The sequence below is a fragment of the Pseudomonas glycinis genome, from assembly GCF_054871425.1.
In genome coordinates, this window is record NZ_JBTYHF010000006.1 from 57,672 (window position 1) to 169,811 (window position 112,140).

A 112,140-nucleotide genomic window follows, 5' to 3' on the forward strand; every position below is an offset into this window, starting at 1 on the left:
GTGCTCGACAACGAAGAGCGCTATTTCACTCCCTCGCCTCACGGCACCCTTGATCACGGACAGCGCCTGGAAATGCTCCAGCGCGCACTGGCCGAGTTGCCGCCGCTGTGCCGCGACAGTTTTCTGCTGCGCAAGATCGAAGGAATGTCCCATCCGGAAATCGCTCAGACCCTCGGCATCTCCCGGGCGCTGGTGGAAAAACACATCGTCAACGCCATGAAACATTGCCGCCTGCGCATCCAGCAATGGGATGGCCAGTGATCCGCGCCGGTTAAATTTCCTTTCATCGTCCTCGTTCCTACTCAACAGACGACCTGCTGACCTGATTCAGGCCGGTCAGGCCACCCAGGCTTTATTTCCCCGCGTTGAGGGGTTCATCCAGAGGACACTGGAAATGACACAGGCAATTGCATCGCCCATCGTTCACGACCTGATCGGCGTCGGTTTCGGCCCTTCGAACCTGGCACTGGCCATCGCTCTGCAGGAACGCGGCGTGACCCAGGGCGAACTGGATGTGCTGTTCCTCGACAAGCAGGCCACTTACAGCTGGCACGGCAACACCTTGTCGACGCAGAGCGAGTTGCAGATTTCCTTCCTCAAGGACCTGGTGACCCTGCGCAATCCGACCAGCCCTTACTCGTTCGTCAACTACCTCAAGCACCACGGGCGTCTGGTCGACTTCATCAACCTCGGCACCTTTTATCCATGCCGCATGGAGTACAACGACTACCTGCGCTGGGTGGCCGGGCAGTTCACCGCGCAGAGCCGTTATGGCGAAGAAGTGCAGTTCATCGAACCGGTATTGCACAACCAGCAGGTCGAAGCCTTGCGGGTGATTTCCCGGGGCAGCGACGGCCAGCAATTCGTGCGTACCACGCGTTCGGTGGTGGTCAGCGCTGGCGGCACACCGCGCATTCCGGAGGCGTTCAAAGCATTGAAGGGCGATCACCGGGTATTCCACCATTCGCAATACCTGTCGCAAATGGCCAGGCAGCCGTGTGTGAACAATCAACCGATGAGCATCGCCATCATCGGTGGCGGGCAGAGCGCGGCGGAAGCCTTCATCGATCTCAACGATTCATTCCCGTCGGTGCAGGTCGACATGATCCTGCGCGGCTCGGCCTTGAAGCCTGCGGATGACAGCCCGTTCGTCAACGAGGTGTTCTCGCCGGAGTTCACCGATCTGGTGTTCCAGCAGAACAGCGTCGAGCGCGAGCGTCTGGTCAACGAGTACCACAACACCAACTATTCGGTGGTCGACATCGACCTGATCGAACGCATCTACGGCATCTTCTACCGGCAGAAGGTTTCCGGGATTGCCCGCCATGCGTTCCGCACCCTGACCACCGTCGAGAGCGCCACTGCCACGGCAAACGGCATCGAACTGGCCGTGCGCAACAACGCCACCGGCGAAGTCACGGTGCGAATCTATGACGCCGTGGTGCTGGCCACCGGTTACGAGCGGCAGATGCACCGCAAGTTGCTCGCGCCGCTGGAGGAATACCTCGGTGAGTTCGAGGTCGATCGCAACTACAAACTGATCACCGACGAGCGCTGCAAGGCCGGCATTTATATGCAGGGCTTCTGCCAGGCCAGCCATGGTCTGAGCGATACGCTGCTGTCGGTGCTGCCGATCCGCGCCGATGAAATCGCCGGCTCGCTGTACGAGCATGGCAAACAGCGCGGGCACAGCCGCTCGGTGGCGGAGCTGTTGTTGGCGACTGCCAGCTGAAGTATGCGGCGCCTGTCACACCGCTTTCGCGAGCAGGCTCGCTCCCACAATGGTTCTGTGAACGCAGGGCAAAATGTGGGAGCGAGCCTGCTCGCGAAGGGGCCATGGAAAGCCCCACATATGATCGTTCCCACGCTCTGCGTGGGAATGCAGCCCGGGACGCTCCGCGTCCCTTTCAGAAGCCGAACGCGGAGCGTCCGATGAGGCGTTCCTACGCTGAGCGCAGGAACGATCGCGGGGAAATTCTGAACCCTTCCTGAACACCCCCCACATTCCCCGAAAACACCTCTTCCAGCCGTTTCGCTGCGGGCGTAAGCTGCGCGCGTTTTCATCAATTGCGGAGACCCACAGTGGGTACTTGTTCGAGTGACAGTTGTCGGCCGGTCTCGATCACCGGCAGATTCTCGGCAAGATAACGCGCAGCCTTTCCCTGCCGTTGTCTCGCCGTAACAGCGAGCAGCGGCATCCCGTGCACGACCCGTTCCGGATCGTGTCTCGACGTCCTTCTCATCGACGCTGAACCAGGCGTGATGGCGACCTCAGTCGTCATCGCAGCCTATCGACACGCCTGTCGTTCCCGACGGGCGCGCCACGCCTTACCGTGCCGGTTTCCCCGGTGCCAGGGCGCGGCGGTACCTGCTCGACGGTTTCCCGGCTGACCACAGGGGACACAGCCATGAAACTTACGCTCAAGGAATTTTTCGCAGGCTTTCTGCGCAGCCGCCACATCGCCCGGCACTTCCGTCGTCTGGCGCTGCTGGATTCGATCAATGACACCACGGTCAGCCGTGAAGTGCCGCCGACGCTGGCCAGTACGCTGGTCGCTGCCGCCCATGAAGACAGCGCTGCGTTGCTGTCATCGCTGGGCACGCACGGTGAGGGGCTTACCGAGGTCGAGGCCGATGCACTGCGCGCGCAACACGGCCTCAACGAGGTCGAGCACGAGCAACCGCTGCCGTGGTGGACTCATCTGTGGCACTGCTACAAAAATCCGTTCAACCTGCTGCTGACCTTGCTCGCGGTGATCTCCTGGCTGACCGAAGACCTCAAGGCGGCCGTGGTGATTTTCTCCATGGTGGTGCTGTCGACGCTGCTGCGCTTCTGGCAAGAGAGCAAATCCAATCAGGCCGCCGATGCGCTCAAAGCCATGGTCAGCAACACCGCCACGGTGCTGCGCCGCGATGGCCCACGCCGGGAGCTGCCGATCAAGCAACTGGTACCCGGCGATCTCATCGTGCTCTCGGCCGGCGACATGATTCCCGCCGATTGCCGCGTGCTCAGCGCCAAGGACCTGTTCGTCAGCCAGGCAGCGATGACCGGTGAATCGATGCCGGTGGAGAAATTCACCTGGCAGACCGATCGTGACACGCGCAATCCGCTGGAGCTGGACAACATTTTGTTCATGGGCACCAACGTTGTCTCCGGCAGCGCGATTGCGCTGATTCTCACCACCGGCAACAGCACCTACTTCGGTGCGCTGGCGCAAAGGGTCGGCGCGACGGACCGGGCGGTGACCTCGTTTCAGCAGGGCGTCAACAAGGTCAGCTGGCTGCTGATCCGCTTTATGTTCGTCATGGCGCCACTGGTGCTGTTCATCAATGGTTTCACCAAGGGCGACTGGAGCGAAGCGCTGCTCTTCGCGCTGTCGATTGCCGTCGGCCTGACTCCGGAAATGCTGCCGATGATCGTCACCTCGACCCTGGCCAAAGGCGCCGTGTTCCTGTCGCGCAAAAAAGTCATCGTCAAACGCCTCGACGCGATTCAGAACTTCGGCGCCATGGACGTGCTGTGCACCGACAAGACCGGCACCCTGACTCAGGACAAGATCTTTCTGGCGCGTAATGTCGACGTCTGGGGTGAGGATTCTGACGCTGTGCTGGAACTTGCCTACCTCAACAGCTACTACCAGACCGGCCTGAAAAACCTGCTGGATGTCGCCGTGCTCGAACACGTGGAAGTCCATCACGAACTCAAGGTCGGCAGCGTGTTTCGCAAGGTCGATGAGATCCCGTTCGACTTCAATCGCCGGCGCATGTCGGTGGTGGTGGAGGGCCGCGGTCAGCCCCGTCAACTGATCTGCAAAGGCGCGGTGGAAGAAGTGCTGGCGGTGTGCAGCCGGGTGCGTCACGGCGAAGTTGATGAGGCTTTGAGCGATGAATTGCTGGCGCGGATTCGCCAGGTCACCGGCGCTTTCAACGCTGAAGGTCTGCGCGTGGTGGCGGTCGCGGCTCGCTCAATGCCAGCAGGGCGCGAGATTTACAGCCTGGCCGATGAACAGGAGCTGACGCTGATCGGTTACGTGGCATTCCTCGATCCACCGAAGGAAAGCACCGCGCCAGCGCTCAAGGCTTTGGCCGAGCATGGCGTGGCGGTCAAGGTGCTGACCGGTGACAACGAACTGGTGACGGCGAAAATCTGCCGCGAGGTCGGCCTCGCCCAACAGGGTTTGCTGCTGGGCAATGACATTGAGCGCATGAGCGATGCTGAGCTGGCTATGGCGGTCGAGACGACCAACGTCTTCGCCAGACTCACGCCATCGCACAAAGAGCGCATCGTCGGCATTCTCAAGGGCAACGACCATGTGGTCGGATTCATGGGCGACGGTATCAACGACGCGCCGGCGCTGCGCAGCGCCGACATCGGCATTTCCGTGGACAGCGCGGTAGACATCGCCAAGGAAGCGGCGGATATCATCCTGTTGGAAAAAAGCCTGATGGTGCTGGAGGAGGGCGTGCTCGAAGGGCGGCGCACCTTCGCCAACATGCTCAAGTACATCAAGATGACTGCCAGCTCCAACTTCGGCAATGTGTTCTCGGTGCTGGTTGCCAGCGCGTTCATCCCGTTCCTGCCGATGCTGCCGATGCACCTGCTGGTGCAGAACCTGCTCTACGATATTTCGCAGATCGCCATTCCGTTCGATAACGTCGACGACGAGATGCTGAAACAGCCGCAGCGCTGGCAGCCGGCTGACGTCGGGCGCTTCATGCTGTTTTTCGGCCCGATCAGTTCGATCTTCGATATCACGACGTTCGCCTTGATGTGGTACGTGTTCGACGCCAACACGCCGGATCACCAGACGCTGTTCCAGTCCGGCTGGTTCGTGGTCGGGTTGCTGACCCAGACGCTGATCGTGCACATGATCCGCACGCCGAAGATCCCGTTCCTGCAAAGCCGCGCCGCCATGCCGCTGCTGGTGATGACCGGGGTCATCATGGCGGTCGGCATCTTCCTGCCGATGGGGCCGCTGGCGCATTACTTCAAATTGCAGGCGCTGCCGTCGCTGTATTTCGTGTTTCTGCCGGTGATTCTGCTGGCGTACATGGCGCTGACCCAAGCCGTTAAAGGCTTCTACATCCGCCGGTTCGGCTGGCAATAACCGCCATGGAATGCTTTCCCCTGTGGGAGCGAGCCTGCTCGCGAAGGCGTCGTGTCAGTCAGTACATCTCTGACTGGTATAGCCCCTTCGCGAGCAAGCTCGCTCCCGCAGGGGATATTGGTGCGTCAGGGCCGCCGGATGAATGACCGGATTTTTAGGAAAAGTCCTACAGAGCTATCGCCGACGCTTGCGTAGTCTTGCCCTCCCCAAACCTCACCGGGAGAATGACCATGAGCAACAAAGCGTTGCGCATCCTGATCGCCGACCCGCAGCATTTTCATCGCATGAAAATCGAGCGCCTGTTCAACGCGCTCGGCTACTACCGCGTCGCCCCGGTGCAGACTCTCGGCGAATTGTTGACCTTGGTCGACTATGGCTGCGAGCCGTTCGATGTGCTGGTGATCAATGCCGAACTGGCGGCAGGCTCTCTCGATCTGCTGGGCTTTCTGCTCGATAACCCACAGGTTCGCCATGCTCTGATCTACAACGAACCGTCGGCACCGTTGCAGGCGGCTGCCGGATTTGCTCAGGAAAACGCGCAGATCAGCCCGACGCCATTGCCCAATTCACAGCTCGTCGGGCAGGTAATGGCAAGAGTCGAAACTTGCGACGAACGCCAGGCAGCGCCTGACGCCCACGCATCGTTGCGCCATGCCAATGCATAAAAAAACACTCTGCACAACTGTCAGACCTGACAGGTGATTCTCTTGCCCATCCATGTAACAGTGCCGGCGCAGCCACCGACTCCGGGACAGACTGTTGCGGTGTCTTCGATTTTGCAGGAGTTCCAATGAAGTCAGCGCTGATCGTCGATGATCATCCAGTCGTGCGCGCGGCCATTCGGATCGTTCTGCAGGCTCAAGGCTTCACTCGGATTCATGAAGCGTCCAATGGCAATGAAGTCGTGCCGTTGATCTGCGCGCATGATCCGCACTTGGTTGTGCTCGATCTGGGGCTGGGATCGATGGACGGTCTGGAAGTGCTGACGCGAATCCAGATCAAGGCGCCAACGGCGCGTTGCCGGGTGCTGGTGTTCAGCATGCATGAGCCCACGCATTACCAGGAGCGCTGTCTGCGCGCCGGCGCACGGGGCTACGTGACCAAGAGCAATCAACTGACTCTGCTGCACGAAGCCATCAAGGCATTGATGTCCGGCCACACTTATTTCTCCGCATTGCCCAATACCAGCGGTCTGTACAACGCCGTGCAACGCACGGAAAAGGAGCTGATCGCGCAGCTGTCCGATCGAGAGTTATGCATTTTCGTGAATCTGGCGCTGGGCAAACCGAACAAGGCCATCGCTTTGGAAATGCACCTGAGTCACAAAACCGTCAGCACCTACAAGACCCGCATGATGGCGAAACTTGGCCTGGGTTCGCTGGTGCTTCTGCGTGAGTTCGCCAAGCGCAATCACTTGATCTGAGTACCCCGACATGATGCAGGGACTGCGGGTTTTATTGCTGTGGCTGGGGCTTGTTGCCTCGGTCGGGGCGAATGACCAGCCGCAGACGCTGGAGGTGCTGGCGCGCCTCGAACCGGGAAGTATCCAGGTCCGCCTCGATGATCGGGAGCGCCAGTGGCTGCGTGAGCATCCAGTCTTGCGCATGGGCATCTCCGGCCCGGATTACCCGCCCTTCGAAATCACCCGCAATCAGCATGAGCTGGAAGGGCTGACGGCGGATTACGCCGACCTGCTGGCGCAACTGCTCGGCATCAGGATCGAAGTGCGGCGTTTCGCCGATCGTCCCGCACTGATGGCCGCACTCAAGCGCGCTGACGTCGAACTCCTGGGCACCTCGAACAGTTTCGAAGCGGCGGATCCGGCCTTTGTTCTGTCGCGGCCGTATGCTGAAGATCAGCCGATGCTGGTGACGCGCCATGACGAGAAACTGCCTGCTGACCTTGCAGGCAAACGCATCGCCATGGTCGAGGATTACCTGCCGCTGACCCATGTTCAGGCGTTCTACCCCGGCGCCCACGTGCAGCTTTATGCTTCGGCCATGGATGCACTCGGCGCGGTCGCCTTCGGTGCCGACGACGTGTACCTGGGCGACTTCATCAGCGCCAACTACCTGATCAACACCAATTATCGCAACGACCTGCAACTGGCCGGGCCGTCGGGGCTTGATGCCAATCCGTTCGCCTTTGCGTTGTTGCGCAGCGATGTGGTGCTCAAACGCATCGTCGACAAGGCCTTGCTGGCCGTGCCGATGGAGCGTCGCCATCTGATCGAACAGCGCTGGAGCGTCGGCCTCGCCGAGATGGCCGAACAGTCGCGGGTACAGCTCAGCGCCGCCGAGCAGCAGTGGCTGGATCAGCACCCGGTGGTGCGGGTCGGCGCTGTCGAAGACTTCGCGCCGTTGGCGTTTTTCGATGCTGATGGACGCTTCAACGGGCTGGCAGCGCAGTTGCTGAGCCTGATTGCACAGCGCAGCGGGCTGAATTTCGAGATCGTGCGTGGCACCTCGCTGAACGACCAGTTCGAACAACTTCAGGCCGGCGCACTTGATGTTCTGCCGGTGGTGACGCCGAGCACCGAGCGGGAAGCGCAGCTGCAATTCACCCGCGCCTATCTGAACAATCCGTTCGTGCTGGTCAGCGCAGCGAACGGACCACATCCATTGCCGCTCGACGAACTGGCGGGCAAACGCCTGGCGATCTATCGGGGGCACCCGTTGCGCGATTATTTGCTGCAACGGGTTCCCGGCCTGCGTCTGGTCGAAGTCAAAAGCCCCGCCGAAGGCATGGCGCTAATTGCCCGAGGACAGGTCGACGTGACGGTAAGCTCGTTGCTGGTGGCGCGTTTTCTGATCGCCCGCCAATACCGCGACCGCCTGCGTATTACCGGCACCGTTGGCGATCAGCCGGCGCGCATCGCTTTGGCCACGGCGCCGCAGTCGGCGCTGCTGCACTCGATCCTGAACAAGGCGTTGCTGAGCATCGCGCCGCAGCAAATGGATGAACTGGTCGAGCGCTGGAGCCACGATGTGGTGGTGGAGGACAGCTATTGGTCGCGCCATCGCCGCGAGATTCTGCTTGGTTTTGCCGGCGCCGCAGGCTTGCTGCTGCTGGCCTTGATCTGGATCGGCTGGCAGCGTCGGCAGATCCATCAGCGCCAGCAATGGTTGTTGCAACTGCATCAGGCCAAGGACGCAGCGGATGAGGCCAATCGGGCCAAAAGCACTTTCCTGGCGACCATGAGCCACGAGATCCGCACACCGATGAACGCCTTGATCGGCATGCTCGAACTGGCGCTCAAGCGCGCAGAGGAGGGCGTGACTGATCGACTGGCAATTCAGGTGGCGTCGAATGCCGGCCAGCAATTATTGGCGTTGATTGGCGACATTCTCGACATCGCCCGTATCGAGTCGGGGCATTTGTCCCTTTCGCCCGAGCGGGCCAACCTGCGCGAGACGGTGTTATCGGTGTGTCGGGTTTTCGAAGGGCTGGCGCGGCAGAAACGGCTCTTGTGGCGCATCGAACTTGATCCGCGCGCCGACGTGGATGTGCTGATTGATCCGACGCGCTTCAAACAGGTGCTGTCGAACCTGTTGAGCAATGCGATCAAATTCACCCAGTCAGGTGACGTCTGCCTGCGACTGCAGATCGTTGCGATATCGCACGAGCAAGTGAGTGTGCAAGTGCTGATCGAAGACAGCGGCATCGGTATAAGTGCTGAAGATCAAAAGCGCCTGTTCAGCCCGTTCGTTCAAGCGAGCAATAGCCTTCAAGCGGTGCGCAGCGGTTCCGGCCTGGGGCTGGTGATCAGCCGTAACCTCTGCGAAATGATGGGCGGCACGCTGGGTCTCGATAGTGATCTCGGGCAAGGCACGCGAGTAAAAATCAATATCCAGTTGCCGCTGTTGACGTTGGTGACGACCACACTGGCAACGCCCGAGGCGGCAGCCGCGACCTGTGTATTAAGCGTGTTGGTGGTCGACGATCACCCGGTCAATCGCTTGCTGATGTGCTGGCAACTGAGTGAATTGGGGCATCGCACGGTAGACGTGGGCGACGGAGAACAGGGGCTGGACCGCTGGCGAACCCAGGCCTTCGATGTGGTGATCACCGACTGCAACATGCCGCGCCGCAATGGCTATGAGCTGGCGCAGGCGATTCGCAACGAAGAAGCCGCCAGCGGCCGCAGGCCCTGTCTGATCCTCGGTTTTACGGCCAACGCGCAGATCGAAGAGCGCCTGCGTTGTCTGGATGCCGGCATGGACGGCTGCCTGTTCAAACCGATTCGCTTGCATGATCTGGCTGAAGCCCTGAAAGGCGCTCATCGTTGCGAGCGCCACGAAGATGAACCGCCAAGTGCCGAGCCCGTCGAGATTGATCTGAGTGCCCTGGAGCAGATGGCCGGTGCCGATCACTCGTTGATCGAGCGTTTGCGCAAGGAAGTCGGCAATAGCTTGCGCGACGATCTGCTGGCTTTGGATCAGACCCGCGTCGGCGACCGCAACGGCCTGCGTGAGCTGGCCCATCGCATCAGGGGCGGTGCGCAAATGGTTGGGGCAGCGCGGGTTGTTGCGGCGTGTGCAGATCTGGACACGGCATGCCGAGACGGTGAAAACGCGTTTATCGAGCGTGCCATCGACAGGTTGCGCGAAGCCATGCACGGCCTCGCACGGTGCCTCTGAACCATTGCAGACTCCTGTGGAAGCGAGCCTGCTCGCGAAATGCGCGCCGCTGACTCAATTGTTCTGCATATGGAACACTCAAGCCGATTTCCACCCTCTAGTCGAATATTCGATATGCCCTTACGCTTAATCCAATGCATTTACCCATTGGAGACCCCATGAAAAACATCATCGGCATTTACACCAGCCCGCGCGGCCATTGGGTCGGCGATGGTTTCCCGGTGCGCACGCTGTTTTCCTACGACCACCTGGGCAAGCACATCAGCCCGTTTCTGCTGCTCGATCACGCCGGTCCTGCCGAATTCACCCCGACCACTGAACAGCGTGGCGTCGGCCAGCACCCGCACCGTGGTTTCGAAACCGTGACCATCGTTTACGACGGCGAAGTGCAACACCGCGACTCCACCGGCAGCGGCGGCACCATCGGCCCGGGCGACGTGCAGTGGATGACCGCAGCGTCCGGCATCCTCCATGAAGAGTTTCATTCGGAGAATTTCGCCAGAACCGGCGGCAAGCTGGAAATGGTCCAGCTGTGGGTCAACCTGCCGGCCAAGGACAAAATGGCCGCGCCGGGTTACCAGACCATTCTCGACCGCGACATTCCGAGCATCGCGCTCAAGGACAACGCCGGCAGCCTGCGTCTGATCGCCGGTGAATTCGACGGGCACACCGGACCGTCACGGACTTTTACGCCAATCGACGTGTGGGATCTGCGCCTCAATGCCGGCAAGTTGCTGACGCTTGATCTGCACGAAGGACGCAACACCGCACTGGTGGTGTTGAAAGGTTCGGTGCTGGTCAACGGTGCGGAATCGGTTGGGGTAGGGCAGTTGGCGCTGTTCGAACGCGACGGTGATCGACTCACCCTCCAGGCCAGCGAAGACGCAGTGGTATTGCTGCTCAGTGGCGAGCCGATCGACGAACCGATCGTCGGCCATGGCCCGTTCGTGATGAACACCGAGCAGGAAATCCACCAGGCCTTTGCCGACTTCCAGTCCGGGCGCTTTGGCCAGATGCACGCCTGACACCGGGCTTTACGGCTAACCGAAACTACCTGTGGGAGCGAGCCTGTTCGCGAATGCTCTGTTTCAGTCCAAGAGGTAGTGACTGACATGACGCCTTCGCGAGGAGGTTGTTCAGCGTCTGATCGTTCCCACGCTCTGCGTGGGAATGCAGCCGGGGACGCTCCGCGTCCCACAGCCTCAAGATCGCAGCCTTCGTCAGCTCCTTCAGGGTTTTGCAGTGTTTGTAAGCCGGTGCTCATCCACCGAAATCAATTGCTCCTACACTGTGCCAATCTGTGCGATCTTCTCGCGATTGGCCTTTGTCGGAGTTGTTTGATGCTGTCTCTGCTGACCGAACACCCGTTGTTTAGCGCGTTGATCCTGATCCTGCTCGATCTTGGCCTGTGGCGGCTGATCAGCTCTCGCGGCAGTGAATGGAAGCTGTTGGTGCGGGTGCTGATTTTCGCCTTGTTCAGCATTGTGCTGTTCAACGAAGGCCTCAACCCGATGGAACCGGCACCGTGGGCCGACAACGTGCCGCTGCATCTGGCGGCGACCGGGTTGCAGATCGGCTGGTGGCTGTTTGGTGCGCGGACCCTGACGGTGCTGATCGGCGCGGTGATGATGCAGCGGGTCGGCCATACCGGCCGGCTGTTGCAGGACTTGCTCGGCGCGGTGATTTTCCTCATCGCCATCATTGCGGCGCTGGCGTACGTGCTCGATCTGCCAGTCAAAGGCGTGCTGGCGACGTCCGGCGCGTTGGCGATCATTGTCGGCCTGGCCTTGCAGAGCACCTTGAGCGACGTGTTCTCCGGCATCGTCCTCAATACCACCAAGCCCTATCAACTCGATGACTGGATCTCCATCGACGGCACCGAGGGCCGCGTCACCGACATCGACTGGCGCGCCACGCGTCTGCAAACCAGTCAGGGCAGCATGGCCGTGATTCCCAACTCGCTGGCGGCGAAAGCCAAAATCATCAACTTCAGCCGACCGAGCAATATGTTCGGCGTTTCCGTCAGCGTGCCCGTCAGCCCCCATGCCCGACCCAGTTCGGTAATCGAGGCGTTGGAGCGGGCAATGCAAGGCTGCCGGCAATTGCTCGACACACCGGCGCCGAGCGTGTCGTTGAAGAGTTCTGCCAGCGGCGGCGCGGAATACGAAATCAGCGGGTTTGTCGCCTCGATGGGCGAGAAGCGCGTGGTGCGCAATCAGTTGTTCGATCTCGCGTACCGGCATTTGCAGGCCTCCGGGGTCAACCTGCTGTCGAGCAACGAGACCAGCGCCGCACCGCAGTTGTCGCGGCCACGGGCGCTGCTGGAAAGCTCACCGATCTTCTCGACTCTGCGTGAAGAAGAAAAAGACACCTTCAGCCAGAACATGACTCTGCAAACTTTCCGCGTCGGCGAAACGATTCTCGCGGGCGGGGAGGTCAGCGATCATTTGTTCATCATTGAATCCGGCGTGGTATCGGTGACGCTCAAGCGCCATGGTGCGCCACTGGAATCCGGGCGCATGGGGCCGGGCGAGGTGATCGGCGAGGCCGGGATTCTTTCCGACACCGCGCTGCCGGCGGATTTTTCCGCGAAGACTTTCTGCGCCCTGTATCGCATCGAGAAGTCCTACCTGAAACCGTGCCTGGACGCGCGCCATGACATTCATGATGCGATGCAGGCGTTGCTCGATTTCCGTCTGCACAAGGCGCAGTCGCTGACCGAGGACGCGCCCGTGGTCGCGCCGAAAAGAGGCTTTCTGCAATGGCTGCGTAATCGCGTCTGAGCTGTCGCTTTGTGATTCGATGCAACCTGCGCGGCGTTCTCAGGGTCACAATTTGCAATCCCACCGGGCAGGAGTTGCAGACGATGAAAAACCTGCGAATCGCCACCTTCAACGTCAACGGCATGCGCGCGCGGCTGCCGAATCTGCTGGAATGGCTCAAGCGCGAGCAACCGGACATCGTCTGCCTGCAAGAGCTCAAATCAGTGGACAGCGCATTTCCCGCCGCCGAACTGGAGGCCGCCGGTTACGGCGCGATCTGGCAGGGCCAGGCGTCATGGAATGGCGTGGCGATTCTGGCGCGTGATGCGCAGCCGTTGGAGAGTCGACGCGGTTTGCCCGGCGATCCCGATGACACCCACAGCCGTTATATCGAAGCGGCGGTGCACGGTGTGCTGGTCGGTTGCCTGTATCTGCCCAACGGCAACCCGCAGCCGGGGCCGAAATTCGATTACAAACTGGCCTGGTTCGAGCGTCTGATCAATTACGCCAAAGACCTGCAAAGCAGCGATCACCCGGTGGTCCTGGCCGGTGACTTCAATGTCGTGCCCACTGACATGGACATCTACAACACCCGATCCTGGCTCAAGGATGCTTTGTTGCAACCCGAAAGCCGCGAGTGCTACCAGCGGCTGCTGGATCAGGGCTGGACCGATTCCCTGCGCCACGTGTATCCAGAAGAGCGCCTCTACACCTTCTGGGATTATTTCCGTAACCATTGGCAAACCAATTCCGGCCTGCGCATCGACCACCTGCTGCTCAACCCGGCATTGAGCCCGTATCTGCACGACGCCGGTGTTGACGCATGGGTGCGCAACGAACCGCACGCCAGTGACCATGCGCCGACGTGGATTCGCATCGCTTCGCGGAAAAAGCGCTGAACGGGCGATTGGCGAAATCAATTGTCGAAAGCCGTGCCTGATCCCGTATACAGGGCAACATCCACGCAGTGTTCTGCGGCCCATGCATAAGGATCGAGCAATGAGTGCGCCACGGCTGACGACTACCAATCTGTACCTGCAACGTCTGGGTTTCGATGCGCCGCCGCCGCCGACGCTCGAAACCTTGCGTCAGTTGCAACTGCGCCACACCGCTCAGTTTGTTTTCGAAAATCTGGCAACGATCAGTGCAGAGCCGGTGTTGATCGACTTGGTCTCCATCGAAGACAAGGTGTTGCAGCAGGGGCGGGGCGGCTACTGCTATGAGCTCAATCATTTGTTCTATGCGCTGCTGCTTGAATTGGGCTTCGACGCGCGGGCGATCAGCGGGCGCGTGGTGATGAATCAGCCGGAAGGCAGCTGGACGGCGCGAACCCATCGTTTGAGTCTGGTGACCATCGACGAAGTGCGTTACATCACCGACGTTGGCTTCGGCGGCATGGTGCCCACCGCGCCGCTGTTGCTCGACAGTGAAGATGAGCAACCCACCCCGCACGAACCCTACCGCATCGACAAGCAAGCAGATGGCTACCTGCTGCGCGCCAAAGTCGCAGGCGAATGGCGGCCGATGTACCTGTTCGATCTGCAACGCCAGGAAGACATCGATTACACCGTCGGCAACTGGTACGTCTCCACCCATCCCGAGTCACCCTTTGCCCAGCGCCTGATGGTCGCGCGCACCGGCGCTGGCTGGCGCAAAACCCTGAACAACGGCAGTTTTGCCATTCATCACATGGGCGCGAACAGTGAGCGGCGCGAGGTGGCGGACGTCGACGAGCTGATGAAATTGCTGCGGCGCGAGTTCGATCTTCAGGTGCCTGATTCACCGCGTGTGCGACAAGCGCTGGCTCGGGTCATCGCGCCAGCCTCCATCTAAGGCTTTACATCAGGCTCCAATACGCGACGGATTTCGCCGATGGCCGCTGACAGCTTTCGCTCGAGACTCTTGAGATCGGTGGCGGTGATGCCTTTCTTGAATTGCCCCGTCAGCCCTGAATCGTCAGCGCTTCCCTGCTGGCGTGGGCCATCAAGCAGAGCATGGCGCAGGGTGTTGTTGATCACAGTCTGGTAGCCAAAGCCCTCGGTTTCCGCGGCGGTACGCGCCGCTTCGATCACCGCGTCATCAAGCATGATAGTGATGCGGGTCTTGCCCTTGCTCGGCGCTACTGCGCCGCGTTTACCTGTGGAAAAGTCATATTCGTCTTTCATCGTTCAAGCCTCCTTAACTCCCGGCGTAATTGAATCACTGATTTATTATGCATACTTTATATGTATAAAAAACAGCGCGACTGCACCGTCGGTCGCCGTGAACACTTCAGCCTAGTGGGCACTGGCGCGGACGCAGCGGGGATGTGTTGCCGGATTTGTTAGGGCAAGAAGCGCAGGCTAGAAGGTTGGATGGCTACCTAACCATTATGTGACTGACAAGTTGTATACAACTCTATGGACATTTGTCCTGGGTATTGAATACAGTGTGCGCATAACAAAAACCAGGGAACCCCCCACCATGAAAACGCCCCATGTTTCACACCAACGGCCCGAGGATGAAAACCTCGGGGTCGGCGCGAATATGGCTTACGGCCTGCAACATGTTCTGACCATGTACGGCGGTATCGTTGCGGTGCCACTGATCATTGGCCAGGCGGCCGGTCTATCGCCGGCGGACATTGGTCTGTTGATAGCTGCTTCATTGTTTGCGGGGGGGCTGGCGACGTTGCTGCAAACCCTGGGTCTGCCGTTTTTTGGCTGTCAGCTGCCGCTGGTCCAGGGCGTATCGTTCTCCGGCGTGGCGACCATGGTCGCGATCGTCAGCAGTGGCGGGGAGGGCGGTTTCCAGTCGGTGCTGGGCGCGGTGATTGCCGCCTCGTTGATCGGCTTGCTGATCACGCCGGTGTTTTCACGCATCACCAAGTTCTTTCCGCCGCTGGTCACCGGCATTGTGATCACCACCATCGGCCTGACGCTGATGCCGGTGGCCGCACGCTGGGCGATGGGCGGCAACAGCCACGCGCCGGACTTCGGCAGCATGCAGAACATCGGTCTGGCGGCGGTGACGCTGGTGCTGGTGTTGCTGTTGAGCAAGGTTGGCAGCGCGACCATTTCTCGGCTGTCGATTCTGCTGGCCATGGTCATCGGCACGGTGCTGGCGGTGTTCCTTGGCATGGCGGATTTCTCCAGTGTCACCACCGGCCCCATGTTCGGCTTCCCGACACCGTTCCACTTCGGCATGCCGACCTTCCATTTCGCCGCGATCCTGTCGATGTGCATTGTGGTTATGGTGACGCTGGTGGAAACCTCGGCGGACATCCTCGCCGTGGGCGAGATCATTGACACCAAGGTAGATTCCAAACGCTTGGGCAACGGCCTGCGCGCCGACATGCTGTCGAGCATGTTTGCGCCGATCTTCGGATCGTTTACGCAAAGTGCTTTCGCGCAAAACGTCGGCCTGGTGGCGGTGACCGGGATTAAGAGCCGTTTTGTGGTGGCCACCGGCGGTCTGTTTCTCGTCGTCCTCGGGCTGCTGCCGTTCATGGGGCGGGTGATTGCCGCCGTGCCGACTTCTGTCCTCGGCGGCGCCGGGATCGTGCTGTTCGGCACCGTGGCCGCCAGCGGCATCCGCACGTTGTCGAAGGTGGACTACCGCAACAACGTCAACCTGATCATCGTTGCCACCTCGATCGGTTTCGGCATGATCCCGATCGCCGCGCCGAACTTCTACGATCATTTCCCGAGCTGGTTCTCGACGATTTTCCATTCGGGCATCAGTTCATCGGCAATCATGGCGATCCTGCTCAACCTGGCGTTCAACCACTTCACGACCGGCAACTCGGATCAACAGTCGGTGTTCGCCGCAGCGGAAGAGCGCACCCTGCGTTATCGCGATCTCGCCGCGCTGCGTGAAGGCGATTACTTCAGCGACGGCAAGCTGCATGACTGCGATGGCAAGGAAGTGCCGGTGATCGAGCCGGATGACCACGACCATGGCCACGGCGCGCCTAAGGTTCAGGTGAAAAGCAGCGAACATGTCTGACCGCTGCGTCTGAAACAGAAAAGGCCGATCTGCCCAAACAGATCGGCCTTTTGGTATTTTTCGTGCGCCCACAAAAAAGCCCCTGAACCTTGCGATTCAGGGGCTTTGCTATTTGGCTCCACAACCTGGACTCGAACCAGGGACCCAGTGATTAACAGTCACTTGCTCTACCAACTGAGCTATTGCGGAATTGGTGCGTATGTTACTGATTCAAAAAGAGAAGTCAAGCATCGCCGGGCAACTTTTGCGATTCGTCGGGACGGACGGCATTTTGTCAGCGATTGGCGGTTACCAGAAAGGCCTCAGAGGTCTACCATGGCAGCCCGGAAGTGGTCACACGCGCTGCCGGCCATTCGCCGCAAAGGTACGCGCCATGATTCAAATCACTCGCAACACCGAGGTGCCTGCATGAGCACTGCACAGATCAGCCTGCCCAAAGGGATCGGCCCGCACGCCGAAAAACTTTTCGATGCAATCACCGGGGCAAGCACCGCCGAAGAATTGAACCGCGCTGGCGGCAAGGCTGAAGGTTTCGTCCTTGGTCTAGAAAGCAGCAAGGCCATCAAGAGCCAGGTCGCCGAATCGCTGTATGTGATTTATGACGATGCTGCCACTCAACGCTCGGCCGAGCTGGCTTAACTGCCGAAGGTAATCGTGCCGAGCATCAGCTTGGCATAGGCCGCCGTCGCCGCCAGTTGCACCAGCCACAGGGCCAGGCCACCGAGGAATACCCCGGTGGCGACTTGCAGCACCAGGCTCTTTTCACGCTTGGCCGGAGCGCGCGGGATGAAATCATCCAGGTCGTCACGGTCGGCGCGCAGGTTGTCGTTTTTCATGTGGGTTCTCGCAAGGTTCCGGGTTCGGCTCATGTCCTGTGGGAGCGAGCCTGCACGCGAAAGCGTCTTGTCAGCTGACATAGCATCGACTGGCCGATCGCATTCGCGAGCAGGCTCTCTCCCACAGGTTGGATTTGTGTGCAGTCTAGAGGTTGCAAGGCGTTTTCTGAGACAAATAAAAACGGGAAGCCGTTCAAGGCTTCCCGTTTTTCATCACGCCGCGAAAATCAGATGACCTGAACGATCGCGTCCGTCACAGCCTTTATGTTGCTCTGGTTCAGGGCAGCCACGCAGATGCGGCCGGTGTCCAGGGCGTAGATGCCGAACTCGTTGCGCAGGCGGTGCACCTGTTCAGTGGTCAGGCCGGAGTAGGAGAACATGCCGCGCTGACGACCGACGAAGCTGAAATCGCGGCCCGGGGCTTTTTCCGCCAGCAGGGCAACCATCTGCTCGCGCATGCCGCGAATACGCAGGCGCATTTCGGCCAGTTCGGCTTCCCACTGCGCGCGCAGTTCCGGGCTGTTCAGCACCGCAGCAACGATGCTGGCGCCGTGGGTCGGCGGGTTGGAGTAGTTGGTGCGGATCACGCGCTTGACCTGCGACAGCACGCGCGCGCTTTCTTCTTTTGATTCGCTGACGATCGACAGTGCGCCAACGCGTTCGCCGTACAGCGAGAACGATTTGGAGAACGAGCTCGAGACGAAGAAGGTCAGACCGGATTCGGCGAACAGGCGCACAGCGGCGGCGTCTTCATCGATGCCGTCGCCGAAACCCTGGTAAGCCATGTCGAGGAACGGTACGTGACCTTTGGCCTTGACCACTTCCAGTACCTTGTTCCAGTCCGCCGGGGTCAGGTCGACGCCGGTCGGGTTGTGGCAGCAAGCGTGCAGGACAACGATCGAGCCGTTCGGCAGGGCGTTGAGGTCGTCGAGCATGCCGGCACGGTTCACGTCGTGGGTGGCAGCGTCGTAGTAACGGTAGTTCTGCACCGGGAAACCAGCGGTTTCGAACAGCGCGCGGTGGTTTTCCCAGCTCGGGTCGCTGATCGCCACGACGGCGTTCGGCAGCAGTTGCTTGAGGAAGTCGGCACCGATTTTCAGTGCGCCGGTCCCGCCGACGGCCTGAGTGGTGATGACGCGACCGGCGCTGATCAGCGGCGAGTCGTTGCCGAACAGCAGTTTCTGCACGGTCTGGTCGTAGGCAGCGATGCCATCGATCGGCAGGTAGCCGCGCGAAGCGTGTTGCGCGACGCGAATCGTCTCGGCTTCGATCACCGCGCGCAGCAGTGGAATTCGCCCCTCTTCGTTGCAGTACACGCCCACGCCCAGGTTGACCTTGGTGGTCCGGGTATCGGCGTTGAATGCTTCGTTGAGGCCCAGGATTGGATCGCGGGGTGCCATTTCGACAGCGGAGAACAGGCTCATTATTACGGCGGCTCTGAATGGAGAGTGGAGGGACGTGTCGCGCTCCAGCCGAATGCACTAGAGCGGTGCACAAACGGGGAGCTAGTATAGAGGCCATCACCGCGCAATGGCGACAGGCGAATCGGCTTTTAGGGTAAGTTTTTCCGATTATTTCTTGACCGTTAGTCGATTGACTTTGTCAGACTCTTTACCGGATGTAGGACGTTTGCCTTGAAAGGTCAGGCAATCGCCACCACATTCAGCACAATCCAGGTTTTTTCTTGCGCGACATCGGTCGTTTGCGGTCGTCCTCGTGGTGCTCCGCCTGACGCGGAACGCCGCGATTCCAGAGGTGTGTATGTCGGAATTCCAGCTAGTCACCCGCTTCGAGCCTGCCGGCGATCAGCCGGAAGCCATTCGCCAGTTGGTTGAGGGCATTGACGCCGGGCTGGCGCACCAGACACTGCTCGGTGTGACCGGTTCGGGCAAGACCTTCAGCATCGCCAACGTCATCTCCCAGGTCCAGCGGCCGACGCTCGTACTGGCGCCGAACAAGACCCTGGCCGCGCAGTTGTACGGGGAGTTCAAGGCGTTCTTCCCGAACAACGCCGTTGAATACTTCGTTTCCTACTACGACTACTACCAGCCCGAAGCGTATGTGCCGTCGTCCGACACCTTCATCGAGAAGGACGCCTCGATCAACGACCACATCGAGCAGATGCGCCTGTCCGCAACCAAAGCGTTGCTCGAGCGCAAGGACGCGATCATCGTCACCACGGTGTCGTGCATCTATGGTCTGGGCAGTCCGGAAACCTATCTGAAAATGGTCTTGCACGTTGATCGCGGCGACAAGCTTGATCAGCGTGCGCTGCTGCGGCGCCTGGCCGACCTGCAATACACCCGCAACGACATGGATTTCGCCCGGGCGACGTTCCGAGTGCGCGGTGACGTGATTGATATCTTCCCGGCGGAATCCGACCTCGAAGCGATCCGCATCGAGCTGTTCGATGACGAGGTCGAGAGCATTTCCGCCTTCGACCCGCTGACCGGCGAAGTCATCCGCAAGATGCCGCGCTTCACTTTCTATCCGAAGAGCCACTACGTGACGCCTCGGGAAACCCTGCTCGATGCTATCGAAGGCATCAAGGTCGAATTGCAGGAGCGCCTCGAATACCTGCGCAGCAACAACAAACTGGTGGAAGCCCAGCGTCTGGAACAGCGCACCCGTTTCGACCTGGAAATGATCCTCGAACTGGGCTATTGCAACGGCATCGAAAACTACTCGCGCTACCTGTCCGGGCGTCCGGCCGGCGCGGCGCCACCCACCCTTTACGACTATCTGCCGGCCGACGCCTTACTGGTGATCGACGAATCCCACGTTAGCGTGCCGCAGGTCGGCGCGATGTATAAGGGCGACCGCTCGCGCAAGGAAACCCTCGTTGAGTACGGCTTCCGCCTGCCTTCGGCGCTGGACAACCGGCCCATGCGTTTCGACGAGTGGGAAGGGGTCAGCCCGCAGACCATTTTCGTTTCGGCAACGCCCGGCAATTACGAAGCCGAGCACGCCGGGCGGGTGGTTGAGCAGGTGGTGCGGCCGACTGGCCTGGTCGACCCGCAGGTTGAAGTGCGGCCGGCGCTGACCCAGGTCGATGACTTGCTCTCGGAAATCACCAAGCGTGTGGCGATCGAAGAACGTGTGCTGGTCACCACGCTGACCAAGCGCATGGCCGAAGACCTGACCGATTACCTCGCCGACCACGGCGTGCGCGTGCGCTATCTGCACTCGGACATCGACACCGTCGAGCGCGTCGAGATCATCCGCGATTTGCGCCTCGGCGTGTTCGATGTGCTGGTCGGGATCAACCTGCTGCGTGAAGGCCTCGACATGCCGGAAGTGTCGCTGGTGGCGATTCTCGATGCCGACAAGGAAGGCTTCCTGCGTTCCGAGCGCTCGCTGATCCAGACCATCGGTCGCGCGGCGCGTAACCTCAATGGCCGGGCGATTCTCTACGCCGATCGCATGACTGGTTCGATGGAGCGGGCGATTGGTGAGACCGAGCGCCGTCGCGAGAAGCAGATCGCCTTCAACCTTGAGAACGGCATTACCCCGAAAGGTGTGATCAAGGACGTCGCCGACATCATGGAAGGCGCCACCGTGCCCGGTTCGCGCAGCAAGAAGCGCAAAGGCATGGCCAAGGCCGCCGAAGAGAACGCCAAGTACGAAGCCGAGTTGCGCTCGCCAAGCGAAATCACCAAACGCATCCGCGCGCTGGAAGAGAAGATGTACCAACTGGCGCGGGATCTGGAGTTTGAAGCGGCGGCGCAGATGCGTGACGAGATTGCCAAACTGCGCGAACGATTGCTTACGGTATAAGGGATCGTTCCCACGCAGAGCGTGGGAACGATCATTGGGTATCCCTGTGGGAGCGAGCCTGCTCGCGAATGCCTTCACACCATCCGAAGGGCTTAGGGCATCTGGCTTAAATACCCTGCCCGCTGGAGCGGGGCGGGTGTCGCCTGTTACCATTCGCCGCTTGATTGTTCTGCTCTTCATTTTTTCGAGACAAGCCATGACCACCGTCCGCACTCGCATCGCGCCATCGCCTACCGGGGACCCCCACGTAGGTACCGCTTACATCGCATTGTTCAACTACTGCTTTGCCAAGCAGCACGGCGGTGAGTTCATCCTGCGCATTGAAGACACCGATCAGTTGCGTTCGACCCGCGAGTCCGAACAGCAGATCTTCGACGCCCTACGCTGGCTCGGTATCGACTGGAGCGAAGGCCCGGATGTCGGCGGCCCGCACGGCCCTTATCGGCAGAGCGAGCGCGGCGATATCTACCAGAAGTACTGCCAGCAACTGGTCGACATGGGCCATGCGTTCCCGTGCTTCTGCACCGCTGAAGAACTCGATCAGATGCGCGCCGAGCAAATGGCTCGCGGCGAAACTCCGCGCTACGACGGCCGCGCACTGCTGCTGTCGAAGGAAGAAGTCGCGGCGCGCCTGGCCGCTGGCGAACCGCACGTGATCCGCATGAAAGTGCCGAGCGAAGGCGTCTGCGTGGTGCCGGACATGCTGCGTGGCGACGTCGAGATCCCGTGGGATCGCATGGACATGCAAGTGCTGATGAAGACCGACGGCCTGCCGACGTACTTCCTCGCCAACGTCGTCGACGATCACCTGATGGGCATCACCCACGTGCTGCGTGGCGAAGAGTGGCTGCCATCGGCACCGAAACTGATCTTGCTGTACGAATACTTCGGCTGGGAACAGCCGGAGCTGTGCTACATGCCGCTGCTGCGTAACCCGGACAAGAGCAAGCTGTCCAAGCGCAAGAACCCGACCTCGGTGACCTTCTACGAGCGCATGGGCTTCATGCCGGAAGCGATGCTTAACTACCTCGGCCGCATGGGCTGGTCGATGCCGGACGAGCGCGAGAAGTTCTCGCTGCAGGAAATGGTCGACAACTTCGACCTCAAGCGAGTGTCCCTCGGCGGGCCGATCTTCGACATCGAGAAGCTGTCGTGGCTCAACGGCCAGTGGCTACGCGATCTGCCGGTGGAAGAGTTTGCCGCCCGCGTGCAGAAGTGGGCGTTCAATTCCGAATACATGATGAAGATCGCGCCGCACGTGCAGGGCCGGGTTGAAACGTTCAGCCAGGTTGCACCGCTGGCGGGGTTCTTCTTTGCCGGCGGCGTGAATCCGGATGCCAAGCTGTTCGAGTCGAAAAAGCTCTCCGGCGATCAGGTTCGCCAGTTGATGCAGTTGATCCTGTGGAAACTGGAAAGTCTGCGGCAGTGGGAGAAGGACAGCATCACCGCGACGATTCAGGCGGTGGTCGAATCCCTCGAGCTGAAACTGCGCGATGCGATGCCGCTGATGTTTGCTGCGATCACCGGGCAGGCGAGTTCGGTGTCGGTGCTCGATGCGATGGAAATCCTCGGCCCGGATCTCACCCGTTTCCGCTTGCGCCAGGCGATTGACCTGCTGGGCGGCGTGTCGAAGAAAGAAAACAAAGAGTGGGAAAAGCTCTTGGGCGCCATCGCCTGATTGCTTTTGCTTCTCTGCAGGACTGCCGAAGGCTGCGATCTTTTGATCCTGCCTCCGGCGTTTCTCCCGAATTTACGGGGGAGGGCGGTAAGTGATTGTTATCCCGGCAAAAAATTTTGAAATTTTTCAAAAATAAGTTTGACAGGCTTTCGATACGCCCTTAAGATTCGCCCCGTCCTCAGCGATGAGGGGCTATAGCTCAGCTGGGAGAGCGCTTGCATGGCATGCAAGAGGTCGACGGTTCGATCCCGTCTAGCTCCACCAATTTACACTTCGAGGTCTGGCCACGCCGGCCTTGAAGCGATCAACACTCAGCGTTGATCAGTTGTATAGAAGGGTTTGCGTCCCCTTCGTCTAGTGGCCTAGGACACCGCCCTTTCACGGCGGTAACAGGGGTTCGAGTCCCCTAGGGGACGCCAGTTTTACAGAAGTGATGTTGCAAGAGATCACTCCGCCGCGAGGCGAAAAATCCGGGGCTATAGCTCAGCTGGGAGAGCGCCTGCATGGCATGCAGGAGGTCAGCGGTTCGATCCCGCTTAGCTCCACCAATTTTACAGTTCAAGGTCTGGCCACACCGGCCTTGAATCGATCAGCTCTCAGCACTGATCAGTTGTATAGAAGGGTTTGTGTCCCCTTCGTCTAGTGGCCTAGGACACCGCCCTTTCACGGCGGTAACAGGGGTTCGAGTCCCCTAGGGGACGCCACGATTACCCGCTCTGCGGGATTTTATAAGGGTCATTCAATTATTGAATGGCCCTTTTGTTTGTCTGGCGTTTGGCCAACTCTCCTTTTCCTTACACTGTGCTTCAGACCAGCGGTCATATTCATGACTTGCGGAATATTATTATGCGAATAATATTCTAGTCGTAATATTCGGAGGCAACGATGAACGATAAAAAAGCTCAAACCCGCGAGCGCATCCTCAAGGCTGCCAGCGCCGCACTGATTCAGCGCGGCCCGGCTGACCCGAGCGTGGGCGAAGTGATGGGCGCAGCCGGCCTGACCGTCGGCGGCTTCTACGCCCACTTCGAAAGCAAGGACGCGATGATGCTCGAAGCGTTCAAGCAACTGCTGGGCCGGCGTCGCGACCTGATTGCCGACATGGACGCCGATCTGACCGGCGAAGAGCGTCGCGCTTTGGTGGCTGCGTTCTACCTGTCACGCAAACACCGGGATTCCAGCGAAGCCGCATGCCCGATTCCTGCCTCGATTGGCGAATTGGGGCGTTTGCCGGAGTCGTTCCGCATCGCGCTGAACGAGCATCTGGAGCTGATGGTCGCGCAACTGGCCGCCAGCCCTGAAGACACCGACAAGGCTCTGGCCGATGTCGCGTTGATGGTCGGTGGTCTGGCCTTGGCCAGGGCGCTGGGTCCGGGAGAGTTATCCGATCGATTGCTGCGCGCCGCCAAGTCGGCGGTGCGTTGACCTGAAGGCAACAAGCCTGAGGAGAGTGCGATGAACGCGTTGAAGTGGGTTCGTGGCGTTAACGGTACCTTGGGCTGGTTTGCACCGAAGCTGGTGGCGAGCAAAATGCGTCTGGCGTTCATGACGCCCCGCGCGCTACCGCTGCGGGATTGGGAGCTGCCGCTGTTGGCCAGCTCCGAACGCATCACGTTGCGCTTCGGCCTGTCGGCGCTGCGCTGGGGCCAAGGCCCGACAGTGTTGCTGATGCATGGTTGGGAAGGGCGGCCAACGCAATTCGCCTCGCTGATCAATGCGCTGGTCGATGCCGGCTATACCGTCGTCGCGCTCGACGGTCCGGCCCACGGTCGCTCCCCTGGGCGAGAAGCCAATGTAGTGCTGTTCGCCCGCGCCATGCTCGAAGCCGCTGCCGAATTGCCGCCGCTGCAAGCGGTTATCGGCCATTCCATGGGCGGCGCCAGCGCGATGCTCGCTGTGCAATTGGGCCTGCGCACCGAAACTCTGGTCAGCATCGCCGCACCGTCGCGGATTCTCGGCGTGCTGCGCGGTTTTGCGCGCATGGTCGGCATGCCGCCGCGCGCGCGTTCGGCGTTTATCCGCAAGGTCGAGCAGGACGTCGGCATGCGCGCCGCGACGCTGGACGTGGCCCACTATCAACTGGATATGCCCGGTCTGATCGTGCATGCCGAGGACGACAGCTTTGTCTCGGTCAAAGAATCGCAATTGATTCACGAAGCCTGGTTCGACAGCCGCCTGCTGCGCCTGGAAAGCGGCGGCCATCAACGCGTGCTGGCCGACCCTCGAGTGATTGATGGTGTGTTATCACTGCTCGCCGGTCGCAGCCTTCAGGCGCGCCAATCGGCCTGAGCTCCGTTACACTGCCCCGGTTGAATACTTTGACCGGGAGTGGGGCATGGGCTGGGATCGGGCAACGCCGTTTACCATTGATCTGCAAGTAGGCGCCGAAGACATCGACGGGCTCGGGCACGCCAATAACGCCGTTTACGTGACCTGGCTCGAGCGCTGCGCCTGGCGCCATTCGCAGCGCCTCGGCCTGGACCTGGTCGAATACCGGCGGCTGGATCGGGCGATGGCCGTTGTCCGCCATGAAATCGATTATCTGGCCGCAGCCTATGAAGGCGATGAACTGCAACTGGCGACCTGGATCGTCGACTGGGACCAGCGCTTGAAAATGACCCGGCATTTCCAGCTCAAACGCCCCAGCGACAACGCCACCCTGCTGCGCGCGCAGACCACGTTTGTGTGCATCGAGCTGTCGACCGGCAAGCCCAAGCGCATGCCGGCAGAGTTTATCGAAGGTTATGGCCCGGCGATCCAGATTGCAGAGGCGATGTAAATCTCACTCTGTGGGAGCGAGCCTGCTCACGAAGCGTCGCGTCAGTTACGCATGTATCAACTGACAGACCGCCTTCGCGAGCAGGCTCGCTCCCACAGAGAGATGTGTTGTCCTGCGGTCTTGCACGATATCCAGTAAACTGCCGCACGTTTTTCTTCAAGTAGTGTTTTCCCATGCAAATTGCTCTGGCGCCCATGGAAGGGTTGGTCGACGACATCCTGCGCGACGTGCTGACCCGCGTTGGCGGCATCGACTGGTGCGTGACCGAATTCATTCGGGTCAACGACCAGTTACTCACCCCGGCGTACTTCCACAAGTTCGGCCCCGAGCTGCTCAACGGTGCTCGCACCGCGTCCGGTGTGCCGCTGCGCGTGCAATTGCTCGGTTCCGATCCGGTATGCCTGGCGGAAAACGCCGCGCTGGCCTGCGAGCTTGGCTCGGAAGTGATCGACCTCAACTTCGGCTGCCCGGCCAAGACGGTCAACAAATCCCGCGGCGGCGCCGTGCTGCTCAAGGAGCCGGAGCTGCTCAACCAGATCGTCGAGCATGTCCGTCGCGCCGTACCGGCGCACATCCCGGTCACCGCGAAAATGCGCCTGGGTTTCGACAGTCCTGACGGCTCGCTGGTCTGCGCCACGGCGCTGGCCGAAGGCGGGGCAGAGCACATCGTCGTACATGCGCGGACGAAAATGGACGGCTACAAACCGCCGGCTCATTGGGAGTGGATCCCGCGCGTGCAGGACGTGGTCAAGGTGCCGGTGTTCGCCAACGGCGACATCTGGAGCGTCGAAGACTGGCGCCGTTGTCGCGAAATCAGTGGCGTGGAAGACATTATGCTCGGTCGGGGTCTGGTCTCCCGCCCGGATCTCGCCCGGCAGATCGCTGCGGCGCGCGCTGGCGAAGAGGTCGTCGAGATGACCTGGGCCGAGCTGATGCCGCTGATTCAGGACTTCTGGCTGCAGGCCAAGGCGCAAATGACCGCCCGGCAATCGCCCGGTCGCCTCAAGCAATGGCTGGCCATGCTGACGCGCAACTACCCGGAAGCCGCCGAGCTTTTCACCGTTCTGCGCCGTGAAACCGAGCCGGATCAAGTCTCGCGTCTGCTCGGATTGCCGCTCGTCGAGGCCGCATAAAAAATCTCAAAATAATCTCTTGAAATCAAAACAGCGGTCCCTATCTAAGGGTTACGCGATGCCGAATTCGGGTCGCGGAGACACAAAACCTTGCTGATTGTTTTCAGGAGATTTGAATCATGAGTACTGCATTTTCTCTCGCGCCACTGTTCCGTTCCTCGGTAGGTTTCGACCGTTTCAACGACCTGTTCGAAACCGCCCTGCGCAACGAGCCAGGCAGCAGCTACCCACCCTACAACGTCGAAAAACACGGTGATGACCAATACCGTATCGTCGTTGCGGCCGCCGGTTTCCAGGAAGAAGACCTGGACCTGCAAGTCGAGAAGGGTGTGCTGACCATCAGTGGCGGCAAGCGTGACACTGACGAGAGCGTCACGTTCTTGCATCAAGGCATCGCCCAGCGAGCCTTCAAGCTGTCGTTCCGTCTGGCCGATCACATCGAGATCAAGGACGCTGCCCTGCGCAACGGCCTGCTGAGCATCGACCTGCTCCGTGTGATCCCGGAAGAAGCGAAAGCCAAGCGCATCCCGATCAATGGAGCGCAGCAGCCGGCGTTGCAGCATTGATTCATGTGCTGACACACAATCGCCCGAACCGGCGATAAGCCGCTGAACGAAAGGCCCCGATACGTCGGGGCCTTTTTTGTGCGCGCAGTCAAAGCGATGCAGGGTTTGCCGCTGTTGGCGGGGCTCTTTACAATCGGCGCAGTTTTGCCGGCCCCCATTTCCCAGCGGTCGGCCTGGAGCCTTTTTTCATGGACGAGATTCAACAGCGCTGGCTGTGCGCGTTGTCCGCACCAATGGCCGCGCTCAACACCGGCGCCGGGTATGACGACCCGGCGTTCTGCAACGATCGTTACATCAACCTCAAGGAAAGTTGGGGTATCGATGATCGGCAACAGTTGTTCGACATGCTCGGATGGATGACCGACGACGGCCATGCCAAACACCTCAGTGCGGCCTATCTGGCGTGGCAGCGATGCCTGCCGAGTGAATGGCAGTCGTTGCTCAATGAGCTGAGCCCGCGCGAGCGCGTCCTGCATGAATTTGCCAGCCGTACCTTCGGCAGCTGTGGTCCCGGCGGCATCTTGTCCTGGGATTACGGCCGGATGGGCTTTCTGTTGCGCTGCGCCGTACGTAATCAATGGATCGATCTGGCCGAGAGCAACTGGTTGCACAGTCGTCTGGCGTTGAGGGCGCAGTTTCATTACGGCAGCTGGATGGCTTACTTCAACGGCTTTCTGGTGGGACGAACCTTTTGGTGCTGCATGAGTAAAAGCGATGATGAACTGGCGGTCGAGATGAGTCGTGAGGGCACCAGCGCTTTCAACACCAGGATTGCCCGAGGTCTTGCGCAAAACATTCCACACTTTCTCGCTGATCTGCCTTGGCACATGGATATTGATCCGCCGTCTCGTCCGGCATCGCTTGGGGAGTTCGACTGGTCATGAGTTGCTGGATTCGACTGGGCATTGAACCGACTACTGACGAAACTCTGATTCGCAGCGCCTATCGCGCCCGTTTGCCGGCGCACCATCCGGAAACCGATCCGGAAGGTTTTCAAGCGCTACGCATGGCCTACGAGAGTGCCCTGCGTCTGGCCCGTGAAGAGGAGGAAGAGGCTGGAGACGAGATCGACGCTGCACAAGCCGATGTCGTTCGGGCGCCTCAAGCTTTTCTGGATTTCTGTGCGCTGCTGGATGATCCCGCGCGACGCTTCAACTACGCGGCATGGCAGGCATTTGTCCGGACGCTGGATGCCTTGTCACTGGAGGTTTTCGATGACCTCAACTGGGGCTTGTACCACCGACTGTCCGGCGCCGGTCCGTTGTCCTACCGTTGTGCGAATCTGTTGGCGCAACGCATGGCCTGGGACCAGCAATTGCTCGATCTGGCATTCGACGATGCGCAAGCGGTAGAAGGCTTTTTGCAGCGCATCAAGACGCCCGACCCGTTCGACACGGATCTGATGAGCGCCTGGTCAGAGCCGGCACAGACCGAGTCGCTGTGGTATGCCCGTAGCCTCGATTTCATCTTTACTCAGCGTCCGCTTCACGAGTTCGCCGAGTTCGCCAGTCGGCATACGTGCTTGCCGTTGCCCAACGATGCCGCGTACCTCAAGCGGTTGCTGGTGCAGTTCACCCAAGCGGGGATGGGCGCGCCGACGTTCCTGCAGTGCTGTGCCGAACAGCACGATGCCGCGCCGGATAACGTCGACTGGCTGTACCTGCTGGCGTGTCAGTACAGTCTGTTGGGGCACGACGATCAAGCGTTTCCATGCTGGATTCGGCTCTGGAGCGAACATCGCCATCCCGCGGCAGAGAGTCGCTTGCTGGAGCTGTGTGCCAAGCGTCAGCCGACCTTTCTGCCGTTGCTGATTCAGGCGTTCGATCGTCTGGAGGACTGCGCCGTTTGGCCGGACGAACTGGGTGCTGAGTGCCAAGTGTATGGCAGTCCGTCACAACGGCCCGAGACCTTGACCCGTTGGTTGGGTGTCGGACGGCTCAAGCTTGATGCACTGGCGCAAAGCTTTGTTGATTGGCGCATGGCGGGCGACGAGTTGCCATTGCTCGCGCAGTTGATCGGCGAAAACCACGACAGCCGTTTGCTGCGTCTGTACCGGCACGCCTGGGCGCTGCATCGTGGTGATTCGGCCTTGTTGCAGCAGATTGTCGACGAACCGCTGCCGGTGGACGCGCTGGAATGCCTGGTTTTGAGCGGCCTGAAGTATCAGGCCAGGCAACATCTGCATTGGCTGGCCAAGGCTCCTGTCGCGCAGGCCATGAGCGCTTTCACTGACTCGCAAACACTTTCACCGCAATTGCCGCCCGCGTTATCCGAAGGCGCGCTGCACAAGGTTTGTCGTCTGTGGTTGCAGCGCTTGCGGCCCTATAGCGACACGGCGCTTGCACGCATTGCCGACGCGTTCGAGCTGAGTGCGGTCAAAGACGGCAATGACCTGTCGCAACTCGATCTCATGCTCCAGTTGAGTCGGCGCGTGACAGGTTTGCCGCCGATCGGGTTGGGAACGGCGATCTGGGATTGGCACGCTCAAACCGTGTTTTTGCTGGCATTGCTGGAACAACCCGAGCGCTGGTTGCAATTGATTGATGCGCAGTGTCTGGAGCGTTTGCCGTTCAATCCTGCGCATCCTTTGAGCCGACTGCAGCCGCTATTGCGGCGCTTGCTGCGTGAGCAGGGCAATTGCGCCGGTTTGCTCGGCTGGCTGCAGGGTGACGATCCTGTGCACGGTTTGCTGGTGCAACAGTTGTTCAGTGTCGAGCAGGCTCTCGACAGCGCCAGGCTGCCCGCCAATACCCTGCTTTACACCTGCGTCGAAAGTGACCGTGCGGCGTGCGGCGATGATCTGCTGGGCTTGTTGATGTTCTGGGGCGTGCTCTACCACGATCCAGGCCTGAGCGCCGAGCAGCACCGGGCGTTGTTGCAGTCGATTGAAGCGGTCAGTTGCGAGGATGACTGGTTCGAAGGCTTTCGCGACGGTCTGATCAAGGGCGAACCGGTGTGGCCACCGCGCAAGGTGTTGACGGATTTCGGTGTCGACAAACTATTGGCCTATGAGGCGCTGGATGCGCTCAAAAGCTTGATTCGCTACGGCGCTGCCGGTGTGCCGAAAACGCGAGTATTGCGACAACTGCAGCAGGGTAAGGATGACGTGCAGAACAGCGTCGGTTTGCGCTTGGCACTGTGCGCGTTGCTGTCGTGGTCGGAGCGGTTGCTGTTAGCCAACAGTGATGTCCAGCCAGTACCAGCGAAAGCGTTCTGGCGCCCCGGATCACGGCTGGGGCGCAAGGCTTTTATCGCTCAGGTCCTGGGATGCGTAGTGATAACCCCAATAGCCGGGCTGATAACTGGCACGACGATTGGCGGGATGCTCATCTTTTTGCTTGGCGTGCTGCTGTTGTTCGCGGCAGTTGTACGGCGGTTGCACGATATGGGCCGGGGCATACCGACACTGCTGATATTTCTTGGATTGTCGCCGTTTCTGCCATTCCTGCCGCTGGTGTTGTTCGGCTTTCCGGGAGACAAACTGCCTAACCGCTATGGCGTGCCGCCGGACAGTGGGGCAGATATGTTGTCCGGCGGGTTGCAGGCTGCTTTACGGCAACTGAACGGTTAAAGACGCATCTGGTCCAGCGCATCATTCAGCGCTGAGCGGTGGCTGGCGATTTCGCTGGCTTGCTGGCCGGCAAGCACGGTGTTGAAGGTGTCCATCCACTCGGCAATGCGCGCACGCTCGTCGCCCAGAGTTTGCATCCATGCTCGCTCCAGTCGTGCGAGCAGGGTGCGGTTGGGCAGGGCGTCGCGAGGGTGGACTTTGAGCGTCGCGAGCCGGGCATGGCTGTCTCTGCGCGCCTGTTCATCCAGTCCGGTCGGGCTGCGGTCGATGCTGTGGCCGTAACGTTCGCCGGTTTCCAGAAGCGTGACGTCTACTTCCAGCAGGCCGTTGATGTCATAACTGAAACGCACATCGAGGCTCTGCAGCTGCTCACTAGGGGTGAACTGGATGTCGAAAGAATCGATGAAAATATTGTCGCGTACCCACGGGCGTTCCCCTTGGTAAACCGCGATACGGATTTCAGTCTGTTGCGCAAACGTCGTCGAGTAACGCTGCACCCGTGACGTTGGAATCACCGTGTTACGTTCGATGATCGGCGAGAACGCGCCACTGACGTCTTCGCCACGATTGGTCGAAATCCCCAGCGTATACGGACAGACATCGGTCAGAATCAATTCCTCGACCGCGCCGTCCCGCGCCTTGCATGCCGCCTGCGTCGCTGCGCCCAGAGCCACGATGGTGTCCGGATCAAGATGCCGATAAGGCAGGCGTCCAAACAACGTGGCGACCATTTGCTGTACCGCCTGCATGCGCGTGGCGCCGCCGACCAGCACCAGGCTGTCGAGGTCGCGCGGTTTCAGTCGGGCATCGCGCAGAGCCTGTTCGATTGGCGCGCGCAAGCGGGCCAGCAACGGCTCCCAGATTTTCACCGCAGCGGCTTCATCCAGTTCCCATTCGAATGTCTGCTCGGCATACCGCCAGCTCAAGTGCTGCGCGCCTTCGCCGAGTTTGCATTTCAGCTGTTCCAGGGCATCACCGAGGCTGGCCATGGCTTGTGCATCGATCGTTGAGGGGGTGAGTTGCCAGTGTTTCAGGCAGGCCTGCAACAGGGCGGCGGTGAAGTCTTCGCCGCCGAGAAAGTTGTCGCCAGTGGAGGCGTGCACTTCGATCAGCGGCAATGCGTATTCGAGCACGGTGACGTCGAACGTGCCGCCGCCGAGATCGAATATCAGCGTGCGTTCGAACTTCTGTTCGTGCAGGCCGTACGCCATGGCGGCAGCGGTCGGTTCATTGATCAGGCGCGTCACGGACAGCCCGGCCAGTTCGGCGGCGAACAAGGTGCGCTTGCGCTGCTCGTCACTGAAATATGCCGGTACGGAAATGACCGCTTCTGTGACCGCCTGGCCGAGAAAGGCTTCCGCGTCCTGCTTGAGTGAGCCAAGTACCAGCGCCGACAACTCTTCCGGGCTGAACTGGCGAGAGCCGAGCTGGATTTGCCTGTCGCTGCCCATGAAGCGCTTGAACGCGGCGGCAGTGCGTTCCGGGTGCGTGGTCAGGCGGGCGCGGGCGGCTTTGCCGACCAGAATCGTGTCGTCTTCATCAAGGCTGACCACCGACGGTGTCAGCACATCGCCGAGGGCGTTGCGGATCAGTTCGGCGCGGCCTTCACGCCAGACGGCGATCAGGCTGTTGGTGGTGCCAAGGTCGATGCCCAGCAGGGCCGGGCGGGGAAGGGATGCATCCTGCATGGTTGATCTCGAAGCGGCGCAAAAAACGCGACCCTACAGGCTGACGCAAACCGTGGCAATTGTTGCTCTGTTGCCAGTCTGTGCGACCGCCGATTCAGGGCAGCAGTTTTTTCAGATCCTCCAACCCCACCGGCCGGCTGTGCAGATAACCCTGATACAAATGGCATTCCAGTCCCTGCAAAAACGCCAGCTGTGCTGGCGTCTCCACGCCTTCGGCAATCACTTCCAATTCCAAGCTGCGCGCCATCGCGACAATTGCGCGAATGATCTCGGCAACATTGGAATCGGTGGTCGCATCGCGGATAAACGACTGGTCGATCTTCAGGGTGTCTACCGGAAGGCGCTTCAAATAAGTCAGCGACGAATAACCGGTGCCGAAGTCGTCCATGGCGAAGCTCACGCCGAGCTTTTTCAGACGACGCATTTTGCTGATGGTGTCTTCCAGATTCTGGATGACGATGCCTTCGGTGATTTCCAGTTTCAGCAGCGAGCAGGGCAGGCCGTGGCTGGTCATGCTGTGTTCGATGCGTTCGACGAAATCGTTCTGGCGGAACTGCCGGGGGCTGATGTTCACGCACAGGCTGAAGTTGAGCGGGTCGACCAGTTTCAACGCGATCAGTTGTTTGAAGGCGTTGCAGGCTTCATCGAGGATCCACGTGCCGACTTCGAGAATCAGGCCACTGTCTTCCAGTACCTTGATGAACTCGGTGGGAGATTGCGCGCCGAGTTCGGGATGGTTCCAGCGCACCAGGGCTTCGGCGCCAATGATGCGGTTGTCGCGGGCATCGACCTGTGGCTGAAAGTGCACGTTGAACTCGCCGCGCGACAGCGCCAGGCGCAGGTCGGTCTCCATGCGCAGGCGCTCGCTGGCCGCTTTCTGCATGGTGTTGTGATACATCTGCGTGGTGTTGCGCCCGGAATCCTTGGCCCGGTACAGGGCGATGTCGGCGCGTTTGAGCAGGTCGGTCGGGGTCGAACCGTGATCGGGAATCAGCGCCACGCCAATGCTCGGCGTCACTTGCAGGCGCTGGCCATCGAGGAACATCGGCTCCGAAAGCAATTCGCGAATGGTGTCGGCCAGCGCGCGCACTTGTTCGCTGACTTCACTGCGCGAACCTTCGAGGCCGCTGAGCAACACCACGAACTCATCGCCACCGAGGCGCGCCACCGTGTCTTCCATGCGCACGCTGGCTTCGAGCCGCGCGGTGATGATTTTCAGCACGGTGTCGCCGACCGGGTGGCCGAGAGAATCGTTGATGTGCTTGAAGTGATCGAGGTCGAGAAACAGCAAGGCGCCACGCAGATTGTGGCGCTTGAGCAGGGCGATCTGCTGACTCAGGCGATCCATCAGCAAGGCGCGGTTGGGCAGGTTGGTCAGCGGGTCGTGATAGGCCAGGTGACGAATCTGCGCTTCGGCGTTCTTCAACAAGCTAACGTCGCGCGCGGTCAGCAGCAGGCACGCGGTTTCATTGAGCGTGATCGGCTCGACCGAGACTTCCACCGTGAGCAATTCGCCGCGCTTGTTGCGCCCGAGCATTTCCTGATGATGCACGCGGCCCTTGATCTGCAACTCGGCGAGTAAGGTCGAGCGCTGTTTCTCTTCGGCCCAGATCCCCACCTGATAAACGGTTTTGCCCACCACTTCGTCGGCGCGGTAGCCGGTGAGGCGACAGAAGCCATCGTTGACCTCAAGATAACGCCCGGTGTCGCGCTCGGTGATGGTGATGGCGTCGGGGCTGGAGTGAAACGCCTTGGCGAATTTTTCTTCGCTGGCCTTCAGCGCCGCTTCCGAGCGTTGTTGCTGGGTGATGTCGCGCAGGGTGGTGACGATGCACGGCTGGTCGCCGACGCTGATCTGCCGGCTGGAAATCACGCAGGTCAGCGACTGGCCGTCCTTGTGCTGGACGAGAATGGCCACGTTGCTCAGGCCTTGTTCGCGAATCACCCGTTCGATGCGTTGCAGGCTTTTCGCCGAGGCGTCCCACAGGCCGATTTCCTCGGCGGTGTGGCCAATCACATCGGCGGCGCTCCAGCCAAAGGTCTGGCTGAAGCTGGAATTGATCTCGATGAATTCCCCGGTTTCCTGGCGCGTGACGCAGATCGGATCGGGGCTGACCTGAAACAGCGTGGCGAATTTCTCTTCTGAAGCCACCAGACGCTGTTCGCGCTCGACCTGATCGGTGATGTCCAGCAACGTACCGGCCATGCGCAGCGGTGCGCCGTTGTCGTCGCGATAGAGACGCGCGCGGCTTTCCAGATAGCGCGAGCTGCCGTCGGGCAATTGCACGCGATAGGTCAGTTGATAATTGCCGGCGGGGCCTTCGCGCAGGCTGCGGTACGCGTCGCGCATGCTGTCGCGTTCCTCGCCCGGCACGCCTTCGAAAAACTCCTCGAATGATTCATGGAATGGAATCGGCTCCAGCCCGTGCAATTGCGCAGCGCGCGCCGAGCCGTAAAGCATGCCGCTGGGGATGTGCCAGTCCCAGGTGCCGAGTTGCGCCGAATCCAGCGCCAGGTCGAGGCGTTCCTGGCTGTCCTTCAAGGCCAGTTCGGCGGCTTTGCGTTCGGTGGTGTCGAGAAACGTGCTGAGCAGATAGGGCTGGCCTTCGAGCTCGACCTTCTGCGCGCTGAGGATGCCGTCGTGCACCTGGCCATTGCTGGCGCGGAACTGCACTTCCATGCTGATCAGCTCGCCCTTGGCTTTGGTTTTTTTCACCAGTTCGGCGCGTTGCTCGGGGTGCACCCACAAGCCCAGTTCCAGGGTGGTGCGGCCGATTGCGCTTTGCACCGGCCAGCCGAACAGGCTTTCGAAATACTGGTTGGCCTCGCTGATCAGACCGTCATCCTGACGGGTCAGCAGAACCATGTTCGGGCACAGGTGGAATAGTGTAGCGAAACGTTTCTCCGAGCTGCTCAAGGCCTGCTCGCGCTGGCGCTGGTGGGTGATTTCGCGAATCACCCCGATCATTCGGGGCCGGCCGTTCTTGTCTGGCAGCAGGCTGCCGCTGATCTCCAGCCAGTGCAGGCTGCCGTCGGGCCAGCGGATGCGGTGATGCATCGCCTGCTCCAGCGGCGCGCCGGCGATCACCGCGTGGAAGGCGCGCACGGTTTTCGCGCGGTCCTCCGGCGGCAACAGGTCGAGATATTCCAAATCGGCGGGCAACGGCTGCCGTGGATCGAAACCGAACAACGCCTGGGTGCCCCGCGACCAGCTGATCTGCCCACGCTCGATGTCCCAATACCAGGCACCGAGCCGCGCGCCGTTGAGCGCGGCGAGCAATTGCGGCGCGCTTTCCCAGCTCTGCTCGGAATGGCGCGGATCGACGGCCTGGATTCGCGGCATCGGCGGAGTTCGGTCAACAGATTTCGGCATTGTCAGCGGGCCTTGAGCTGAGTGGCGTTAGGCACAGGAGCGGCTCTATAGGAGTAGCACAAGTCAGGCCGGGATCCCTGGCCGATCGATTTGTGCATCCAGCAGGGCCATGAAGGCGCGTGCTGCATTCGATAGCGTCCGTTCGGTGTGCAAGATATAGCCTAGCTGGCGAGTGAGCTGTATGCCCGGCAATGCGATGCTTGCCACTTGTTCGTCGAGCATGGTGCGCGGTAGCACGCTCCAGGCCAGGCCAATGGAGACCATCATCTTGATGGTTTCCAGGTAGTTGGTGCTCATGGCGATGTTCGGCGTCAGGCCCTGGGCTTCGAACAAACGCTGGACGATGTGGTGGGTAAAGGTGTTGCCGCCGGGGAAAACCGCCGGATGGCCGGCGATGTCCGCCAGACTGACGGCACCGTTGTTGATCAGCGAATGCTCCGGGGCGACGACGAAATCCAGCGGGTCGTCCCACACCGGCGTGGCTTTGACCAAGGTATGCGGCTCTGGCGCGAGGGTGATGACCGCCAATTCTGCGCGGCCGTGGAGAATTTCCTCGTAGGCCACTTCCGAATCAAGAAACTGAATATCCAGCGCAACCTGTGGGTAGCGGCGGGTGAACTCCCTTAATAGAGGCGGCAAGCGGTGCAGGCCGATGTGGTGACTGGTGGCCAGCGTCAGGCGACCGCTGACCTCGCCGGTCAGGTTGGTCAGGGCGCGGCGGGTGTCGTCGAGCACGTTGAGAATCTGATAAGCCCGTGGCAGCAGGGCGCGACCGGCCTCGGTCAGGCCGACTTCGCGGCCCAAGCGGTCGAACAGGCGCACCTTCAATTGCTGCTCAAGACCGGCGATGCGCTTGCTGATCGCCGGTTGGGTCAGATGAAGGCGTTCGCCGGCGCCGGAGAAGCTGCCGGTCTCGGCGATGGCAATAAAAGCGTTGAGGTTAGCCAAGTCCATGTCGCATTCCAGTTGGTTATCCAAAGCATAAAAAATATGAATTTGAGTTATTTAATCTAACCCCATAGGATCGGCCTCACAAGCCAAAGGGTTATTGATAAGCCCAGGGCATAGAAACAAGCTGATGAGGAACCGTCTGATGGCCGGCAAAACGCTCTACGACAAGCTCTGGGATTCGCATTTGGTCAAGCAGCGCGACGATGGCTCGGCGCTGATCTACATCGATCGTCACATCATTCACGAAGTGACTTCGCCGCAAGCCTTCGAAGGCCTGCGTCTGGCCGGACGCAAGCCTTGGCGCATCGATGCCAACATTGCGACCCCGGACCACAACGTACCGACCACCCCGGAGCGCAAGGGCGGCATCGAAGCCATTGCCGATCAGGTTTCGCGTTTGCAGGTGCAGACCCTCGACGACAACTGCGATGAATACGGCATCGTCGAATTCAAGATGAACGACGTGCGTCAGGGCATCGTTCACGTGATCAGTCCGGAGCAGGGCGCGACCTTGCCGGGCATGACCGTGGTCTGCGGTGACTCGCACACCTCGACCCACGGCGCATTCGGTGCGTTGGCCCACGGCATCGGCACCTCCGAGGTCGAGCACGTGCTCGCCACACAGTGCCTGGTGGCCAAGAAAATGAAAAACATGCTGGTGCGCGTCGAAGGTCAATTGCCGTTCGGCGTGACCGCCAAGGACATCGTCCTTGCGGTGATCGGCAAGATCGGCACCGCCGGCGGTAACGGCCACGCCATCGAATTTGCCGGCAGCGCGATCCGCGATCTGTCCGTTGAAGGCCGCATGACCATCTGCAACATGTCCATCGAAGCCGGCGCCCGCGTCGGCCTGGTGGCGGCGGATCAGAAGACCATCGACTACGTCAAAGGTCGTCCATTCGCGCCGAAAGGCGAGCAGTGGGACATGGCCGTCGAAGCCTGGAAAGACCTGGTCTCCGACGCCGATGCCAAATTCGACACCGTGGTCGAGCTCGACGCCGCGCAAATCAAGCCGCAAGTCAGCTGGGGCACTTCGCCTGAGATGGTTTTGGCTGTTGATCAGAACGTGCCGGACCCGGCCAAGGAAATGGATCTGGTCAAGCGCGACTCGATCGTCCGCGCCTTGAAATACATGGGTTTGACCGCCAATCAGGCGATCACCGACATTCAGCTTGATCGCGTGTTCATCGGTTCCTGCACCAACTCGCGCATCGAAGACTTGCGCGCCGCTGCGGTGATCGCCAAGGGCCGCAAGGTGGCCTCGACCATCAAGCAGGCGATCGTCGTGCCGGGCTCGGGTCTGGTCAAGGCGCAGGCCGAAGCCGAAGGGCTGGACAAGATTTTCCTTGAGGCCGGTTTCGAATGGCGCGAGCCAGGTTGCTCGATGTGCCTGGCGATGAACCCGGACCGTTTGGAGTCCGGCGAGCATTGCGCCTCGACTTCCAACCGTAACTTCGAAGGCCGTCAGGGCGCCGGTGGCCGTACCCACCTGGTCAGCCCGGCCATGGCTGCCGCAGCAGCAGTGAACGGCCGTTTCATCGACGTTCGTGAATTGATCTAAAAGGAGCGCAGCATGAAAGCTTTTACCCAGCACACTGGTCTTGTCGCGCCTCTGGATCGTGCCAACGTCGACACCGATCAGATCATTCCCAAGCAGTTCTTGAAGTCGATCAAGCGCACCGGTTTCGGTCCGAACCTGTTCGACGAGTGGCGTTATCTGGATGTCGGCCAGCCGTACCAGGACAACTCCAAGCGCCCGTTGAACAAGGATTTCGTCCTCAACGCCGAGCGTTATCAGGGTGCCAGCGTATTGCTCGCCCGCGAGAACTTCGGCTGCGGATCGAGCCGTGAACACGCGCCGTGGGCGCTGGAAGAGTACGGTTTCCGCAGCATCATCGCGCCGAGTTACGCCGACATCTTCTTCAACAACAGTTTCAAGAACGGCCTGCTGCCGATCATTCTCAGCGATGCAGAAGTTGATGAACTGTTTAAGCAGGTTGAAGCCGAGCCGGGTTATCAATTGCAGATCGACTTGCAAGCGCAGACCGTGACCCGCCCGGATGGCAAGGTCTACAGCTTCGAGATCGACGCGTTCCGCAAGCACTGCCTGCTCAACGGTCTGGACGATATCGGCCTGACCTTGCAGGACGGCGATGCGATTGCGACGTTCGAAGCCAAGCATCGGGTTAGTCAGCCGTGGTTGTTTCGCGACGCCTGATTCGAGATTGATGTAGTCAGGGCGGGCCTCTTCGCGAGCAGGCTCGCTCCCACAGGGAATGTATTTCAAATAACACTGCTTACAGGATGTGATCCATGACCAGCACCGCCCAGCACACCCAGGTCGTCCAGAAGCAATTCGGCGAACAGGCCGCCGCTTACCTGAGCAGCGCGGTTCACGCCCAAGGCAGTGAATTCGCACTGCTACAAGCTGAACTGGCCGGGCAGGGCAGTGCGCGGGTGCTGGATCTGGGTTGCGGCGCCGGTCACGTCAGCTTTCATGTGGCACCGCTGGTCAGGGAAGTGGTGGCTTACGACCTGTCGCAGCAAATGCTTGATGTGGTTGCCGGCGCTGCCGTCGATCGCGGCTTGAGCAACATCATTACCGCCAACGGTGCTGCCGAGCGCTTGCGGTTCGCCGATGGCGAGTTCGATTTTGTGTTCAGCCGCTATTCGGCGCATCACTGGAGCGACCTCGGTCAGGCCTTGCGTGAAGTGCGTCGGGTGCTGAAGCCGGGCGGGGTGGCGGCGTTCGTTGATGTGTTGTCACCTGGCAGTGCGTTGTTCGACACTTACCTGCAAAGCGTTGAGGTGTTGCGCGACACCAGCCACGTGCGCGACTACTCCGCCGCCGAGTGGCTGCGCCAGGTCAGCGAAGCCAGTCTGCATGTGCGCAGTACTACCCGTCAGCGCCTGCGTCTGGAGTACAGCAGTTGGGTCGAGCGCATGCGCACACCTGACGTGATGCGCGCGGCGATCCGCCAGTTGCAGCAGTCGATGGGCAACGAAGTGCGTGATTATTTTGAGATAGATGCCGACGGCTCGTTCAGTACCGATGTGATCGTGCTGATGGCCGAGCGATAAGAATTTTTCCCGGCGCGCCGTTCAGTGGCGCACCGCTTGAAGACACGAGGAAAGCATGAGCAAGCAGATTCTGATTCTCCCGGGTGATGGTATCGGTCCGGAAATCATGGCCGAAGCGGTCAAGGTGCTGGAATTGGCCAATGACAAGTACAGCCTGGGCTTCGAGCTGAGCCACGACGTGATCGGTGGCGCGGCCATCGACAAGCACGGCGTGCCGCTGGCCGACGAAACCCTTGATCGTGCACGGGCTGCCGACGCCGTGCTGCTGGGCGCTGTCGGTGGGCCGAAATGGGACACCATCGAGCGTGACATCCGCCCTGAGCGCGGTCTGCTGAAAATTCGTGCGCAACTGGGCCTGTTCGGCAACCTGCGCCCGGCGATCCTCTATCCGCAACTGGCCGACGCGTCGAGCCTGAAGCCGGAAATCGTTGCCGGTCTGGACATCCTCATCGTCCGTGAGCTGACCGGCGGCATTTACTTCGGCGCGCCGCGTGGCACCCGTACGCTGGACAATGGCGAGCGTCAGTCCTACGACACCCTGCCGTACAGCGAAAGCGAAATTCGCCGCATCGCCCGTGTCGGTTTCGACATGGCCATGGTTCGTGGCAAGAAGCTCTGCTCGGTGGACAAGGCCAACGTCCTGGCATCCAGTCAGTTGTGGCGTGAAGTGGTCGAGCAGGTGGCCAAGGATTACCCGGAAGTCGAACTGAGCCACATGTACGTCGACAACGCCGCCATGCAGTTGGTGCGCGCACCCAAGCAGTTCGACGTGATCGTCACCGACAACATGTTCGGCGACATCCTCTCCGACGAAGCGTCGATGCTCACCGGTTCGATCGGCATGCTGCCGTCGGCCTCGCTGGACTCCAACAACAAGGGCATGTACGAGCCGTGCCACGGTTCGGCGCCGGACATCGCTGGCAAAGGCATTGCCAACCCGCTGGCGACGATCCTGTCGGTGTCGATGATGCTGCGTTACAGCTTCAATCTGCACGACGCTGCCGATGCCATCGAAAAAGCTGTCAGTGTGGTGCTCGATCAGGGCTTGCGCACCGGTGACATCCACTCGGCCGGTTGTACCAAAGTCGGTACGCAGGAAATGGGCGACGCAGTAGTCGCCGCGCTGCGGAATCTGTAATCTCTCGGGCCCGCTGCGAAATTCAATACAAAGCAGCGGCCCACTTTTCAAGAAGGTGTAGTTGCGATGAAACGTGTAGGTCTGATCGGTTGGCGCGGGATGGTCGGTTCCGTGCTCATGCAGCGGATGCTGGAAGAGCAGGATTTCGATCTTATCGAGCCGGTGTTTTTCACCACGTCCAATGTCGGTGGCCAAGGCCCGTCCGTGGGCAAGGACATTGCTCCGCTCAAGGACGCTTACAGCATTGACGAGCTGAAGACCCTCGACGTGATCCTGACCTGCCAGGGCGGCGACTACACCAGCGAAGTGTTCCCCAAGCTGCGTGAAGCCGGCTGGCAGGGCTACTGGATCGACGCGGCGTCGAGCCTGCGCATGAACGATGACGCGGTGATCATTCTCGACCCGGTCAACCGCAAGGTCATCGACCAGCAACTGGACGCGGGCACCAAGAACTACATCGGCGGCAACTGCACCGTCAGCCTGATGCTGATGGGTCTGGGCGGTCTGTTCGAGGCCGGTCTGGTCGAGTGGATGAGCGCCATGACCTATCAGGCGGCTTCCGGTGCCGGCGCGCAGAACATGCGTGAACTGATCAAGCAGATGGGCGCGACCCACGCCGCTGTCGCCGATCAACTGGCCGACCCGGCCAGCGCGATCCTCGACATCGACCGTCGCGTGGCCGAGGCCATGCGCAGTGACGCGTACCCGACCGAAAACTTCGGTGTACCGCTGGCCGGCAGCCTGATCCCGTGGATCGACAAGGAACTGCCGAACGGCCAGAGCCGCGAAGAGTGGAAGGCCCAGGCCGAGACCAACAAGATCCTCGGTCGCTTCAAGAGCCCGATCCCGGTCGACGGCATCTGCGTGCGCATCGGCGCCATGCGCTGCCACAGCCAGGCGCTGACCATCAAGCTGAACAAAGACGTACCGATCGCCGATATCGAAGGGCTGATCAGCCAGCACAACCCGTGGGTCAAGCTGGTACCGAACAACCGCGAGATCAGCATGCAGGAGCTGAGCCCGACCAAGGTCACCGGCACCCTGAATGTACCGGTCGGTCGTCTGCGCAAGCTGAACATGGGGTCGCAATTCGTCGGCGCCTTCACCGTCGGCGACCAACTGCTGTGGGGCGCGGCCGAACCGCTGCGTCGCATGCTGCGAATCCTGCTGGAGCGTTGATCGCTTGAAGCAATGAAAGAGCCCGTGCCTTGTGAGAGGTGCGGGTTTTTTTATGCGCAATGATCGTTCCCATGCTCCGCGTGGGAATGCATCCCGGGACGCTCTGCGTCCCTTCCAAAGCAGAATGCGGAGCGTCCGTTGAGACATTCCCACGCAGAGCGTCGGAACGATCGGTACGGGCAGAAATTGCCTGTGCGCCACCCACCCGGTAAAGTGCCGCTCCCCCCGTTTTGCCAGAGGTAGTTCCATGACCCAGACTTTCGATATCGCCGTTATCGGCGCCACCGGTACTGTCGGCGAAACCCTCGTACAGATTCTCGAAGAGCGCGACTTTCCGGTCGGCAATCTGCACCTGCTGGCCAGCAGCGAATCGGCCGGCAGCTCGGTACTGTTCCGCAACAAAAACGTCCGCGTGCGCGAGGTCGACGAGTTCGATTTCAGCAAGGTCAGACTGGTGTTCTTCGCCGCTGGCGCTGCGGTGTCGCTGAGCTACGCCGCTCGCGCCCATGCTGCCGGTTGCTCGTTGATCGACCTGTCTGGCGCCTTGCCTGCCGATCAGGCGCCACAAGTGGTGCCCGAGGCCAATGCCGATATTCTCGCCAGTCTGAAAAGCCCGTTCCAGGTCAGCAGCCCAAGCCCGTCGGCCACTACGCTTGCCGTGGTGCTGGCGCCGTTGCTCGATCTGCTCGATCTGCAATACGTCAACGTCACCGCCAACCTGGCCGTTTCCGCGCAAGGCCGCGAGGCGGTCACCGAGCTCGCGCGGCAGACCGCCGAGCTGCTCAACATGCGTCCCCTGGAACCGACGTTCTTCGACCGGCAGATGGCGTTCAACCTGCTGGCGCAAGTCGGTGCGCCTGATGCGCAAGGCCATACGCTGCTGGAAAAGCGTCTGGTACGCGAGTTGCGTCAGGTCCTGGCAAAACCTTTATTGAAGATTTCTGCCACTTGCGTTCAAGCCCCGGTGTTTTTTGGCGATAGCTTTAGCGTGACCTTGCAGTCAGGCAGCGCTGTTGACCTGGAAAAGATCAACGCCGCGCTCGAGGCAGCACCGGGCATTGAGCTGGTCGAGGCTGGCGATTATCCGACCGCGGTCGGCGATGCGGTGGGGCAGGACGTGGTCTATGTCGGCCGCGTGCGCAGTGGTGTCGACGACCCGGCGGAACTAAATCTTTGGCTGACGTCAGATAACGTACGCAAAGGCGCGGCGCTCAATGCCGTGCAACTGGCTGAGTTGTTGATAAAAGACCTGCTGTAAAAGATACTTGGCAACAATTTGTCGACTGATTCTAGGTGAGCGCTATGCTTGCCCGAAGCGCGTCGATGACGAGTCACCCTCCGGGACTTTCCGGGGCAGCACCGAAATGATCGCGCGCGGCGACCCCCGTCGTCGCGTGCAATGCCTTACGGCAGCGGTATTCAAAAGCTTCTCGCTGGCCGAGGAACGTTCAAACAAAGGATGAGGCTATGGTTCAAGTTCGCAAACTGGTGTTAGCAATAGCGGCCGCCTCGGCGCTGTCCTCCGGTATGGCGCATGCCCTCGGGCTCGGGGAGCTGACCCTGAAGTCGACCCTGAACCAGCCGCTGGTGGCTGAAATCGAGCTGCTCGACGTCAAGGATCTCACCGCCGCCGAGGTGGTGCCGAGCCTGGCTTCCCCTGAAGACTTCGCCAAGGCTGGCGTCGATCGGCAGGCCTTTCTTAATGATCTGACGTTCACCCCGGTACTCAACGCCAGCGGCAAAAGCGTGTTGCGCGTGACCTCGAGCCAACCGCTGTCGGAACCGATGGTGAAGTTCCTCGTGCAGGTGATGTGGCCCAATGGCCGCCTGCTGCGTGATTACAGCGTGCTGCTCGATCCGTCGAAGTTCTCGCCGCAGACCGCTGACGCCGCCGCGCAACCGGCGCCGTCGCAGACCATCACCGCGCCAACCACTGGCGCGACCCATCGCAATCAGTACACCACCACGCCGCGCGACACCCTGTGGGAAATCGCCGCGAAGGCGCGCAACGGTGGCTCGGTGCAGCAGACCATGCTGGCGATTCAGGCGCTCAATCCGAATGCCTTTATCGACGGCAACATCAACCGTCTGAAAACCGGCCAGGTGCTGCGTCTGCCCGATCCGGTACAAAGCACGGCGCTGCCGCAATCGGCGGCCATCGCTGAAGTGGCGGCGCAGAACGAAGCCTGGCGTCAGGGCCGTCGTTACACGGCCAAGCCTGGCACCGGTCAGCAGCAGCTGGATGCGACCAATCGTGGTCGTGGCAATGCTGGTGCAGCGGCCAACACACAGGACAATCTGAGCCTGGTCTCGGCGGAAAGCGCCAAGCCCGGTGCGAAAGGCCCGGCGGGCGACGCCAAGGCGCTGAGCAACAAACTGGCGATCACCCAGGAAAACCTCGACACGACCCGTCGTGACAACGAGGAACTGAAAAGCCGCATGGCTGATCTGCAGAGCCAACTGGACAAGCTGCAAAAGCTGATCGAGCTGAAGAACAATCAACTGGCGAAGATGCAGGCCGACGGCGCCGGCGCTGCGCCTGGCGCCACTGCTGCTGTGCCGCCGGTGCCGGCGATCACTGCCGAACTGGCCGCAACACCGCCAGCCACTCCGGCCGACGCCGCAGCGGCTTCACCGACTCCAGAGTCGGCCATCGCGCCGCCAGCGGAAACCCCGGTTGAGCCAGTCGTCGAGCCGGTGGTCGAAACTACGCCGCCTGCTGCCGCCGATGACGACAAAGCCTTCAATGAACTGCTGACCAATCCGATCCTGCTCGGCCTGATCGGCGGCGGTGCGGTGGTTCTGCTGCTTCTGCTGTTGCTGCTGGCGCGCCGTCGCAAAGCCCAGCAGGAAGCTGAAAAGCACCTGCGCATGGCCCGCGCTCTGGCTGAAGAGCAAGAATTTTCCGCTGAGCAGGAACTGCCGGAAAGCAGCTTCTCTGGTCTCGAAACCCCAGCGGCCAGCGTCAAACTCAATACGCCAGCTCCGGCACCTGCGCCAGCCCCTGCACCGGTCGTCACTCCGGTGGTGATGGCTGCGCCGATTGCCGCACCACTGGTGGCCCCGGCCGGCGAACGCTCTGATGACGTGCTCGACAAAGCGCAGTCGCACATCAATGCCGGTCGCCTCAATCAAGCCGCCGCGCTGCTGGAAGAGGGCGTCAGCCTTGAGCCGGAACGCAGCGATCTGCGCCTGAAGCTGATGGAAGTCTACGGCCAGCAGGGTGATCGCGATGCGTTCGTTGCGCAAGAGCGTCAACTGGTGGCTAATGGCGATAACTTCGCCAAGGTCGAAGCACTGAAAAGCCGCTTCCCGGCCATGGCCGTGGTTGCTGCCGGTGGGCTGGCGGCTGCCGCCGTCGCTGCCGAGCTGGACGCACAGTACGTCAAGGAACTGCTGCAAGACGAGCCGCAAGCGCCCGAGACCGCCGCTGACGACCTCGACACCGCATTCGATTTGAGTCTGGACGACCTCGACAACATCACCCCGGTCGATCCTGCGCCAGCGGTCGAGCCAGAAGCGCCTGTCGAGCTCGACGCGTTTCCGGCCGAAGACGATCTGAGCTTCGCTTCGGTGCTGCAAGAGCAGACCGAGATGAAAGACAATCTCGACGATCTGTCGGACTTCGATCTGGATATGGATCTCGGCGCCGAACCATCGCCGGCCACGTTGGCTGAAGATGACTTCCTGCTGGATCTGGACGACGGCGTGAAGGACTTGCCGCCGGTCGAGACGCCGGTTGTCGCTGACGTGCCGCAGGACGATCTGGAGCTGCCAGCCGATTTCGACCTGTCGCTGGCGGACGAAATGGACAGCAAACCGGCTGCTGAGCCGGATGCCTTCGCGGCCGAGCTGGACGACGTCAATGCCGAGCTGGATCGCCTGTCGCAAAGCATGGCCGAGCCGAGCTTCACCGAAGCGGACGCGGCGATGGGTGACGATCTGGGCGAAGACGATTTCGACTTCCTCGCTGGCACCGACGAAGCGGCGACCAAACTCGATCTGGCCCAGGCCTACATCGACATGGGCGACGCCGACGGTGCCCGTGACATCCTCAACGAAGTGTTGACCGAGGGTGACGAGAAGCAGCGGGGAGAGGCCAAGGAAATGCTTTCCAACCTGGCGTAAGTTCAGCGGTAAACAACAAGCGGCAGCCCGGTGGGGCTGCCGTTTTTGTTTGCGCCGGATTCGGGGGTGTCTGATCGATTGCTTTCGCGAGCAGGCTCGCTCCCACAGGGGGATGCATTGCAAATGTGGGAGCGAGCCTGCTCGCGAAGGCGGCGGTACTGCCGATAGAGAACTCTGGCATCCCCGGCCCACCGCCTTATAATGCCCGCCTTTGCAAAATCAGCAGGCTGTACCACCTTGGCAAACATAGATAACCCGGTCGCCGAAATGGCGCCCGACGGCTTTTACCGCGTCGCGCTGGGCGTTGAGTACAAAGGCTCGCGCTACAGCGGCTGGCAGCGTCAGTTGACCGGTGTGGCGACGGTGCAGGAAGAGCTTGAAAAAGCTCTGTCGAAAGTCGCCAATTCACCGGTTTCCCTGCAATGCGCCGGGCGTACCGACGCCGGCGTGCATGCCTGCGGCCAAGTGGTGCACTTTGATACCCAGGTTGATCGCTCGCTGAAAGCCTGGGTCATGGGCGCCAACATTAATCTGCCCCACGACATCAGCGTCAGTTGGGCCAGGGTCATGCCTGCACATTTTCATGCTCGGTTCAAAGCCATTGCCCGGCGTTATCGCTATGTGATCTACAACGATCAGATCCGCCCGGCGCACCTCAACGAAGAAATCACCTGGAATCACCGCCCGCTCGACGCCGAGCGCATGGCCGAGGCCGCGCAGTACCTGATCGGTACCCACGATTTCAGCGCGTTCCGGGCCGGTCAGTGCCAGGCCAAGTCGCCGATCAAAAAGATGCATCACCTGCGCGTGACCCGACACGGCAAGATGATCGTGCTCGACATTCGTGCCAACGCGTTCCTGCATCACATGGTGCGCAATATTGCCGGTGTGCTGATGACCATCGGTGCCGGGGAGCGCCCGGTGGAGTGGATGAAAGAAGTGCTGGAGAGTCGCGAGCGCCGCTCCGGCGGGGTGACGGCGCATCCATATGGGCTCTATCTGGTGCAGGTCGAGTACCACGACGAATTCCCGTTACCCGAGCGCTTTATCGGGCCACATTTCCTTACGGGTTTCTCCGAACTTGACGGCTGACGCCCTCGGACGCTTTTGTTACCATCCGGGACGTTTTCGGATTTTGCCTTGAGGTTTTCCTGACATGTCAGCTGTTCGCAGCAAGATCTGCGGCATTACCCGCATCGAAGATGCGCTGGCCGCCGTCGAAGCCGGCGCCGATGCGATCGGTCTGGTGTTTTACGCCAAGAGCCCACGTGCAGTGAATGTGCAGCAGGCAAGGGCGATCATCAAGGCGTTGCCGCCGTTCGTCACCACCGTGGGGCTGTTCGTCAATGCCAGTCGGTGCGAGCTGGGAGAAATCCTCGATGCGGTGCCGCTTGATCTGCTGCAATTCCATGGCGACGAAAGCGCGCAGGAGTGCGAAGGCTGGGATCGTCCGTACATCAAGGCGCTGCGGGTCAAGGCTGGCGATGACATTGCCGCTGCCTGCGATGCCTTCCCCGGCGCCAGTGGCGTACTGCTCGACACGTATGTCGAAGGGGTGCCTGGCGGAACCGGCGAGGCGTTTGACTGGTCACTGATTCCGCAACACCTGAGCAAGCCGCTGATTCTGGCCGGTGGCCTGACGCCGGAGAACGTTGCTGATGCGGTAGCGCGGGTCAAGCCCTACGCGGTGGATGTCAGCGGCGGGGTAGAAGCGAGCAAAGGCATCAAGGATCACCACAAGATTCGCGCATTCATCAACGCGGTGCGCGGCAATACATTGTCGATGTGACGGCTGGCAGTCTGCCGCCGTCCATCAATGCACTTGCACAAAGCAGGCGCGGCTGAGGGTTGCTGAATCGTACGCAGGTCATGTTCCGCGCTGACCGCGACTGTTCATCAACCATCGCCACACACATGAATTTAGCTCAAGGGCATACGCGGGGCTGCGAACCAGAGCGTTCGGGCCGCCGGTACTGGAGAAAGAAAGCATGAGCAACTGGTTAGTAGACAAACTGATCCCTTCGATCATGCGCTCGGAGGTCAAGAAGAGCTCGGTGCCTGAAGGTCTGTGGCACAAATGCCCATCCTGCGAGGCGGTGTTGTACCGTCCGGAACTGGAAAAGACCCTGGACGTTTGCCCCAAGTGCAACCACCACATGCGCATCGGCGCACGTGCGCGCATCGACATCTTCCTCGATCCGGAAGGCCGCAACGAACTGGGTGCTGACCTGGAGCCGGTTGACCGTCTGAAATTCCGCGATGGCAAGAAGTACAAGGACCGCCTGGTTGCTGCGCAGAAGCAGACCGGCGAAAAAGATGCGCTGATCTCGGTCAGCGGTACCCTGCTGGGCATGCCGGTAGTGGTTTCGGCATTCGAATTCAACTTCATGGGCGGTTCCATGGGCGCCATCGTCGGTGAGCGCTTCGTTCGCGCTGCCAACTACGCACTGGAAAACCGCTGCCCGATGATCTGCTTCGCCGCTTCCGGTGGCGCGCGCATGCAGGAAGCGCTGATCTCGCTGATGCAGATGGCCAAGACCTCGGCCGTGCTGGCGCGCCTGCGTGAAGAGGGCATTCCGTTCATCTCCGTACTGACCGACCCGGTCTACGGCGGCGTTTCCGCCAGTCTGGCGATGCTCGGTGACGTCATCGTTGGCGAACCGAAAGCCCTGATCGGCTTCGCCGGTCCGCGGGTAATCGAGCAGACCGTGCGCGAGAAACTGCCGGACGGCTTCCAGCGCAGTGAGTTCCTGCTGGAGCACGGCGCCATCGACATGATCATTCACCGTCAGGAACTGCGCCCACGTCTGGGTAACCTGCTGGCACAAATGACTGGCAAGCCGACGCCGAAATTCGTCGCCGCGCCGATCGAGCCGATCGTGGTGCCGCCGGTGCCTGCCAACGTATGACCCAGCGCACCCTTGGTGAATGGCTCGCCTACCTCGAGCAGTTGCATCCGTCGGCCATCGACATGGGCCTGGAGCGTTCGCAACAGGTAGCGTCCCGCATGGGGCTGGGCCAGCCGGCGCCTCGGGTGATCACGGTCACCGGCACCAACGGCAAGGGTTCGACCTGCGCGTTCGTGGCTTCTTTGCTGCGTGCGCAGGGCCTTAGCGTTGGCGTCTACAATTCTCCGCATCTGCTGCGTTACAACGAGCGGGTGCAACTCAATGGCGTCGAAGCCACTGACGTCCAGCTGTGCGAAGCCTTTGCTGCGGTCGAGGCGGGCCGCGGCGAGACTTCCCTGACTTACTTCGAAATGGGCACTCTGGCAGCGCTCTGGCTGTTCCAGCAGGCCGCGCTTGATGCTGTGGTGCTTGAAGTGGGTCTGGGCGGGCGTCTGGACACGGTCAATGTGGTCGATGCCGACATCGCGCTGGTCACCAGCATTGGTGTCGATCACGCCGATTATCTGGGCGACACCCGCGAATCCGTAGCCTTCGAGAAGGCCGGAATCTTCCGCCAGGGCAAGCCTGCTCTGTGTGGCGACCTGAATCCTCCGCAACCGCTGCTCGACAAGGCGCGTGAACTGGCTTGCCCGTTCTTCCTGCGTGGACGCGATTTCGATCTCGGCATCACTGACCAACACTGGCAATGGCGCGGCACCGATGTCCAAGGCCAATCGGTCGAATTGCGCGACCTGCCGCTGCTCGATCTGCCGATGGAAAACGCCGCGCTGGCGCTGCAAGCCTATCTGCTGACAGGTTTGCCGTGGAATGCCGAACAGATAGTCCCTGCATTGCTGGCGACGCGCGTGGTCGGACGCCTCGATCGTCGTTCGTTCGAATGGAACGGCAAGCGCCTGAACCTGTTGCTGGATGTTGGTCACAACCCGCACGCCGCTGAATATCTCGCCCGGCGTCTGGCCGCGCGGCCGCCGGTTGGCAAGCGTCTGGCGGTGTTCGGGTTGCTGGCCGACAAGGATCTCGATGGTGTTGTTGGCGAATTGAATGCTAGTGTCGCGCATTGGGCTGTCGCGCCGCTGGATTCGCCGCGCGTCCGTCCGGTGACTGAGCTTGAGGCAGCGCTGCAGAACCTTGGTGCTTCGGTTACGTCCTATGCCAGCGTTGCGGCCGCTCTGGAAGGGCAGTGCGCTGAGGCAACCAGCGACGACGAGATTCTGTTGTTCGGATCATTTTATTGTGTCGCCGAGGCCCTTGAATGGCTGGCCCGGCGCTCCACGGAGGAAGCGGCAAATGGCTTTGCTGGATAAAGCGTACAAGCAGCGCATGGTTGGCGCGCTGGTGCTGGTGGCGCTGGCGGTGATCTTCCTGCCGATGCTGTTTTCCCGTCAGGATGAGCAGCGTCAGGTGACTGTCGAGGCCCCGGCTGCGCCTCAGCCTTCGGCCATGCCGCAAGTGCAAATGGACCCGGTCGCCGTGCCTGAGCCCCAGGCTTTGCCACAAGAGCCGGTGCCAACGGACGAGGAGGTCGCTGAAGAAGCGGTGCCTGCTGCTCCGGCTGCTGCTCCGGCCGCCCCGGCACCGACCATTCCGGCGCAGATTGCTCGCCCGGCAACGCCGCCACCGGTGGCCAAGCCGATTCCGGCCCCGGCCCAGCCGATCACCTCCGCAACCAGCAAACCTGATGCCACGCAGAGCCGCGTCGATGCCAACGGTCTGTCGGTGAGCTGGTCGGTGCAACTGGCCAGTCTGTCGAGCCGCGCCAGTGCCGAAAGCCTGCAGAAGAACCTGCGCAGCCAGGGTTATAACGCCTACATTCGTTCGGCCGATGGCAAGAATCGGGTGTTCGTCGGTCCGCTGATCGAGCGTGCCGAAGCCGACCGTCTGCGTGATCTGCTGAGCCGTCAACAGAACCTCAAGGGCTTCGTTGTCCGTTTTCAGCCTGAACGTGGCTGAAATCTATCACCTCGATTGAAAAGCACTGACAATCGCAGCTTACCGACAGCCATGCGCTCTGCTAAAATGCGCCGCCTTATCCGTCTGTAGGCTGCACTGTGCCATTTACCTGGGTTGACTGGGCGATCGTTGCAATCATCGCCATCTCCGCTTTGATCAGTCTGAGCCGCGGCTTCGTAAAGGAAGCTTTATCGCTGCTGACCTGGATCATCGCAGGAGCGGTTGCCTGGATGTTTGGTGGCTCACTGTCCGAGTACCTCGCCGGATACATCGAAACCCCATCAGCTCGCGTGATCGCGGGCTGTGCCATCATGTTTGTCGCCACACTGATCGTGGGCGCAATGATCAATTATCTTATCGGCGAGTTGGTTCGCGTCACCGGGTTGTCCGGGACCGACCGATTCCTCGGCATGGCCTTCGGCGCAGCGCGTGGCGTGTTGCTGGTGGTCGTGGCGGTCGGGCTGTTGAGCCTGGGGCCGGTACAGCAGGACGGGTGGTGGAAAGAATCACAGCTCGTGCCCAAGTTTCTATTGGTCGCCGACTGGTCCAAAAACCTGATACTCGGGTGGAGCAGTCAGTGGCTTGCCAGCGGAATCAGCGTACCCGCTGAGATTCCGTTCAAGGAGCAGCTCTTGCCGACGGCGAAAACGCCTCAGTGAGTGCTGTTCAGTTCAGATCCATTAAGTAGGGGTTGCGTCGCATGTGTGGCATCGTCGGTATCGTCGGTAAGTCGAACGTCAATCAGGCGCTGTATGACGCGCTAACCGTGCTCCAGCACCGCGGCCAGGACGCTGCCGGTATCGTGACCAGCCATGATGGCCGGTTGTTCCTGCGCAAGGATAATGGCCTGGTGCGTGACGTGTTCCAGCAGCGTCACATGCAGCGTCTGGTCGGCCACATGGGTATCGGCCACGTCCGTTACCCGACTGCCGGCAGCTCGACGTCGGCCGAAGCCCAGCCGTTCTACGTCAACTCGCCGTACGGCATCACCCTGGCGCACAACGGTAACCTGACCAACGTTGAACAGTTGGCCAAAGAGATCTACGAATCCGATCTGCGTCACGTCAACACCAGTTCCGACTCGGAAGTGCTGCTCAACGTGTTCGCTCACGAGCTGGCCCAGCGCGGCAAGCTGCAGCCGACCGAAGAGGACGTGTTCGCCGCTGTGACCGACGTGCACAACCGCTGCGTGGGTGGTTACGCCGTGGTGGCGATGGTCACCGGTTACGGCATCGTCGGTTTCCGCGACCCGCACGGCATTCGTCCGATCGTGTTCGGTCAGCGTCACACTGACGAAGGCGTCGAGTACATGATCGCCTCGGAAAGCGTTTCCCTGGACGTGCTCGGTTTCACCCTGATCCGCGACCTCGCGCCAGGCGAAGCGGTGTACATCACCGAAGATGGCAAGCTGCACACCCGTCAGTGCGCAACCAACCCGTCGCTGACCCCGTGCATTTTCGAACACGTCTACCTGGCGCGTCCGGACTCGATCATCGACGGCGTGTCGGTGTACAAAGCGCGTCTGCGCATGGGCGAGAAGCTCGCCGAGAAGATCCTGCGCGAGCGCCCTGAGCACGACATCGACGTGGTCATCCCGATTCCGGACACCAGCCGTACCGCAGCGCTGGAACTGGCCAATCACCTTGGCGTGAAATTCCGCGAAGGCTTCGTCAAGAACCGTTACATCGGCCGCACCTTCATCATGCCGGGCCAGGCTGCACGCAAGAAGTCGGTACGCCAGAAGCTCAACGCCATCGAGCTGGAATTCCGTGGCAAGAACGTGATGCTGGTCGATGACTCGATCGTGCGCGGCACCACTTGCAAGCAGATCATCCAGATGGCCCGCGAAGCCGGCGCGAAAAACGTCTACTTCTGCTCGGCGGCACCTGCGGTGCGCTTCCCGAACGTCTACGGTATCGACATGCCGAGCGCTCACGAACTGATCGCGCACAACCGTTCGACTCAGGACGTGGCCGATCTGATCGGCGCTGACTGGCTGATCTATCAGGACTTGCCTGACTTGATCGAAGCGGTCGGTGGCGGCAAGATCAAGATCGAGCACTTCGATTGTGCGGTGTTCGACGGCAAGTACGTGACCGGTGACGTCGACGAGGCTTACCTGAACAAGATCGAACAGGCGCGCAACGATGCCTCGAAGGTCAAGACCCAGGCAGTCAGTGCGATCATCGATCTGTACAACAACTGAGTTTCCACCGGCCCTGAGGGGCCGGTTTTGTATCTGATATTTATTGTTCGTGAACAAAGGAGAGCAGCATGAGTCAGGAATGGGATGCCGGTCGGCTGGACAGCGACCTCGAAGGCGTAGCGTTCGATACCCTGGCCGTCCGTGCCGGTCAGCACCGCACGCCGGAAGGCGAACACGGTGACCCGATGTTCTTCACCTCCAGCTACGTGTTCCGCACCGCTGCCGATGCGGCGGCGCGGTTTGCCGGCGAAGTGCCGGGCAACGTCTATTCGCGTTACACCAACCCGACCGTGCGTGCGTTTGAAGAGCGCATCGCCGCGCTGGAAGGCGCCGAGCAGGCCGTCGCCACGGCCACCGGCATGGCCGCGATCATGGCGGTGGTGATGAGCCTGTGCAGTGCTGGCGATCATGTGCTGGTATCGCGCAGCGTGTTCGGCTCGACCATCAGCCTCTTCGAGAAGTATTTCAAGCGCTTCGGTGTCGAAGTCGATTACGTACCGCTGGCCGATCTGTCGGCCTGGGACGCGGCGATCAAGTCCAACACCAAACTGCTCTTTGTCGAGTCGCCGTCCAACCCGTTGGCCGAGCTGGTGGATATCGCCGCGCTGGCTGAAATCGCTCATGCCAAGGGCGCGCAGCTGGTGGTCGACAACTGCTTCTGCACCCCGGCGTTGCAGCAGCCGCTGAAGCTTGGCGCGGACATTGTCGTGCACTCGGCGACCAAGTTCATTGATGGTCAGGGCCGCTGCATGGGCGGCGTTGTCGCCGGTCGCGGTGAGCAGATGAAAGAAGTGGTGGGTTTCCTGCGGACCGCCGGGCCGACCCTCAGCCCGTTCAACGCGTGGATCTTCCTCAAAGGCCTCGAGACCCTCAACCTGCGCATGAAAGCGCATTGCGCGAACGCTCAGGCGCTGGCCGAATGGCTGGAGCAGCAGGACGGCATCGAGAAGGTCCATTACGCCGGTCTGAAGAGCCATCCGCAGCACGAGTTGGCCCAGCGCCAGCAGAAGGGTTTTGGTGCGGTGGTCAGCTTCGAGGTCAAGGGCGGCAAAGAAGGCGCCTGGCGCTTTATCGATGCCACGCGGTTGATTTCGATCACCGCCAACCTCGGCGACAGCAAAACCACGATCACCCATCCAAGCACCACTTCCCACGGCCGTCTGGCGCCCCAGGAGCGTGAAGCGGCAGGCATTCGTGACAGTCTGATCCGCGTTGCGGTCGGTCTGGAAGATGTGGCTGACCTGCAAGCTGACCTGGCGCGCGGTCTGGCGGCATTGTGATCGAGTTGTCCACACCCGCGGCCAACACCCATGGCCGCGTGGCGCTGGTCACCGGGGCTGCGCGCGGTATTGGCCTCGGAATCGCCGCTTGGCTGATCAGCGAAGGCTGGCAGGTGGTGCTGACCGATCTTGATCGGGTGCGTGGTTCGAAAGTGGCGAAGGTGCTGGGCGAGAACGCCTGGTTCATCGCCATGGACGTCGCCGACGAAAATCAGGTCGCGCTGGGCGTGGCCGAGGTATTGGGGCAGTTTGGTCGCCTTGATGCATTGGTCTGCAACGCGGCGGTCGCCGATCCGCACAACATCACCTTGGAAAGCCTCGATCTGGCGTATTGGAATCGGGTGCTGGCGGTGAATCTGAGCGGGCCGATGTTGCTGGCCAAGCACTGTGCGCCTTATCTGCGTGCGCACAACGGTTCGATCGTCAATCTGGCCTCGACCCGCGCGCGACAGTCGGAGGCGGACTCCGAGGCGTATGCGGCGAGCAAGGGCGGGCTGTTGGCGCTGACCCATGCGCTGGCAATCAGCCTTGGACCGGAAATCCGCGTGAACGCAGTCAGTCCTGGCTGGATTGATGCCCGTGATTCCTCGGTGCGTCGCGCCGAACCTTTGGCCGATGCCGATCATGCTCAGCATCCGGCGGGCAGGGTAGGGACTGTCGAGGACGTGGCGGCGATGGTGGCGTGGTTGCTGTCTCGCAATGCGGGATTTGTCACCGGGCAGGAATTCGTCGTCGATGGCGGCATGACCAAGAAGATGATCTACACGGAATAACAAGCGAAGCCGCGTGCTGTGGGAGCGAGCCTGCTCGCGAATGCGGTCTATCGGTCGATGGCTTCTTCAGGAATGAAGCAATTTCGTCTTTTTCAGAAAAACTCCAATCCTGCTATTGACTTAGCTTCGCCACCTGCGTAAATTTCGCGGCCTCGGAGATGCAAACGGGTGATTAGCTCAGCTGGGAGAGCGTCTGCCTTACAAGCAGAATGTCGGCGGTTCGATCCCGTCATCACCCACCACTCCCGAGAAGCTTGCGCAAGCAAGAGAGTAGGCTGAAAGTGCCTGCACCGACGCGCAGCGGTAGTTCAGTCGGTTAGAATACCGGCCTGTCACGCCGGGGGTCGCGGGTTCGAGTCCCGTCCGCTGCGCCATATTTTACGAGTCAGATTGATCTGGTTCGCGATTGCCAGGCACCGAAGCCGGTAATCAAAACGAGTTACTTGAGCGCAAGCTCAAAGCGATACGCAGCGGTAGTTCAGTCGGTTAGAATACCGGCCTGTCACGCCGGGGGTCGCGGGTTCGAGTCCCGTCCGCTGCGCCATATCTGTTTCAAGGACCACTGAACGCCTTGAAGCGCCGAAACCAGCCATCGGCTGAATCGGATCGATAGCAAAGACCCTGGTCGAAAGACCGGGGTTTTTTGTGTCTGAAATTTGGTTATTCCTCTTCCTCTCTCCTTAAGTCCATGCGAATCCCTGTGGGAGCGAGCCTGCTCGCGAAAGCGCCGGCACATTCAAAATCTGTATTGCCTGGAAAAACGTTTTCGCGAGCAGGCTCGCTCCCACATAGGCTCGCTCTGTTATCTCGGCGGATCGGATGCGGTGCCACGTCGCATTGATTTTTTTGATTATTTAGTCAGGTTTTTGTAACTGGTTGTTTGCTGTGGGCGCAGAAACCTTTAAAGTTAACCTTTCGGTCAGCTTTGCACTGTCAACACAGCTCTTTGCTTCGCCAAAAAGAGCTTCTGCACGACTCGAGATCCCCAGTAGATAACCACAAGGGCGGACCTATAACCGCCCAGAGGATGATCCATGTCCAACCGTGAAATATCCCGGCGCTCGTTCCTCCAGGGCGGGCTGGTGGCGGGTGTGAGCGTTACGCTTACGCCGCTCAGCAGTCAGGCGCTGGCTGCCTTGATGGAAAACAGCGTCACCGTGCCGTCCGAGAAATGGCTCGGCAATAACGGCAAGGCGCGGCAACGTAACGATGCCTTGTCCAAGGTCTGCGGCAGCAAGGTGTTTGCCCGCGACATCCGCGCCAAGGACATGCCTGGCTGGCCTGAGCAACAAGGCCACGCCATGCTGCTGAAAACCATCAAGGCCGACCGCATCTACGCAGGCTACGACCTGTCGTGGCTCGGCGCTGATCTGCAGCCGGACCGCATCGTTACCGCTGCCGATCTGGACAAGGACGGTATCGTCTTCCCCGAAGAGCACGCGCCTGATCCATTGCTGCCGGAAGGCAAAGTGCCGATGTTCATCGGTCACCCGGTAGCGATTCTGATCTGGAACGACTTCGAGCGTTTCCGTCAGGCCAAGAATCAACTCAAATTCAATGACAAAGCGATTCGTTACGGCGCCAAGGTGCCGTTCTACGAAGGCGACCCCTACGGCAGCTTCCGCTACGTGCGCGTCGGTGGCGCGACCTCGGCGGACGAAGACGAGTTCGCCAGCCTCAAGGATTCGATCCTGTTCCCGATGCTGAAGAACCGCCGTCCAGTCTGGAATGCATCGCCGAACCTGCATGGCAACCTCACCGAGCGCGGCCTGTTCTACGCCGACCGCATGAAGCAGGAAATCGACACGCCGCCAGACAACTGGCTGGTGTTCGATGAGCGCTACAAGACGCCGTCGATCGAACCGGCCGCCCTCGAGCCAGACAACGGCAACGGCTGGTACGACCCGAAAACCAAAACTCTGCATTTCGTCGTGGCGACGCAATGCCCGCTGGAAGTCGCGACCGAGACCGCGAAGATGATCGGGCCGTCGCGTTTCGGCCTGGCCAATCTGAACATGCACCCGGGCTATACCGTCGGCTATGGCTCCAAAGACCACAACATTTTTGTCTACTACGCAGCCCTGGCTGCGCTGTACGGCGCCGGTGTGCCGGTGCGTCTGGCCAACGACCGCTACGAGCAGTTCCAGAGCGGCATCAAGCGTCACCCGTTCGACATCCGCTACCAGTTGGCCGTGGACAAGAATGACTACACCTTCAAGATTTTCCGCGCGGAAATGAGCGTCGACGGCGGCGGTCGGGTCAACTACAGCCCATCGGTGGCGGCGGTTGGCGCCACGGCTGCGCAGTCGATCTACTACATGCCGCAGAACGACCTGCAAGTCACCGCGTATCACTCGCGCGCGGTCGAGGCGGGTTCGATGCGCGGTTACGGCACTCTGCAAAGCATGGCGGCGACCGAAATGATGGTCGACGAGATCGCCAATCGCCTGGGTGTCGACGCCATCGATTTGCGCCGCAGGAATGCCCTGCGTTCCGGCATGAAAAACACCCAGGGCGCAATCCCGGCCGGTGCACTGCGCCTGCATGAAATTCTCGACAAGGCCTCGGTGCACGAAGTCTGGAAAAACCGCGACACGATCAAGCGGCAACGCGAAGCGGCAGACCCGGATAACTGGTACGGCGTCGGTTTCGCTATCTGCCAGAAAGACTTCGGCACCGGCTCCGAAGCGCCGATGGCCAGCATCGAATTCACCGCAGACGGGCGCATCACCCTGCGCCACATCGGTATCGAAATCGGCACCGGCATGTCCACTTCGCAAGCCTTGGTCGTCGCCGATTTCCTCGGCAGCCCGGCGCACGAGGTGAAGACCGGCGAAACCGAGTGGCAGGAAATGCAGCTGATCACCAGCGGCAACCCGTACGTCATGAGTCAGGCCGAGCAGGACAATCTGCTGCGCAATCCGCGCTGGGTCGGCAAGTTGGCGTCGGCGTCTTCGGCGACCAACTCCGCCTATTACTTCAGCCACGCGACCCGTGAAGCGGCGCGGGTGCTGTTCAACCACGGCTTGTGGCCCGCGGCGCTGGAGATCTGGCGTCAGGGTCCGTACGGCGGCCAGGCCAACCCTTACGTGGTGCGTCGCGAAGATGCGCATTGGGTCGACGGCAAGCTGACCGCCAACGGCATGCAGCCGCTGAGTTTCGAAGAGCTGGCCAAGCGTGCCCACGATCGCGGTCTGGTGACGGGCGCCACGGTGCATGGCTTCAACCGCTGGAGCTGGGCCGAGGCTGAATACAGTATCGACGGCGTGCGCGAGCGCCTGCCGCTCGACGGTCTGGCGGTGAAATACGGCGATGGCGCGCCGCAAGCGAAGAAAGCGCAGATGAACAGCGCCGGCTTCCACTTGCTTGATCGGCAGAACGTCAACTACCCGGTAGTGCAGTTGAACAACGCTGCCGTGACCTATTACAGCCCGGTCGCGACGCTGGTCGAGTTGAAGGTCAATAAAGGCTCGGCGGAAGTCCAGGTGCTCAACCACCATTCGTGGATCGAGTGCGGTCGGGTGCTGGTTGAAGAGTTGGTCAAGGGCCAGCTCGAAGGCGGTATCGCCATGGGTATTGGTCATGCGCTGATGGAAGAGATGCCGTTGTACGAAGGCGGGCCGGGGGAGGGTGACTGGAACTTCAACCGTTACCGTCTGCCGATGGCGCGTCACGTAGCGGTGTGGAAGCAGACTGCGGAGATCCTGCCGCCGCTGTCGCCGAGCGATCCGTCCAAGGGCATCGCCGAAGTGGTGATGATCCCGATTGTCGGTGCCATCGGTAACGCCGTGGCGCACGCCATCGGTAAACGTGTTCGTGACTTGCCTATCACCGCTGCGCGCATCAAGGAGGCCCTCAATGGCTAACCGTCCGCTTCAACTGACCCTCAATGGTCAATCCGTCGGCCCGGTGGACATCCCTGATGACCTGCCGATGATCGACTACCTGCACGAATACAAAAACCTCACCGGCTCGCGGCTGGGCTGCGGTCAGGGGATCTGCCACGCCTGTGTGGTGATCGTCGATAACCCCGACGGCACCAGCGAGGAAGTGCGCACCTGCATCACCGGTGCGCATTACTTCGAGGGCAAGAAAGTTCGCACCATCGAAGGCCATGCCACTCGCGACGAGCAGGGCCAGGTCACCGAGCTCAATCCGATCCAGCAGCGCTTTGTCGACGAGTTCGCCTTCCAGTGCAGCTACTGCGCGCCAGGCTTCGTCAACGCCGCCACCGTGTTGGTCGAGAAGCTGCAGCGCCAGCCGATCGTCAAAAGTCAGCTGGAACAGGTGATCGAGGACAGCCTCGGCCATCACGTCTGCCGCTGCACCGGTTACGTGCGTTATTACAACGCCACGCGCAACGTGCTGACCGATCTTGGTCTGGTCAAGGAGGGTTGAGCATGAAGCGTTTACTGACCCGCCTGACTTTTGCGGTCGGACTGGCTGCGCCGCTTATGACGGCCCACGCCGACGATCAGATCAAGCGCGGCGAATACCTCGCCCGCGCTGCCGACTGCATGGCCTGCCACACCGCACCGGGTGGCGCGCCCTATGCCGGCGGCCTGCCGATCGTCTCGCCATTCGGCACGATCTACGGCACCAACATCACCCCGAGCAAAGAGCACGGCATCGGTCTGTACAGCGATGATGAGTTCTTCGCTGCGTTGACCGAAGGCAAGCGGCGCGACGGTGCGAATCTGTATCCGGCGATGCCGTACACCTCGTATCACCTGATGCCGCGCGCCGATTCCGATGCGATTCACGCGTATCTGAAAACCATCGAGCCGATCGAACGCGCCGCGCCGGTGACCAGCCTGAGCTTTCCGTTCAACGTGCGTCTGGGCCTGACCGGCTGGAACATGCTCTACGGCAAAGACGTCAAGCTGGAGCTGGCCGAAGGCAAAAGTGAGGCGTGGAAGCGCGGCCAGTACATGGTCGACGTTCTCGGTCACTGCGGCGAATGCCATACGCCACGCGGCCTGCCCGGCGCGATGCAAATGGACAAGCGCATGACCGGCGGCATTCTCAATGGTTATCTCGCGCCGAGCCTGCTGGCCACCGATCTGGCCGCGCGCGGCTGGAATCAGCAGGATCTGAGCACGTTTCTCAAGCACGGCATGAGCGCGCAAGGGACGATGTTCAACGAGATGTTCCCGGTGTTTCACAACAGCACTCAAGGTCTGAGCGATGCTGATCTGGCAGCAATGGCGACATTCCTTCTCGGCGAGCAACCGCCACCAGCCAAAGAGCTCGTCGAAGTACCGCTGGACAAGCTCAGCGCGAGTGCCCAGCGCGGCCGTCAGGAATATCTGAACGTCTGCGCCGGTTGTCACGCGGTTGGCGGTGAAGGCAAACCGCACATTGCAGTGGCCATGCGTGGCAATACGACGTTGCGTCTGGAAGATCCGCGCAATCTGTTGCGAGTGATCGAGGACGGCATCGGCGAACAGAAGTTCTCCGGGTTCGAGCACATGCAGCCGATGCCGGGTTTTGCTGGAAAGCTCAGTCCTGAGCAATTGACTGATCTGCTCAACTACCTGCGTCAGGGTTGGGGCGGGCAGGGCGCTGAACTGGCGGTGAGCGAAGTGCAGAAGCTGCAATCCGACGCACCGAGCGTCGAGCACAAGGCGCACTGATATGCAGCATCTCGATCTGCAAGTGGTGCGTCGGGCGCTGGAATGGTCGGTGGCCGGGCAGCGAATCTGGCTGTGCACGGTGCTCACCACTTACGGCTCGGCACCGCGCGCGCCGGGTTCGCTGCTCGCGGTGAACGAAGGCGGGCAGTGGATCGGTTCGCTATCGGGCGGTTGCGTCGAGGAGGATTTCCTTGAGCGCGTTGCCGAAGGTGCGTTTCTCGAAGCGGTAAGCGTCGTGCGTTACGGCGAAGGCGATGATCCGCGCTCGCGGGTCAGTCTGCCTTGCGGCGGCATTCTTGATGTGCTGGTTGAGAAACTTGACGCCGACTGCGCGGTGCAGGCGCACCTGCGTGAACTGGAATCGGCGCTGCTGGGTCAGCGTCGTCTGCTTCGCGAAGTTGATCTGGCCAGCGGTGCGCGCACTCTGTTTGCTGATCGCGAGCAGGGTGCACGGATCGAGCGTGAGATTGATCGGGTGCGCATTCGTGTCGGTGCAGCACAGCGCTTGTTGCTCGCTGGCTACTCAAGTGTGGCGCAGGCCTGTGCCGAGTTCGCGGTAGGGCTTGGCTTCGAAGTGATTCTCTGCGATCCGCGTGATGAAATGCTTGAAGGCGTGGTGCTCAATAGCGTGGAAATCCGTCGACAGTTGCCTTCGGTGTTCATTGCCGACGGTGGTTGTCATCGCGATACGGCGGTAGTGGCGTTGACCCATGATCCGCGCATCGACGATCTGGCGATGATGGAAGCGGTGCGCACCGAAGCGTTTTACATCGGTGTGATGGGATCGCAGCAGACGTCGCAGAAACGCTTCGAGCGCTTACGCCGCATTGGTGGCTTGAGTGAGGCAGAGCTGGCGCGGGTTCATGCGCCGATCGGCCTCAACCTCGGCAGCAAGACACCGGCGGAAATTGCGCTGGCGGTGCTGGCGGATATCCTGCGGATTCGTAGCGGGATCGCTCGGGATCAGCTCTGATCCCAAGCCTTGCTGAATCTACTGTGGCGAGGGGATTTATCCCCGTTGGACTGCGCAGCAGTTCCCTCCTGCTCAAGAGGGGGCGCTGCGCACCCCCAACGGGGATAAATCCCTTCGCCACAATGGTGTTTATAGGCCGTACTTATCGCGCAGCCCGTAATACCAAGCACCCAGCGCGGCAAACGGTGTGCGCAGCAATTGCCCGCCGGGGAAGGGATAGTGCGGCAGGTCGGCAAAGGCATCGAAGCGCTCGGCCTGACCGCGCAACGCTTCGGCGAGGACCTTGCCCGCCAGGTGCGTGTAGGTGACACCGTGACCGCTGCAGCCCTGCGAGTAATAGATGTTGTCGCCCAGGCGCCCGACCTGCGGCAAGCGCGAAAGGGTCAACAGGAAGTTGCCGGTCCAGGCGTAATCGATCTTCACATCCTTGAGTTGCGGGAAAGCCTTGAGCATCTTCGGGCGGATGATCGCTTCGATGTTCGCCGGATCGCGAGCGCCGTAAACCACGCCGCCACCGAAGATCAAGCGCTTGTCGGCGGTCAGGCGATAGTAGTCGAGCAGATAGTTGCAGTCCTCTACGCAGTAATCCTGCGGCAATAGCGCCTTCGCCAGCTCATCGCCCAGTGGCTCGGTAGTGATCACTTGAGTGCCGCACGGCATCGATTTGGCCGCCAGTTCCGGTACCAGATTACCGAGGTAGGCGTTGCCGGCGACGATGATGAACCTGGCCCTGACCTTGCCCTGCGGCGTATGCACAACCGGATTGGCGCCGCGCTCGATGCGCACGGCAGGTGATTGCTCATAGATGGTGCCGCCGAGAGACTCGACTGCCGCCGCTTCTCCGAGCGCCAGATTCAGCGGATGGATGTGGCCGCCGCTCATATCGAGCATGCCACCGACGTATTGATCGCAACCCACCACTTCACGGATGCGGCGTTGATCCATCAGTTCCAGCTGGGTGTGGCCGAAGCGTTCCCACAGGCGCTTTTGCGATTCCAGGTGCCCCATCTGTTTGGCGGAAAGGGCGGCGAATACACCGCCGTCCTTCAGGTCGCACCGGATGTTGTATCTGGCCACGCGCTCGCGAATGATCCGACCGCCTTCAAAGGCCATTTCGCCGAGCAGTTGCGCCTGCTTGGGGCCGACCGTGCGCTCAATGACGTCGATGTCGCGGCTATAGCTGTTGACGATCTGCCCGCCGTTTCGGCCCGAGGCGCCAAAACCGACTTTCGCCGCTTCCAGCACGGTTACGCGAAAACCGCTCTCCAACAGGAACAGGGCGGACGACAGCCCGGTATACCCGGCGCCGATCACACAGACGTCCGTCTCCACATCATCCTGCAGCACAGGGCGTGGTGGTACGGCATTGGCCGACGCAGCGTAATAAGACTCTGGGTATTGGGTGTTCGCCATCCTGCCGCCTCTGTTTAATATATTTTACGAGTGCGTCGATCCTACCCGAGTTGAAAAACCTCCGCCAGCCAGCGGAAAATCTTCTTCGCTGAGGCGAAATTAAATATTTTGCATATTCATAGGGTTAGGTGAAAAAAAGGTGTTGACACCCCTCCGGAATTCCGTAGAATGCCGCCTCACAGCAGGCACGTAGCTCAGTTGGTTAGAGCACCACCTTGACATGGTGGGGGTCGTTGGTTCGAGTCCAATCGCGCCTACCAAACAAAATCCGCTCTGCTGGGCGGTCTGGAAGGGCTCACCGAAAGGTGAGCCCTTTTTTGTTGTCTGCGATTTGCGCAACGCTTGTTCCCGGTCCTTTCCGCTTCGCTCTGATCAGCTCTCCATTCATTACTGTTTGCGCAAAATGATCAAGCGCCATTTTGGTGCATTCTTCTTCCATTTCGTTGTTGAAAACACCTGAATATCCAAAGGCTTACAGCTCTTTTTCTCTAACCGGTTATCGAAAAAGCCTTGTTGCATGTTGGGAATTTAAGTAACATCCGTTCCGCGTTCACCACCACGGTTTATGCATTTTTAAATCCCAAGCTTCCATCAGCTGCTTGGGATTTTTTTTGCCTGCGATTTGGCGTTTGGGCGCCTATCCCTCCATCACCTCCAAGCGAGGCGCGGTTTTTTCGTCTACTACTGACTGGCCGATTTTCAACACTTCATAAGGGAGTGCGTCGATGCTGAGTCAGTGGGTCCTTGCCGCTATTCATCTATTCGCGTTTGCCTTGGCTTTCTGGGCTGTTCTGACGCGGGGCAGAGCGTTCATCCAACTCTCGGCGGGTACGGGAGAGGTCAAGCGCGTTCTGCTCGCGGATAACCTTTGGGGGCTTTCAGCTTTGACGCTGCTTATCACCGGAGCGATGCGTGCGTTTGGTGGTTACGAGAAAGGCTCTGACTATTACCTGCATCAGCCGCTGTTTCATCTGAAGATGACGCTGTTCTTGCTGATCCTGCTGATGGAGCTGGCACCGATGATCACGCTGATCAAATGGCGCATCGCATCCTCGCGCGGTGCGGCGCTTGATAGCGGGCGTGCGAAGTTGTACGCGCGAATCAGTCATGTTGAAGCGCTGCTGCTGATCCTGATGATGGTCGCGGCGACAGGCATGGCGCGTGGCGTGATATTCGCTTAGAAGGCAAAATTCGCCGTGCTCTATCGGAAACGTCCGACAGCCAGCTCCAGGAGTGAAAGGTAATATCGGCGCAAGAAAGGAGGGAAGGGCAAGTGAAAGGAGTCAGCATGCTTCAGGCGCCGTGCCCAGCGGGGTGAAATGCGGATGGCTAAACGGCGCGTGAATCTTTAGCCAGTCTTGCGCGACGGCAATAGGACTGGCTACGTGATGCAAAGTGGCTCAGGGCGTTTGCGGCTTGTCCGGAGCGGTCAGGCCGGCCTGGATGCGTTGGTAGATTTCTTCACGGTGCACTGCCACGTTTTTCGGAGCGTTGATACCGATGCGAACCTGTTGGCCGCTGACTCCGAGGATGGTGATCGTGATGTCATCACCAATGTTTATGCTTTCACCGACTTTGCGGGTGAGTATCAGCATGGTCTTCTCCTTGATTGCTTGGTAGGGCACCTGATTCAGACAGTGCAGAGGTCGGTGGTATCTATAGATTAGTGCGAAGTCTCACGGTTTGGGTGCCTCTTTCTGACGCGCAGAAGCGGCATTAATTCCCAGGGCGTAACTATACAGAGGCTGCAATCATCATTCTCGTTGTTTTGTGCCCATTTTGCGGGGCTCGCGAAGTATTTTTGAATGATAAGATCGCCGCTTTACGAATTCCGAGGGAAGCGTTGTGCGCAAATTGGTTTGGCTGGTAGCGGCACTGGCATTGGCAGGCTGCGGTGAAGGCAAGAATGTAGATGCGCCGAAGCCTGAGACGAAGGTCGCGGCAGCGCCGGCGGCCGCCGCGCCACAGTGGGATCTGGAAGTGCGTGGCGAGACTCCTCAGGCCGTCAGTGACCTGAGCGGCTGGTTGATCGAGCACGCTTTCGTTCCGACGGTCGTCAAGGACGGCAGCGGTAAAACACGAATTCTGATCGGTCCGTTCAATTCCCAGGCTGACGCCGAGGCGCGCAAGGTGCAGGTCGATGCAGCGCTGGTAAAAGCCAAGAAACAAAATATCGAATCGGTGGTGATCGAGCATCCGCTAACGCCATAAGCGAAGCGCCTTCAAAACACGCTGAACAGACATTAAAAAGGCCTCGAGCATAACGCTCGAGGCCTTTTTATTTCCGCTGCAATCAGCCGCAGGCTTTCAGATTTACCGAGCCGACAAACTCGTTGCCGCGCCCCATCACGCACGCCACGCTCTGGTTGCGCTGACGTTCCCAATCCTGCACTGGATAGGTCTTGTCCCACGCTTCGTACAACTGCCGATCCTGCTTCGATAGGCGCAGTCCGTATTGTTTGCTCATATAAAAATACGTGCGGGCGATCATGCCGCGAATCGAAGGGCGGGGCATGACCTTCTTGGTCTTGAAGTCGACCTGCGTCAGGCAGGAGCCATATTGGCCGGACTGCACCGGCAACCAGCCGTAGCTGAAGTTGCTGCGGTCACCGTTGACCTCGCCAATGCTCGGCACCAGATTGTGCAAGTCAGCTTCGGCCTTTTGATAAACAGGATCGTAACGCGTGCAATTCTTGCGTCCGCCTTGCTGCCAGCACTGCCGCTGATGGCCGATCTGCCAGGCCGGCACGATGTGCTCCCATTCGATTCTCGATGCACGCTTGGCGTTCTTGCGAGGCACATAGCCGCAAGCCTTCAGGTCGACCTTGTTGCCGGTGTACTTGCAGCCGCAGTAAAACTCCGTGGACTGCGGTGCATAAAGTTTCCACGCGGCTTTCTTGGCTTCGGAAAATGTACGTGGGGCGCCAGCCTGGGCGCCCATGGCGAAAAACAACAACAGCAAAGCAACACAGCGGACACTCATTGAGTCAATCTTCCTTCGGCACAACCCAAAAAATCTGCACGCCACCGTCATCGCGATAAGCGAGGGTAACGTTGTCGTTCTCGTCGATTTCCTCGAGCAAGCGCTCCCAGTCATCCATCGGCTCATCCGGCAGACGGAAAATCAGTGCGGCTTTGGCTTTTTGTGCGGTGGGGGAATTGATGATTTTCTGAACGCGCATACCCATGCGTTCGTAAGCGTCAGAAGCAGCAGGAGAGGTGGCCACGAGGTTATCCTTATTAAGCTGTACGTGCATACAGTATTTAACTGTAGGCGATTTCGCAACTGCTTAAAATTCAAGAAAATCCTCTGACAGCGGGTTTCCGGTTTTGGTGTAGGGCTTGTCGAGATTTTTGTGGGAAAAGTATTGGAAGGGTGTAAGCGGGGCATCACCTGCCAAGCTGGCAGGTGATGCGCAATTGCCCGATCGAGAAGTGATCAGGCGAAGGACGATCAGTATTCCCAGAACATCCGTTGCAGCTCTTTACTGTCGTTGGTCTTGGTCAGCGCGACCATCGCCAGGATGCGGGCTTTTTGCGGATTCAGATCGTGAGCGACAACCCAGTCGTATTTGTCGTCAGGCTGTTCGGCGTTACGCAGGACAAAGCCGCCGGCGTTGACGTGGGACGAGCGAATGATCTGCACGCCATCCTTGCGCAGGGCTTGCAGGGATGGAACCACACGAGAGGATACCGAACCGTTGCCAGTGCCGGCGTGGATGATGGCTTTGGCGCCGGCTTGCGCCAGTGCCTTGTAGGCGGTATCGCTGACGTTGCCGTAGGAGTAGGCAATTTCTACGTCAGGCAGGCTCTTGATGTTTTTGATGTCGAATTCCGAATCCATGGTGTGACGCTTGGCCGGCAGGCGGAACCAGTAGGATTTGCCTTCGACCACCATGCCCAGCGTGCCCCAGGCACTTTTGAATGCTTCGGTCTTGATGTTGATCATTTTGCTGACGTCGCGACCGGACTGGATCTCGTCGTTCATGGTCACCAGCACGCCTTTGCCGCGCGCTTCTTTGCTGCTCGCCACGGCGACGGCGTTATACAGGTTGAGCATGCCGTCTGCCGACATGGCAGTGCCCGGACGCATCGAACCGACGACGATGATCGGCTTGTCGGTTTTCTCGACCAGGTTCAGGAAGTACGCGGTTTCTTCGAGGGTGTCGGTGCCGTGGGTGATAACGATGCCGTCGACGTCCTTGCTGTCAGCCAGTTCGGAAACGCGACGACCCAATTGCAGCAGGTTGTCATTGGTGATGCTTTCCGAAGCGATCTGCATGACTTGTTCGCCACGCACGTTAGCCAGTTTGCTCAGCTCGGGAATGCCGGCTATCAGTTGCTCGATACCGACTTTCGCTGCCTGGTAAGTGGCACTGTTGGCGGCACTGGCGCCAGCGCCGGCGATGGTACCGCCGGTGGCGAGAACAACGACGTTGGCCAGTTTGGTCTGGGTTTCGACTTCTTTTGCCTGAAGGGCAGTAGGCAGGAGCAGGAGGAGGGCCAATGCGCCCGGAATCAAGGTATTGAAAGCAGATTTCATTATTTTTCTCTCTAGTCGTGAGACGGTGCTGATGCAGGTTCATCTAGATGCGCCCCAAGCCGATCTGAATGCTTGAGGTGCAAGGACGGGAGCAGGATTCATACCATGCGTAATGTGCTGGCGGAAAATGTTTAACCCGATGATTTAAATCAATATTTTTCGGTGGCTGGAGCATCGTTGAGGACCCATCCATCCGGGATTCCGAACGACAGCGGGATTCTTGTTCGGCTCGCCGATAGGCAATCTCTGAAAAGCCAGGCGGGTGACAAATCCCCGCTAAAGAAATGTGCTCTCAGGCCGATGCGTCCTCAAGGAAACCAAATCTTAGGAGTTCACATGTCACTGACGGTCGGTTTTGCCAATCCCGCTGCAGTCACCATCGGCGGTAAAACTGCAGCCACGATCAACACCCTGAACGACGCGACCAATGAGGCTTCGGCGCAGGCGCTGGGTACCGAGAAGACTGAGAAGAATCAGGTCAGAACCGGTGGTGGGCCTGTGCAGGAAAACAGTGAAACCGAGGCCGACAGCAATCTCAGCATCACCGTCAAGACGTTGCTCAAGCGGATGAAGGAATTGCAAAAGCAACTTCAGGAGCAGCAACAGCAACTGGCTGCGGCTCAGGCTGCAAGCTATCCGACTCCCGAAGCGAAATCCCAGGCAGTGATGTCGATTCAGGGCCAGATCGCGCAAACCAGCGCCGCACTGGCGGAAGTGGCGGGTGCGTTGGTCAAGGAGATGTCGAAAAGCGCTCCCAGCGGCGGCTTGGTCAATACAACTGCCTGAAGCGCCAAATTGCCAATTCGGCGATTCGACCTACAACAAAAGACGATTTCTGATTGTTGACAAATGTCGGCGGGATTCTCATAGTTCGGTCTACGCAAACGTTTGCGCGGCTTGGAAGGGCATTTTCTCCCGGAGCCGTGACGTAGCTTACGTCAGCGCAAACGTTGCTCACAATAATCATAAGATCGGAGTGAACCCATGAAGCTGCCATTCGCCGCACGTCTTCTTGCTGTCGCTATGCTGGCTGCCACAGCCGCCGCACTACCTGTCTCCTCGGCTTTCGCCGAATCCGCAGAAAAACCCAAAGTCGCGCTGGTCATGAAATCCTTGGCAAACGAATTCTTCCTGACGATGGAAGACGGCGCCAAAGCCTACCAGAAAGAACACTCCGCCGATTTCGATCTGATCTCCAACGGTATCAAAGACGAAACCGACACCGCTGGCCAGACTCGCATCGTCGAACAGATGATCCTGGCCAAGGTGAATGCACTGGTGATCGCGCCTTCTGACTCCAAAGCCATGGTGCCGGTTATCAAGAAGGCCGTAGACGCCGGTATCACGGTGATCAACATCGACAACCAGCTCGATCCCGCCGTGGTCAAAAGTAAAAACATCAACGTGCCTTTCGTAGGTCCGGACAACCGTAAGGGTGCACGTCTGGTCGGCGAATATCTGGCCAAGCAACTGAAGGCGGGCGACGAGGTCGGCATCATCGAAGGCGTGTCCACCACCACCAACGCGCAGGCGCGCACGGCCGGTTTCAAGGACGCGATGGAAGCCGCGCAGATCAAAGTGGTCTCGCTGCAGTCCGGTGACTGGGAAATCGACAAGGGCAACAAGGTTGCCGCTTCGATCCTCAGTGAATACCCGGATGTCAAAGCACTGCTGGCCGGTAACGACAGCATGGCGGTCGGCGCCGTTTCCGCAGTCCGTGCCGCTGGCAAGGCAGGGCAGGTAAAAGTCGTCGGTTACGACAACATCAATGCGATCAAGCCAATGCTCAAGGACGGTCGTGTGCTGGCGACGGCTGACCAGTTTGCAGCCAAGCAGGCCGTGTTCGGCATCGAAACCGCACTGAAGATCATCAAGGGCGAGAAAGTCGACAGCGGTGCCAACGGCGTGATCGAAACACCGGTCGAGCTGGTCACCCAGTAAGTCATCTGGCGACACAACGGCGCTCGTCCGTCCGGGCGAGCGCATGGAGATTTCTATGTCAGTTTCCGCCCCGAACGCTGTCCTCTCGGTCAGCGGTATCGGCAAGACCTATGCGCAACCGGTGCTCACCGGCATCGATCTGACGCTGATGCGCGGTGAAGTACTGGCGCTGACCGGCGAAAATGGTGCCGGCAAAAGTACCCTGTCGAAGATCATTGGTGGTTTGGTCACGCCCACTTCCGGCCAGATGCAATTCCACGGCAAGGACTATCGTCCGGGCAGCCGTACCCAGGCTGAAGAGCTTGGCGTGCGCATGGTCATGCAAGAACTCAATCTGTTGCCGACGTTGTCGGTGGCGGAAAACCTGTTTCTGGATAATCTGCCGAGCAGCGCTGGCTGGATCAGTCGCAAGCAGTTGCGCAAGGCGGCGATCGAAGCAATGGCGCAAGTCGGCCTCGATGCGATCGATCCGGACACGCTGGTCGGCGAACTCGGTATCGGCCATCAGCAGATGGTCGAAATCGCGCGCAACCTGATCGGCGATTGCCACGTGCTGATCCTCGATGAGCCGACCGCGATGCTCACGGCGCGCGAAGTCGAAATGCTCTTCGAGCAGATCACCCGATTGCAGGCTCGCGGCGTTTCCATCATCTATATCTCTCATCGTCTCGAAGAACTGGCGCGGGTGGCGCAGCGTATTGCTGTGCTGCGTGACGGCAATCTGGTCTGCGTCGAGCCGATGGCCAACTACAACAGCGAGCAACTGGTCACCTTGATGGTCGGTCGCGAACTGGGTGAACACATCGACATGGGGCCGCGCAAGATCGGCGCTCCGGCGCTGACGGTCAACGGCCTGACGCGTTCGGACAAAGTCCGCGACGTCTCCTTCGAAGTGCGTGCCGGGGAGATCTTCGGTATTTCCGGATTGATCGGGGCAGGGCGCACGGAATTGCTGCGGCTGATCTTCGGTGCCGATACCGCTGATAGCGGTACCATCGCCCTCGGCTCGCCGGCCAAAGTCGTGAGTGTTCGCTCGCCAGTGGATGCCGTGCGCAACGGCATCGCGTTGATCACCGAGGATCGCAAGGGCGAAGGGCTGCTGCTCAGTCAGTCGATCAGCGCCAACATCGCCCTGGGTAACATGCCGGAAATCTCCAGTGGTGGTTTCGTCAACAACGGCGACGAAATCTCCCTGGCGCAGCGTCAGATCGAAGCCATGCGCATCCGCAGTTCGAGCCCGACGCAGCTGGTCTCGGAACTGTCCGGCGGCAATCAGCAGAAGGTCGTGATCGGTCGCTGGCTGGAACGCGACTGTTCGGTACTGCTGTTCGACGAGCCGACTCGCGGGATTGATGTCGGCGCCAAGTTCGATATTTACGGTTTGCTCGGTGAGTTGACCCGCCAGGGCAAGGCATTGGTCGTGGTGTCCAGTGACTTGCGTGAGTTGATGCTGATCTGCGACCGGATCGGCGTGCTCTCGGCGGGACGCCTGATCGACACCTTCGAGCGCGACAGCTGGACCCAGGATGATTTGCTTGCCGCCGCTTTCGCCGGCTACCAGAAACGTGATGCGTTGCTCAATGAAGCAGCGCCTAGGGATCTCCCATGAAAACTGCATCTTCTGCCAGTAAACGTAGTGGCAATTTCTTTGGCCTGGGTACTTATCTGGGCCTGGCCGGTGCCTTGCTGGCGATGATTGCGCTGTTCTCGGTCCTGAGCAGCCATTTCCTCTCGTACAACACCTTCAGCACCCTGGCCAACCAGATTCCCGACCTGATGGTGCTGGCGGTGGGCATGACCTTTGTGCTGATCATCGGCGGCATCGATTTGTCCGTCGGCTCGGTCCTCGCGCTGGCCGCATCGACGGTCAGCGTTGCGATTCTCGGCTGGGGCTGGAGCGTTTTGCCAGCGGCGCTGCTCGGCATGGCGGTGGCGGCTCTGGCCGGCACCATCACTGGCTCGATCACCGTGGCCTGGCGGATTCCGTCGTTCATCGTCTCCCTCGGCGTGCTGGAAATGGCCCGCGGTGTGGCGTATCAGATGACCGGGTCGCGCACTGCCTACATTGGCGATGCGTTCGCCTGGCTGTCGAATCCGATCGCGTTCGGCATTTCCCCGTCGTTCATCATCGCTTTGCTGGTGATCTTCATCGCGCAGGCAGTTTTGACCCGCACTGTTTTCGGCCGCTACCTGATCGGCATCGGTACCAACGAAGAGGCGGTTCGGCTGGCCGGGATCAATCCCAAGCCCTACAAGATTCTGGTGTTCAGCCTGATGGGGCTGCTGGCAGGCATCGCTGCGCTGTTTCAGATTTCGCGTCTGGAAGCGGCTGACCCGAACGCAGGTTCGGGCCTGGAACTGCAAGTGATCGCGGCGGTGGTTATCGGCGGTACCAGCCTGATGGGCGGGCGCGGTTCGGTGATCAGCACTTTCTTTGGTGTGTTGATCATTTCCGTGCTCGCGGCCGGTCTCGCGCAGATTGGTGCGACGGAGCCGACCAAGCGCATCATCACCGGTGCGGTAATCGTTATCGCTGTGGTGCTCGACACCTATCGCAGTCAACGCGCCAGTCGCCGGGGCTGAACCATGGCAACGATCAAGGATGTAGCGGCGCTCGCGGGCATTTCCTACACGACCGTGTCGCACGTGGTGAACAACACCCGCCCGGTCAGTCAGGAAGTGCGGCGCAAAGTCGAGGCGGCGATCAAGAGCCTCGACTACGTGCCCAGTGCCGTGGCGCGCTCGCTGAAAGCCAAGACCACCGCGACCATCGGCCTGCTGGTGCCTAACAGCCTCAACCCGTACTTCGCTGAATTGGCGCGCGGAATCGAGGATTACTGCGAGCGCAACGGCTATTGCGTGATCCTCTGTAACTCCGACGACAACCCGGACAAGCAGCGCAGTTATTTGCGTGTGTTGCTGGAAAAGCGCATCGACGGTTTGATCGTCGCCTCCGCTGGCGGTGACAGTGGTCTGGCGCAAGGACTGGCGGGCGTGAAGACGCCGATGGTCATCGTCGACCGGGGCCTGGAAGGTGTAAATGCCGATCTGGTGCGCATCGACCACGAATACGGCGCTTATCTGGCAACCCGTCACCTGCTCGAGTTGGGGCATCGCGACATCGCCACCATCGGCGGTCCGGCCAGTACCAGCGTGGCGCAAATGCGTCAGGCCGGTTATTGCCGAGCGCTGCAAGAGGCGGGAATCGAGGTGCGCGAAGAGCGCATGCTGGAAAGCGACTTCACCAGCACCGGCGGTTACAACGCCGCTGCCCGGCTGCTTGAAAGCCATCCGCCCAGTGCGATTTTTGCCGGCAACGACATGATTGGTATCGGTGTGCTGCGTGCGGCGGCCGAACGTAACGTGCGAGTGCCGGCCGAGCTGTCGGTGATCGGCTTCGATGACATTCAGATGAGTCGTTATGTCTATCCGGCGCTGACCACGGTCGGCCAGTCGATCCTGCAACTGGGCGAGATGGCCGCCGAAGTGCTGTTGCGCAGAATTGCTGCGCCGGAATCGGGCACCGATCAACGCATAGTGACCCCGAGCATTGTCCTGCGCGAATCGACCGCGCCGCTGTCCGGCGTGTTCACCGAATATCGCTGAAACCGAATTGATGAGTAGTGATGTATGCCAGCAAATGTAGTGGTAATAGGCAGCCTGAACATGGACCTGGTCACCCGGGCGCCACGGCTGCCGCGCGGCGGTGAAACGCTGATCGGTCATTCCTTTGCCACTGTGTCGGGCGGCAAGGGCGCCAATCAGGCGGTTGCTGCTGCTCGTCTGGGCGCGCAGGTGGCGATGATCGGTTGTGTGGGAAATGACGACTACGGTGTGCGATTGCGCGATGCCTTGCTCGCCGAGCACATCGACTGCCAGGCTGTCAGCGTCGTAGAAGATTCCAGTGGCGTGGCGCTGATTGTGGTGGATGACAACAGCCAGAACGCCATTGTGATTGTCGCCGGTGCCAACGGCGCAATGACGGAAGCAGTAATTGACCGTTTTGATGCGGTTTTGCAAGCCGCCGATGTGGTGATCTGTCAGCTCGAGATTCCCGATGCGACGGTCGGGCATGCGCTCAAGCGTGCACGTGAACTGGGCAAGACCGTCATCCTCAATCCGGCGCCGGCGAGCCGTCCTTTGCCGGCAGACTGGTTCGCGGCGATCGACTATCTGATTCCTAACGAGAGCGAAGCCGCCGCGTTGAGCGGGCTCGCTGTCGACTCGTTGCAGTCGGCAGAAACGGCTGCCACTCAATTGATTGCCATGGGCGCCGGTAAAGTCATTGTCACGTTGGGCGCGCAGGGTTCGTTGTTCGCTAATGGCAAGGGTTTCGAACACTTCCCCGCGCCGACCGTGAAGGCGGTCGATACCACGGCCGCAGGCGACACCTTTGTCGGCGGTTTCGCCGCAGCGCTGGCCAATGGCAAATCCGAAGCCGAGGCGATTCGCTACGGTCAGATTGCCGCTGCGCTGTCTGTCACCCGCGCCGGTGCGCAACCGTCGATTCCAACCATGTCCGAAGTACAGGGGTTCAAGCCCGCATGAAAAAGACTCCTTTGCTCAACGTCGCGCTGTCGCGACTGATCGCTTCGCTTGGCCACGGTGACATGGTCGTGATCGGCGACGCCGGTTTGCCCGTGCCGCCGGGTGTCGAGCTGATTGATCTGGCACTGACCCATGGCATCCCTGATTTCGTCAGCACGCTGAAAGTCGTGCTCAGCGAAATGCAGGTAGAAAGCCATGTGCTGGCCAGAGAGATCTTCGATAAGCAGCCCTCGGCGCTGGCCGATCTGGACGCGTTGAGCGAAGAGGGCGCGCTGGGCCGTAGGGATCTGCTCACTCACGAGCAGTTCAAGGTACTGAGCCGACAAGCCAGGACGATCATTCGTACAGGAGAATGTCAGCCGTACTGCAACATCGTTCTGGTCGCCGGGGTTACATTCTGATTTCCGATTTCACCTGCACAAGGAATGCGCTATGCAACGCTATGCTGAAAAACTCCATCAACTGCTTCGGGGTCTGCTGCTTTTGTCCGTGATTACTGCGACCGGCGTTCAGGCCGCTGAAAAAATCGATTTGATCATCGACACCGATCCAGGCGCTGACGACGTGGTCGCCTTGCTCTTTGCCCTCGCTTCGCCGGATGAGTTGAATATCCGAGCCTTGACCACCGTCGCTGGCAACGTGCGCCTGGACAAGACTTCGCGTAACGCGCGGCTGGCTCGCGAATGGGCAGGGCGCGAAGATGTGCCGGTTTACGCTGGCGCACCGAAGCCACTGATGCGCACGCCGATTTACGCCGAGAACATTCATGGCAAGGAAGGCTTGTCGGGCGTGACGGTTCACGAGCCGAAGAAAGGCCTGGCGAAAGGAAATGCGGTCAATTATCTGATCGACACTCTTAAATCGGCCAAACCGCACAGCATCACCATCGCCATGCTCGGCCCGCAGACCAACCTGGCTCTGGCGTTGATCCAGGAACCGGAGATCGTTCAGGGCATCAAGGAAGTGGTGATCATGGGCGGGGCGCATTTCAACGGTGGCAACATCACCCCTGTGGCTGAATTCAACCTGTTCGCCGACCCGCAGGCTGCCGAGGTGGTGCTCAAGAGCGGGGTGAAACTCACCTATCTGCCGCTGGACGTGACCCACAAGATCTTGACCAGTGACGCGCGCCTGAAGCAGATCGCCGCGCTGAACAACAATGCGAGCAAGATCGTCGGCGACATTCTCAACGAATACATCAAGGGCGATATGGAGCACTACGGCATTCCCGGCGGCCCGGTGCATGACGCCACCGTTGTGGCGTATCTGCTCAAGCCCGAGTTGTTTACCGGTCGGGCGGTCAACGTCGTGGTGGATAGCCGTGAAGGACCGACATTCGGCCAGACCATCGTTGACTGGTATGACGGCCTGAAAGCACCGAAGAATGCATTCTGGGTCGAAAATGGCGACGCCCAGGGATTCTTTGATCTGCTGACCGAGCGCCTGAAACGCCTGAAATAAGTCGTCAACCCGCAGGCAGTTTGCCTGCGGGTTTTCACTGCGGCTGTTCGGCCTGGCCGATCGGATAGCGTTCGAATACCTGATTGATAAAATGCTGCGCCGCTTCTATCCCCAGCTCCTTGACCAGTAAATCAATGCCGATCAGCGCCAATTCTTCCGTCGTGCCGGGGCTGTAAGAGCTGTGTCCTTCGGCCCATTTGGCGTTGATGGCGGCGTCGATGCTTACACTGGTCATGGGAGGCTCGAAAGGTCAGGATGTCTGTTTTTCGAGTTAACCATTTTGCGCGGCGTTTGGCACTGCGACTTAGGCATGAGCGGAGCGCTATGCGACACTTGGTCTTTTCCGGCTTACCAAGGACCCTGTTGTGCAGATCGATCTGAATAGCCCTGACGGCCTCACACTCGATGCAGTGCGCCAATTGCTCGCCTCGGCCAGTGACGACGTACACAACCAATTGCGCGTAACCAAAGACGGCATCGCCTATCTGTCAACCGTGACCGGTGGGCAGGATATCGACGGTCTGCTGTTTCGCCTGGAAACCTGGGCGAAGGGCTCCGGCTATGTGGGGAACGTTGCAGCCAGCGATGAAGTCTGGGTGATGCAGATTTTCAACGCGCTCAAGGACAACTGGCCGAATCCGCCGTATGACTACATCGACGTTTATTGAGGTCGTTAATATTCAGTCACGATTGTTTGATGAGTCGCCGCGCGCAGCTCAGGCACACTCGGCATTTTTCCGCTCGTGGGGCAGGGCATGGCTTGAGCCTTGAAACCAAACGCCGCATTGGCGGTCGCACGATCTCTGCTTAAACATTTGAAAACAAGGAGGCTTCATGCCTTTGAAGTTCGCGACACTGGGTGCACTTATGGCCGCTGCTCTGTTGGCTGGTTGCAGCACAACCTCCAGCGAGTCGGCAAAGGAACCCGTGGCTGCTGAATCGGGAAACAGCCGCTGCGAAGCATCGGCAGCGCAATTCGCCATCGGCAAGAAGGCATCCCCTGAATTGCTGGATCAGGCACGTGCCAAGGCTGGGGCCCAAAATGCGCGCTTCCTCAAGCCAAACGACATGATCACCCTGGAATACCGCTCCGATCGCCTGAATCTGAACACCGACAACAACCTGGTGGTTACCCGCGTCAATTGCGGCTGAACACTTTGTTCAAGACATAAAAAACCCCGTCACTTGGACGGGGTTTTTTTAGTGCGCCGAGAAATTACTCTGGGCGAACCTGTGCAGCTTGCATACCCTTTTGGCCTTTCTCAGCCACGAAAGAGACGGTCTGGCCTTCTTTCAGGCTTTTGAAACCGTCGGATTCGATAGCTTTGAAGTGTACGAACAGGTCGTCACCGCCACCTTGAGGAGTGATGAAGCCGAAGCCTTTTTCATCGTTGAACCATTTAACGGTGCCGGTTTGGCGATTAGACATGGTGTATCTCCAAGAAACATATATTTTCAGTAGTACTGTGCTGCTCAGGCCAACTGGGCACACCCGGGTATCATAGTCGAAATGTTCGCTTTGGGAGCCCCCCGGACGTGCTGTTTGCCAATCAGTCGTGTTTTCTTTACCACCCGTCTCTGCTGAAAGCCCCGGTTTGAAAGGCTTTCAGCGAAACGTAAAGACGATAAAAAAACCTGTAAAACCTGCATAAATCGTCTGAAAAGGCTCATTTCCAGCACTTTTTTCCGCCTTTCAGCCGATGTTAATACCCGGTTTTCTTATTTTTTCGGGGCGGTATTTGCCTTGCATTTGGCGATCTGGCCAAGGGCTTTCTGTTGCAATTCAGGAGTCGCCTTGTTGTCCATCAGCGCCTGAATGTCGCTGGCCGGATAGGACTTGATGGCGTCAGCTCCGCAAGCGCAGTGGGATTTCGCCGCTGCAGCACCGATTTGCTGGGTCGCAGCCTGAGTGCACTGGGCCATGTACTTTTCGCGCTCGCCTTTCGGCCAGTCGGCATGGGCGCTCAGTGGCAGCAGCAGGACGACGGGGGCGACGACGGCGAATAAGCTTTTCAGACGCATGCGAGGATGCTCCTTGTGGGTCAATGTCTTGTTATCTGAGGGCGCAAGGGCCGATCAAGTTCAGCACTCTGGCATAAAATCGGACATTTCGCCTTCTGCCAAATCAGGGCGTGAGCGACCGCTCATCTGTGCTAGCATGCCGGGCTCAAGCGTTCTCAGGCTTCGGATGACCTTCAGTCCCGAAGCGGTCGGCGTGCGAATTTTTCCGATTTGAATCCCAGTCACTCTGGTTCGGTTTTCCGGTTGGCCGCAAGGCTCCTGCCGCTGTAAGGCAGGCGTTCGTCATTGAATGGCCTGGATCGGATCTTGTACTGGCTCATCCCAACCCACGTGACCTTTGGTAGGGGTCACCACTAGGAGAGGAGGCGCCATGCCAACTATTACTCTTCCCGACGGCAGTCAACGTTCATTCGATCACCCGGTTTCCGTAGCCGAGGTCGCCGCATCCATTGGTGCAGGCCTGGCCAAAGCCACGCTCGCCGGCAAGGTCAATGGCCAACTGGTCGACGCCAGCGACATCATCAGCAGCGACGCGACCCTGCAAATCATTACGCCAAAGGATGAAGAGGGGCTGGAGATCATTCGCCACTCTTGCGCGCACCTGGTTGGCCACGCGGTCAAACAGCTGTATCCGACCGCGAAGATGGTCATCGGCCCGGTCATCGACGAAGGCTTCTATTACGACATCGCCTACGAGCGTCCATTTACGCCGGAAGACATGGCGGCCATCGAACAGCGCATGCAGCAGCTGATCGAGAAGGATTACGACGTCATCAAGAAAGTCACTCCGCGCGCCGAAGTGATCGAAGTGTTCAAGGCCCGTGGCGAAGACTACAAGCTGCGCCTGGTCGAAGACATGCCGAACGAGCAGGCCATGGGTCTGTACTATCACGAAGAGTACGTCGACATGTGCCGCGGTCCGCACGTGCCGAACACGCGTTTCCTGAAATCCTTCAAGCTGACCAAGCTGTCGGGCGCCTACTGGCGTGGCGACGCCAAGAACGAGCAGTTGCAGCGCGTTTACGGCACTGCCTGGGCCGACAAGAAGCAACTGGCGGCATACATCCAGCGCATCGAAGAAGCCGAGAAGCGCGATCACCGCAAGATCGGCAAGCGCCTGGGCCTGTTCCACACTCAGGAAGAGTCGCCGGGCATGGTGTTCTGGCACCCGAATGGCTGGACTCTGTATCAGGTGCTCGAGCAGTACATGCGCAAGATCCAGCGCGACAACGGCTACCTTGAGATCAAGACTCCTCAAGTCGTCGACCGCAGCCTGTGGGAGAAATCCGGGCACTGGGCCAACTATGCCGACAACATGTTCACCACTCAGTCGGAAAACCGCGACTACGCCATCAAGCCGATGAACTGCCCGTGTCACGTGCAGGTGTTCAATCAGGGCCTGAAAAGCTACCGTGAGTTGCCGATGCGTCTGGCCGAGTTCGGTGCCTGCCACCGTAACGAGCCGTCGGGTGCGTTGCACGGCATCATGCGCGTGCGAGCGTTCACCCAGGACGACGCGCACATTTTCTGCACCGAAGAGCAGATGCAGGCCGAGTCCGCTGCGTTCATCAAGCTGACCATGGACGTCTATCGCGATTTCGGCTTTACCGAAGTCGAGATGAAACTGTCCACTCGTCCGGAAAAACGCGTCGGCTCCGATGAACTGTGGGATCGCGCTGAAGCAGCATTGGCTGCAGCCCTTGATTCTGCTGGCCTGCCGTACGATCTGCAGCCGGGCGAGGGTGCTTTCTACGGGCCGAAGATCGAGTTCTCGCTGAAAGATTGTCTCGGTCGCGTCTGGCAGTGTGGTACCTTGCAGCTCGATTTTAACCTGCCTGTCCGTTTGGGCGCTGAATACGTCTCTGAAGACAACAGCCGCAAACACCCGGTGATGTTGCACCGCGCGATCCTCGGTTCGTTTGAGCGTTTCGTCGGGATTCTGATCGAGCACTACGAAGGTGCCTTCCCTGCGTGGCTCGCGCCAACCCAGGCGGTGATCATGAATATCACTGATAAACAGGCAGATTTTGTTGCAGAGGTTGAAAAAACTCTCAACGAAAGCGGATTTCGTGCCAAGTCCGACTTGAGAAATGAAAAGATCGGCTTTAAAATCCGCGAGCATACTTTGCTCAAGGTTCCCTATCTTTTGGTTATCGGAGATAAGGAAGTCGAGATGCAGACTGTCGCTGTGCGTACTCGTGAAGGTGCTGACCTGGGCTCGATGCCCGTCGCCCAGTTCGCTGAGTTTCTCGCGCAAGCGGTTTCCCGGCGTGGTCGCCCAGATTCGGAGTAATTATTATTAAGCGTGAAATGAGACAAGATAAACGAGCTGCACCGAAAGCCCCGATCAACGAGAATATCTCGGCACGCGAGGTTCGGTTAATTGGCGCTGATGGCGAGCAGATTGGCATCGTCTCGATTGATGAAGCGCTTCGTATCGCTGAAGAAGCAAAGCTTGATCTGGTGGAAATCTCCGCCGATGCAGTCCCGCCTGTTTGCCGGGTGATGGACTACGGCAAGTCGATCTTCGAGAAGAAGAAGCAGATTGCCGCGGCGAAGAAAAACCAGAAGCAGATTCAGGTTAAAGAAATCAAGTTTCGTCCAGGGACGGAGGAAGGGGATTACCAGGTAAAACTGCGCAACCTGGTACGTTTCCTGAGTGACGGGGACAGGGCCAAGGTATCCTTGCGATTCCGCGGCCGTGAGATGGCCCACCAGGAGCTGGGGATGGAACTCCTCAAGCGGGTTGAACAAGACCTGCTCGAGTACGGTTCGGTCGAACAGCATCCTAAGATGGAAGGACGCCAGCTGATCATGGTCATCGCCCCGAAAAAGAAGAAGTAATCAACAGGGCACGGCAGGCCTTCTGATTATGTTTATCAACTGAATGCGGAGTATCCGAACATGCCAAAAATGAAAACCAAAAGTGGTGCTGCCAAGCGGTTTCTGAAAACTGCTAACGGCATCAAGCACAAGCACGCTTTCAAGAGCCACATCCTGACTAAAATGTCGACCAAGCGTAAGCGTCAACTGCGCGGTAGCAGCTTGCTGCATCCGTCTGACGTGGCAAAAGTCGAGCGCATGCTGCGCCTTCGTTAATTTAGTCAAGAATAGAGGAAGTAACTCATGGCTCGTGTAAAGCGTGGCGTCATTGCCCGTAAGCGTCACAAAAAAATTCTGAAACTTGCTAAAGGCTACTACGGCGCACGCTCCCGCGTATTCCGTGTTGCCAAGCAAGCGGTAATCAAGGCAGGCCAGTACGCCTACCGTGACCGTCGTCAGAAAAAACGTCAGTTCCGCGCTCTGTGGATCGCTCGTATCAACGCTGGTGCTCGTGTTAACGGTCTGTCCTACAGCCGTTTCATCGCTGGCCTGAAAAAAGCGTCCATTGAGATCGACCGTAAGGTTCTGGCTGATCTGGCAGTGAACGAAAAAGCGGCGTTTGCTGCGATTGTCGAGAAAGCTAAAGCCACCTTGGCTTAAGTACCCCCGACAGTCACCCGGCCTCACCTCTGTGGGGTCAGGTGTTAAACGTCATAAATAGGGGAAGAGCCTTCAAGCTCTTCCCCTATTTTGTATCTGGAGTCTGTACATGGAAAACCTGGATGCGCTGGTCTCTCAAGCACTAGAGGCTGTGCAAAGCGCTGAAGATATCAATGCCCTGGAGCAAATCCGGGTTCAATACCTTGGCAAGAAGGGCGAATTGACTCAGGTGATGAAGACCCTGGGGAATCTGCCGGCCGAAGAGCGTCCGCAAGTCGGTGCGCTGATCAACGTTGCCAAGGAACGTGTTACAGGCGTTCTCAATGCGCGCATGGCATTGTTTGAAGAAGCCGAGCTGGCTGCCAAACTGTCTGCCGAATCCATCGACGTGACATTGCCGGGCCGTGGCCAGACCTCTGGCGGTCTGCACCCGGTCACCCGGACTCTGGAGCGCGTTGAGCAGTTCTTCACCCGCATTGGCTACGGCATTGCCGAAGGCCCAGAGGTCGAAGACGACTACCACAACTTTGAAGCGCTCAACATCCCAGGCCATCACCCGGCCCGGTCGATGCATGACACCTTCTATTTCAATGCCAACATGTTGCTGCGCACCCATACCTCGCCGGTACAGGTCCGCACCATGGAATCGAAGCAGCCGCCGATCCGCATCGTCTGCCCGGGCCGCGTCTATCGCAGCGACTCCGATATCACCCATTCGCCGATGTTCCACCAGGTCGAAGGCCTGCTGGTTGATCGCGATATCAATTTTGCCGATCTCAAAGGCACCATCGAAGAATTCCTGCGGGTGTTCTTCGAGAAAGAACTGGCCGTGCGTTTCCGTCCTTCGTACTTCCCGTTCACCGAGCCATCCGCTGAAGTCGATATGGAATGCGTGATGTGCAGTGGCAAAGGCTGCCGCGTCTGCAAGCAGACCGGCTGGCTGGAAGTGATGGGCTGCGGCATGGTTCACCCGAACGTGCTGCGCATGTCCGGCATCGACCCGGAAGAGTTCTCCGGCTTTGCCTTCGGCATGGGCGTCGAGCGTCTGGCCATGCTCCGTTACGGCGTGAACGACTTGCGTCTGTTCTTCGACAACGACTTGCGGTTCCTCGCGCAATTTCGCTAGTCGTAACGAATTCTTAGGAGAGCAGGATGAAATTCAGTGAACAATGGCTGCGTGGCTGGGTCAGCCCGCAGGTAGATCGCGACGAGCTGGTTGCCCGTCTGTCGATGGCCGGTCTTGAGGTCGATAGCGTTACGCCGGCCGCCGGCGTATTCAGTGGTGTGGTGGTGGGTGAGGTGCTGAGCACCGAGCAGCATCCGGACGCCGACAAGTTGCGCGTATGCCAGGTCAGCAATGGCGCGGAAACCTTCCAGGTCGTGTGCGGAGCGCCAAACGTGCGCCCGGGCCTGAAGATTCCGTTCGCCATGATTGGCGCAGAGCTGCCGGGCGACTTCAAGATCAAGAAGGCCAAGCTGCGTGGCGTCGAGTCCAACGGCATGCTGTGCTCGCAGGCAGAGCTGCAGGTCGGTGAGGGCAACGACGGTCTGATGGAGCTGCCGGCCGATGCGCCGGTGGGCGAAGATTTCCGTGTGTATCTGGATCTGGAAGACGCCAGCATCGAGGTCGACCTGACCCCGAACCGTGGCGACTGCCTGTCCCTGGCCGGTCTGGCCCGTGAAGTCGGCGCGCTGTACGCCGTGCCGGTAACCCGTCCTGTGGTGGCTGCGGTTGCAGCGGTACACGACGAAGTCCGTTCGGTCGAGGTGCTGGCCCCAGCGGCCTGCCCGCGTTATCTGGGCCGGGTCATCCGTAATGTCGACCTGTCGAAGCCAACTCCGCTGTGGATGGTTGAACGTCTGCGTCGCGCCGACGTGCGCAGCATCGACGCTGCCGTCGACATCACCAACTACGTGATGCTCGAGCTCGGCCAGCCACTGCACGCTTTCGATCTCGCCGAAATCAATGGCGGCATTCGTGTGCGCATGGCTGAAGAGGGTGAGAAGCTGGTTCTGCTTGATGGTCAGGAAGTCAGCCTGCGTAGCGATACGCTGGTCATCGCTGACCACACTCGTGCACTGGCGATCGCCGGCGTCATGGGTGGCGAGCACAGCGGTGTTTCCGCGACCACCCGTGATGTGTTCCTCGAATCTGCGTTCTTTGATCAGATTGCGGTTGCCGGCAAGGCACGTTCTTACGGCTTGCATACCGACGCTTCGCATCGCTACGAGCGTGGCGTTGACTGGCAACTGGCCCGTGAAGCCATGGAGCGCGCCACTGGCCTGCTGCTGGAAATCACTGGTGGCGAAGCTGGTCCGATCATCGAGACCGTCAGCGAGCAACATCTGCCATCGATTGCACCGATCACTCTGCGCGCTCAGCGCATCACTCAGATGCTCGGCATGGAGATGGATTCGGCACAGGTCGAGCGTCTGCTCAGTGCCTTGGGCCTGAGCATTACCGCTGACGTTGAAGGACAATGGCGCGTTGAAGTGCCAAGCCACCGCTTTGATATCAGTCTGGAAGTCGACCTGATCGAAGAGCTGGCTCGTCTGTACGGTTACAACCGTCTGCCGGTTCGCTACCCGCAAGCGCGTCTGGCGCCACAAGCCAAGGCCGAAGCGCGTAGTGATCTGCCTGAGCTGCGTCGTCTGCTGGTTGCTCGTGGTTATCAGGAAGCGATCACTTACAGCTTCATCGATCCGCGTCAGTTCGAACTGTTCAATCCAGGTGTCGAGCCGCTGTTGCTGGCCAATCCGATCTCCAACGATATGGCCGCCATGCGCTCGTCGTTGTGGCCAGGTCTGGTCAAGGCGTTGCAGCACAACCTCAACCGTCAGCAGGATCGCGTGCGTCTGTTCGAGAGCGGCCTGCGCTTCGTTGGTCAGCTTGAGGGCTTGAAGCAAGAGCCTATGCTGTCCGGGGTTGTTTGCGGGAGTCGCTTGCCGGAAGGCTGGGCGCAGGGTCGCGACACCGTTGACTTCTTCGACGTCAAGGCTGACGTGGAAGCGGTACTGGGTTTCGCTGGTGCCTTGGATTCGTTCACCTTTGCTCCAGGCAAACACCCGGCGCTGCATCCGGGGCAGACCGCGCGCATCGAGCGTGAAGGTCGCGAAGTAGGCTTCATTGGTGCGATCCACCCAGAATTGTCGAAAGCCTTGGGGCTGGATCGTCCGGTGTTCGTCTTCGAGCTGGTTCTGGCTGAAGTGGCGCTCGGTAAAATGCCGAAATTCCACGAGTTGTCGCGCTTTCCTGAAGTGCGTCGTGACCTTGCACTGATCGCGCACAAAGACGTCGCGGCCTCGGCTGTACTGGACGTAATCCGTGAAAATGCAGGCGAATGGCTCACAGAGCTCAGGCTGTTTGACGTGTATCAGGGTAAAGGTATTGATCCTGATAGAAAAAGCCTTGCAGTTGGCTTGACCTGGCAGCATCCATCGCGCACTCTTAATGACGATGAGGTGAATTCGACGACGCAAAATATCCTCACCTCGCTCGAACAAAGGTTGAACGCCACGTTAAGGAAGTGACGTATGGGGGCTTTGACGAAAGCTGAGATGGCGGAACGTCTGTATGAAGAGCTGGGCCTGAACAAGCGGGAAGCCAAGGAATTGGTCGAACTGTTTTTCGAGGAAATCAGGCACGCTCTTGAAGACAACGAGCAGGTCAAATTGTCCGGTTTCGGCAATTTCGACCTTCGGGACAAGCGCCAGCGGCCTGGCCGCAACCCGAAAACGGGGGAAGAAATCCCGATCACGGCTCGCCGTGTGGTCACCTTTCGTCCAGGGCAGAAGTTGAAGGCCCGAGTTGAGGCTTATGCTGGAACCAAGTCATAACGACGAACTACCCGTCATCCCGGGCAAACGCTACTTCACCATTGGTGAAGTCAGCGAGCTGTGTGCCGTAAAGCCACACGTGCTGCGCTACTGGGAGCAGGAGTTTCCTCAGCTCAACCCCGTCAAACGCCGCGGGAATCGCCGGTATTATCAGCGCCAGGACGTGCTGATGATCCGGCAGATCCGCGCGCTCCTTTACGATCAGGGTTTCACCATCGGCGGCGCACGTCTGCGTCTGTCCGGCGACGAAGCCAAAGACGATACCACCCAGTACAAACAGATGATTCGTCAGATGATTGCCGAATTGGAAGATGTCCTGGTGGTGCTCAAGAAATAAAAAGCGGCGTTTGAATACTTCCAGTTTTCAAACGCTTGCGATATATTCTTGAGCGCTCTTCGAGGTGAAGAGCGAGATGCAACATCAGTCGGGGCGTAGCGCAGTCCGGTAGCGCACTAGCATGGGGTGCTAGGGGTCGAGTGTTCGAATCACTCCGTCCCGACCATATTTTTCAATGACTTAGGCCAATGTTCACAGCATTGGCCTTTTTCATGTGTTTGAGATGCGCGGGGCTGCTCGATCACGCCTGCGACTCGCACTACCAAGTGTTTGGGTTGGTCAGAATGTCCGCTCGTCGAGCAAATAGCACTCTCTGTGCGCCGATCTCCTCTCACTTATTAAGCGCAGCCCCTGCGCCACTGATGGGAGAGAATGATGATCGACGACAACAATGGCCCTGAAGCGTCATATCCGGGACCAAGTGAGCAAAACCCTGACACTGGCGAGGGCCATGATTCCGGCTTGGAGCAAGCTGATTCTGAGCCAAAGCAGGGTACCGACGAACGACCAGAGGACTGGAATCCGCCACCCGGCAATCCTGGTTCAGATCAAGATGCCCAGACCGGTCGCGATAACGGCGGCGCAAAATAGGCGCATCGAATTATTTCGTGTACGAGACCCGGCCATCGCGCCGGGTTTTTTATTGCCACCGAATCCTCTCCCAACGTAGCCGAGATTTATGTGGGGACGGTTATCTGGGTTTTAAGGGCGAAGCCGAGCGGCGCCGGCACCTGAATGATCGATCCAGGCGCCGGCAACAAGCGTGTTTACTCGACTATGCAGATCCAGCGGTGGTTGTATCGGTACGGCGCGCGAGTGAAATGAACATCTGAAACCATCTTCATGCCGCGCTCTTGAAGCGCTTCGGTCAGTTGTACGAGTGTCTCTGCCTGGATAGTCATTGCTGTCACCTCGTCAGATTTACTGCGTTCATAATTCTTGACCGAGAGATCAGGCGGCTAATTCATTTTTTCTACAGTAGTCATTAGCGCCGCATAAGCAGGAATACAGCGTTACTTCGCGCCAACTACCTCACCCCATTCAAGCCCGAACCGCCCCAGATACTTCCTCAAGCGATCGGCATCATTGGGTTGCGCCTTGGCCTGCCGGGAAACCCCGAATAACTGTCGGCCGGCATCCGACAGGCTGTCCGCCTTCTGGCACACCTCAATGACAGCCTTCAACTGCAAGCGATCGAACAAGTCCATGCTCTCGCCATCTCCTGGCAACTCAGTCGATAGCGCAGAGGGATGCGCCAAGCCCCACGCATATCGCAATCGTTCGATCTCATCATCGACCTGCGCTTCATCGATGCGCCCGCTGTCGGCCAAAGTCGCCATCCGCGTAATCGATGCGGACAGCTCGCGAAAGTTGCCCAGCCAGGCTGCTGCAGGTGAGCTGGCGAAGGCCAGGTAGCGTCGGCGTGCTTCCAGATTGAAGCGCACCCGCTCACCCTGTTCGCGAGCATGGCGTTCCAGTTCGAAGTCGATGTTCGGCTCGATGTCTTCGCGGCGCCCGGCGAGGCCGGGCAGGTCGAACGTCCATAGATTGATCCGAGCGTACAGGTCCTCGCGAAACGCGCCTTCGGCGACCCGGCTGCGCAGGTCGCGGTGGGTGCCAGCAATGATCAAAAAATCACTCTCGACTTCCTTGTCCGAGCCCAGCGGGAAGAAGCGTTTCTCTTCGATTGCTTTTAACAGCATCGCTTGTTCGTCTGCGCCGAGCTCACCGATTTCATCGAGAAACAACATGCCACCATCGGCGGCGCGCAGCAGGCCATCGCGAGCGTTTTGCGCGCCGGTGAAGGCGCCTTTGACGTGGCCGAACAAGGCCGACATCGCGCCGTCGCCACGCAAAGTGGCGCAGTTGACTTCGACAAAGCGTCCCTGCATCTGATGGCGATTGCGTTTAAGTTCGTAGATGCGCCGCGCCAGGAAGGATTTGCCGGCGCCGGTCGGGCCGATCAGCAGCATGGGGGCTTTGGAGCGCAGCGCAACGCGCTCGATCTGCTCAATGGAGCGGTTGAAGGCCGGGTTGCGCGTGGCGATGCCGGACTTGAGAAATTCCAGGCCTTCGAGACGTTTGCTGGCGAAGCGTGAAGCAATCCGATCATAGCGCGACAGATCGAGATCGATCAGCGCATGAGTGCCGCAGGCGGGTTCGTTATCGTTTTTGCGCTTGGCGGGGGAGGTCTGGATCAGCCGGGCCGGCAGGTAACGCGCCTCGGTGAGCAGGAACCAGCAGATCTGTGCGACGTGGGTGCCGGTGGTGATGTGGACGAGGTAATCCTCGTGCTCGGTGTCAAAATTGTACGCAGTGGTGAAGTCGTGCAGGGCGCCGTACACCTCCTCGAAATCCCAAGGGTTGCGCAGCGACATTGGATGCAGGCGCACTTCGGTGCTTGGAGAAATCTGCTGGATGTCCGCTCGGACGCGCTCGGCGAGGCTGACGTCGCGCGCGTCGAGGCCGTGAATCAATTCAAGCCGATGGATAGGGAGACCTGTTTGTTGGCACAGACCTACGCTTGGTCGCCAATAATTCCAGCGGCTGGCACCTTTGCCGACACGATCCAGGGTGGCTCCGATAAATCCGATGGCGACCGTGTGTTTGCTGGGCATGCTTATCTCATAAGATAAATGACGATATGCAATGATAATTTTGCTGGGCTGATTTGTCTTCCATAGATTACCGAGACTCGTCGCATCAGAGAATAAAGGGTAATAAAATCAAAAACATAGCAGAAACAACCATGGCCGCATCCAAAGCTGGCACAGCGGCTGCAATGCTGATGGAAACGAACATGGACACTAAGATATGAAAGACCAAACCTACCAGCTTCTCGAAGTCGCCAACGGCAAACCCATCAAACTCTGGACCGAAGGTGTCCCGGTTGAAAACGAAGCCCGCGCACAGTTGATGAACACGGCAAAAATGCCGTTCATCTTCAAGCATCTGGCGGTGATGCCCGATGTGCACTTGGGCAAGGGCTCGACAATTGGCAGTGTGATTCCAACGGTCGGCGCGATCATTCCCGCAGCGGTGGGCGTCGACATCGGTTGCGGCATGATCGCTGCGCGTACGTCGTTGACGGCTGCAGATCTGCCAGACAACCTGCATGGATTGCGTACTGCAATCGAACAAGCGGTGCCGCACGGCCGCAGTTCGAATCGTTCGCGGCGAGACAAAGGCGCCTGGGACGAGGTTCCGCAGCAAGCCGATCAGGCCTGGGCGGGGTTGCAGCCGCGCTTCAAATTGATCACCGACAAGTATCCGAAACTGGCCAATACCAACAACCGGGCGCACTTGGGGACGCTCGGCAGTGGCAATCACTTCGTCGAAGTGTGCCTGGATGAAGCCAACCGGGTGTGGTTCATGTTGCACAGTGGTTCGCGTGGCGTCGGCAACGCTATCGGCAACCTGTTCATCCAGATGGCCCAAGCCGATATGCGCCAGCACATTGCCAACCTGCCGGACCGTGACCTGGCCTATTTCGAAGAGGGCAGTCAGCATTTTGATGATTACGTGGAGGCGGTTGGCTGGGCGCAGGACTTCGCCAGACAGAACCGTGAACTGATGATGCGCGCAGTGATTCAGGCCACGCGGCAGATCATCCACAAGCCTTTCGAGGTCGCGCTCGAAGCGGTCAATTGCCATCACAACTACGTGCAGAAGGAACGGCATTACGGTGAAGACGTGCTGATTACCCGCAAAGGCGCCGTGTCAGCGAAGAAGGGCGAGCTGGGGATTATTCCAGGCTCGATGGGCGCCAAGAGCTTCATCGTTCGCGGTCTGGGCAATGAAGAGTCATTCAGTTCCTGCAGCCATGGCGCTGGGCGCACCATGAGCCGCACGAAGGCCAAGAATACCTTCACCGTCGCCGATCAGATTCGCGCCACGGCCCACGTGGAATGCCGCAAGGACGAAGCGGTGATTGACGAAATTCCGATGGCCTACAAGGACATCGACAAAGTCATGCACGCCCAGCGTGAGCTGGTGGAAGTGCTGCACACCCTGCGTCAGGTGGTGTGCGTCAAAGGTTAAGCAATCGGTACTGGCGCGAACGCCTTTGGGCCGCGTCGTCCGGCACGGCAGCGTTTCATCGCGGCTGAGCCTGAGCGAGAAGTACCGACACTATTGAAAACTCAGGAAGATTCACGACGGCTAAATGGTACCTCCGAGACACCGTCGGGCTGAACGCGTAAGGGATTGGCAATGAAAGACATAATTGAACTGGACGGCGCCATTGGTGGTGGCCAGGTGTTGCGCAGTGCGCTGAGCCTGTCGATGGTGACAGGCCGGGCGTTTCGTATTAAACAGATCCGCGCCAGACGCAGCCGTCCAGGACTGCTGCGTCAACATCTGACAGCCGTGATGGCGGCGGCCGAGGTTTGTGGTGCAGAGATATCTGGTGCGCATCTGGGGTCGCGAGCCCTGAGCTTCGAACCGGGCGAGATTAGCGGAGGCAACTTTCAGTTCGCTATTGGCACGGCGGGCAGTTGCACGCTGGTGCTACAGACGCTGTTGCCAGCCTTGTTGCAGGCGCCGCAGGCCAGTCGAGTGACAATCTCCGGTGGCACCCACAATCCGCTGGCACCGCCGACGGATTTCCTCTCGCGCAGTTGGCTACCGCTGCTGCGGCGCATGGGCGGCAATGTCGAGCTGGAGTTGCTGCGTCATGGTTTCGTACCGGCTGGCGGTGGCGAGATTGCCGTGACGGTGCAGCCGTCGCGCCTGACGCGACTGGATGTGTGTGAGCGCGGCGAGGCGATTTCACGGCAGGCTCTGGCGCTGACTGCCGGACTTGCGCCTACCGTCGCTCAGCGAGAACTGAGCCAAGTGGCCAAGCGGTTGAACTGGCCAGCGGACGCGCTGCACCAAGTGACGCTTGATCCGGCACGCGGCCCGGGCAATGTGTTATTGCTTGAGTACGTTTTCGAGCACGTCACTGAAGTGTTCAGCGCATTTGGCCAAGTGTCGTTACGCGCTGAGAAAGTAGCGGATGCCGCGATCAATCAGGCTGCTGACTGGCTGCGCAGTGATGCTGCGGTCGCTGAGCACTTGGCCGATCAGTTGCTGTTGCCGATGGCGCTGGCCGGCGGTGGATCGTTCACCACGCCGCGCATGACTGATCATTTGCGCAGCAACATTGAAGTCATCCAGCTGTTTTTGCCCGTCCGTATCGATTGCCAGGAGGGGGGCGGTGATCGCTTGCGGATAGTAGTTTCACAAACTCATTAGTAGCGACCTGCGATCCCGAAGGCAGTCGCAAAACTTCACTGAGAGCGCCACTAGCCTTCAGCCATTAGCACATCCGACCTAATTGCCCCTGTTCCGGCTCGAACTTAAAGTCCTGTCGCTTGGCAGCTGACTGTCAAATTTTTCCGGTACAAAATCAAAAAGGTCGATCTGCAATGAACTCATCAAGGACTATTCCGGTTCTCGCTTTATTCGCAACAATGGTCCTCGCGGTCACTGGATGCCAGACCGTAAAGCCGGGGGAGAGTGATCTCAAGAATCGAGCACAGACCACCATCGGCAAACCCGTGATCAAGGTTTCCAACATCCGCAGCGACTTCAATACAACGTTCTACACCGCTCAAACCGAGAATGGCGAATATACCTGCGAACTACCGAGCGGTCCGATGGTAGCTCTGGGTTCCATGGGCATGGGACTTGGCGCTCAGTGCACCAAACAATGACGAACCAGTCTCTTCGCCGCTAAAAAAAGGCCAATGTCGATGACATTGGCCTTTTCTCTTTAGCGAATACTCGGCGCAGATCAGTTGGTTTTCGAGTTCAACTTGCGCAGTTCTTCATAGGTCGCCGATTGCACGAACCAGAAGCCGGAGACGATGCACCAGCCCAGGGTGCCGCCTACGAACATACCTAGACCCGAGAGAAAGCTCTGGCTCATCATGAAGAGGGAAACGATCAGGATGACCGCCAATGCGATGTAGAGAACGATGTTGTTGACGCCGATGACGAAATCTTTCATTTGCATTCCTTGGATGTATTTTCCTCTGGCCGCCCTCTATGGCGGCCAGTGCGCGCATCATATTGATATCACCCGGTGTTGCGCTAGTTTCGGTGTCGGATTTTCGTCACTAAAAGCGAATCCACCTTTACTGAGCGGGTTCTTTATCCAGGTCTTCGGAATCGCTCGACGTCGCCGCATCCTTCTCTGTCTCATGCGGCTCTGATCCCGCGTTGGCGCCTGAGGATTCTTCGCCTTTCTTGTTCGCCTTCTCGTCATGGTCGCGAGAGCTTTCTGCATGATTGACGCCGGGCAGGGCCGTAGCAGGGGTGGCGGCGCCCGCCGTAGATTCGGCTGCCGAAACATGAATCGGGCCGATCAGGCACAGGCTGAAAAACGACAGGGCGAAAATTTTCTTGTTCATCACGTGGGCCTTCTGCGCGGTGGGATGTACAGCGTTGGATAGGCCTGTCTGGCGAAGGTGCGCGGTACTGGACGAGCGGCGAATTTCACCCTGATGAAAAAAATCCCGACAGCAGGCAAATTGCTGGCCCCCAGAGACATTTCGCCCCGGCAAAATCGCCTTTTTTCAAAAGGTTAGGTTGGCTATATGCGGACGATTGTCATCACCGTTGCGATGCTTTCCCTGGCTTTGATCGCCTCGGGAGTGCAGGCAAAAGAGTTAAGCAAAGGCCATCGCTTTGCCTGCACTTGGGGCTCGGATATCGCTGCCGGGGCGCAGCGATCGAAATTGTCAGGAGTTTCACTGTATGGCGCGCGCAAGCAATTGCAGGTTCGCCGGTTCCAGCAGCCTTGGATGCGCATGACAGCGATGGGGATTACCGAGCAGACCTACAACAGCAGTTCCAAGCTCAAACCGGCAGCTGTCAAGCAGACCTATTATGAGCAATGCGTACGGCATGAGTTGGCTCGGCGCTGATGCCTCTTTATCCAGCACTGGTAACACAGCTTAGGAATCGCCAGAACCCTTGGCGACTGCCGGCCCGGCCACCCGCGGCAACGGCTTGCTCTGCATCAACGCATCCAGAGCCTTGCGATACCCCTGACCGCCAAGCGCCATGCTGTTGTTGTGCGTTGCTCCGGGCACCAGCAACAGGCGCTTGGGCTGCTCAGCGGCATTGAACAGCTGCTCGCTGAAGCGCGGCGGCACGAAGGCATCAGCCAGGCCATGCACCACCAAAAGCGGCATATGAATATTGGCGATCTTGTCGATGGAGTCGAATTTCTGCGAGAGCAACCAGCGCACCGGGAGCGAGGTGTTGGCCACGGCGGCGGCTACGTCGGCGAGAGAAGTGAAGGTCGATTCAATGACCAGACCGCGAACCGGCAGAGGTGTGTGGTTGCGCGCCGCGTTCTGTCCCAGTTCGGCCGCCAGATCAATCGCCACCGCGCCACCGAGAGAGTGGCCATAGATCAGGCGCTTGTTCGGGTCCGGTTGCAGCAGTTGGAAGCGCTCCCAGGCCACGCGGGCATCTTCATAAACGCTGCTTTCGGATGGTAAATCACCCTTACTTTGGCCGAACCCTCGATAATCGATGGCCAGCACCGAATAGCCCGCCGCGCGTAGTTGCTCTATGCGGAACAACTGTCCGGTGAGGTTCCAGCGCACGCCATGCAAGTAAAGGATTGCCGGGGCATTGGCACGTTCAGCCGGCCACCACCAGGCATGGATGTTCTGCCCGGCTTTGAAACTCTTCGGTTGCAGATCGAGTTCCTGAACGCTGCCGGGCAGTCCGCGATACCAGCCGGCAGTGCCCGGCTCAATGCGAAAAAGCAGTTTGCGCTCGGTGTGTTCCAGCACCGCACAACTCGTCGGCACGCCGATGATCAGCGCGGCCATCATGGCGAACGCCAGGCGGCGGCGTCGCAGACGAGTCAGCAAGGACAGGAACATTAATCGTTTCACCACGGCGCAGACAAAGAACGCTTTTTACCAGATGCCTCGGTCTGCGCGTGATTATTTTAGACCACCGTGCATGTGCAACGATTACAAGATGCTGCAATCGCTCACGCCACTTGCAGGACGATCTTGCCGATATGATCGCCGCCCTCCATGCGGGCATGGGCCTGAGCCGCGTCAGCCAGCGGGTAAACCTTGTCGATGATCGGCAGGCAGCGCCCGGCGCTGAGGGCAGGCCAAACGTGTTCTTGCAGTTGATCGGCGATGGCGGCTTTCTCCGCAGCGGTACGTGCGCGCAGCAGCGAACCGGTGACCACCGCGCGTTTGCCGAGGATCGCCAGCAGATCCACGTCGTTAGCGCGGGCGCCACCGAGAAAGCCGAGCATCACCAGTCGGCCATCCATTGCCAGTGCGCTGATGTTGCCGTTCAGATACGAGCCACCCATGATGTCGAGAATCACGTTCACGCCTTGATCTGCGGTCTTCTCGGCAATGACCTTGGCAAAATCTTCTTCCCGATAGTTGATCGGCTGCCCGCCAAGTTTGCTGATTGCGGCGCATTTTTCAGGACTGCCGGCGGTGGCGAACGCCTCAATACCGAATTCATGGCAGAGCATCAGCGCGGTGGTACCGATGCCGCTGGTGCCGCCGTGAATCAGCACGCGCTGGCCGGCCTTGGCACCGCCGAGGCCGAACAGGTTGGCCCAGACGGTGAAAAAGGTTTCCGGAATCGCGGCGGCCTGGACCCAATCGACTCCATCCGGCACAGGCAAAGTCTGGCCGGCTGGTACCGCGCAATACTCGGCGTATCCGCCGCCATTGGTCAGTGCGCACACACGATCACCCACAGCGAACCGCGTAACTCCGGGACCCAGTGCAACCACTTCGCCAGCCACTTCCAGGCCGGGAATCGGGTCCATCCCGGGTTTCATCGGATATTTGCCGGCGCGCTGCAAGGCATCCGGACGATTGATGCCGGCAGCATGAACGCGGATAAGCACTTGGCCTTCGGCAACGGTCGGCAGAGGCACGCGCCTGGCTTGCAATACTTCAGGGCCGCCGGGTTCGGTGATTTCAATACGGGTCATTTCGTTGGGCAGTGACATTGTTGATTCCTGTGAAAAAGGTCGTGTAGATGGGAACGCTGGCAGCGCGCAATGATTCCCTTCAGTTCGCCGCGCAACGGGGTTCAGTTGTAGAGGGCAGCCAGCGCATGGCTTGCTCCAGCAGGAGAGCGACGACGATCGCGCCAGCGGCGATCACAAAAAGCAGCGTGTGCTGGCCGCCCGAGGCATTGAACAATGCCGAATAGGCAAACCCGGCCAGCGCCTGAAAGGTTGCGAATGACACAGTGGCGCGGCTCCAGGCGATCTGCTGACGGTGATGCGACGGCACCAGTTCATGCACCCGGGCCAGGGCCAGCGGCACGATGCCCGGCGGGAACGAGCCGAGAATCACCGCCAGTAAAGCCAGCGCCAGAAATGAATGGGAGACGGCCAGCAAACCGAGGGCGATGGCTTGCACTACCAACACCAGTCGAATACCAGTGCGGGCGCCGAGCTGGTCGGCCAGGAAGCCGTAAGTCACCGGCCCGACAATCGCCCCCAGGCCATACATGACCCAGACCATTGCGCCGATATGCGCCCCGGCACCCAATCCACGCGCTACGTAATCCACCAGAAACACCATTGCAGGCACCAGCCCGGCGGCCATGAACGCGTATTGAGCGAATAACAGGTAAACGCCTGGCGGTGTTGGCTCATCAGCCGACGTTGCGTGCGCAGCCACGGCATGCGTGGTATCCGCAGGCCAGCCGAACCAGCTCACCGCGGTCAGCAACAACGCCAGCGCGCCCAGTCCCAGCCATGTTGCCTGCAAGCCAAGAGTCAGCAGTGGCGGCACGATGGTGCCGGAGCCGGCAATCCCCAGGCCGATGCCGAGGAAGATTGCGCCACTGGCCAAGCCTCTGCGAGAAGCCGGAACGTGAGGCAGCACGGTTGCCGCCACCAGCACCATGATCGCGCCGCCAGCAATCCCGGAGAGCAAACGCCAGCCGAAGAACCAGCTCACCGACAGCGGATAAGCACAGGCAAAGAACGCCGCCGTGACCGCCAGCATCATCAGGCGCAAGGCGTTGCGGTTGCCTGTTCGGTGAGCCAGGGGCCGACCGAGCAGGGCGCCGATCAAGTAGCCGACCAGATTGGCCGCGCCGAGGTAGACGACATCATTGGCCGAAAACCACTGCGCCTGAATCAGCGAAGGGATCAATGGCGTGTAAGCGAAACGCGCCAGACCAATGCTGACCAGACTGGCGCAAAGTCCGGCGAAGATCGGCCGCCAGATGCCGGTAGAGTTTGCAGTACGCATGATCGCGATCTCACAAGAGGTGTATGGCGCTCAGCTTATCGGCTATCGTTGCTGCGCATATGCAGCGATTAAGCGGCACAATGATGCAAAAATGCTTCAAAGAGGATCCGTATGAATTGGGATGATGCGCGAGTGTTTCTGGCGGTCTGTCGCGAGTCGACATTGCGCGGGGCTGCGCGTGTTCTGGGCGTCGATCAGGCCACGGTCGGACGGCGCATTACTGCGCTGGAGAAGGCATTGAGCGCGACGCTGTTCCTGCGAACCTCCGACGGTTATGCGCTGACCGCCGTTGGTGAAGCGGCGCGTAAAAGTGTGGAAAAAATGGAGCATTCGGCGCTGGAACTGGAGCGACACATCCACGGGCTGGATGACCGTCTTACCGGTAATGTACGGGTCAGCACCACCGACTCGATGGCCATTGACTTCATCATTCCGGCGATGGCGCGCCTGCATGATCAACATCCAGATGTGCAGATCCAGCTGGATGCGTCGACGCAAATCCTCAGTCTGGCCAAGCGCGAGGCCGATATCGCGGTGCGCAATACCCGGCCGGATAACCCTGATCTGATCGCTCGTCGGATCGCCCGTTGGCCTGTAGGACTTTTCGCAGCACAGGCCTACGTCGATCGCCATGGAGAGCCGCAGCCCGGCAGCGCTTTCGAGGGCCATGATCTGGTGGTCTATCAGCCGTACTTACAGAGCAAAAAAGACCTTACGCTAGTCTCTGAACCGTTGACCCGCGGACGCATCGTCGCCACGCTCAGCTCCAGCCTTCTAGTGCGTCGATCCCTTGCCGCCGGCCTCGGGGTAGGCGAGATTCCTGTGTACATGGGCGAACGCGACGGCCTGGTCAGACTCTGGCCGGAGCGGACCCGGCCGCAGCCGTATGAAGTCTGGCTGGTCACCCACGCCGACTTGCGCCACACCGCGCGGGTACGGGCCGTGATCGAGCAGATCGTGGAGGCGTTTGCGCCGGAAAACCAATAGTGAGTTCAGGCCTTTGCCGAGGCTACAACGTCTGACGAAACAGCCTACGTCCGAGGCAGAATGGGCCGGCTTGTTTTAGGAAGTGACGAGTTTTATCGTGGCAGCAGCTCGATGCAGACCTCAGTTACGCATCGAAACGAAGAGCCAGGGAAGGCCGCGTAGCCATAGAAAGGTGCCGAATTGAAAATCAGGGAAGTGAATCAATATGCGGTCACGGACAGATCGAATGCAGGGCGGGACAGGCAAACCATGAGCAGCATAAGTCGAGAAGAATTCGATGCGAGGATAGAAACCATCGAGACGAGGATGGACGGCCGCGTGGCAGAAATGCGCGCCGACATTCGCGGGTTCCTCGCTGCTCAGGCAGAGCGGGACAAGGCCCTACAGGAACGGGACAAGCGTTATGACCTGATGTGGATGGGCGTGCAGAAAATTGCCGACGAATCGCGGGAAGCGATCAGACAGGCATCGACGGTCAAGGCCAATTACTGGGCTGCCACCACTGTGCATTTTCTCGGCGTGGCTTCCTTGCTGGTTGGCGCACATTTCGCCAATCAGGCGGCGGTGTTGACCACCATACAGACCACGCTGGCAGCGATTCAGATTGGCAAAGAGGTATCGTCACCCAAACCGGTCGTACAGCCCTCAACAGTGCCGCCGCAATAAAAAACGGCCTTCATTGGAAGGCCGTTCTGCATCGCGCCAGATCATGGCATTTCCGGCAACTCCTGAGGGCGCAAGTCGAACACCAGCACTTCGGCATCGACCCCGTTGCTCAAAGTGAGCAGCTGTTCTTCACGAACCCGCACGCCATCGCCTTCCTGCAAGGCTTGGCCATTGAGTTCGACACTGCCACGCGCAACGTGCACGTAGGCGTAACGATTGGCCGGCAATTTCAGCGTGGCACTTTCCTTGCCGTCGAATAACCCGGCGTAGACCCGCGCATCCTGACGGACTTTCAGAGAACCGTTGCTACCGTCCGGCGAGATGATCAGTTGCAGGCGACCGCGTTTTTTCTGCGCGCTGAAATGCTCCTGTTGATAGCGCGGTTTGGCGCCGCTGACGTCCGGCACGATCCAGATTTGCAGAAAGTGCACGGGCTTGGTGGCCGAGTGGTTGAACTCACTGTGCGCCACGCCGCTGCCGGCACTCATCAATTGCACGTCGCCGGGACGGATCACCGAGCCAGTGCCGAGGGTGTCCTTGTGTTCCAGCGCGCCTTCGAGCACATAGGAAAAGATCTCCATGTCGCGGTGCGGGTGCTGGCCAAAACCTTTGCCGGCGGCGACGCGGTCATCGTTGATCACCAGCAGATCGGAGAACCCCTGTTCACGCGGGTTGCGGTAGCTGGCGAAAGAAAAGGTGTGAAACGACTTCAACCAGCCGTGATTGGCGAGGCCGCGATCGGAGGCTTTGCGAAGAGTCAGCATGATGAAATCTCCTGGCTGGACGTGAATTCGTCCGAGTGAGGAGAAGGTTACTGGTTACCTTGGGAGGCAATAAGTAGATGGAAATTGAAAGACTGTCCGGCTCAGGTTGACAGTTTTGCGTTATGGTTCACGCATTCGAACACGCTCATGACGACACAGTCGGCCATAATGCCCCGGCTGTAGCGTGCGTATTGACCCTTGAATATGTGTGATGCCTACCATGAAAACCGTGGCAATGGTGCTGTTCCCCGACTTTCTGATGCTCGACATGGCCGGGCCGCTGGAAGTGTTTTCAGTCGCCAACCGTTATCTGAAACCTGATTTGCACTATCAACTGACGACACTAGGGACGGAGCGCGGCTTGCTCAAGGCTTCCAATGGTGTACAGGTTCAGGCTGATCTGCACATCGACGAGGCGGCCGAGCGCTATGACCTGTTATTGGTGCCCGGCGGCCCCGGCGCCTATAACCAGAGATTTCCCGAGCTGTTTGGCTGGTTGAAAAAAGCCGTGCCGCGCGCGGAGCGTTACGGTTCGATTTGCACTGGCGCATTCATCCTCGGCCATGCCTGCCTGCTTGATGGTTATCGCGTCACCACGCACTGGAACTACACCGAGCGCCTGATCAAGGCTTTCCCGAAAACCACGGTGACCACCGACCAGATCTACGTTGAGGATCGCAATCTCATCACTTCGGGGGGCGTGACCGCTGGCATCGATCTGGCGCTGGCGGTGGTGGCCAGGGATCACGGCAAGAAAATCGCCCAGGACGTCGCCAAGGTCTTGTTGGTGGTGATGAAGCGCCAGGGCGGGCAAGCGCAGTTCAGCCCGTTGATGGCGGCAGTCTCACCGCAAGAAACGCCCATCACCCGCGCGCAGAATTACGTACTTGAACACTTGGATGAGCCCTTCACAGTGGAGCGCATGGCCGGATTGGCCAATATGAGCGCACGGCACTTTGCTCGCCTGTTTGCTCGTGACATCAACATGACGCCGATGGAGTTTCTGCAGAATGCCCGCATTGACTGCGCGCGAAACCTGTTGGAAACCAGCGATCTGCCACTGAAAACCATCGCCTACAAAAGTGGTTTCGGCAGTGTCCGGCACATGCGCTCGCTGTTCGCCGAGAAGCTCGGTCTTACGCCGTTACAATACCGCGAACAGTTCAGCTAGAGCGGTTCTGTCCGTCAGACGCAGCCGGATGTCCGTGCTGCGTCGGCTCCGGCGGTTGTATCGTCACGCAACAGTGCCAAGATGTTTGGCATGAATAATCACAACGACACAAGCCAAGGTTCGGTGCTGCGTTTTGGCCCCTACGCCTTTCATGTGCGCCAACGTCTGGTCCTTGAAGGCGAGCAGCCGCTACGCATGGGCGGGCGCGCCATGGATATTCTGCAGGTGCTGCTCGAACACGCGGGTGAGGTGGTCAGCAAAGAGCAGTTGATTGCTCGTGTGTGGCCGACATCGATCGTCGAAGAGATCAACCTGCGGGTGCACATCGCAGCGTTGCGCCGCGCACTGGGTGACGGCATAAACGGTCAGCGTTTCATCATTCACGTGGCGCAGTGCGGCTACAGCTTTGTCGCCCCGGTGGAGCAGGGCACCAGTGATGCGCTGAGCATGCCCGCTGCCGCGCTCACGCCCCTGCACAATCTTCCGGCACGACTGACGCCAGTCAGTGGGCGCGACGCCCTGATCGGTAGTCTGGTTCGACAAATGCCTGTATGTCGCTTGATGACGATTACCGGTGCGCCGGGTGTTGGCAAAACCACTGTGGCACTGCGCGTGGCGGAATTGCTGCTGCAATACTTTCGCGATGGCGCCTGGTGGGTCGACCTTGCCATGCTCGAAGATGACAAACCCTTGCTCGACCACCTGTTGCACGCCCTGAATACAGACTTTTTCACACTGACGGGCCGGCACGCCTTGTTGGTGCTGGATAACTGCGATCACCGGCGCGACAGTTGCGCGACTCTGGTAGAGACCCTGTTGCATGCCGCGCCTCGCCTGTCGATTCTGGTCACCGGCCGCGAAGCCTTGCACATTCCACAGGAAGCCGTTCATTACGTGCCGCTGCTGGCGATTCCCAAGCGCTCTACATTGAACTCCGTCGAGGAAGCCATGGGCTATCCGGCGGTGCAGTTGTTCGTCAATCGCGCGCGAGCGCGGCAACAGGGCTTCAGTTTGCGTCAACAGGATTTGTCAGGCGTGCGCGAGATCTGCCGCCAACTGGACGGTCTGCCGCTGGCGATCGAGCTCGCCGCTGCGCAGATCGACGCGCTGGGCTTGATCGGTTTACAGGCACAGGTTGAAAACGGTCTGCAGTTGCTTGGCCAAGGCCGGCGCACCGCGGAGCCGCGCCATCAGTCAATGGCCGCTGCGATCGATTGGAGCTTCCAGTACCTGACGGAAATGGAACAGCGGGTGCTGCTGCGTCTGTCGGTGTTCAGCACGGGCTTTACTCTGGAGGCTGCACTTAGCGTGATCAGCAGCGTGGATCTGGCGGGATCCAGGTTGAGCGCAATTATCGAAGGGTTGGCGCGCAAGTCATTGCTCATTCAAGAACCCAACCGGGCAATGGCGCGCTATTGGATGCTCAACACCGTGCGCCGCTATGCTCGTGATCGCTTTGAGCGCAGCGACGACAGGCTCGAACTGCAACAGCGTCATGCGCGCTATCTCAGCCGCACGCGCAATGCGTCAGGCCGGGCACTGCTCGCGCAGGCTGTCGAGTAGCAGGCGGACCTTGCGCAAGTCCGGTGTGGCGTAGCCTTCGGTGAAGCGCTGGTAGAGGGGGCTGAGCAAATCCCATGCTTCGCGATGGCGGGACTGGCGTTGCCATAACTGCGCAAGGTCCGTGGCGCTGCGCAGCTCCCAGGCCAACGCGCCTTGGCTTCTGGCGATGGTCAGCGCTTGTTGCAGGATTTGTTCGGCTTCTCGGGTTTCAGCGGTGTCTGAGCAGGCCGATTCGCAAGCAGGCTCGCTCCCACAGGAAACAGAGCACAACTCGGAATTTGCGCCCGACACCGACCCCTTGTGGGAGCGAGCCTGCTCGCGAAGGGGCCACTCCGAACCCTTCACTAATGCCGCCGCCCGCGCCCGCAATATCTCCGCTGCACTCCAACCCGCATCGCCATTGCGCGCGCGCCCCACCAGTGCCTCATCGACAAAACGCTCATCCAGCGTAACCATCACTTCCCGGATCAGACCGCTGCTCTGCGTCGATATCGGCGCGGCATTATCCGGATCGATCACCTGCGCGTAGTGCCGCGCCCAATTATTGAACAGCAGCACCGAATGCTTCTGCGACTGCTCCAGCAACAATTGCAGGAGTGCGCGGGCGTTAGCGGCGTCACCGTTGTAATGGGCGATCAGACAACTGGCCAGCGCCAGCGTGTAGCAGATCGATGTGCCATGGTCGATCTGCACGGCAATATCCAGCGCCTGCCGTGCCGCGCGCCATGCCTGTTCTGGCAGACCCTGCAGCCATAGCACGCGGGCCAGTACCGTCAGCGAAGCGACGCTTTGGTCGTACTGCACGCCAAAACCATGGGTGAAACGATTGAGATGGCCGCTGTGGGCCATGCGTTGCAGCACTTGCTCGGCATGTACGCGGGCCTGCGGTTGGTCGCCGGCGTAATGCAGGGCCAGCACGCGCAAGCGATGCGTGCTCAGCGACAGCAGTGGCTCGCCGTGCACGCCGATGCGGTCGAATTGCTCACTCTGCGCCAGCGCCATGCGGTAATGCCCGCAACTCAGATTGACCGCCATATGCCCCGATATCGCACGCAGTTGCCCGGCCAAGTCACCGTGTTCTTCGGCTAAGCGGCAGGCGTCGACGAAGGCCTGGATCGTTTGTGGCGTGCCGCCCCAGGTGTGATAGCTGGCGCTGCCGAGCGCCAGTTTCAAGGCGATTTGCAGGCTAGGGCAGGGCGGCGGGAGCGAGCCTGCTGGCGAAGCGTCCAGCAGACTCAGTGCCCGGCGCACGTAGCGGCTGTAATCGCGCAGCAACGACAGCTCCTGCCACAACGGTGCCGACGCGGCTGCCAGTTGCACTCCCAGCTCATCTGGTCCCGGCCCGTCGAGGCTCCAGTCCAGCGCCGCGCGCAGATCCTCCAGCCCCCTGGCATAGCGCTCCATCCACAATACAGTCGGAGTATTGTCCCAATCCGCCTGCGCCTGCTGCATCAGTGTCAGGCAGCGCTCGGCGTGGCGTTGGCGGGTTGCGCTGAGCTCGTTGGCCTGTTCGAGTTTTTCCAGTGCGTAGTGGCGCGTGGTGTCGAGCAACCGGTAGAAAACATCTTCGTCGCCCACTTCGACGCTCAGCAGGGATTTGGCCACCAGTTGCGTGACAGCGGTGAACACCGCGCCGGGGTCGATCTGTTGGCCGATGACCACCGCTGCCGCCGAGGCGAGGGTGAAGCTGCCGCGGAAAATTCCCAGTCGCCGCAAACAGGTTTGCTCGCAGGCGTTGAGCAGGTTGAAGCTCCAGTCCATCGTTGCGCGCAGGGTCAGGTGGCGCTCGGCGCTGCTGGGGTGTCCAGCCGACAATGGCGGCAAACCCTCGCGCAATTGCTTGAGCAATCCGTCCATGCCCAATTCGCTGACCTGTGCGGCGGCCAGTTCCAGCGCCAGCGGAATGCCGTCCAGGCGCTGGCAGATTTCGATCGCCTGCGGTAGCTCGGCGCGACTCAGTTGAAAGCTTTCCCGCGCCGCGGTCGCGCGCTCGACAAACAGTTGCAGCGCGGCAAAGCCCAGCGCCTGAGCCGGCTCCATCGGCGACGACATGGGCGGGCATTCGAGCGATTCCAGACGCTGCACGAATTCGCCCTCAGCACGCAGGCTCTCGCGGCTGGTGGCGAGAATATGCACTTTGGGCGCGCCGCGCAGAATCTGCTCGCTGAGCGACGCGACCGCATCGATCAAGTGCTCGCAGTTGTCGATCACCAACAACATTTGCCGTTCTCGCAGGCCGTCGACCAGACTAGCCTGCGCATCGCCTTCTGGCGCGGACAGATCAAGCAGCGTCGCCAGATGCGAGCCGATCAGCGCGGGATCGGCGATGGGCGCCAAGTCCACCAGGCGGATGCCGTCGCGATACTGGTCGAGCAATTGTTCGGCGACGCGCAGGGCTACGGTGGTCTTGCCGATGCCGCCGGGACCGACCAGAGTGATGCAGCGTCGGCGCGGCAGTTGCGCGATCAGGTGATCGATCACGGGCTGGCGCCCAATCATCCGCGTACGACGCAGCGGCAGGTTGTGTCTGGCGACGGGCATCGCCGGTTTTTGTTCGATGCTGTCGAGCACGATCGGTGCGACAAAACTGTAGCCGCGCTGCGCCACGGTGACGATGTAGCGCTGGCCGTTCTGCCCGTCGCCCAGCGCCTTACGTAGCGCCGCCATGTGCACGCGCAGGTTGATGTCTTCGACGACGCTGTCTGGCCAGACGCCGGCCATCAATTGCTGTTTGCTCACCACTTCACCGGCGTGGGCCAGCAAAATCAGGAGGATATCCATCGCCCGCCGTCCCAGGCGCAAAGGCTGTTGGCCTTCAAGTAGCAATCGTTGCCCGGGATGAATCCGATAGGGGCCAAAGGCAATGGCCTGATTCGGGGAAAAGCTCAACAGCGCGCTCCTGCGGTGATGCGGCGGACAGGGCGAATCAGTCCCTGGCGCATGCGCAGGCCGTCTGATCCGGGGTGTCCGGGCATAATCCTCAGGTTTGAGCATCAGTGCAACGGGTGGCGTAACGGCAGCAGTCAAAACACCGCAGGCTGTGCTGCGGTGTTTTTCGGCTTGCCCATGACTCGACAGCGCCAGGCGAAGGGATTGATGCCCTCGCTGCGGGTGAACATATGGCAGAAGTGCGCCTGATCGCAGAAGCCGCATTCGAGGCTGATTTGCGTCAGGCTCAAGTCGGTGTGCTGGATCAGCAACTTGGCCCGGGCCAGGCGCTGGGCGCGGATCCAGTCCTGTGGCGACAGGCCGGTGCTGCATTTGAATGCACGGGAGAAGTGACTGCGCGACAGTGCACATGCCCGGGCCAGTTCAGCCACTTCGAGACTTTCGCCCAAGCGATCCAGGATCAACTGTTTGATCTGGCGTTCGCGCTGCGGACTGAGTCCGCCAGTCGTGTTCTTCCGCGGTTCGCAGGCAGGGGCGAGGGCGACGGTTTGCTGTAGATAAGCCATGGCCAAGGTCCGTGTCGGTGGGGAATACACGGTCGGCGCATTCCCTCAGGTCAAAAAAGCAACGCTGCGCAGAGGGTTTCATTGTTGGGCGAGGACTTGAGGCTGACGAGTTAATCGTTGTTAATTTCCTCGCTCAGGCTGGAACTCAGCACATCCTTGCAAGTCAGCGCCCGGTGCTTTGCGCGACGATGTCGACAAAGCACGGCCGCCGTTGGCCAGGTTCAAAGGGGAATGCAATGAAAGGCTTGGTTAAAGCAGCAACGGCCCTGGCGGTCATGCTGGCAATGTCCGGCGCGATGGCGCAGGCACCGCAGGTGGGCACTCAGGCGCCGGGTTATTTCCGCATGGCGGTGGGCGATTACGAAGTCACCGCGTTGTTCGACGGTTACAACGATTTGTCGCCGAAGTTGTTGCAGGGCATGAGCCAGAGTCAGATTCGCGCGCTGCTCGCACGCCGTTCGATTGAAACCCCGGGCGTGCAGACGGCGTTCAATGCCTTTCTGGTCAACACCGGCACGCAACTGATTCTGGTCGACACCGGCGCAGGGCAGTGCATCGGCGCCACCGCAGGCCAACTCTCGGCCAACATGCAGGCCGCCGGTTACAAGCCTGAGCAGGTCGACACAATTTTGCTGACCCACCTGCACCTCGATCACGTCTGTGGTCTGGTCGATGCACAGAAGAAGCCGCTGTTCGCCAATGCCACCGTCTATGCGGCCAAGGCAGAGGCCGATTACTGGCTTGATCCGGCAGCACTGGCCAAGGCCCCGGCGGGAGCCAAAGAATTTTTCAAAATTGCCCAGGATTCGACGGCGCCCTACGTTGCCGCCGGTCGCTTCAAGACGTTTGCCGCCGGGCAGTCGCCATTGCCGGGACTGGTCGAAGCAACCCTCGAAGCCGGCCACACGCCGGGCAGCACCACATACCGCTTCACCTCGCAGCAGCAGAGCATCGTGTTCATGGGCGATCTGGTGCACAACCTCGCGGTGCAGTTCTTGCACCCGGAAGTCTCGATCGGTTTCGACGTGAACAGTCAGCAAGCGATCGCCAGTCGGCAGGCAGTGTTCAGTGCTGCGGCGGCGAGCAAGACCTGGGTGACGGCAGCGCATCTGCCGTTCCCGGGCATCGGCCACATCACCGCCGAGGGCAAACATTTCCAGTGGGTGCCGGTGGAGTACGGCCCTTACAAACGCGCGGCGAAAGTGCCGTTGATCGAGTAAAGTGCCCAGCGCCAGTGGCAAAACGCGTCTGACACCGATAAGGAAACCACGCCCATGAACCGTAACGATCTGCGCCGCGTCGACATGAACCTGCTGGTGATTTTCGAAGCGTTGATGTTCGAAAAGAACCTGACCCGCGTTGCCGAAAAACTGTTCATGGGCCAACCGGCGGTAAGTGCGGCGCTGGGGCGCTTGCGTGATCTGTTCGACGATCCGTTGCTGCTGCGCAACGGTCGCGGTATGGAACCGACGGCGCGGGCGCTGGCGATCCTCAAGGAGCTGCAACCGGCGATGGATGTGATTTCCGGTGCGGTCAGCCGCGCCAAGGAATTCGAACCGGCGAGCAGTTGCGATGTGTTTCGCATCGGTCTGTCGGACGATGCCGAGTTCGGTCTGTTTCCGCCGCTGTTGCGCCAGCTTCAGCAGGAGGCGCCGGGGATTGTCGTGGTGGTACGCCGCGCCAACTACCTGTTGATGCCGGCGCTGTTGGCCTCTGGAGAAATCTCCGTGGGTGTCAGCTACACCACGGATCTGCCGGCCAATGCCAAGCGCAAGAAGCTGCGTGATATTCCCTGCAAAGTGCTGCGCGGCGACGACCGTCCGGGGCCGCTGACGCTGGACGAATATTGCGCGCGTCCGCATGCGATGGTGTCGTTCTCCGGTGATCTGAGCGGCAATATCGACCTGGATCTGGCCAAGATCGGCCGCTGCCGCCGGGTGGTTCTTGGTGTGCCGCAGTTCAGCGGCTTGCGCGCCTTGCTCGCCGGTACCGAGATGATCGCCACGGTGCCGGATTACGCCGCCTGTGCCTTGGTCGAAGGCTGCGCCCTGCGTGCCGAAGACCCTCCATTCCCGATCGATGCCGCGCAATTGTCGATGGCCTGGAGCGGGGTGCACGACAACGACCCGGCAGAGAAATGGCTGCGCTCGCGGATCAGCCAGTTCATGGCGGCGCCGCTGGATATTCCGGCGATCTAGATCCCAGCGCCGATCTCCGATGCTGATCATTCCCACGCGCAGCAAAGGAATGCCTCAACGGACGCTCCGCGTTCGGCGTTGGATGGGACGCGGAGCGTCCCGAGCTGCATTCCCACGCAGAGCGTGGGAACGATCAAACATCAAAGACCTGAAAAGCAACTAAGCACACCCATCCAATTTCTTCCGCCCCGGCCTTGGCATGATTCCCGTCAATGACATTCAAGGGGCGGGTCATGATTGCTACGAGGGATGAACAGGCGCGCGACATCGGGTTGCTGTTCCTGCGGGTCAGCGGCGGGTTGTTTCTTTTGTGGGTGCACGGCTTGCCGAAGTTGCTGGACTTCACCGCGCAGCTGCAACTGATCGAAGACCCGTTCCACCTCGGCGCCCATCTGACCCTGATCCTGGCGATTTTCGCCGAAGTCCTCTGCCCGTTGCTGATCGTCGCCGGTGTGCTGGCGCGTTTGGCCTGCTTGCCTATTCTCTTTGTACTGCTCGTGGCGCTGCTGGTCGTGCATCCGCAATGGAGTGTGGCTGAAGGGCAGTTTGGCTGGTTGCTGTTGATTCTTTTCACCACCGTATTGATCGCCGGGCCCGGACGGCTGGCGATTCCTGTTCGTTTGCCCGGAGTGCTGCGTTATGCCTGAAGTCCTCAATTCACAAGCACCGGGGGCCGATGAGACCGTCACGTTGATCATCAAACACTCGGTCAAGGCCGGTTTCGAATCGGCGTATGAAGCATGGCTGCGCAACATCGTGCGCGTCGCCGGGCAGCGCGAAGGGCATTTGGGTGTGGACGTGGTGCGCGGCAAGCGCGGGCGTCTGGATTTCTACACGTGCGTATTGCGCTTCAGCTCCACCGAAGCGATGCAGGGCTGGCTGGAATCCTCCGAGCGTCAGGCGCTGGTGGCTGAAGCCGCACCGATGCTCGCCGATGGCGATCAGACCGAAGTCGCGCCGGTCAATGAATTCTGGTTCACACCGCTGGCCGAAGCCGGCTCGCCACCGCCGCGCTGGAAGCAGGCTGTCGTCACGCTGTTGGTGATTCTGCCGCACACCCTGCTGGTGCCGCTGATCTGGGGGCCGCTGCTGGCGCTGCATCCGCTTCTGTCCAACTACGTGGTCGCCACGTTCCTGATTACCCTGACCATCGTCCTCTCGGTGGTCTACGTGGTGATGCCGCCGGTTACCCGTTTGTTCACCCCGTGGCTGGAAGCCAGCCAGGCCCATGAACACCTCGATTCCCAAGAAACCTCGCCGCGTTGAGCGGGGTTTGCTTCTTTTCACTTTCGCTTGAGGAACTGCGATGAGCGCCGATCTGATTTTATTCAATGGCCAGTTTCATACCGTAGACCGGGAAAAACCACTGGCCAGTGCGGTGGCGATCAAGGACGGTCGCTTCGTTGCCGTCGGTAACGATGCCGAGGCCATGGCCCTCAAGGGCAGCGCCACACAAGTGGTCGACATGAAGGGCCGCTGCGTCATCCCTGGCCTCAACGACTCGCACCTGCACCTGATTCGTGGCGGTTTGAACTACAACCTCGAACTGCGCTGGGAAGGTGTGCCATCGCTCGCCGACGCGCTGCGCATGCTCAAGGACCAGGCCGACCGCACGCCAACCCCGCAATGGGTGCGCGTGGTCGGTGGCTGGAACGAATTCCAGTTCGCCGAAAAACGCATGCCGACCCTGGAAGAAATCAACCAGGCCGCGCCGGATACTCCGGTGTTCATCCTGCACCTCTACGACCGTGCGCTGCTCAACCGCGCCGCCCTGCGCGTGGCCGGTTACACCCGCGACACGCCGAACCCGCCGGGTGGCGAAATCGTGCGCGACAGCAACGGTAACCCGACCGGCATGCTGGTCGCGCGGCCGAACGCGATGATTCTCTACTCGACCCTGGCCAAAGGGCCGAAGCTGCCGCTGGAATATCAGGTCAACTCGACCCGCCAGTTCATGCGTGAACTCAATCGCCTCGGCCTGACCAGTGCGATCGACGCCGGCGGTGGTTTCCAGAACTATCCGGACGATTACCAAGTGATCGAACAACTGGCCAAAGACGACCAGTTGACCGTACGCATCGCCTACAACCTGTTCACCCAGAAGCCGAAAGAAGAACTGACCGATTTCCAGAACTGGACCGGCAGCGTCAAGTTGCATCAGGGCGACGACTACCTGCGCCACAACGGCGCCGGCGAAATGCTGGTGTTCTCCGCCGCCGACTTCGAAGACTTCCTCGAACCGCGCCCGGACCTGCCGCAGACCATGGAACAGGAACTGGAACCGGTGGTGCGCCACCTCGTTGAGCAGCGCTGGCCGTTCCGTCTGCACGCCACGTACAACGAATCGATCAGCCGCATGCTCGACGTGTTCGAGAAGGTCAACCGCGACATTCCGTTCAACAGTCTGCCGTGGTTCTTCGACCACGCCGAAACCATCACCCCGCAAAACATCGAGCGTGTGAAAGCGCTGGGCGGCGGTATCGCGATTCAGGATCGCATGGCGTTTCAGGGTGAATACTTCGTCGATCGCTACGGCAAACAAGCCGCCGAAGCCACGCCACCGATCAAGCGCATGCTCGCCGAAGGCGTGCCGGTCGGCGCCGGTACCGACGCCACCCGCGTGTCCAGCTATAACCCGTGGACCTCGCTGTACTGGATGGTCAGCGGCCGCACCGTTGGCGGTCTGGCCCTTTATGAAGAAGGTTTGCCACGCAGCACTGCGCTGGAACTGTTCACCCACGGCAGCGCCTGGTTCTCTTCGGAGCAGGGCAAGAAGGGCCAGATCCGCGTCGGCCAACTGGCAGACCTCGCTGCACTGAGCGCGGACTTCTTCAGCGTTGAAGAAGAAGCGATCAAGTGGATCGAGTCGGTGATGACCGTGGTCGGCGGCAAGATTGTCTACGCCGCCGGCGACTTCGAAGACCTCGGCCCGCGCTCGATTCCGGTGCTGCCGGACTGGTCGCCAGTGGTCAAGGTACCGGGCCACTGGCGCCCGAACTCGCCACTGCAGGCGCAGGTTCACCAGTGCAGCGGGCCATGCGCCGTACACACCCACAGCCATGAAAAAGCGCGGATGTCGAATGCACCGGTCAGCGATTTCGCCGGTTTCTGGGGCGCGTTCGGCTGTTCCTGCTTCGCGTTCTGAGTTTGAAAAAAAGCGCCGGTCATCAGGGCCGGCGCTTCCCGTAACAACCATCCATCCAGGAGTTTTGCCATGAGCGTTCCTTACAAGCGTCTGAACAAAGATGATGCCGTCGTCCTGCTGGTCGACCACCAGACCGGTCTGATCTCGCTGGTGCAGGATTTCTCGCCGAACGAGTTCAAGAACAACGTGCTGGCACTGGGCGACATCGCCAAGTTCTTCAAGCTGCCGACCATTCTGACCACCAGCTTCGACGCAGGTCCAAACGGCCCGATCGTGCCCGAGCTGCTCGAGCAATTCCCTGACGCGCCGTTCATCCAGCGTCCAGGCCAGATCAACGCTTGGGACAACGAAGACTTCGTCAAAGCGATCAAGGCCACCGGCCGCAAGCAACTGATCATCGCCGGTGTCGTGACCGACGTTTGCGTAGCTTTCCCGACCCTGTCGGCGATCGCTGAAGGCTTCGAAGTGTTCGTCGTCACCGACTCGTCGGGTACCTTCAACACCACCGTGCAACAAGCAGCGTGGGCGCGGATGTCCGCCGCCGGTGCACATCTGATGAACTGGTTCGCTGTGGCCTGCGAGCTGCAGGGCGACTGGCGCAACGACATGGAAGGTCTGGCGCATCTGCTGTCCGAGCGTCTGCCCAACTATCGCAACCTGATCAACAGCTACACCAAGTTCACTGCCAAGTAATCTGGTCGAAAGTCAAAAGCCCCTCACCCTAGCCCTCTCCCGGAGGGAGAGGGGACTGACAGCGTTGTTTGCTAGAGTTGCATCGACCTGCAATACCGAGCCGAGCTCCGCTCTTGAAACGCATGGAGATCGGCTCCCTTTCACCCTCGCCCCCTTAGGGGGAGAGGGCTGGGCGGGCGGCGTTCCGATGAGGGGGTGAGCTTTTGATCTTCAAAGTTTCAGATCAGCGTTTTTGCAACCAACCCAAGAAACCACCTTTTTTCACCGCCACCGGTTTGGCCATCAACGCGAGGCGACTGTTCTGCTGACGCACCGCCTGCAACTTGTTCAAGGCCCGGCCGACTTCGCTGCGCTTGTCCATGCACTCACGGGTCAACTGTTTGTCGAGACGATAGATGATGCTCGACGTCAGCGCTGTGAACGTCGCCTGCGACGGTGTATCGGCAAGAATGCTCTGCTCACCCATGACTTCGCTCGGCCCCATGCGCCCGGCCTCGGTCTGGCCATTGCCGTCCGGCACCGTCGCGCTGACTACGCCCGTGGCGATCACGAACAGACTGTCCGGCACCTCGTCCAGATCCAGCACCACCTGACCGGCCGTGTACTGCTGCGCGACCATCGACTCAGCCAGGCGATCGCGTTCTTCACTGCTCAGCGAGCGGAAAATCTTCACCTCGTCCAGCAACGCACGAGCACGGCTCGACGGTTCGATCACGCCGTCGGGATGCCGGGAAATACCCGCCGCTTCGAGATGGCGGTGGGCGAGGTCGAACAGTTGATTGCGCACTTCGCTCTTCTTGCCCAGCTCGGCGATGAAACCGCTGGCAACGTATTCCGACATGGTTTCGCCGGCCTCTTTGAGCACGGCTTTCGGCGCCGGGCTGAGCAGCAGAGAACTGCTGCCCTGCAAGGTGCGATCAAGGGCATCCAATACCCGCCGCGGACGAATGTGATTCGGCACCTTGATACTGATCGAGACGCCGTGCATGTTGTTCGGCCGGCTGAGATTGACGATCTTTGCCTTGGCCGCCACCGAGTTCGGTACGACGGCCATGGTGCCGGCGCTGGTCAGCAGGTGCGTGGCGCGCCAGTCGATATCGAAGACCTTGCCTTCTACGCCGTCGATCATCACCAGATCGTCCACTTGATACGGCTTGGTGGTGTTGAGGACGATGCCGGAAAACACGTCGGCGAGGGTGCTTTGCAGCGCCAGACCGACGACGATAGCGACCACCCCGGAAGTGGCCAGCAGACCTTTGACTGGCAGCTCCAGCACGTAACCGGCTGCCGCAACAATGGCGACCAGAAACACCAGCGCGCCGATGACATCCTGCAACAAGCGTCCGCTGTGACCGATGCGGCGCATCAGCGCCAGGCCGATCACTTCGGTCAGCACCCGTGCTGCGTACAACCACCAGAGAATCCCCAGCGCCGTCGCCCCCAGTTGTGCCACGCGATCATCAGCGAACAGCGGAGCTTGCAACGGGCTGACACCGGCATTGATCACCAGCGCGCTGAACGCCAGAAACAGCGCCAGACGCACGCCGAC

Annotated in this window: 100 protein-coding genes and 10 tRNA genes (2 of these 110 running past the window's edge); 85 read left to right on the forward strand and 25 right to left on the reverse strand. The window is 59.9% G+C overall.

Annotated elements, in window-relative coordinates:
• From ACYSTU_RS15440 to ACYSTU_RS15485, 10 genes are all read left to right on the forward strand, one after another.
• Window positions 1–261, forward strand: partial view of a sigma-70 family RNA polymerase sigma factor gene (locus ACYSTU_RS15440; RefSeq protein ID WP_016773904.1) — the 3' portion only. 222 nt of this gene lie to the left of the window's left edge; the window shows 261 of its 483 coding nt (coding positions 223–483); the start codon falls outside the window, past its left edge; it ends in the stop codon at window positions 259–261.
• Between the two features lie 133 nt (window positions 262–394).
• Window positions 395–1,732, forward strand: a complete 1,338-nt coding sequence (locus ACYSTU_RS15445; protein WP_024012366.1) for a lysine N(6)-hydroxylase/L-ornithine N(5)-oxygenase family protein — start codon at window positions 395–397, stop codon at window positions 1,730–1,732.
• A gap of 676 nt (window positions 1,733–2,408) precedes the next feature.
• Complete coding sequence (gene mgtA / locus ACYSTU_RS15450; RefSeq protein ID WP_498999856.1) at window positions 2,409–5,108, forward strand: magnesium-translocating P-type ATPase; 2,700 nt, start codon at window positions 2,409–2,411, stop codon at window positions 5,106–5,108.
• A gap of 230 nt (window positions 5,109–5,338) precedes the next feature.
• Window positions 5,339–5,773: a chemotaxis protein CheY gene (locus ACYSTU_RS15455; protein ID WP_071171637.1), complete on the forward strand. Its 435-nt coding sequence runs from the start codon at window positions 5,339–5,341 to the stop codon at window positions 5,771–5,773.
• Between the two features lie 125 nt (window positions 5,774–5,898).
• Entirely contained in the window at window positions 5,899–6,531 is a 633-nt protein-coding gene (locus ACYSTU_RS15460) for a response regulator transcription factor (RefSeq protein ID WP_024012369.1), read from the forward strand.
• 10 nt (window positions 6,532–6,541) lie between these two features.
• On the forward strand, window positions 6,542–9,748 hold the full coding sequence (locus ACYSTU_RS15465) for a transporter substrate-binding domain-containing protein (protein ID WP_498999860.1): 3,207 nt from the start codon (window positions 6,542–6,544) through the stop codon (window positions 9,746–9,748).
• A gap of 158 nt (window positions 9,749–9,906) precedes the next feature.
• Complete coding sequence (locus ACYSTU_RS15470) at window positions 9,907–10,773, forward strand: pirin family protein (RefSeq protein WP_125918423.1); 867 nt, start codon at window positions 9,907–9,909, stop codon at window positions 10,771–10,773.
• 315 nt (window positions 10,774–11,088) lie between these two features.
• The gene (locus tag ACYSTU_RS15475; protein ID WP_125918422.1) at window positions 11,089–12,531 is read left to right on the forward strand and encodes a mechanosensitive ion channel family protein; all 1,443 of its coding nucleotides are present in this window, start codon (window positions 11,089–11,091) and stop codon (window positions 12,529–12,531) included.
• 83 nt (window positions 12,532–12,614) lie between these two features.
• Window positions 12,615–13,409 (forward strand): exodeoxyribonuclease III, encoded by a 795-nt coding sequence (gene xth, locus ACYSTU_RS15480; protein WP_122700508.1) that lies wholly within the window; start codon window positions 12,615–12,617, stop codon window positions 13,407–13,409.
• Between the two features lie 100 nt (window positions 13,410–13,509).
• Entirely contained in the window at window positions 13,510–14,343 is an 834-nt protein-coding gene (locus ACYSTU_RS15485; RefSeq protein ID WP_498999864.1) for an arylamine N-acetyltransferase family protein, read from the forward strand.
• Here ACYSTU_RS15485 and ACYSTU_RS15490 read toward each other — a convergent pair.
• Complete coding sequence (locus tag ACYSTU_RS15490; RefSeq protein WP_400557756.1) at window positions 14,340–14,675, reverse strand: BrnA antitoxin family protein; 336 nt, start codon at window positions 14,673–14,675, stop codon at window positions 14,340–14,342. The two genes, ACYSTU_RS15485 and ACYSTU_RS15490, sit on opposite strands and share 4 nt — an antisense overlap.
• A 298-nt stretch (window positions 14,676–14,973) precedes the next feature.
• Here ACYSTU_RS15490 and ACYSTU_RS15495 point away from each other — a divergent pair, with 298 nt between their 5' ends.
• A complete protein-coding gene (locus ACYSTU_RS15495) occupies window positions 14,974–16,497 on the forward strand; it encodes a nucleobase:cation symporter-2 family protein (RefSeq protein WP_498999868.1) in 1,524 nt (507 codons plus the stop codon).
• Between the two features lie 113 nt (window positions 16,498–16,610).
• Here the strand turns inward: ACYSTU_RS15495 and ACYSTU_RS15500 are convergent.
• A tRNA-Asn gene (locus ACYSTU_RS15500) sits at window positions 16,611–16,686 on the reverse strand.
• A 219-nt stretch (window positions 16,687–16,905) separates the two neighbouring features.
• Between ACYSTU_RS15500 and ACYSTU_RS15505 the strand changes: the two genes are divergently transcribed.
• Complete coding sequence (locus ACYSTU_RS15505) at window positions 16,906–17,136, forward strand: hypothetical protein (protein ID WP_024012377.1); 231 nt, start codon at window positions 16,906–16,908, stop codon at window positions 17,134–17,136.
• Here the strand turns inward: ACYSTU_RS15505 and ACYSTU_RS15510 are convergent.
• Together ACYSTU_RS15510 and ACYSTU_RS15515 are read right to left on the reverse strand one after the other, a co-directional pair.
• Entirely contained in the window at window positions 17,133–17,333 is a 201-nt protein-coding gene (locus ACYSTU_RS15510) for a hypothetical protein (RefSeq protein ID WP_016773917.1), read from the reverse strand. The two genes, ACYSTU_RS15505 and ACYSTU_RS15510, sit on opposite strands and share 4 nt — an antisense overlap.
• Window positions 17,334–17,560: 227 nt before the next feature.
• Complete coding sequence (locus ACYSTU_RS15515) at window positions 17,561–18,757, reverse strand: amino acid aminotransferase (protein ID WP_498999872.1); 1,197 nt, start codon at window positions 18,755–18,757, stop codon at window positions 17,561–17,563.
• Between the two features lie 337 nt (window positions 18,758–19,094).
• On the opposite strand from ACYSTU_RS15515, the gene uvrB reads away from it, so the two are divergent.
• The 13 genes from uvrB (at window position 19,095) to ACYSTU_RS15580 (ending at window position 30,837) form a co-directional block, all read left to right on the forward strand.
• On the forward strand, window positions 19,095–21,110 hold the full coding sequence (gene uvrB / locus ACYSTU_RS15520) for an excinuclease ABC subunit UvrB (protein ID WP_024012378.1): 2,016 nt from the start codon (window positions 19,095–19,097) through the stop codon (window positions 21,108–21,110).
• A 196-nt stretch (window positions 21,111–21,306) separates the two neighbouring features.
• Window positions 21,307–22,788, forward strand: a complete 1,482-nt coding sequence (gltX, locus tag ACYSTU_RS15525; protein WP_016773920.1) for a glutamate--tRNA ligase — start codon at window positions 21,307–21,309, stop codon at window positions 22,786–22,788.
• Window positions 22,789–22,976: 188 nt separating this feature from the next.
• Window positions 22,977–23,052: transfer RNA gene (locus tag ACYSTU_RS15530), tRNA-Ala, on the forward strand.
• Between the two features lie 79 nt (window positions 23,053–23,131).
• Window positions 23,132–23,207: transfer RNA gene (locus ACYSTU_RS15535), tRNA-Glu, on the forward strand.
• 53 nt (window positions 23,208–23,260) lie between these two features.
• Window positions 23,261–23,336, forward strand: a tRNA-Ala gene (locus tag ACYSTU_RS15540).
• 80 nt (window positions 23,337–23,416) lie between these two features.
• Window positions 23,417–23,492: transfer RNA gene (locus ACYSTU_RS15545), tRNA-Glu, on the forward strand.
• A gap of 181 nt (window positions 23,493–23,673) precedes the next feature.
• Window positions 23,674–24,213, forward strand: a complete 540-nt coding sequence (locus tag ACYSTU_RS15550; protein ID WP_016773921.1) for a TetR/AcrR family transcriptional regulator — start codon at window positions 23,674–23,676, stop codon at window positions 24,211–24,213.
• Window positions 24,214–24,243: 30 nt separating this feature from the next.
• A complete protein-coding gene (locus ACYSTU_RS15555) occupies window positions 24,244–25,077 on the forward strand; it encodes an alpha/beta fold hydrolase (RefSeq protein WP_136493960.1) in 834 nt (277 codons plus the stop codon).
• 46 nt (window positions 25,078–25,123) lie between these two features.
• Window positions 25,124–25,567: an acyl-CoA thioesterase gene (locus ACYSTU_RS15560; RefSeq protein ID WP_016773923.1), complete on the forward strand. Its 444-nt coding sequence runs from the start codon at window positions 25,124–25,126 to the stop codon at window positions 25,565–25,567.
• 173 nt (window positions 25,568–25,740) lie between these two features.
• Window positions 25,741–26,700 carry a tRNA dihydrouridine synthase gene (locus tag ACYSTU_RS15565; RefSeq protein ID WP_016773924.1) on the forward strand — a complete coding sequence of 320 codons (960 nt, stop codon included), beginning with the start codon at window positions 25,741–25,743 and terminating at the stop codon, window positions 26,698–26,700.
• 119 nt (window positions 26,701–26,819) lie between these two features.
• Window positions 26,820–27,266 (forward strand): Hsp20 family protein, encoded by a 447-nt coding sequence (locus ACYSTU_RS15570; RefSeq protein WP_016773925.1) that lies wholly within the window; start codon window positions 26,820–26,822, stop codon window positions 27,264–27,266.
• Window positions 27,267–27,454: 188 nt separating this feature from the next.
• Window positions 27,455–28,150: a DUF1266 domain-containing protein gene (locus tag ACYSTU_RS15575; protein ID WP_016773926.1), complete on the forward strand. Its 696-nt coding sequence runs from the start codon at window positions 27,455–27,457 to the stop codon at window positions 28,148–28,150.
• Window positions 28,147–30,837, forward strand: coding sequence for a DUF805 domain-containing protein (locus tag ACYSTU_RS15580; RefSeq protein WP_498999879.1), 2,691 nt, complete (start codon window positions 28,147–28,149; stop codon window positions 30,835–30,837). The genes ACYSTU_RS15575 and ACYSTU_RS15580 overlap by 4 nt, the downstream gene beginning before the upstream one ends.
• Here the strand turns inward: ACYSTU_RS15580 and ACYSTU_RS15585 are convergent.
• The 3 genes from ACYSTU_RS15585 to ACYSTU_RS15595 all read right to left on the reverse strand — a co-directional run bounded on the left by ACYSTU_RS15585 (window position 30,834) and on the right by ACYSTU_RS15595 (window position 36,852).
• Window positions 30,834–32,525 (reverse strand): Hsp70 family protein, encoded by a 1,692-nt coding sequence (locus ACYSTU_RS15585; protein ID WP_498999881.1) that lies wholly within the window; start codon window positions 32,523–32,525, stop codon window positions 30,834–30,836. The two genes, ACYSTU_RS15580 and ACYSTU_RS15585, sit on opposite strands and share 4 nt — an antisense overlap.
• A gap of 94 nt (window positions 32,526–32,619) precedes the next feature.
• Complete coding sequence (locus ACYSTU_RS15590) at window positions 32,620–35,898, reverse strand: PAS domain S-box protein (RefSeq protein ID WP_024012383.1); 3,279 nt, start codon at window positions 35,896–35,898, stop codon at window positions 32,620–32,622.
• Between the two features lie 63 nt (window positions 35,899–35,961).
• Window positions 35,962–36,852: a LysR family transcriptional regulator gene (locus tag ACYSTU_RS15595; protein WP_024012384.1), complete on the reverse strand. Its 891-nt coding sequence runs from the start codon at window positions 36,850–36,852 to the stop codon at window positions 35,962–35,964.
• A gap of 139 nt (window positions 36,853–36,991) precedes the next feature.
• On the opposite strand from ACYSTU_RS15595, the gene leuC reads away from it, so the two are divergent.
• The 23 genes from leuC (at window position 36,992) to ACYSTU_RS15710 (ending at window position 62,102) form a co-directional block, all read left to right on the forward strand.
• A complete protein-coding gene (leuC, locus tag ACYSTU_RS15600) occupies window positions 36,992–38,410 on the forward strand; it encodes a 3-isopropylmalate dehydratase large subunit (protein WP_016773930.1) in 1,419 nt (472 codons plus the stop codon).
• Window positions 38,411–38,422: 12 nt separating this feature from the next.
• On the forward strand, window positions 38,423–39,067 hold the full coding sequence (leuD, locus tag ACYSTU_RS15605; protein WP_024012386.1) for a 3-isopropylmalate dehydratase small subunit: 645 nt from the start codon (window positions 38,423–38,425) through the stop codon (window positions 39,065–39,067).
• 95 nt (window positions 39,068–39,162) lie between these two features.
• Entirely contained in the window at window positions 39,163–39,930 is a 768-nt protein-coding gene (locus ACYSTU_RS15610; protein ID WP_498999882.1) for a class I SAM-dependent methyltransferase, read from the forward strand.
• Window positions 39,931–39,985: 55 nt separating this feature from the next.
• Window positions 39,986–41,068 carry a 3-isopropylmalate dehydrogenase gene (gene leuB / locus ACYSTU_RS15615; RefSeq protein WP_016773933.1) on the forward strand — a complete coding sequence of 361 codons (1,083 nt, stop codon included), beginning with the start codon at window positions 39,986–39,988 and terminating at the stop codon, window positions 41,066–41,068.
• 66 nt (window positions 41,069–41,134) lie between these two features.
• Window positions 41,135–42,247 carry an aspartate-semialdehyde dehydrogenase gene (asd, locus tag ACYSTU_RS15620; RefSeq protein WP_016773934.1) on the forward strand — a complete coding sequence of 371 codons (1,113 nt, stop codon included), beginning with the start codon at window positions 41,135–41,137 and terminating at the stop codon, window positions 42,245–42,247.
• Window positions 42,248–42,494: 247 nt separating this feature from the next.
• The gene (locus ACYSTU_RS15625) at window positions 42,495–43,505 is read left to right on the forward strand and encodes an aspartate-semialdehyde dehydrogenase (protein ID WP_207807346.1); all 1,011 of its coding nucleotides are present in this window, start codon (window positions 42,495–42,497) and stop codon (window positions 43,503–43,505) included.
• A gap of 209 nt (window positions 43,506–43,714) precedes the next feature.
• The gene (locus ACYSTU_RS15630) at window positions 43,715–46,375 is read left to right on the forward strand and encodes a motility hub landmark protein FimV (protein WP_498999886.1); all 2,661 of its coding nucleotides are present in this window, start codon (window positions 43,715–43,717) and stop codon (window positions 46,373–46,375) included.
• Between the two features lie 267 nt (window positions 46,376–46,642).
• A complete protein-coding gene (gene truA / locus ACYSTU_RS15635; protein WP_016773937.1) occupies window positions 46,643–47,467 on the forward strand; it encodes a tRNA pseudouridine(38-40) synthase TruA in 825 nt (274 codons plus the stop codon).
• Window positions 47,468–47,531: 64 nt separating this feature from the next.
• Complete coding sequence (locus ACYSTU_RS15640) at window positions 47,532–48,164, forward strand: phosphoribosylanthranilate isomerase (RefSeq protein WP_425643126.1); 633 nt, start codon at window positions 47,532–47,534, stop codon at window positions 48,162–48,164.
• A 199-nt stretch (window positions 48,165–48,363) separates the two neighbouring features.
• Window positions 48,364–49,284 carry an acetyl-CoA carboxylase, carboxyltransferase subunit beta gene (accD, locus tag ACYSTU_RS15645; RefSeq protein ID WP_498999888.1) on the forward strand — a complete coding sequence of 307 codons (921 nt, stop codon included), beginning with the start codon at window positions 48,364–48,366 and terminating at the stop codon, window positions 49,282–49,284.
• On the forward strand, window positions 49,281–50,588 hold the full coding sequence (gene folC / locus ACYSTU_RS15650; RefSeq protein ID WP_498999889.1) for a bifunctional tetrahydrofolate synthase/dihydrofolate synthase: 1,308 nt from the start codon (window positions 49,281–49,283) through the stop codon (window positions 50,586–50,588). The genes accD and folC overlap by 4 nt, the downstream gene beginning before the upstream one ends.
• Window positions 50,572–51,234, forward strand: a complete 663-nt coding sequence (locus ACYSTU_RS15655) for an SPOR domain-containing protein (RefSeq protein WP_498999890.1) — start codon at window positions 50,572–50,574, stop codon at window positions 51,232–51,234. Before folC ends, ACYSTU_RS15655 begins: the two co-directional genes overlap by 17 nt.
• 98 nt (window positions 51,235–51,332) lie before the next feature.
• Entirely contained in the window at window positions 51,333–51,893 is a 561-nt protein-coding gene (locus tag ACYSTU_RS15660) for a CvpA family protein (RefSeq protein WP_016773942.1), read from the forward strand.
• Window positions 51,894–51,934: 41 nt separating this feature from the next.
• Window positions 51,935–53,440: an amidophosphoribosyltransferase gene (gene purF / locus ACYSTU_RS15665; protein ID WP_016773943.1), complete on the forward strand. Its 1,506-nt coding sequence runs from the start codon at window positions 51,935–51,937 to the stop codon at window positions 53,438–53,440.
• Window positions 53,441–53,508: 68 nt separating this feature from the next.
• Complete coding sequence (locus ACYSTU_RS15670) at window positions 53,509–54,720, forward strand: O-succinylhomoserine sulfhydrylase (RefSeq protein ID WP_016773944.1); 1,212 nt, start codon at window positions 53,509–53,511, stop codon at window positions 54,718–54,720.
• Window positions 54,717–55,493, forward strand: a complete 777-nt coding sequence (locus tag ACYSTU_RS15675) for an SDR family oxidoreductase (RefSeq protein WP_498999892.1) — start codon at window positions 54,717–54,719, stop codon at window positions 55,491–55,493. Before ACYSTU_RS15670 ends, ACYSTU_RS15675 begins: the two co-directional genes overlap by 4 nt.
• 166 nt (window positions 55,494–55,659) lie before the next feature.
• Window positions 55,660–55,735, forward strand: a tRNA-Val gene (locus tag ACYSTU_RS15680).
• 55 nt (window positions 55,736–55,790) lie between these two features.
• A tRNA-Asp gene (locus ACYSTU_RS15685) sits at window positions 55,791–55,867 on the forward strand.
• Between the two features lie 93 nt (window positions 55,868–55,960).
• Window positions 55,961–56,037: transfer RNA gene (locus tag ACYSTU_RS15690), tRNA-Asp, on the forward strand.
• 490 nt (window positions 56,038–56,527) lie between these two features.
• A complete protein-coding gene (locus ACYSTU_RS15695; RefSeq protein ID WP_498999894.1) occupies window positions 56,528–59,359 on the forward strand; it encodes a xanthine dehydrogenase family protein molybdopterin-binding subunit in 2,832 nt (943 codons plus the stop codon).
• Complete coding sequence (locus ACYSTU_RS15700) at window positions 59,352–59,891, forward strand: (2Fe-2S)-binding protein (RefSeq protein ID WP_016773947.1); 540 nt, start codon at window positions 59,352–59,354, stop codon at window positions 59,889–59,891. The genes ACYSTU_RS15695 and ACYSTU_RS15700 overlap by 8 nt, the downstream gene beginning before the upstream one ends.
• Before the next feature lie 2 nt (window positions 59,892–59,893).
• Window positions 59,894–61,129, forward strand: coding sequence for a c-type cytochrome (locus tag ACYSTU_RS15705; RefSeq protein ID WP_498999895.1), 1,236 nt, complete (start codon window positions 59,894–59,896; stop codon window positions 61,127–61,129).
• A gap of 1 nt (window position 61,130) precedes the next feature.
• A complete protein-coding gene (locus ACYSTU_RS15710; protein ID WP_016773950.1) occupies window positions 61,131–62,102 on the forward strand; it encodes an XdhC family protein in 972 nt (323 codons plus the stop codon).
• Between the two features lie 129 nt (window positions 62,103–62,231).
• Here ACYSTU_RS15710 and ACYSTU_RS15715 read toward each other — a convergent pair whose 3' ends face one another.
• Window positions 62,232–63,515 carry an NAD(P)/FAD-dependent oxidoreductase gene (locus ACYSTU_RS15715; protein WP_498999898.1) on the reverse strand — a complete coding sequence of 428 codons (1,284 nt, stop codon included), beginning with the start codon at window positions 63,513–63,515 and terminating at the stop codon, window positions 62,232–62,234.
• 183 nt (window positions 63,516–63,698) lie between these two features.
• On the opposite strand from ACYSTU_RS15715, the gene ACYSTU_RS15720 reads away from it, so the two are divergent.
• Window positions 63,699–63,775, forward strand: a tRNA-Val gene (locus ACYSTU_RS15720).
• Between the two features lie 465 nt (window positions 63,776–64,240).
• The gene (locus ACYSTU_RS15725) at window positions 64,241–64,696 is read left to right on the forward strand and encodes a DUF2214 family protein (RefSeq protein WP_217879710.1); all 456 of its coding nucleotides are present in this window, start codon (window positions 64,241–64,243) and stop codon (window positions 64,694–64,696) included.
• 219 nt (window positions 64,697–64,915) lie between these two features.
• Here ACYSTU_RS15725 and csrA read toward each other — a convergent pair whose 3' ends face one another.
• The gene (csrA, locus tag ACYSTU_RS15730) at window positions 64,916–65,110 is read right to left on the reverse strand and encodes a carbon storage regulator CsrA (protein ID WP_003179932.1); all 195 of its coding nucleotides are present in this window, start codon (window positions 65,108–65,110) and stop codon (window positions 64,916–64,918) included.
• 250 nt (window positions 65,111–65,360) lie between these two features.
• Between csrA and ACYSTU_RS15735 the strand changes: the two genes are divergently transcribed.
• Window positions 65,361–65,726 (forward strand): SPOR domain-containing protein, encoded by a 366-nt coding sequence (locus tag ACYSTU_RS15735; protein ID WP_024012401.1) that lies wholly within the window; start codon window positions 65,361–65,363, stop codon window positions 65,724–65,726.
• An 82-nt stretch (window positions 65,727–65,808) separates the two neighbouring features.
• Here ACYSTU_RS15735 and ACYSTU_RS15740 read toward each other — a convergent pair whose 3' ends face one another.
• The 3 genes from ACYSTU_RS15740 to ACYSTU_RS15750 all read right to left on the reverse strand — a co-directional run bounded on the left by ACYSTU_RS15740 (window position 65,809) and on the right by ACYSTU_RS15750 (window position 68,058).
• Window positions 65,809–66,498 (reverse strand): endonuclease, encoded by a 690-nt coding sequence (locus ACYSTU_RS15740; protein ID WP_136493973.1) that lies wholly within the window; start codon window positions 66,496–66,498, stop codon window positions 65,809–65,811.
• Window positions 66,499–66,502: 4 nt separating this feature from the next.
• Window positions 66,503–66,772 (reverse strand): DUF1654 domain-containing protein, encoded by a 270-nt coding sequence (locus tag ACYSTU_RS15745; RefSeq protein WP_136493974.1) that lies wholly within the window; start codon window positions 66,770–66,772, stop codon window positions 66,503–66,505.
• A gap of 197 nt (window positions 66,773–66,969) precedes the next feature.
• Entirely contained in the window at window positions 66,970–68,058 is a 1,089-nt protein-coding gene (locus ACYSTU_RS15750) for an asparaginase (RefSeq protein WP_498999904.1), read from the reverse strand.
• A gap of 336 nt (window positions 68,059–68,394) precedes the next feature.
• Here ACYSTU_RS15750 and ACYSTU_RS15755 point away from each other — a divergent pair, with 336 nt between their 5' ends.
• The 8 genes from ACYSTU_RS15755 (at window position 68,395) to ACYSTU_RS15790 (ending at window position 76,008) form a co-directional block, all read left to right on the forward strand.
• On the forward strand, window positions 68,395–68,844 hold the full coding sequence (locus ACYSTU_RS15755; RefSeq protein ID WP_016774037.1) for a hypothetical protein: 450 nt from the start codon (window positions 68,395–68,397) through the stop codon (window positions 68,842–68,844).
• A gap of 198 nt (window positions 68,845–69,042) precedes the next feature.
• Window positions 69,043–69,999: a sugar ABC transporter substrate-binding protein gene (locus ACYSTU_RS15760; RefSeq protein ID WP_024012403.1), complete on the forward strand. Its 957-nt coding sequence runs from the start codon at window positions 69,043–69,045 to the stop codon at window positions 69,997–69,999.
• A gap of 55 nt (window positions 70,000–70,054) precedes the next feature.
• Window positions 70,055–71,608: a sugar ABC transporter ATP-binding protein gene (locus ACYSTU_RS15765; protein ID WP_498999908.1), complete on the forward strand. Its 1,554-nt coding sequence runs from the start codon at window positions 70,055–70,057 to the stop codon at window positions 71,606–71,608.
• A complete protein-coding gene (locus tag ACYSTU_RS15770; RefSeq protein WP_016774040.1) occupies window positions 71,605–72,582 on the forward strand; it encodes an ABC transporter permease in 978 nt (325 codons plus the stop codon). The genes ACYSTU_RS15765 and ACYSTU_RS15770 overlap by 4 nt, the downstream gene beginning before the upstream one ends.
• 3 nt (window positions 72,583–72,585) lie before the next feature.
• Window positions 72,586–73,605 (forward strand): LacI family DNA-binding transcriptional regulator, encoded by a 1,020-nt coding sequence (locus ACYSTU_RS15775; RefSeq protein ID WP_110598886.1) that lies wholly within the window; start codon window positions 72,586–72,588, stop codon window positions 73,603–73,605.
• Between the two features lie 24 nt (window positions 73,606–73,629).
• Window positions 73,630–74,547 carry a ribokinase gene (gene rbsK, locus ACYSTU_RS15780; protein ID WP_498999911.1) on the forward strand — a complete coding sequence of 306 codons (918 nt, stop codon included), beginning with the start codon at window positions 73,630–73,632 and terminating at the stop codon, window positions 74,545–74,547.
• The gene (rbsD, locus tag ACYSTU_RS15785) at window positions 74,544–74,948 is read left to right on the forward strand and encodes a D-ribose pyranase (protein ID WP_404938340.1); all 405 of its coding nucleotides are present in this window, start codon (window positions 74,544–74,546) and stop codon (window positions 74,946–74,948) included. The genes rbsK and rbsD overlap by 4 nt, the downstream gene beginning before the upstream one ends.
• Window positions 74,949–74,979: 31 nt before the next feature.
• Window positions 74,980–76,008, forward strand: coding sequence for a nucleoside hydrolase (locus ACYSTU_RS15790; protein ID WP_323620943.1), 1,029 nt, complete (start codon window positions 74,980–74,982; stop codon window positions 76,006–76,008).
• 34 nt (window positions 76,009–76,042) lie between these two features.
• Here the strand turns inward: ACYSTU_RS15790 and ACYSTU_RS15795 are convergent, their stop codons facing one another.
• Complete coding sequence (locus ACYSTU_RS15795) at window positions 76,043–76,243, reverse strand: hypothetical protein (RefSeq protein WP_016774045.1); 201 nt, start codon at window positions 76,241–76,243, stop codon at window positions 76,043–76,045.
• 130 nt (window positions 76,244–76,373) lie between these two features.
• Between ACYSTU_RS15795 and ACYSTU_RS15800 the strand changes: the two genes are divergently transcribed.
• Both ACYSTU_RS15800 and ACYSTU_RS15805 read left to right on the forward strand, forming a co-directional pair.
• Window positions 76,374–76,676: a hypothetical protein gene (locus ACYSTU_RS15800; RefSeq protein WP_016774046.1), complete on the forward strand. Its 303-nt coding sequence runs from the start codon at window positions 76,374–76,376 to the stop codon at window positions 76,674–76,676.
• 166 nt (window positions 76,677–76,842) lie between these two features.
• On the forward strand, window positions 76,843–77,160 hold the full coding sequence (locus ACYSTU_RS15805) for an I78 family peptidase inhibitor (protein WP_016774047.1): 318 nt from the start codon (window positions 76,843–76,845) through the stop codon (window positions 77,158–77,160).
• A gap of 64 nt (window positions 77,161–77,224) precedes the next feature.
• On the opposite strand, the gene ACYSTU_RS15810 is transcribed toward ACYSTU_RS15805, so the two are convergent.
• A complete protein-coding gene (locus ACYSTU_RS15810; RefSeq protein ID WP_003179963.1) occupies window positions 77,225–77,437 on the reverse strand; it encodes a cold-shock protein in 213 nt (70 codons plus the stop codon).
• Between the two features lie 290 nt (window positions 77,438–77,727).
• On the reverse strand, window positions 77,728–78,030 hold the full coding sequence (locus tag ACYSTU_RS15815) for a hypothetical protein (protein WP_016774048.1): 303 nt from the start codon (window positions 78,028–78,030) through the stop codon (window positions 77,728–77,730).
• Between the two features lie 370 nt (window positions 78,031–78,400).
• Here ACYSTU_RS15815 and thrS point away from each other — a divergent pair, with 370 nt between their 5' ends.
• The 10 genes from thrS (at window position 78,401) to ACYSTU_RS15865 (ending at window position 86,278) form a co-directional block, all read left to right on the forward strand.
• Complete coding sequence (gene thrS / locus ACYSTU_RS15820) at window positions 78,401–80,323, forward strand: threonine--tRNA ligase (RefSeq protein WP_024012407.1); 1,923 nt, start codon at window positions 78,401–78,403, stop codon at window positions 80,321–80,323.
• On the forward strand, window positions 80,323–80,874 hold the full coding sequence (gene infC, locus ACYSTU_RS15825) for a translation initiation factor IF-3 (RefSeq protein WP_169432615.1): 552 nt from the start codon (window positions 80,323–80,325) through the stop codon (window positions 80,872–80,874). The genes thrS and infC overlap by 1 nt, the downstream gene beginning before the upstream one ends.
• Before the next feature lie 60 nt (window positions 80,875–80,934).
• Window positions 80,935–81,129 carry a 50S ribosomal protein L35 gene (rpmI, locus tag ACYSTU_RS15830; RefSeq protein ID WP_002553160.1) on the forward strand — a complete coding sequence of 65 codons (195 nt, stop codon included), beginning with the start codon at window positions 80,935–80,937 and terminating at the stop codon, window positions 81,127–81,129.
• Window positions 81,130–81,156: 27 nt separating this feature from the next.
• Entirely contained in the window at window positions 81,157–81,513 is a 357-nt protein-coding gene (gene rplT, locus ACYSTU_RS15835) for a 50S ribosomal protein L20 (RefSeq protein ID WP_002553161.1), read from the forward strand.
• Window positions 81,514–81,622: 109 nt separating this feature from the next.
• Window positions 81,623–82,639 carry a phenylalanine--tRNA ligase subunit alpha gene (pheS, locus tag ACYSTU_RS15840; protein ID WP_003226365.1) on the forward strand — a complete coding sequence of 339 codons (1,017 nt, stop codon included), beginning with the start codon at window positions 81,623–81,625 and terminating at the stop codon, window positions 82,637–82,639.
• Between the two features lie 26 nt (window positions 82,640–82,665).
• Window positions 82,666–85,044, forward strand: coding sequence for a phenylalanine--tRNA ligase subunit beta (gene pheT / locus ACYSTU_RS15845; protein WP_197890999.1), 2,379 nt, complete (start codon window positions 82,666–82,668; stop codon window positions 85,042–85,044).
• 3 nt (window positions 85,045–85,047) lie between these two features.
• Window positions 85,048–85,350 (forward strand): integration host factor subunit alpha, encoded by a 303-nt coding sequence (ihfA, locus tag ACYSTU_RS15850; RefSeq protein WP_002553164.1) that lies wholly within the window; start codon window positions 85,048–85,050, stop codon window positions 85,348–85,350.
• A complete protein-coding gene (locus tag ACYSTU_RS15855) occupies window positions 85,331–85,687 on the forward strand; it encodes a MerR family transcriptional regulator (RefSeq protein WP_003179985.1) in 357 nt (118 codons plus the stop codon). The genes ihfA and ACYSTU_RS15855 overlap by 20 nt, the downstream gene beginning before the upstream one ends.
• Before the next feature lie 89 nt (window positions 85,688–85,776).
• A tRNA-Pro gene (locus ACYSTU_RS15860) sits at window positions 85,777–85,853 on the forward strand.
• 209 nt (window positions 85,854–86,062) lie between these two features.
• A complete protein-coding gene (locus tag ACYSTU_RS15865; protein WP_136493979.1) occupies window positions 86,063–86,278 on the forward strand; it encodes a hypothetical protein in 216 nt (71 codons plus the stop codon).
• 422 nt (window positions 86,279–86,700) lie between these two features.
• Here the strand turns inward: ACYSTU_RS15865 and rtcR are convergent, their stop codons facing one another.
• A complete protein-coding gene (rtcR, locus tag ACYSTU_RS15870) occupies window positions 86,701–88,305 on the reverse strand; it encodes an RNA repair transcriptional activator RtcR (RefSeq protein WP_136493980.1) in 1,605 nt (534 codons plus the stop codon).
• A gap of 196 nt (window positions 88,306–88,501) precedes the next feature.
• Between rtcR and ACYSTU_RS15875 the strand changes: the two genes are divergently transcribed.
• The 3 genes from ACYSTU_RS15875 to ACYSTU_RS15885 all read left to right on the forward strand — a co-directional run bounded on the left by ACYSTU_RS15875 (window position 88,502) and on the right by ACYSTU_RS15885 (window position 91,386).
• A complete protein-coding gene (locus ACYSTU_RS15875; protein ID WP_130929166.1) occupies window positions 88,502–89,728 on the forward strand; it encodes an RtcB family protein in 1,227 nt (408 codons plus the stop codon).
• 171 nt (window positions 89,729–89,899) lie between these two features.
• Entirely contained in the window at window positions 89,900–90,925 is a 1,026-nt protein-coding gene (gene rtcA, locus ACYSTU_RS15880; protein ID WP_136493981.1) for an RNA 3'-terminal phosphate cyclase, read from the forward strand.
• 173 nt (window positions 90,926–91,098) lie between these two features.
• Window positions 91,099–91,386, forward strand: coding sequence for a hypothetical protein (locus ACYSTU_RS15885; RefSeq protein WP_038861489.1), 288 nt, complete (start codon window positions 91,099–91,101; stop codon window positions 91,384–91,386).
• An 80-nt stretch (window positions 91,387–91,466) separates the two neighbouring features.
• Here the strand turns inward: ACYSTU_RS15885 and ACYSTU_RS15890 are convergent, their stop codons facing one another.
• Window positions 91,467–91,682 carry a hypothetical protein gene (locus tag ACYSTU_RS15890; RefSeq protein ID WP_016774063.1) on the reverse strand — a complete coding sequence of 72 codons (216 nt, stop codon included), beginning with the start codon at window positions 91,680–91,682 and terminating at the stop codon, window positions 91,467–91,469.
• 127 nt (window positions 91,683–91,809) lie between these two features.
• A complete protein-coding gene (locus tag ACYSTU_RS15895) occupies window positions 91,810–92,085 on the reverse strand; it encodes a hypothetical protein (RefSeq protein ID WP_136493983.1) in 276 nt (91 codons plus the stop codon).
• A gap of 186 nt (window positions 92,086–92,271) precedes the next feature.
• Here ACYSTU_RS15895 and ACYSTU_RS15900 point away from each other — a divergent pair, with 186 nt between their 5' ends.
• Window positions 92,272–92,601 carry a hypothetical protein gene (locus tag ACYSTU_RS15900; protein ID WP_024012417.1) on the forward strand — a complete coding sequence of 110 codons (330 nt, stop codon included), beginning with the start codon at window positions 92,272–92,274 and terminating at the stop codon, window positions 92,599–92,601.
• 30 nt (window positions 92,602–92,631) lie between these two features.
• Here ACYSTU_RS15900 and ACYSTU_RS15905 read toward each other — a convergent pair whose 3' ends face one another.
• The 3 genes from ACYSTU_RS15905 to ACYSTU_RS15915 form a co-directional block, all read right to left on the reverse strand.
• A complete protein-coding gene (locus ACYSTU_RS15905; RefSeq protein WP_071171745.1) occupies window positions 92,632–93,576 on the reverse strand; it encodes an alpha/beta hydrolase in 945 nt (314 codons plus the stop codon).
• 113 nt (window positions 93,577–93,689) lie between these two features.
• A complete protein-coding gene (locus ACYSTU_RS15910) occupies window positions 93,690–94,688 on the reverse strand; it encodes an NAD(P)H-quinone oxidoreductase (RefSeq protein ID WP_498999925.1) in 999 nt (332 codons plus the stop codon).
• A 61-nt stretch (window positions 94,689–94,749) separates the two neighbouring features.
• On the reverse strand, window positions 94,750–95,949 hold the full coding sequence (locus tag ACYSTU_RS15915) for a YbfB/YjiJ family MFS transporter (protein WP_498999928.1): 1,200 nt from the start codon (window positions 95,947–95,949) through the stop codon (window positions 94,750–94,752).
• A 111-nt stretch (window positions 95,950–96,060) separates the two neighbouring features.
• Here ACYSTU_RS15915 and ACYSTU_RS15920 point away from each other — a divergent pair, with 111 nt between their 5' ends.
• Window positions 96,061–96,936: a LysR family transcriptional regulator gene (locus ACYSTU_RS15920; protein WP_498999931.1), complete on the forward strand. Its 876-nt coding sequence runs from the start codon at window positions 96,061–96,063 to the stop codon at window positions 96,934–96,936.
• A gap of 180 nt (window positions 96,937–97,116) precedes the next feature.
• Complete coding sequence (locus ACYSTU_RS15925) at window positions 97,117–97,602, forward strand: hypothetical protein (protein ID WP_241089433.1); 486 nt, start codon at window positions 97,117–97,119, stop codon at window positions 97,600–97,602.
• 41 nt (window positions 97,603–97,643) lie between these two features.
• On the opposite strand, the gene ACYSTU_RS15930 is transcribed toward ACYSTU_RS15925, so the two are convergent.
• The gene (locus tag ACYSTU_RS15930; RefSeq protein ID WP_071171748.1) at window positions 97,644–98,366 is read right to left on the reverse strand and encodes a pirin family protein; all 723 of its coding nucleotides are present in this window, start codon (window positions 98,364–98,366) and stop codon (window positions 97,644–97,646) included.
• Window positions 98,367–98,586: 220 nt separating this feature from the next.
• Here ACYSTU_RS15930 and ACYSTU_RS15935 point away from each other — a divergent pair, with 220 nt between their 5' ends.
• A complete protein-coding gene (locus ACYSTU_RS15935; RefSeq protein ID WP_125916447.1) occupies window positions 98,587–99,537 on the forward strand; it encodes a GlxA family transcriptional regulator in 951 nt (316 codons plus the stop codon).
• Window positions 99,538–99,627: 90 nt separating this feature from the next.
• Entirely contained in the window at window positions 99,628–101,100 is a 1,473-nt protein-coding gene (locus ACYSTU_RS15940; RefSeq protein ID WP_071171749.1) for an ATP-binding protein, read from the forward strand.
• Here the strand turns inward: ACYSTU_RS15940 and ACYSTU_RS15945 are convergent.
• Both ACYSTU_RS15945 and ACYSTU_RS15950 read right to left on the reverse strand, forming a co-directional pair.
• Window positions 101,065–103,989, reverse strand: coding sequence for an ATP-binding protein (locus ACYSTU_RS15945; RefSeq protein ID WP_498999935.1), 2,925 nt, complete (start codon window positions 103,987–103,989; stop codon window positions 101,065–101,067). The two genes, ACYSTU_RS15940 and ACYSTU_RS15945, sit on opposite strands and share 36 nt — an antisense overlap.
• A 134-nt stretch (window positions 103,990–104,123) precedes the next feature.
• Window positions 104,124–104,555, reverse strand: coding sequence for a helix-turn-helix domain-containing protein (locus ACYSTU_RS15950; protein WP_110646468.1), 432 nt, complete (start codon window positions 104,553–104,555; stop codon window positions 104,124–104,126).
• A 236-nt stretch (window positions 104,556–104,791) separates the two neighbouring features.
• On the opposite strand from ACYSTU_RS15950, the gene ACYSTU_RS15955 reads away from it, so the two are divergent.
• From ACYSTU_RS15955 to ycaC, 6 genes are all read left to right on the forward strand, one after another.
• On the forward strand, window positions 104,792–105,775 hold the full coding sequence (locus ACYSTU_RS15955; protein ID WP_422493716.1) for an MBL fold metallo-hydrolase: 984 nt from the start codon (window positions 104,792–104,794) through the stop codon (window positions 105,773–105,775).
• A gap of 54 nt (window positions 105,776–105,829) precedes the next feature.
• Window positions 105,830–106,753, forward strand: a complete 924-nt coding sequence (locus ACYSTU_RS15960) for a LysR family transcriptional regulator (protein ID WP_016774077.1) — start codon at window positions 105,830–105,832, stop codon at window positions 106,751–106,753.
• 233 nt (window positions 106,754–106,986) lie between these two features.
• A complete protein-coding gene (locus tag ACYSTU_RS15965) occupies window positions 106,987–107,400 on the forward strand; it encodes a DoxX family protein (RefSeq protein WP_024012430.1) in 414 nt (137 codons plus the stop codon).
• Window positions 107,393–108,019, forward strand: a complete 627-nt coding sequence (locus ACYSTU_RS15970; protein WP_041478579.1) for an antibiotic biosynthesis monooxygenase — start codon at window positions 107,393–107,395, stop codon at window positions 108,017–108,019. Before ACYSTU_RS15965 ends, ACYSTU_RS15970 begins: the two co-directional genes overlap by 8 nt.
• A gap of 40 nt (window positions 108,020–108,059) precedes the next feature.
• Complete coding sequence (locus ACYSTU_RS15975) at window positions 108,060–109,898, forward strand: amidohydrolase (RefSeq protein ID WP_498999942.1); 1,839 nt, start codon at window positions 108,060–108,062, stop codon at window positions 109,896–109,898.
• A 69-nt stretch (window positions 109,899–109,967) separates the two neighbouring features.
• Entirely contained in the window at window positions 109,968–110,591 is a 624-nt protein-coding gene (gene ycaC / locus ACYSTU_RS15980) for an isochorismate family cysteine hydrolase YcaC (protein ID WP_016774080.1), read from the forward strand.
• 223 nt (window positions 110,592–110,814) lie between these two features.
• On the opposite strand, the gene ACYSTU_RS15985 is transcribed toward ycaC, so the two are convergent.
• Window positions 110,815–112,140, reverse strand: partial view of a mechanosensitive ion channel family protein gene (locus tag ACYSTU_RS15985; RefSeq protein WP_024012433.1) — the 3' portion only. It continues 102 nt past the right edge of the window; only the last 1,326 of its 1,428 coding nucleotides appear in the window; the start codon falls outside the window, past its right edge; its stop codon occupies window positions 110,815–110,817.

What these genes read in the sequence shown, in the direction of transcription:
- leuD (WP_024012386.1), top strand. Translation starts at nt 38,423, where the DNA reads ATGAAAGCTTTTACCCAGCACACTGGTCTTGTCGCGCCTCTGGATCGT.
- truA (WP_016773937.1), top strand. Translation starts at nt 46,643, where the DNA reads ATGGCGCCCGACGGCTTTTACCGCGTCGCGCTGGGCGTTGAGTACAAA.
- ACYSTU_RS15595 (WP_024012384.1), bottom strand. Translation starts at nt 36,852, where the DNA reads ATGGACTTGGCTAACCTCAACGCTTTTATTGCCATCGCCGAGACCGGC.
- ACYSTU_RS15910 (WP_498999925.1), bottom strand. Translation starts at nt 94,688, where the DNA reads ATGTCACTGCCCAACGAAATGACCCGTATTGAAATCACCGAACCCGGC.
- ACYSTU_RS15750 (WP_498999904.1), bottom strand. Translation starts at nt 68,058, where the DNA reads ATGAAATCTGCTTTCAATACCTTGATTCCGGGCGCATTGGCCCTCCTC.
- ACYSTU_RS15930 (WP_071171748.1), bottom strand. Translation starts at nt 98,366, where the DNA reads ATGCTGACTCTTCGCAAAGCCTCCGATCGCGGCCTCGCCAATCACGGC.
- ACYSTU_RS15775 (WP_110598886.1), top strand. Translation starts at nt 72,586, where the DNA reads ATGGCAACGATCAAGGATGTAGCGGCGCTCGCGGGCATTTCCTACACG.
- ACYSTU_RS15960 (WP_016774077.1), top strand. Translation starts at nt 105,830, where the DNA reads ATGAACCGTAACGATCTGCGCCGCGTCGACATGAACCTGCTGGTGATT.
- ACYSTU_RS15755 (WP_016774037.1), top strand. Translation starts at nt 68,395, where the DNA reads ATGTCACTGACGGTCGGTTTTGCCAATCCCGCTGCAGTCACCATCGGC.
- xth (WP_122700508.1), top strand. Translation starts at nt 12,615, where the DNA reads ATGAAAAACCTGCGAATCGCCACCTTCAACGTCAACGGCATGCGCGCG.
- mgtA (WP_498999856.1), top strand. Translation starts at nt 2,409, where the DNA reads ATGAAACTTACGCTCAAGGAATTTTTCGCAGGCTTTCTGCGCAGCCGC.
- ACYSTU_RS15900 (WP_024012417.1), top strand. Translation starts at nt 92,272, where the DNA reads ATGCGGACGATTGTCATCACCGTTGCGATGCTTTCCCTGGCTTTGATC.
- ACYSTU_RS15455 (WP_071171637.1), top strand. Translation starts at nt 5,339, where the DNA reads ATGAGCAACAAAGCGTTGCGCATCCTGATCGCCGACCCGCAGCATTTT.
- ycaC (WP_016774080.1), top strand. Translation starts at nt 109,968, where the DNA reads ATGAGCGTTCCTTACAAGCGTCTGAACAAAGATGATGCCGTCGTCCTG.
- ACYSTU_RS15510 (WP_016773917.1), bottom strand. Translation starts at nt 17,333, where the DNA reads ATGAAAAACGACAACCTGCGCGCCGACCGTGACGACCTGGATGATTTC.
- ACYSTU_RS15670 (WP_016773944.1), top strand. Translation starts at nt 53,509, where the DNA reads ATGAGTCAGGAATGGGATGCCGGTCGGCTGGACAGCGACCTCGAAGGC.
- ihfA (WP_002553164.1), top strand. Translation starts at nt 85,048, where the DNA reads ATGGGGGCTTTGACGAAAGCTGAGATGGCGGAACGTCTGTATGAAGAG.
- thrS (WP_024012407.1), top strand. Translation starts at nt 78,401, where the DNA reads ATGCCAACTATTACTCTTCCCGACGGCAGTCAACGTTCATTCGATCAC.
- ACYSTU_RS15935 (WP_125916447.1), top strand. Translation starts at nt 98,587, where the DNA reads ATGAAAACCGTGGCAATGGTGCTGTTCCCCGACTTTCTGATGCTCGAC.
- rplT (WP_002553161.1), top strand. Translation starts at nt 81,157, where the DNA reads ATGGCTCGTGTAAAGCGTGGCGTCATTGCCCGTAAGCGTCACAAAAAA.
- ACYSTU_RS15575 (WP_016773926.1), top strand. Translation starts at nt 27,455, where the DNA reads ATGGACGAGATTCAACAGCGCTGGCTGTGCGCGTTGTCCGCACCAATG.
- ACYSTU_RS15810 (WP_003179963.1), bottom strand. Translation starts at nt 77,437, where the DNA reads ATGTCTAATCGCCAAACCGGCACCGTTAAATGGTTCAACGATGAAAAA.
- ACYSTU_RS15550 (WP_016773921.1), top strand. Translation starts at nt 23,674, where the DNA reads ATGAACGATAAAAAAGCTCAAACCCGCGAGCGCATCCTCAAGGCTGCC.
- ACYSTU_RS15915 (WP_498999928.1), bottom strand. Translation starts at nt 95,949, where the DNA reads ATGCGTACTGCAAACTCTACCGGCATCTGGCGGCCGATCTTCGCCGGA.
- rbsK (WP_498999911.1), top strand. Translation starts at nt 73,630, where the DNA reads ATGCCAGCAAATGTAGTGGTAATAGGCAGCCTGAACATGGACCTGGTC.
- ACYSTU_RS15445 (WP_024012366.1), top strand. Translation starts at nt 395, where the DNA reads ATGACACAGGCAATTGCATCGCCCATCGTTCACGACCTGATCGGCGTC.
- ACYSTU_RS15475 (WP_125918422.1), top strand. Translation starts at nt 11,089, where the DNA reads ATGCTGTCTCTGCTGACCGAACACCCGTTGTTTAGCGCGTTGATCCTG.
- leuC (WP_016773930.1), top strand. Translation starts at nt 36,992, where the DNA reads ATGGCCGGCAAAACGCTCTACGACAAGCTCTGGGATTCGCATTTGGTC.
- ACYSTU_RS15770 (WP_016774040.1), top strand. Translation starts at nt 71,605, where the DNA reads ATGAAAACTGCATCTTCTGCCAGTAAACGTAGTGGCAATTTCTTTGGC.
- uvrB (WP_024012378.1), top strand. Translation starts at nt 19,095, where the DNA reads ATGTCGGAATTCCAGCTAGTCACCCGCTTCGAGCCTGCCGGCGATCAG.
- accD (WP_498999888.1), top strand. Translation starts at nt 48,364, where the DNA reads ATGAGCAACTGGTTAGTAGACAAACTGATCCCTTCGATCATGCGCTCG.
- ACYSTU_RS15975 (WP_498999942.1), top strand. Translation starts at nt 108,060, where the DNA reads ATGAGCGCCGATCTGATTTTATTCAATGGCCAGTTTCATACCGTAGAC.
- ACYSTU_RS15640 (WP_425643126.1), top strand. Translation starts at nt 47,532, where the DNA reads ATGTCAGCTGTTCGCAGCAAGATCTGCGGCATTACCCGCATCGAAGAT.
- ACYSTU_RS15560 (WP_016773923.1), top strand. Translation starts at nt 25,124, where the DNA reads ATGGGCTGGGATCGGGCAACGCCGTTTACCATTGATCTGCAAGTAGGC.
- ACYSTU_RS15630 (WP_498999886.1), top strand. Translation starts at nt 43,715, where the DNA reads ATGGTTCAAGTTCGCAAACTGGTGTTAGCAATAGCGGCCGCCTCGGCG.
- ACYSTU_RS15760 (WP_024012403.1), top strand. Translation starts at nt 69,043, where the DNA reads ATGAAGCTGCCATTCGCCGCACGTCTTCTTGCTGTCGCTATGCTGGCT.
- ACYSTU_RS15710 (WP_016773950.1), top strand. Translation starts at nt 61,131, where the DNA reads ATGCAGCATCTCGATCTGCAAGTGGTGCGTCGGGCGCTGGAATGGTCG.
- ACYSTU_RS15590 (WP_024012383.1), bottom strand. Translation starts at nt 35,898, where the DNA reads ATGCCGAAATCTGTTGACCGAACTCCGCCGATGCCGCGAATCCAGGCC.
- ACYSTU_RS15490 (WP_400557756.1), bottom strand. Translation starts at nt 14,675, where the DNA reads ATGAAAGACGAATATGACTTTTCCACAGGTAAACGCGGCGCAGTAGCG.
- ACYSTU_RS15940 (WP_071171749.1), top strand. Translation starts at nt 99,628, where the DNA reads ATGAATAATCACAACGACACAAGCCAAGGTTCGGTGCTGCGTTTTGGC.
- ACYSTU_RS15965 (WP_024012430.1), top strand. Translation starts at nt 106,987, where the DNA reads ATGATTGCTACGAGGGATGAACAGGCGCGCGACATCGGGTTGCTGTTC.
- ACYSTU_RS15805 (WP_016774047.1), top strand. Translation starts at nt 76,843, where the DNA reads ATGCCTTTGAAGTTCGCGACACTGGGTGCACTTATGGCCGCTGCTCTG.
- ACYSTU_RS15460 (WP_024012369.1), top strand. Translation starts at nt 5,899, where the DNA reads ATGAAGTCAGCGCTGATCGTCGATGATCATCCAGTCGTGCGCGCGGCC.
- ACYSTU_RS15765 (WP_498999908.1), top strand. Translation starts at nt 70,055, where the DNA reads ATGTCAGTTTCCGCCCCGAACGCTGTCCTCTCGGTCAGCGGTATCGGC.
- ACYSTU_RS15570 (WP_016773925.1), top strand. Translation starts at nt 26,820, where the DNA reads ATGAGTACTGCATTTTCTCTCGCGCCACTGTTCCGTTCCTCGGTAGGT.
- ACYSTU_RS15610 (WP_498999882.1), top strand. Translation starts at nt 39,163, where the DNA reads ATGACCAGCACCGCCCAGCACACCCAGGTCGTCCAGAAGCAATTCGGC.
- ACYSTU_RS15895 (WP_136493983.1), bottom strand. Translation starts at nt 92,085, where the DNA reads ATGAACAAGAAAATTTTCGCCCTGTCGTTTTTCAGCCTGTGCCTGATC.
- pheT (WP_197890999.1), top strand. Translation starts at nt 82,666, where the DNA reads ATGAAATTCAGTGAACAATGGCTGCGTGGCTGGGTCAGCCCGCAGGTA.
- ACYSTU_RS15465 (WP_498999860.1), top strand. Translation starts at nt 6,542, where the DNA reads ATGATGCAGGGACTGCGGGTTTTATTGCTGTGGCTGGGGCTTGTTGCC.
- rtcA (WP_136493981.1), top strand. Translation starts at nt 89,900, where the DNA reads ATGAAAGACATAATTGAACTGGACGGCGCCATTGGTGGTGGCCAGGTG.
- ACYSTU_RS15555 (WP_136493960.1), top strand. Translation starts at nt 24,244, where the DNA reads ATGAACGCGTTGAAGTGGGTTCGTGGCGTTAACGGTACCTTGGGCTGG.
- ACYSTU_RS15585 (WP_498999881.1), bottom strand. Translation starts at nt 32,525, where the DNA reads ATGCAGGATGCATCCCTTCCCCGCCCGGCCCTGCTGGGCATCGACCTT.
- purF (WP_016773943.1), top strand. Translation starts at nt 51,935, where the DNA reads ATGTGTGGCATCGTCGGTATCGTCGGTAAGTCGAACGTCAATCAGGCG.
- ACYSTU_RS15745 (WP_136493974.1), bottom strand. Translation starts at nt 66,772, where the DNA reads ATGCACGTACAGCTTAATAAGGATAACCTCGTGGCCACCTCTCCTGCT.
- rbsD (WP_404938340.1), top strand. Translation starts at nt 74,544, where the DNA reads ATGAAAAAGACTCCTTTGCTCAACGTCGCGCTGTCGCGACTGATCGCT.
- ACYSTU_RS15905 (WP_071171745.1), bottom strand. Translation starts at nt 93,576, where the DNA reads ATGTTCCTGTCCTTGCTGACTCGTCTGCGACGCCGCCGCCTGGCGTTC.
- ACYSTU_RS15495 (WP_498999868.1), top strand. Translation starts at nt 14,974, where the DNA reads ATGAAAACGCCCCATGTTTCACACCAACGGCCCGAGGATGAAAACCTC.
- ACYSTU_RS15795 (WP_016774045.1), bottom strand. Translation starts at nt 76,243, where the DNA reads ATGACCAGTGTAAGCATCGACGCCGCCATCAACGCCAAATGGGCCGAA.
- ACYSTU_RS15920 (WP_498999931.1), top strand. Translation starts at nt 96,061, where the DNA reads ATGAATTGGGATGATGCGCGAGTGTTTCTGGCGGTCTGTCGCGAGTCG.
- ACYSTU_RS15695 (WP_498999894.1), top strand. Translation starts at nt 56,528, where the DNA reads ATGTCCAACCGTGAAATATCCCGGCGCTCGTTCCTCCAGGGCGGGCTG.
- folC (WP_498999889.1), top strand. Translation starts at nt 49,281, where the DNA reads ATGACCCAGCGCACCCTTGGTGAATGGCTCGCCTACCTCGAGCAGTTG.
- ACYSTU_RS15885 (WP_038861489.1), top strand. Translation starts at nt 91,099, where the DNA reads ATGAACTCATCAAGGACTATTCCGGTTCTCGCTTTATTCGCAACAATG.
- ACYSTU_RS15790 (WP_323620943.1), top strand. Translation starts at nt 74,980, where the DNA reads ATGCAACGCTATGCTGAAAAACTCCATCAACTGCTTCGGGGTCTGCTG.
- ACYSTU_RS15625 (WP_207807346.1), top strand. Translation starts at nt 42,495, where the DNA reads ATGACCCAGACTTTCGATATCGCCGTTATCGGCGCCACCGGTACTGTC.
- ACYSTU_RS15715 (WP_498999898.1), bottom strand. Translation starts at nt 63,515, where the DNA reads ATGGCGAACACCCAATACCCAGAGTCTTATTACGCTGCGTCGGCCAAT.
- pheS (WP_003226365.1), top strand. Translation starts at nt 81,623, where the DNA reads ATGGAAAACCTGGATGCGCTGGTCTCTCAAGCACTAGAGGCTGTGCAA.
- ACYSTU_RS15655 (WP_498999890.1), top strand. Translation starts at nt 50,572, where the DNA reads ATGGCTTTGCTGGATAAAGCGTACAAGCAGCGCATGGTTGGCGCGCTG.
- ACYSTU_RS15890 (WP_016774063.1), bottom strand. Translation starts at nt 91,682, where the DNA reads ATGAAAGATTTCGTCATCGGCGTCAACAACATCGTTCTCTACATCGCA.
- ACYSTU_RS15970 (WP_041478579.1), top strand. Translation starts at nt 107,393, where the DNA reads ATGCCTGAAGTCCTCAATTCACAAGCACCGGGGGCCGATGAGACCGTC.
- asd (WP_016773934.1), top strand. Translation starts at nt 41,135, where the DNA reads ATGAAACGTGTAGGTCTGATCGGTTGGCGCGGGATGGTCGGTTCCGTG.
- ACYSTU_RS15955 (WP_422493716.1), top strand. Translation starts at nt 104,792, where the DNA reads ATGAAAGGCTTGGTTAAAGCAGCAACGGCCCTGGCGGTCATGCTGGCA.
- rpmI (WP_002553160.1), top strand. Translation starts at nt 80,935, where the DNA reads ATGCCAAAAATGAAAACCAAAAGTGGTGCTGCCAAGCGGTTTCTGAAA.
- ACYSTU_RS15515 (WP_498999872.1), bottom strand. Translation starts at nt 18,757, where the DNA reads ATGAGCCTGTTCTCCGCTGTCGAAATGGCACCCCGCGATCCAATCCTG.
- ACYSTU_RS15505 (WP_024012377.1), top strand. Translation starts at nt 16,906, where the DNA reads ATGAGCACTGCACAGATCAGCCTGCCCAAAGGGATCGGCCCGCACGCC.
- csrA (WP_003179932.1), bottom strand. Translation starts at nt 65,110, where the DNA reads ATGCTGATACTCACCCGCAAAGTCGGTGAAAGCATAAACATTGGTGAT.
- ACYSTU_RS15855 (WP_003179985.1), top strand. Translation starts at nt 85,331, where the DNA reads ATGCTGGAACCAAGTCATAACGACGAACTACCCGTCATCCCGGGCAAA.
- leuB (WP_016773933.1), top strand. Translation starts at nt 39,986, where the DNA reads ATGAGCAAGCAGATTCTGATTCTCCCGGGTGATGGTATCGGTCCGGAA.
- ACYSTU_RS15700 (WP_016773947.1), top strand. Translation starts at nt 59,352, where the DNA reads ATGGCTAACCGTCCGCTTCAACTGACCCTCAATGGTCAATCCGTCGGC.
- ACYSTU_RS15740 (WP_136493973.1), bottom strand. Translation starts at nt 66,498, where the DNA reads ATGAGTGTCCGCTGTGTTGCTTTGCTGTTGTTGTTTTTCGCCATGGGC.
- ACYSTU_RS15875 (WP_130929166.1), top strand. Translation starts at nt 88,502, where the DNA reads ATGAAAGACCAAACCTACCAGCTTCTCGAAGTCGCCAACGGCAAACCC.
- rtcR (WP_136493980.1), bottom strand. Translation starts at nt 88,305, where the DNA reads ATGCCCAGCAAACACACGGTCGCCATCGGATTTATCGGAGCCACCCTG.
- gltX (WP_016773920.1), top strand. Translation starts at nt 21,307, where the DNA reads ATGACCACCGTCCGCACTCGCATCGCGCCATCGCCTACCGGGGACCCC.
- ACYSTU_RS15950 (WP_110646468.1), bottom strand. Translation starts at nt 104,555, where the DNA reads ATGGCTTATCTACAGCAAACCGTCGCCCTCGCCCCTGCCTGCGAACCG.
- ACYSTU_RS15580 (WP_498999879.1), top strand. Translation starts at nt 28,147, where the DNA reads ATGAGTTGCTGGATTCGACTGGGCATTGAACCGACTACTGACGAAACT.
- ACYSTU_RS15705 (WP_498999895.1), top strand. Translation starts at nt 59,894, where the DNA reads ATGAAGCGTTTACTGACCCGCCTGACTTTTGCGGTCGGACTGGCTGCG.
- ACYSTU_RS15865 (WP_136493979.1), top strand. Translation starts at nt 86,063, where the DNA reads ATGATCGACGACAACAATGGCCCTGAAGCGTCATATCCGGGACCAAGT.
- ACYSTU_RS15815 (WP_016774048.1), bottom strand. Translation starts at nt 78,030, where the DNA reads ATGCGTCTGAAAAGCTTATTCGCCGTCGTCGCCCCCGTCGTCCTGCTG.
- ACYSTU_RS15470 (WP_125918423.1), top strand. Translation starts at nt 9,907, where the DNA reads ATGAAAAACATCATCGGCATTTACACCAGCCCGCGCGGCCATTGGGTC.
- ACYSTU_RS15565 (WP_016773924.1), top strand. Translation starts at nt 25,741, where the DNA reads ATGCAAATTGCTCTGGCGCCCATGGAAGGGTTGGTCGACGACATCCTG.
- ACYSTU_RS15725 (WP_217879710.1), top strand. Translation starts at nt 64,241, where the DNA reads ATGCTGAGTCAGTGGGTCCTTGCCGCTATTCATCTATTCGCGTTTGCC.
- ACYSTU_RS15485 (WP_498999864.1), top strand. Translation starts at nt 13,510, where the DNA reads ATGAGTGCGCCACGGCTGACGACTACCAATCTGTACCTGCAACGTCTG.